The organism is Mycobacterium asiaticum, from assembly GCF_001673365.1.
In the GTDB taxonomy this organism is placed as follows: domain Bacteria; phylum Actinomycetota; class Actinomycetes; order Mycobacteriales; family Mycobacteriaceae; genus Mycobacterium; species Mycobacterium asiaticum_A.
The window spans coordinates 1-82629 of the sequence record NZ_LZLS01000169.1 but is presented as its reverse complement, the minus strand read 5'-3'; the positions used below and the strand labels follow the sequence as shown (position 1 = coordinate 82629).

Annotated in this window: 74 protein-coding genes and 3 tRNA genes; 46 read left to right on the top strand and 31 right to left on the bottom strand. The window is 64.9% G+C overall.

Annotation, left to right across the window (positions count from 1 at the left end):
• The 11 genes from dnaA to A5634_RS18535 all read left to right on the top strand — a co-directional run.
• On the top strand, positions 1-1242 hold a 1242-nt coding region (dnaA, locus tag A5634_RS18580; protein WP_065145489.1), incomplete at its 5' end, for a chromosomal replication initiator protein DnaA.
• 489 nt (positions 1243-1731) lie between these two features.
• The gene (gene dnaN, locus A5634_RS18575) at positions 1732-2928 is read left to right on the top strand and encodes a DNA polymerase III subunit beta (protein WP_065145488.1); all 1197 of its coding nucleotides are present in this window, start codon (positions 1732-1734) and stop codon (positions 2926-2928) included.
• 32 nt (positions 2929-2960) lie between these two features.
• Positions 2961-4121 (top strand): DNA replication/repair protein RecF, encoded by a 1161-nt coding sequence (recF, locus tag A5634_RS18570; protein WP_065145487.1) that lies wholly within the window; start codon positions 2961-2963, stop codon positions 4119-4121.
• Entirely contained in the window at positions 4118-4669 is a 552-nt protein-coding gene (locus tag A5634_RS18565) for a DUF721 family protein (RefSeq protein ID WP_065145486.1), read from the top strand. Before recF ends, A5634_RS18565 begins: the two co-directional genes overlap by 4 nt.
• A gap of 244 nt (positions 4670-4913) precedes the next feature.
• Entirely contained in the window at positions 4914-6947 is a 2034-nt protein-coding gene (gyrB, locus tag A5634_RS18560) for a DNA topoisomerase (ATP-hydrolyzing) subunit B (RefSeq protein WP_065145499.1), read from the top strand.
• 56 nt (positions 6948-7003) lie between these two features.
• Entirely contained in the window at positions 7004-10687 is a 3684-nt protein-coding gene (gene gyrA / locus A5634_RS18555; RefSeq protein ID WP_065145485.1) for an intein-containing DNA gyrase subunit A, read from the top strand.
• Between the two features lie 72 nt (positions 10688-10759).
• Positions 10760-11629 (top strand): DUF3566 domain-containing protein, encoded by an 870-nt coding sequence (locus A5634_RS18550; protein ID WP_065145484.1) that lies wholly within the window; start codon positions 10760-10762, stop codon positions 11627-11629.
• 147 nt (positions 11630-11776) lie between these two features.
• Positions 11777-11850: transfer RNA gene (locus tag A5634_RS18545), tRNA-Ile, on the top strand.
• A gap of 25 nt (positions 11851-11875) precedes the next feature.
• Positions 11876-12022 (top strand): hypothetical protein, encoded by a 147-nt coding sequence (locus tag A5634_RS28330; protein ID WP_155769610.1) that lies wholly within the window; start codon positions 11876-11878, stop codon positions 12020-12022.
• Positions 12013-12085: transfer RNA gene (locus A5634_RS18540), tRNA-Ala, on the top strand. Before A5634_RS28330 ends, A5634_RS18540 begins: the two co-directional genes overlap by 10 nt.
• Positions 12086-12088: 3 nt before the next feature.
• On the top strand, positions 12089-13009 hold the full coding sequence (locus tag A5634_RS18535) for a TIGR03619 family F420-dependent LLM class oxidoreductase (protein WP_065145483.1): 921 nt from the start codon (positions 12089-12091) through the stop codon (positions 13007-13009).
• On the opposite strand, the gene cwsA is transcribed toward A5634_RS18535, so the two are convergent.
• The gene (gene cwsA, locus A5634_RS18530; protein WP_065145482.1) at positions 13006-13458 is read right to left on the bottom strand and encodes a cell wall synthesis protein CwsA; all 453 of its coding nucleotides are present in this window, start codon (positions 13456-13458) and stop codon (positions 13006-13008) included. The genes A5634_RS18535 and cwsA overlap by 4 nt on opposite strands.
• A 119-nt stretch (positions 13459-13577) precedes the next feature.
• On the opposite strand from cwsA, the gene A5634_RS18525 reads away from it, so the two are divergent.
• Positions 13578-14126, top strand: coding sequence for a peptidylprolyl isomerase (locus A5634_RS18525; RefSeq protein WP_065145481.1), 549 nt, complete (start codon positions 13578-13580; stop codon positions 14124-14126).
• A gap of 65 nt (positions 14127-14191) precedes the next feature.
• Here A5634_RS18525 and A5634_RS18520 read toward each other — a convergent pair whose 3' ends face one another.
• Complete coding sequence (locus A5634_RS18520) at positions 14192-14605, bottom strand: PH domain-containing protein (protein WP_065145480.1); 414 nt, start codon at positions 14603-14605, stop codon at positions 14192-14194.
• Between the two features lie 168 nt (positions 14606-14773).
• Positions 14774-15055, bottom strand: coding sequence for a cell division protein CrgA (crgA, locus tag A5634_RS18515; protein ID WP_065145479.1), 282 nt, complete (start codon positions 15053-15055; stop codon positions 14774-14776).
• A 126-nt stretch (positions 15056-15181) separates the two neighbouring features.
• Here crgA and A5634_RS18510 point away from each other — a divergent pair, with 126 nt between their 5' ends.
• Positions 15182-15937 (top strand): DUF881 domain-containing protein, encoded by a 756-nt coding sequence (locus A5634_RS18510; RefSeq protein ID WP_155769609.1) that lies wholly within the window; start codon positions 15182-15184, stop codon positions 15935-15937.
• 44 nt (positions 15938-15981) lie between these two features.
• On the top strand, positions 15982-16668 hold the full coding sequence (locus tag A5634_RS18505; RefSeq protein ID WP_065145478.1) for an aminodeoxychorismate/anthranilate synthase component II: 687 nt from the start codon (positions 15982-15984) through the stop codon (positions 16666-16668).
• On the opposite strand, the gene pknB is transcribed toward A5634_RS18505, so the two are convergent.
• The 7 genes from pknB to A5634_RS18470 form a co-directional block, all read right to left on the bottom strand.
• Complete coding sequence (gene pknB, locus A5634_RS18500; RefSeq protein WP_065145477.1) at positions 16646-18526, bottom strand: Stk1 family PASTA domain-containing Ser/Thr kinase; 1881 nt, start codon at positions 18524-18526, stop codon at positions 16646-16648. The two genes, A5634_RS18505 and pknB, sit on opposite strands and share 23 nt — an antisense overlap.
• Positions 18523-19785: a serine/threonine-protein kinase gene (locus tag A5634_RS18495; RefSeq protein WP_065145476.1), complete on the bottom strand. Its 1263-nt coding sequence runs from the start codon at positions 19783-19785 to the stop codon at positions 18523-18525. Before A5634_RS18495 ends, pknB begins: the two co-directional genes overlap by 4 nt.
• Positions 19786-19813: 28 nt before the next feature.
• The gene (gene pbpA, locus A5634_RS18490; RefSeq protein WP_065145475.1) at positions 19814-21292 is read right to left on the bottom strand and encodes a D,D-transpeptidase PbpA; all 1479 of its coding nucleotides are present in this window, start codon (positions 21290-21292) and stop codon (positions 19814-19816) included.
• Positions 21289-22701: an FtsW/RodA/SpoVE family cell cycle protein gene (locus A5634_RS18485; RefSeq protein ID WP_065145497.1), complete on the bottom strand. Its 1413-nt coding sequence runs from the start codon at positions 22699-22701 to the stop codon at positions 21289-21291. Before A5634_RS18485 ends, pbpA begins: the two co-directional genes overlap by 4 nt.
• Positions 22698-24227 carry a PP2C family protein-serine/threonine phosphatase gene (locus tag A5634_RS18480; protein ID WP_065145474.1) on the bottom strand — a complete coding sequence of 510 codons (1530 nt, stop codon included), beginning with the start codon at positions 24225-24227 and terminating at the stop codon, positions 22698-22700. The genes A5634_RS18485 and A5634_RS18480 overlap by 4 nt, the downstream gene beginning before the upstream one ends.
• Complete coding sequence (locus A5634_RS18475) at positions 24224-24691, bottom strand: FHA domain-containing protein FhaB/FipA (RefSeq protein WP_065145473.1); 468 nt, start codon at positions 24689-24691, stop codon at positions 24224-24226. Before A5634_RS18475 ends, A5634_RS18480 begins: the two co-directional genes overlap by 4 nt.
• Positions 24692-24803: 112 nt before the next feature.
• Positions 24804-26504: a DUF3662 and FHA domain-containing protein gene (locus A5634_RS18470; RefSeq protein ID WP_065145472.1), complete on the bottom strand. Its 1701-nt coding sequence runs from the start codon at positions 26502-26504 to the stop codon at positions 24804-24806.
• 252 nt (positions 26505-26756) lie between these two features.
• Here A5634_RS18470 and A5634_RS18465 point away from each other — a divergent pair.
• The 4 genes from A5634_RS18465 to A5634_RS18450 all read left to right on the top strand — a co-directional run bounded on the left by A5634_RS18465 (position 26757) and on the right by A5634_RS18450 (position 29456).
• Positions 26757-26839, top strand: a tRNA-Leu gene (locus A5634_RS18465).
• Between the two features lie 325 nt (positions 26840-27164).
• Complete coding sequence (locus A5634_RS18460) at positions 27165-27434, top strand: DUF1778 domain-containing protein (RefSeq protein ID WP_065145471.1); 270 nt, start codon at positions 27165-27167, stop codon at positions 27432-27434.
• Entirely contained in the window at positions 27431-27940 is a 510-nt protein-coding gene (locus A5634_RS18455; protein WP_065145470.1) for a GNAT family N-acetyltransferase, read from the top strand. Before A5634_RS18460 ends, A5634_RS18455 begins: the two co-directional genes overlap by 4 nt.
• 217 nt (positions 27941-28157) lie before the next feature.
• Positions 28158-29456 carry a hypothetical protein gene (locus A5634_RS18450; RefSeq protein WP_155769607.1) on the top strand — a complete coding sequence of 433 codons (1299 nt, stop codon included), beginning with the start codon at positions 28158-28160 and terminating at the stop codon, positions 29454-29456.
• A 122-nt stretch (positions 29457-29578) separates the two neighbouring features.
• Here A5634_RS18450 and A5634_RS28985 read toward each other — a convergent pair whose 3' ends face one another.
• Positions 29579-30751 carry a DUF6308 family protein gene (locus tag A5634_RS28985; RefSeq protein WP_065145468.1) on the bottom strand — a complete coding sequence of 391 codons (1173 nt, stop codon included), beginning with the start codon at positions 30749-30751 and terminating at the stop codon, positions 29579-29581.
• A gap of 361 nt (positions 30752-31112) precedes the next feature.
• Between A5634_RS28985 and A5634_RS18435 the strand changes: the two genes are divergently transcribed.
• From A5634_RS18435 to A5634_RS18425, 3 genes are all read left to right on the top strand, one after another.
• Positions 31113-32414, top strand: a complete 1302-nt coding sequence (locus tag A5634_RS18435; RefSeq protein WP_065145466.1) for an ammonium transporter — start codon at positions 31113-31115, stop codon at positions 32412-32414.
• Positions 32415-32432: 18 nt separating this feature from the next.
• Positions 32433-32699, top strand: coding sequence for a YdeI/OmpD-associated family protein (locus A5634_RS18430; RefSeq protein ID WP_065145465.1), 267 nt, complete (start codon positions 32433-32435; stop codon positions 32697-32699).
• 227 nt (positions 32700-32926) lie between these two features.
• Entirely contained in the window at positions 32927-34420 is a 1494-nt protein-coding gene (locus tag A5634_RS18425; RefSeq protein WP_065145464.1) for a PPE family protein, read from the top strand.
• On the opposite strand, the gene A5634_RS18420 is transcribed toward A5634_RS18425, so the two are convergent.
• The 4 genes from A5634_RS18420 to A5634_RS18405 form a co-directional block, all read right to left on the bottom strand.
• The gene (locus tag A5634_RS18420) at positions 34417-34752 is read right to left on the bottom strand and encodes a GNAT family N-acetyltransferase (protein WP_065145463.1); all 336 of its coding nucleotides are present in this window, start codon (positions 34750-34752) and stop codon (positions 34417-34419) included. The genes A5634_RS18425 and A5634_RS18420 overlap by 4 nt on opposite strands.
• Positions 34753-34768: 16 nt before the next feature.
• Complete coding sequence (locus A5634_RS18415) at positions 34769-35761, bottom strand: pirin family protein (RefSeq protein ID WP_065145496.1); 993 nt, start codon at positions 35759-35761, stop codon at positions 34769-34771.
• 26 nt (positions 35762-35787) lie between these two features.
• Positions 35788-37170 carry an acyl-CoA dehydrogenase family protein gene (locus A5634_RS18410; RefSeq protein WP_065145462.1) on the bottom strand — a complete coding sequence of 461 codons (1383 nt, stop codon included), beginning with the start codon at positions 37168-37170 and terminating at the stop codon, positions 35788-35790.
• 118 nt (positions 37171-37288) lie between these two features.
• Entirely contained in the window at positions 37289-37702 is a 414-nt protein-coding gene (locus A5634_RS18405) for a WhiB family transcriptional regulator (RefSeq protein ID WP_065145461.1), read from the bottom strand.
• Between the two features lie 145 nt (positions 37703-37847).
• On the opposite strand from A5634_RS18405, the gene A5634_RS18400 reads away from it, so the two are divergent.
• From A5634_RS18400 to A5634_RS18375, 6 genes are all read left to right on the top strand, one after another.
• Entirely contained in the window at positions 37848-38618 is a 771-nt protein-coding gene (locus A5634_RS18400) for a helix-turn-helix domain-containing protein (RefSeq protein WP_065145460.1), read from the top strand.
• A complete protein-coding gene (locus A5634_RS18395) occupies positions 38611-39441 on the top strand; it encodes a C40 family peptidase (RefSeq protein ID WP_065145459.1) in 831 nt (276 codons plus the stop codon). Before A5634_RS18400 ends, A5634_RS18395 begins: the two co-directional genes overlap by 8 nt.
• A gap of 15 nt (positions 39442-39456) precedes the next feature.
• Positions 39457-39798 (top strand): DUF4226 domain-containing protein, encoded by a 342-nt coding sequence (locus tag A5634_RS18390; protein ID WP_065145458.1) that lies wholly within the window; start codon positions 39457-39459, stop codon positions 39796-39798.
• Positions 39799-39923: 125 nt separating this feature from the next.
• Positions 39924-41330, top strand: coding sequence for a DUF4226 domain-containing protein (locus A5634_RS18385; protein ID WP_065145457.1), 1407 nt, complete (start codon positions 39924-39926; stop codon positions 41328-41330).
• Positions 41331-41372: 42 nt separating this feature from the next.
• Complete coding sequence (locus tag A5634_RS18380) at positions 41373-41684, top strand: ESX-1 secretion-associated protein (protein ID WP_065145456.1); 312 nt, start codon at positions 41373-41375, stop codon at positions 41682-41684.
• Positions 41681-41980 (top strand): DUF2694 family protein, encoded by a 300-nt coding sequence (locus tag A5634_RS18375; RefSeq protein ID WP_065145455.1) that lies wholly within the window; start codon positions 41681-41683, stop codon positions 41978-41980. The genes A5634_RS18380 and A5634_RS18375 overlap by 4 nt, the downstream gene beginning before the upstream one ends.
• Positions 41981-41982: 2 nt before the next feature.
• On the opposite strand, the gene A5634_RS28730 is transcribed toward A5634_RS18375, so the two are convergent.
• Complete coding sequence (locus tag A5634_RS28730) at positions 41983-42138, bottom strand: hypothetical protein (protein ID WP_172831738.1); 156 nt, start codon at positions 42136-42138, stop codon at positions 41983-41985.
• 101 nt (positions 42139-42239) lie between these two features.
• Here A5634_RS28730 and A5634_RS18370 point away from each other — a divergent pair, with 101 nt between their 5' ends.
• From A5634_RS18370 to A5634_RS18345, 6 genes are all read left to right on the top strand, one after another.
• The gene (locus A5634_RS18370; protein WP_065145454.1) at positions 42240-43478 is read left to right on the top strand and encodes a DUF5631 domain-containing protein; all 1239 of its coding nucleotides are present in this window, start codon (positions 42240-42242) and stop codon (positions 43476-43478) included.
• 39 nt (positions 43479-43517) lie between these two features.
• Positions 43518-43850 carry a DUF2710 family protein gene (locus A5634_RS18365; protein ID WP_065145453.1) on the top strand — a complete coding sequence of 111 codons (333 nt, stop codon included), beginning with the start codon at positions 43518-43520 and terminating at the stop codon, positions 43848-43850.
• 54 nt (positions 43851-43904) lie between these two features.
• Positions 43905-45407 carry a type VII secretion protein EccB gene (gene eccB, locus A5634_RS18360; RefSeq protein WP_065145452.1) on the top strand — a complete coding sequence of 501 codons (1503 nt, stop codon included), beginning with the start codon at positions 43905-43907 and terminating at the stop codon, positions 45405-45407.
• A 2-nt stretch (positions 45408-45409) separates the two neighbouring features.
• Positions 45410-49507, top strand: a complete 4098-nt coding sequence (gene eccCa / locus A5634_RS18355) for a type VII secretion protein EccCa (RefSeq protein WP_065145451.1) — start codon at positions 45410-45412, stop codon at positions 49505-49507.
• 80 nt (positions 49508-49587) lie between these two features.
• Positions 49588-49893: a PE domain-containing protein gene (locus A5634_RS18350; protein WP_172831737.1), complete on the top strand. Its 306-nt coding sequence runs from the start codon at positions 49588-49590 to the stop codon at positions 49891-49893.
• 9 nt (positions 49894-49902) lie between these two features.
• Positions 49903-51063: a PPE domain-containing protein gene (locus tag A5634_RS18345; RefSeq protein ID WP_065145450.1), complete on the top strand. Its 1161-nt coding sequence runs from the start codon at positions 49903-49905 to the stop codon at positions 51061-51063.
• 131 nt (positions 51064-51194) lie between these two features.
• Here A5634_RS18345 and A5634_RS18340 read toward each other — a convergent pair whose 3' ends face one another.
• Both A5634_RS18340 and A5634_RS18335 read right to left on the bottom strand, forming a co-directional pair.
• The gene (locus A5634_RS18340; RefSeq protein ID WP_065145449.1) at positions 51195-51968 is read right to left on the bottom strand and encodes a TIGR03084 family metal-binding protein; all 774 of its coding nucleotides are present in this window, start codon (positions 51966-51968) and stop codon (positions 51195-51197) included.
• Positions 51969-51982: 14 nt separating this feature from the next.
• On the bottom strand, positions 51983-53302 hold the full coding sequence (locus A5634_RS18335; protein WP_155769606.1) for an MFS transporter: 1320 nt from the start codon (positions 53300-53302) through the stop codon (positions 51983-51985).
• A 105-nt stretch (positions 53303-53407) separates the two neighbouring features.
• On the opposite strand from A5634_RS18335, the gene A5634_RS18330 reads away from it, so the two are divergent.
• Positions 53408-54013 carry a YqgE/AlgH family protein gene (locus A5634_RS18330; RefSeq protein WP_065145448.1) on the top strand — a complete coding sequence of 202 codons (606 nt, stop codon included), beginning with the start codon at positions 53408-53410 and terminating at the stop codon, positions 54011-54013.
• Between the two features lie 38 nt (positions 54014-54051).
• Here A5634_RS18330 and A5634_RS18325 read toward each other — a convergent pair whose 3' ends face one another.
• Together A5634_RS18325 and A5634_RS18320 are read right to left on the bottom strand one after the other, a co-directional pair.
• Complete coding sequence (locus A5634_RS18325) at positions 54052-54402, bottom strand: hypothetical protein (RefSeq protein WP_065145447.1); 351 nt, start codon at positions 54400-54402, stop codon at positions 54052-54054.
• Positions 54403-54454: 52 nt separating this feature from the next.
• On the bottom strand, positions 54455-55648 hold the full coding sequence (locus tag A5634_RS18320; RefSeq protein ID WP_065145446.1) for an LpqN/LpqT family lipoprotein: 1194 nt from the start codon (positions 55646-55648) through the stop codon (positions 54455-54457).
• Positions 55649-55842: 194 nt separating this feature from the next.
• On the opposite strand from A5634_RS18320, the gene leuS reads away from it, so the two are divergent.
• Positions 55843-58722 (top strand): leucine--tRNA ligase, encoded by a 2880-nt coding sequence (gene leuS, locus A5634_RS18315; protein WP_065145445.1) that lies wholly within the window; start codon positions 55843-55845, stop codon positions 58720-58722.
• Between the two features lie 10 nt (positions 58723-58732).
• Here leuS and A5634_RS18310 read toward each other — a convergent pair whose 3' ends face one another.
• From A5634_RS18310 to A5634_RS18265, 10 genes are all read right to left on the bottom strand, one after another.
• The gene (locus tag A5634_RS18310; protein WP_065145444.1) at positions 58733-59398 is read right to left on the bottom strand and encodes an SDR family oxidoreductase; all 666 of its coding nucleotides are present in this window, start codon (positions 59396-59398) and stop codon (positions 58733-58735) included.
• 39 nt (positions 59399-59437) lie between these two features.
• Complete coding sequence (locus tag A5634_RS18305; RefSeq protein WP_065145492.1) at positions 59438-59938, bottom strand: MarR family winged helix-turn-helix transcriptional regulator; 501 nt, start codon at positions 59936-59938, stop codon at positions 59438-59440.
• 68 nt (positions 59939-60006) lie between these two features.
• Complete coding sequence (locus tag A5634_RS18300; protein ID WP_065145443.1) at positions 60007-60756, bottom strand: amino acid ABC transporter ATP-binding protein; 750 nt, start codon at positions 60754-60756, stop codon at positions 60007-60009.
• The gene (locus A5634_RS18295; RefSeq protein ID WP_065145493.1) at positions 60753-62540 is read right to left on the bottom strand and encodes an ABC transporter substrate-binding protein/permease; all 1788 of its coding nucleotides are present in this window, start codon (positions 62538-62540) and stop codon (positions 60753-60755) included. The genes A5634_RS18300 and A5634_RS18295 overlap by 4 nt, the downstream gene beginning before the upstream one ends.
• Positions 62541-62576: 36 nt before the next feature.
• A complete protein-coding gene (locus tag A5634_RS18290) occupies positions 62577-63305 on the bottom strand; it encodes a GntR family transcriptional regulator (RefSeq protein WP_065145442.1) in 729 nt (242 codons plus the stop codon).
• A gap of 99 nt (positions 63306-63404) precedes the next feature.
• The gene (locus tag A5634_RS18285) at positions 63405-64217 is read right to left on the bottom strand and encodes an LLM class F420-dependent oxidoreductase (RefSeq protein WP_065145441.1); all 813 of its coding nucleotides are present in this window, start codon (positions 64215-64217) and stop codon (positions 63405-63407) included.
• Positions 64218-64234: 17 nt separating this feature from the next.
• Positions 64235-65128: an alpha/beta fold hydrolase gene (locus tag A5634_RS18280; protein WP_437339988.1), complete on the bottom strand. Its 894-nt coding sequence runs from the start codon at positions 65126-65128 to the stop codon at positions 64235-64237.
• A 328-nt stretch (positions 65129-65456) separates the two neighbouring features.
• Complete coding sequence (locus A5634_RS18275) at positions 65457-66551, bottom strand: inositol-3-phosphate synthase (RefSeq protein WP_065145439.1); 1095 nt, start codon at positions 66549-66551, stop codon at positions 65457-65459.
• 65 nt (positions 66552-66616) lie between these two features.
• Positions 66617-67159: a PadR family transcriptional regulator gene (locus tag A5634_RS18270; protein WP_065145438.1), complete on the bottom strand. Its 543-nt coding sequence runs from the start codon at positions 67157-67159 to the stop codon at positions 66617-66619.
• Positions 67160-67321: 162 nt separating this feature from the next.
• Positions 67322-68188, bottom strand: coding sequence for a DUF1707 SHOCT-like domain-containing protein (locus tag A5634_RS18265; RefSeq protein WP_065145437.1), 867 nt, complete (start codon positions 68186-68188; stop codon positions 67322-67324).
• Positions 68189-68301: 113 nt separating this feature from the next.
• On the opposite strand from A5634_RS18265, the gene A5634_RS18260 reads away from it, so the two are divergent.
• The 11 genes from A5634_RS18260 (at position 68302) to A5634_RS18210 (ending at position 81291) form a co-directional block, all read left to right on the top strand.
• A complete protein-coding gene (locus A5634_RS18260) occupies positions 68302-68736 on the top strand; it encodes a DUF5318 family protein (protein WP_065145436.1) in 435 nt (144 codons plus the stop codon).
• On the top strand, positions 68729-71236 hold the full coding sequence (locus A5634_RS18255; RefSeq protein ID WP_065145491.1) for a transglycosylase domain-containing protein: 2508 nt from the start codon (positions 68729-68731) through the stop codon (positions 71234-71236). Before A5634_RS18260 ends, A5634_RS18255 begins: the two co-directional genes overlap by 8 nt.
• Positions 71237-71244: 8 nt before the next feature.
• On the top strand, positions 71245-72891 hold the full coding sequence (locus A5634_RS18250) for a glycosyltransferase family 87 protein (RefSeq protein ID WP_065145490.1): 1647 nt from the start codon (positions 71245-71247) through the stop codon (positions 72889-72891).
• A complete protein-coding gene (locus tag A5634_RS18245; protein WP_065145435.1) occupies positions 72891-73529 on the top strand; it encodes a DJ-1/PfpI family protein in 639 nt (212 codons plus the stop codon). The genes A5634_RS18250 and A5634_RS18245 overlap by 1 nt, the downstream gene beginning before the upstream one ends.
• 111 nt (positions 73530-73640) lie before the next feature.
• On the top strand, positions 73641-73931 hold the full coding sequence (gene rpsF, locus A5634_RS18240) for a 30S ribosomal protein S6 (protein ID WP_055578152.1): 291 nt from the start codon (positions 73641-73643) through the stop codon (positions 73929-73931).
• A 79-nt stretch (positions 73932-74010) separates the two neighbouring features.
• Positions 74011-74532, top strand: coding sequence for a single-stranded DNA-binding protein (locus tag A5634_RS18235; protein ID WP_065145434.1), 522 nt, complete (start codon positions 74011-74013; stop codon positions 74530-74532).
• A gap of 35 nt (positions 74533-74567) precedes the next feature.
• Positions 74568-74822 (top strand): 30S ribosomal protein S18, encoded by a 255-nt coding sequence (gene rpsR, locus A5634_RS18230; RefSeq protein ID WP_065145433.1) that lies wholly within the window; start codon positions 74568-74570, stop codon positions 74820-74822.
• Positions 74823-74862: 40 nt separating this feature from the next.
• Complete coding sequence (gene rplI, locus A5634_RS18225; RefSeq protein WP_065145432.1) at positions 74863-75321, top strand: 50S ribosomal protein L9; 459 nt, start codon at positions 74863-74865, stop codon at positions 75319-75321.
• A 530-nt stretch (positions 75322-75851) separates the two neighbouring features.
• Entirely contained in the window at positions 75852-78920 is a 3069-nt protein-coding gene (locus A5634_RS18220; RefSeq protein WP_065145431.1) for a replicative DNA helicase, read from the top strand.
• 318 nt (positions 78921-79238) lie between these two features.
• Positions 79239-80102, top strand: a complete 864-nt coding sequence (locus tag A5634_RS18215) for a phytanoyl-CoA dioxygenase family protein (RefSeq protein ID WP_065145430.1) — start codon at positions 79239-79241, stop codon at positions 80100-80102.
• A gap of 73 nt (positions 80103-80175) precedes the next feature.
• On the top strand, positions 80176-81291 hold the full coding sequence (locus tag A5634_RS18210) for a Zn-dependent alcohol dehydrogenase (protein WP_065145429.1): 1116 nt from the start codon (positions 80176-80178) through the stop codon (positions 81289-81291).
• A 408-nt stretch (positions 81292-81699) separates the two neighbouring features.
• Here A5634_RS18210 and A5634_RS18200 read toward each other — a convergent pair whose 3' ends face one another.
• Entirely contained in the window at positions 81700-82389 is a 690-nt protein-coding gene (locus A5634_RS18200) for a transporter (RefSeq protein ID WP_065145427.1), read from the bottom strand.
• Positions 82390-82629 lie beyond the last annotated feature (240 nt).

Here is an 82629-nt window from a genome sequence, read left to right as displayed (position 1 = left end):
GGCCAACAGATTCAGCTCGGCGTACGGATCGCTCCGCCACCGGCCGACGACGACGCCGTCACCCCGGACGTTTCGGCACCGGTGGACGATCAGGACGCTGACTCGATTACCGAGAACGACGAGACCGACGAGACCGACAGCGGTTCTGGACAGAACTGGCCGAGTTACTTCGCCGAACGTCCCGCCAACACCGACACCTCGGCCGCATCCGGGACCAGCCTCAACCGGCGCTACACCTTCGACACCTTCGTCATCGGGTCCTCCAACCGGTTCGCGCACGCGGCCACCCTGGCCATCGCCGAAGCGCCGGCCCGGGCCTACAACCCACTTTTTATCTGGGGCGAGTCCGGTTTGGGTAAGACCCACCTGCTGCACGCCGCCGGCAACTACGCGCAACGACTGTTCCCCGGCATGCGCGTCAAGTACGTCTCCACCGAGGAATTCACCAACGACTTCATCAACTCGCTGCGCGACGACCGCAAGGTCTCGTTCAAGCGCAGCTACCGCGATGTCGACGTGCTGCTCGTTGACGACATTCAGTTCATCGAGGGCAAGGACGGCATCCAGGAGGAGTTCTTCCACACCTTCAACACGCTGCACAATGCCAACAAGCAGATCGTCATCTCCTCCGACCGGCCGCCGAAACAGCTCGCCACGCTCGAGGACCGGTTGCGTACCCGGTTCGAGTGGGGGCTGATCACCGATGTGCAGCCCCCCGACTTGGAGACCCGCATCGCCATCTTGCGCAAGAAAGCACAAGTGGAGCGACTGGCGGTGCCCGACGATGTGCTCGAACTCATCGCCAGCAGCATCGAGCGCAACATTCGTGAACTCGAGGGTGCCTTGATCCGGGTCACCGCGTTCGCCTCGTTGAACAAAACGCCGATCGACAAGTCACTGGCCGAGATCGTGTTGCGCGACCTGATCGCGGACGCCAGCGGCATGCAGATCAGCGCGGCCACCATCATGGCCGCCACCGCCGAGTACTTCGACACGACCGTTGAGGAATTGCGCGGCCCCGGTAAAGCCCGGCCATTGGCGCAGTCGCGGCAGATTGCGATGTATCTGTGCCGCGAACTGACCGATCTCTCGCTGCCCAAGATCGGCCAGGCCTTCGGTCGCGATCACACCACGGTGATGTACGCCGAACGAAAGATCCGCAACGAGATGGCTGAGCGCCGCGAGATCTTCGACAACGTCAAGGAGCTCACCACCCGCATCCGGCAGCGCTCAAAGCGCTGAAAAGCCCCTTCTTGCTGACTTTTTTCGGAAAAACTTCTCTCCCTCGAGTCACACCAGCATCAGCGCAGCCGTGTGTGTAGTTCTGTGCAGAAACAGTTGAATTACGCGTGCAGCACTCGTCGCCCCGTGCACACAGCTGATTCATCCCCAGCCGTCCAACACCGATCACACAGTCTGTCCCGCTGTCATCCACACCCTCATCCCGTCCTCAAGCTGGGATAAGGCCACCCTGTCCCCAGATTGCACACCCCCTATTACTGATATTGAGTTCTCTTCGTCATTTCTTCTTTGAAGTAGATGCTTGGGGACATCGGACGCTCGGCGTCGTTGGGCAGTCCCTCCGCCGGGTTTGTCACCCTTGGCGATTAGCTTTCCAAGTTGGCACCAGAAGCTCTACGGTTGGTGTTCGACTGCTCTTGCGGTGGTCCCCAACGCCGGCGGGGGAGCTGGCCCAGAGATTTCAACTCACTGTTTAGGTGAAGGGACGCAATGGACGCGGCTACAACACGGGCGGCTACCGACTTGAAGTTTCGTTTGGTGCGGGAGTCCTTCGCCGAAGCGGTGTCGTGGGTCGCCAAGAACCTGCCGTCCAGGCCCACCGTGCCGGTGCTGTCCGGTGTGTTGTTGACCGGTTCCGACGACGGGCTGACGATCTCCGGATTCGACTACGAGGTCTCCGCCGAAGTCCAGATCGCTGCCGAAGTCGCTTCTCCGGGAAGCGTTTTGGTGTCTGGCAGGTTGTTGTCCGACATCACCAGGGCGTTGCCCAACAAGCCGGTTGATTTCTACGTCGACGGCAATCGCGTCGCGTTGACCTGCGGAAGTGCGCGGTTCTCGTTGCCCACGATGGCAGTCGAGGACTACCCGACGCTGCCGTCGTTGCCCGAGGAGACCGGCACGCTGCCGGCGGAGTTGTTCGCCGAGGCCATCGGACAGGTGGCGATCGCGGCCGGCCGAGACGATACGCTGCCCATGCTCACCGGCATCCGGGTCGAAATCTCCGGTGAGACGGTCGTTTTGGCGGCCACCGACCGGTTCCGTCTGGCGGTTCGCGAGTTGACCTGGTCGGCGATGTCCCCGGACATCGAGGCATCGGTGCTGGTACCGGCCAAGACGCTATCCGAGGCCGCCAAGGCGGGCGCCGACGGATCTGAAGTTCGGCTGTCGCTGGGCGCCGGGTCGGCAGTCGGAAAAGACGGTCTGCTGGGCATTACCGGCAACGGCAAGCGCAGCACCACTCGATTGTTGGATGCCGAGTTCCCGAAGTTTCGCCAGCTGTTGCCGGCCGAGCACACCGCGGTGGCGACGATGAACGTGGCGGAATTGACCGAAGCGATCAAGTTGGTGGCGTTGGTGGCCGACCGCGGAGCGCAGGTCCGGATGGAATTCGCGGACGGCATGCTGCGGCTGTCGGCCGGGGCCGACGACGTGGGACGAGCCGAGGAAGATCTGGCCGTCGATTACGCCGGGGACCCTTTGACGATCGCCTTTAACCCGACCTATCTGACTGACGGGCTGGGGTCGTTGCACTCCGAGCGGGTGTCGTTCGGCTTCACCACTCCCGGTAAGCCCGCGTTACTGCGGCCCGCGTCGGCTGAGGACACGGTTCCCACCGGAACCGGCCCGTTTCCCGCAGTCCCGACCGATTACGTGTATCTGCTGATGCCGGTGCGGCTGCCGGGCTGATGCCCGGGGCGCGCTACAGGGGTGCGAAGTAGGTGTACGTCCGGCATTTGACGCTGCGGGATTTCCGCTCCTGGGAACTCGCGGAGCTCGACTTGGCGCCCGGACGCACCGTGTTCGTCGGACGAAATGGCTTCGGGAAGACCAATATCCTTGAGGCACTGTGGTATTCGACTACCCTGGGCTCACACAGAGTCGGTACCGATGCGCCGCTGATCCGCGCGGGCGCCGAACGGGCCGTGGTGTCGACGATCGTGGTCAACGACGGCAGGGAATGCGCGGTAGATCTCGAGATCGCCGCCGGCCGGGCCAACAAAGCGCGGCTGAATCGGTCACCGGTGCGCAGCACGCGCGAAATCGTCGGTGTGTTGCGTGCGGTGTTATTCGCGCCCGAAGATCTGGCACTGGTTCGGGGCGATCCGGCCGATCGGCGCCGCTACCTCGATGATCTGGCTACCGTGCGCCGACCGACTATCGCCGGGGTGCGCGCCGATTACGACAAAGTACTGCGGCAACGCACCGCGTTGTTGAAGTCGTTGGCCGGCGCCCGGTTCCGTGGCGACAACAGCGCGCTGGACACCCTCGAAGTGTGGGACAGCCGACTGGCCGAGCATGGGGCCCAATTGATGGCGGCCCGGATAGATCTGATCAATCAACTGGCACCCGAGGTGGAAAAGGCCTACCAGTTGTTGGCACCCGAATCACGTTCGGCGGCAATAACTTATCGAGCCAGCACCGACACCGTGGTGCCGGGTGCGGCCGGGGCCGCCGACCGCGAGGCGTTGGAAGCCGCATTGTTAGCAGCACTTTCGGCACGCCGCGCCGCCGAACTGGAACGTGGCGTGTGTCTGGTCGGGCCCCATCGTGACGACTTGGAGCTGCGACTCGGCGATCAACCCGCCAAAGGCTTTGCCAGCCATGGGGAATCCTGGTCATTCGCCGTCGCACTTCGGCTGGGGTCCTATGAGTTGTTGCGCGACGATGGGGCCGAGCCGGTCCTGTTGTTGGACGACGTTTTCGCCGAGTTGGATACCAGGCGACGCAGCGCGCTGGCGGCTGTCGCACAGTCCGCGGAGCAGGTGCTGGTGACCGCGGCGGTGCTAGAGGACATTCCGGCCGACTGGGAAGCTAGGCGGGTGCACGTCGAGCTCAAAGACAGCGAACTCGGCCCGGTGTCTGAGGTGGTGGGACCGTGACTGACGATCCATCCGAGCAGGACGCCGTCAATCAACGAGGCCTGGATTTGGTACGGCGGACTCTGGAAGAAGCACGGCAAGCCGCTCGGGCGCGCGGCCAGGACGCCGGCCGGGGACGCGTCGGGGGTGTAACGCCGCGTCGCCGCGTCGCCGGTGGTGGGCGCCGTAGTTGGTCTGGCCCCGGCCCGGACGTGCGTGATCCCCAGCCGCTGGGCCGATTAACCCGCGATTTGGCCAAGCGGCAGGGATGGACGACACAGGTGGCAGAAGGCATGGTGTTCGGTCAGTGGAATGCCGTCGTGGGTCACCAGATCGCCGACCATGCCATGCCCACCGCGCTGAACGATGGCGTGCTGAGTGTGACGGCCGAGTCGACGGCGTGGGCCACCCAGTTGCGGCTCATGCAGGCGCAGCTGCTGGCCAAGATCGCGGCGGCCGTCGGCAACGGCGTGGTGAAGTCCCTGAAGATCACCGGGCCGGCCACGCCGTCGTGGCGGAAGGGACCCCACAGCAGTCCCGGACGCGGGCCGCGCGACACCTATGGTTAGCGGCTTCTGACTGCCGCAAAACCGGCGAAGGGCGTACCGCCTCAGAACCGCCAGAAATTGACGGACTCGCTCCTGGAACGTCGGGACGCGGCTGCAGCGAAGAAATTGAGCGCACGGCGCAATCAGATGGGTAGAAACGCGCCCGCAAAATCGGTCCTGACGGGGCCTCACGGTAGAGTAGACGAATGCGACCGCTGCGGTGATTGAACCGCTCGCATGCAACCCCAAGGAGAGCGTCCCGACCGTGGCTGCCCAGAAGAAGAAGGCACAGAATGAATACGGCGCTTCAGCCATCACAGTCCTGGAAGGTCTGGAGGCTGTCCGCAAACGCCCGGGCATGTATATCGGCTCCACCGGAGAGCGTGGTTTGCACCACCTCATCTGGGAGGTCGTCGACAACTCCGTAGACGAGGCGATGGCGGGTTACGCCACCAAGGTCGATGTGCGGTTGCTCGACGACGGCAGCGTGGAAGTCGCCGACGACGGACGCGGGATCCCGGTGGCCATGCACGCAACCGGCGCGCCCACCGTCGACGTGGTCATGACCCAGCTGCACGCCGGCGGCAAGTTCGGCGGTGAGAACAGCGGCTACACCGTCAGCGGTGGATTGCACGGTGTCGGTGTCTCGGTGGTCAACGCGTTGTCCACGCGACTCGAGGTGGACATCAAGCGCGATGGTCACGAATGGTCGCAGTTCTACGACCGCGCGGTGCCGGGCACGCTCAAGCAGGGTGAGACCACCAGGAAGACCGGGACCACGATCAGGTTCTGGGCCGACCCCGAAATTTTCGAGACCACCCAGTACGACTTCGAGACGGTGGCCCGCCGCCTGCAGGAGATGGCGTTCCTCAACAAGGGCCTGACGATCAATCTCACTGACGAACGGGTGGAGCAAGACGAGGTCGTCGACGATGTGGTCAGCGACCACGCCGAGGCTCCCAAGACCGCCGAGGAAAAGGCGGCCGAATCCAAAGCGCCGCACAAGGTCAAGCACCGCACCTTCCACTACCCCGGCGGCTTGGTCGATTTCGTCAAACACATCAACCGCACCAAGAGCCCGATCCAGCAGAGCGTCATCGACTTCGACGGCAAAGGCACCGGGCACGAAGTCGAAATCGCCATGCAGTGGAACGGCGGTTACTCCGAGTCCGTACACACCTTCGCCAACACCATCAACACCCACGAAGGCGGCACCCACGAAGAGGGTTTCCGCAGCGCGTTGACCTCAGTGGTCAACAAGTACGCCAAAGACAAAAAGCTCCTCAAGGACAAGGACCCCAACCTCACCGGCGACGACATCCGCGAGGGACTGGCCGCGGTCATCTCGGTGAAGGTCGCAGAACCGCAGTTCGAGGGTCAGACCAAGACCAAGCTGGGCAACACCGAAGTCAAGTCGTTCGTCCAGAAGGTGTGCAACGAGCAGCTCACCCACTGGTTCGAAGCCAATCCGTCCGAAGCCAAAACCGTTGTCAACAAAGCGGTTTCGTCGGCACAGGCGCGGATTGCCGCGCGTAAGGCCCGCGAGCTGGTGCGGCGCAAGAGCGCGACGGATCTCGGTGGCTTGCCCGGTAAGTTGGCTGACTGCCGCTCAACCGACCCACGTAAGTCCGAACTGTATGTGGTGGAAGGCGACTCGGCCGGCGGCTCTGCCAAGAGCGGCCGCGACTCGATGTTCCAAGCGATTCTTCCGTTGCGCGGCAAGATCATCAACGTCGAGAAGGCCCGCATCGACCGGGTGTTGAAGAACACCGAAGTCCAGGCCATCATCACCGCGCTGGGCACCGGCATTCACGACGAGTTCGACATCAGCAAGCTGCGCTACCACAAGATCGTGCTGATGGCCGACGCCGACGTTGACGGACAACACATTTCGACGCTGCTGCTGACCCTGCTGTTCCGGTTCATGCGGCCACTACTGGAACACGGTCACGTGTTTCTGGCACAGCCGCCGTTGTACAAGTTGAAGTGGCAGCGCAGCGAGCCCGAGTTCGCCTACTCCGACCGGGAACGCGACGGCCTGTTGGAAGCGGGCCTGAAGTCGGGGAAGAAGATCAACAAAGAAGACGGCATCCAGCGCTACAAGGGTCTTGGCGAGATGGACGCCAAAGAGCTATGGGAAACGACCATGGACCCCTCGGTGCGGGTACTGCGTCAGGTCACCCTTGATGACGCGGCCGCCGCTGACGAGCTGTTCTCCATCCTGATGGGGGAGGACGTCGAGGCTCGGCGCAGCTTTATCACCCGTAACGCCAAGGATGTTCGCTTCCTGGACGTCTAAACCGGTCCGCCTTCGACTATCAGACCCGAATCAGACCCGAATCAGGCGAGGAATAGATGACTGACACGACGTTGCCGCCCGGCGACGACTCGGTAGACCGGATCGAGCCGGTCGACATTCAGCAGGAGATGCAGCGCAGCTACATCGACTACGCGATGAGCGTGATCGTCGGCCGCGCCCTGCCGGAGGTGCGGGACGGTCTCAAGCCGGTGCACCGGCGCGTGCTGTATGCGATGTATGACTCCGGCTTCCGTCCCGACCGCAGCCACGCGAAGTCGGCGCGCTCGGTAGCCGAGACGATGGGCAACTACCACCCCCACGGTGACGCGTCGATCTACGACACCTTGGTGCGCATGGCCCAGCCGTGGTCGCTGCGGTATCCGTTGGTTGACGGGCAGGGCAACTTCGGTTCGCCGGGCAACGATCCTCCAGCCGCCATGAGGTACTGCATTACCGGCGATGCGTTGGTGCGTTTGCCATTTGGGCAATCAGTGCGCATCCGCGATGTAGTTGCGGGCGCTCAGTCGAATTCGGATAATGCGGTGGATCTCAAGGTTCTGGACCGGCACGGCAATCCGGTAGTGGCCGATCGACTATTCCATTCAGGCGAGCACCAGACCTATACCGTGCGTACCGGCGAAGGCTATGAAGTCACCGGGACCGCGAACCACCCGTTGCTGTGTTTGGTTGACGTCGGCGGCGTGCCCACGCTGTTGTGGAAGCTGATCGAAGAGATCCGGCCTGATGACTATGTTGTGTTGCAGCGCACGCCGCCCGTGGAGTTCGGCTCGGCGGATTGGCACGACACCTTGGAAGCCCACCTTGCGGGCATCTTCATCAGCGAGGGCTTCGTGTCCGAGTCGCGGGCGGGACTGAACTCGACATTGCACGCGTTCGACATTTGCAACCTCAGCGAGTTCAAGAAGACCCGATTGGCGAGCCTGAGTGGACAGCGCTCTGCGGACAAGCTGATCCCGGAATGGCTCTGGCACTCCCCCGCCGCCGTTAAGCGCGCATTCCTGCAAGCCCTCTTCGAGGGCGATGGATCCTGCTCTGCGCTGCCGCGCAACACGATTCAGATCTCTTACTCGACATGCAGTAAGCGCCTTGCCAAAGATGTGCAGCAGATGCTGCTGGAATTCGGTGTGATATCGCGCCGCTACCGCCACGCCGTCGGCGAGTACAAGGTCGCCATCACCGGCCGTGCGCAAGCCGAGATATTCGCCACCCAAATCGGTTTCGGCGGCACTAAGCAAACCAAGCTGACGGGCATCCTGTCGTCCATGCCGCCTTGCGCCGGCAGGGACGGCGACCACGTCCCGGGCTTGGCACAGTTTATTCGTGAACATTGCGGTAGCCGTTGGGTCGACAAGGATTGGCTGAACCGCCACAACGTCGACCGCATCCAGCGGTGGCGCACCCATGGCGATGAAATCCTCTCTCATGTAGCCGATCCCGACGTGCGGGCCATCGCCACTGAGCTAACCGACGGGCGCTTTTACTACGCGCGGGTGACTTCGGTGACCGAGGCCGGCGTGCAACCGGTGTACAGCGTGCGCGTCGATACCGACGACCATGCCTTCATAACCAACGGTTTCGTCAGCCACAACACAGAAGCACGGCTTACCCCGCTGGCGATGGAGATGCTGCGCGAAATCGATGAGGAGACAGTCGATTTCATTCCTAACTATGACGGCCGGGTACAGGAGCCGACCGTTCTGCCGAGCCGGTTCCCCAACCTGCTGGCCAACGGCTCGGGCGGTATCGCGGTCGGTATGGCCACCAACATCCCACCGCACAATTTGCGCGAGCTGGCCGAGGCGGTGTTCTGGTGCCTGGAGAACTACGACGCCGACGAAGAGGCGACGCTGGCCGCCGTCATGGAGCGAGTCAAGGGGCCCGACTTCCCGACGTCGGGACTGATCGTCGGATCGGCGGGCATCGCCGATGCCTACAAGACCGGTCGCGGATCGATCCGGATGCGCGGAGTCGTTGAGGTAGAAGAAGATTCGCGAGGGCGCACCTCGCTGGTCATCACCGAGTTGCCGTATCAGGTCAACCACGACAACTTCATCACCTCGATCGCCGAGCAGGTCCGTGACGGCCGGCTGGCCGGCATTTCCAACATCGAGGACCAGTCCAGCGACCGCGTGGGTCTGCGCATCGTCATCGAGATCAAGCGCGACGCGGTGGCCAAGGTAGTGCTGAACAACCTCTACAAACACACCCAGCTGCAGACCAGCTTCGGCGCCAACATGCTCTCGATCGTCGACGGTGTCCCGCGCACGCTGCGGCTGGACCAGATGATTCGCTACTACGTCGAACACCAACTCGACGTGATCATCCGACGCACCACCTACCGGTTGCGAAAAGCCAACGAGCGGGCCCACATTCTGCGCGGTCTGGTCAAGGCGCTCGACGCCCTGGACGAAGTGATCGCGTTGATTCGGGCATCAGAGACCGTCGACATTGCCCGGCAAGGCCTGATCGAGTTGCTCGACATCGACGAGATTCAGGCGCAGGCGATCCTGGACATGCAGCTGCGCCGGTTGGCCGCACTGGAGCGGCAACGCATCGTCGACGACCTGGCCAAGATCGAAGCCGAGATCGCCGACCTGGAGGACATTCTCGCCAAACCGGAACGTCAGCGCGGCATCGTGCGTGACGAACTCGGCGAGATCGTTGAGAAGCACGGCGACGACCGTCGTACCCGGATCATTGCGGCCGACGGCGACGTCAGCGACGAGGACCTGATTGCCCGCGAGGACGTCGTCGTCACCATCACCGAAACCGGATACGCCAAACGCACCAAAACCGATCTCTATCGCAGCCAAAAGCGTGGCGGCAAGGGCGTGCAGGGAGCCGGTCTCAAGCAGGACGACATCGTGCGGCACTTCTTCGTCTGCTCGACGCACGACTGGATCCTGTTCTTCACCACGCAGGGCCGGGTGTACCGGGCCAAGGCCTACGAATTGCCCGAGGCGTTGCGCACCGCTCGCGGTCAGCACGTCGCGAACCTGCTGGCGTTCCAACCCGAGGAACGCATCGCTCAGGTCATCCAGATCAAGAGTTACGAGGACGCGCCATATCTGGTGCTGGCCACCCAGAACGGGTTGGTGAAGAAGTCGAAGCTGACCGACTTCGACTCCAACCGCTCCGGTGGCATCGTCGCGATCAATCTGCGCGGTGAAGACGAACTGGTCGGCGCGGTGTTGTGCTCCTCGGATGACGACCTGTTGCTGGTGTCGGCCAACGGGCAGTCCATCAGGTTCTCGGCGACCGACGAGGCGCTGCGGCCGATGGGCCGTGCCACCTCCGGGGTGCAAGGCATGCGGTTCAATGCCGACGACCGGCTGCTCTCGCTCAACGTTGTCCGCGAGGGCACCTATCTGCTGGTCGCCACCTCGGGCGGGTACGCCAAGCGCACCGGGATCGAGGAGTACCCGGTGCAGGGTCGGGGCGGCAAGGGCGTGCTGACCGTCATGTACGACCGCCGTCGCGGCCGGCTGGTGGGGGCGTTGATCGTCGATGACGAGAGCGAGCTCTACGCCATCACCTCGGGCGGCGGCGTCATCCGCACCACAGCCCGCCAGGTGCGAAAGGCGGGGCGCCAGACCAAGGGCGTACGACTGATGAACCTCGGCGAGGGCGACACGCTGCTGGCCATCGCACGTAACGCCGAAGAAGGCGCTCCCGACGACGTAGACGCGAATGGCGACGGCGAAGGGTCGGCCGGCTAGCTGGGCGGGGGCACGGCTCACGGACCCCCCGGCATAGACTCAGCTACTTGAGCAGACATGTAAGGAGTCGGGGTGAGTTCACCGAACGAGCCGGGTGCCTCCAGTCCGGGTGAGAACCCGAACGGGGACGCGGCGGTCGAACGTGCCGGTGCGCACCGGGCTGGGACCGGACCCGGTCGCCTACCGGATGCCGCGGATTCGCCGCCCTGGCAGCGCGGTAGCGCCCGAACCGGGTCGGAATCCGGGCGTCGTCCGGCGGCTGCCGACCCGCCCACCGATGTGCGACCACCGGCCGGTTCGGAAGCTCGGCTAAACCGCTTCATCTCCGGCACGTCCGCGCCGTCGGCCGGTGCGCAGTCGGAAGGTGCACCCGGACGCAGCGAAAACGCGCCCGCGGAAGCGTACGCCAGCGAACTGCCGGATCTCTCCGGTCCGGCTCCGCGGACTTCGCAACGAAGCGAACAACGCAAGTCCACCCCGGAACGCAGTAGCGACACGGGTGCGTCGGGGACGAGTCGCTCGGTGAGTGGCGAGGCCCGCGAATCCCGGGGCGTGCAAGTCGGATCCCGACGAGCGCGTGGGCCGGTCCGGGCCTCCATGCAGATCCGGCGCATCGATCCGTGGAGCACCTTGAAGGTGTCGCTGCTGTTGTCGGTGGCGCTGTTCTTCGTGTGGATGATCGCCGTGGCGTTCCTGTACCTGGTGCTCGGCGGTATGGGCGTGTGGGCCAAGCTCAACAGCAACGTCGGCGATCTGCTCAACAACACCAGCGGCAGCAGCGGCGAGCTGGTGTCCAGCGGGACGATCTTCGGCGGCGCCGTGCTGATCGGGTTGGTGAACATCGTGTTGATGACCGCGATGGCCACTATCGCCGCGTTCGTCTACAACCTGACCACCGATTTGATCGGCGGTATCGAGGTGACGCTGGCCGATCGCGACTGAGTGCCCGGCTGCGCCGCGCTTGCGATCGCCACGTTCTGTTGGGTGGCGACCCGCCGCGCCCGGCTGCGCCGCGCTTGCGATCGCCACGCGACTTGGGGGTCGGGCGGCCGGTGCGGTAATCTCGTCGCTCGGCCGTACTGGCAGTACGGGCCTATAGCTCAGGCGGTTAGAGCGCTTCGCTGATAACGAAGAGGTCGGAGGTTCGAGTCCTCCTAGGCCCACGACATGTGCCCGTCAAGACGTCGTGTGAAGTTCACGTTGCCGCTGGCAGCGGCCGCCGCTCTGGGTGCGGCGACCGCGGCGGTGGTTCGTTCGCGGCGTGACGTCGAAGTGTGGCATGTGGCGCCCGATCCGAACCCCGGTGACGTATCGGAAATCCCAGAGGGGCCTTAGCTCAGTTGGTAGAGCACCGCCTTTGCAAGGCGGGTGTCAGGGGTTCGATTCCCCTAGGCTCCACAAATGAAGTTCCTCTTCCCCCTCCCCCACCTGGTTCGGCTGAAAGCCTTGACCCAGCCATGGGAGGCCGAGGTCACCGGCGCCGACCAGACCCGGATGGCCAAGTGCGCCGACGAGTGGGGTTACGACATGATCGCTGTCCCAGAACACCTCGTCATCCCCAACGAGCACATCGAATTGTCGGGGCCGCATTTCATGCATTCCACAGTGGCGCAGGCCTATCTTGCGGGTGCTACCGAACGGATCCGGCTCAACTCGGCGATCACGATCCTGCCGCTGCAGCATCCGATCGTGCTCGCCAAAGCGTTGGCGACCGCCGACTGGCTGAGCGGCGGACGCATGACCGTCACCTTCGGCGTCGGCTGGCTGCAACGCGAGTTCGATCTCATCGGGGTGCCGTTCAACAAACGCGGACGCATTGCGAACGAATACCTGGCGGCGATTCTCGAGCTGTGGTCCGCCGAGGCGCCGGCCTTCGACGGTAAGTATGTGTCGTTTCACGATGTGGCGTTCGAGCCGAAACCCGTTCAGAAACCCCATCTTCCGATCTGGATCGGCGGCGACTCGGACGCCGCGCTGCGTCGGGCCGCCAAGTTCGCGTCGGGCTGGTGGTGCTTTCTGACCCCGCCCGAGCAGATCGCCGAGCGCATTGACTTCATCAAGGCCCAACCGGGCTACGACGGACGTCCGTTCGAGGTGGTGCATGGCTTGGGCACCAACCGGGTCGGGGAAGGACACGTCGTGCAGGACGACCCGGACGCGCGGCCGGGCCTGAGCGCGCAGGAACTCGTCGACCGCCTTAGTTGGCTTGCCGCACAAGGGGTTACCTACAGCGCCGTGCCCATCCCGCCGGTACGAGGAGTGCAGGAGTACCTGGACTACGCACAGTGGCTGATTGAGGAGATCAAACCGAAGGTGCCTTAGGGACGGGGTTGCACGTCGACGCTTGGCGGCCGCGGTGACGGCTCGGGGCGCGACGAGCGGCGCACGATGCTGAAGGCGACGGCGCCCCCGGCCAGGACCACGACGCCGGCAGCACCGGCGATGAGCCACGGCTTCTTGCTGCGCCGTTGGTTGCGGCGGGCCTCCTGCAACAGCTGCGGCAGGTTGGCGACCACTTCCTGAGCTCGCCTGTTTTTGGAAGCAAGCTCCTGGCCGATCGTTTCCTGCGCGGCAGCGAGTTCACGGGCCAGGCGGCCCTCGCGGTAGCGACGACGAAGCTCGGTCGCGGTGGAGTGCGCCGACTGCACACTCAGGCCGACCACCCCGCGCGTGACGTCCACGGGTCCGACCGCCGAATAGGTCAGGCCGCGGGTGAGTCGCTCGCGTGGGGTCAACGAGGCTTGCGCCGTTTCGCCGGCTTTTCCGCTCATGTGGCGCCTTTCTGTGCACTGCTCAAGTCCTACGAAGTCCTATCAGGTACCGGGCCGTCGAGCTAGTACCTGTTCGGGTACGTCGCGGTCGACACCCGGTGCGGGCCGCGTAACGCGTAGTGGCAGACTGTGATTTCGTGACTAATAGCCCCATACAGACCGCTACCGCCACGCTGCACACCAACCGCGGAGACATCAAGGTCGCCCTGTTCGGCAACCACGCGCCCAAGACCGTCGCCAACTTCGTCGGCCTGGCGCAGGGCACCAAGGAGTACTCGACGCAGAACGCATCGGGTGGTCCGTCGGGTCCGTTCTACGACGGTGCGGTGTTCCACCGGGTCATCCGGGGCTTCATGATCCAGGGCGGCGACCCGACCGGCACCGGCCGCGGCGGGCCGGGTTACAAGTTCGCCGACGAGTTCCACCCCGAGTTGCAGTTCGACCGTCCGTACCTGCTGGCGATGGCCAACGCCGGTCCGGGCACCAACGGTTCACAGTTCTTCATCACCGTCGGCCCGACCCCGCACCTGAACCGGCGCCACACCATCTACGGCGAGGTCATCGATCCCGACTCGCAGCGCGTCGTAGACACCATCTCGTCGACGGCCACCGACGGCAACGACCGGCCCACCGAGCCGGTCGTCATCGAGTCCATCACCATCTCCTGACGGTTGCCGAGCAGACACAACAGCACGAGCCGCGTCGCTTGGTGCTGTCGTGTCTGCTCGGCCCCTTAGCCGGCGTAGCCGGCGTCGGTGAGGGCGTCAAGCACGTTCAACGGGTCGGTCCCGAGGTCCCAGCGGGACAGGATGAGCAGTCCCCCGTCCACTGTTTCGATCTCCAGAAAGCGCACTTTGCGGCCATGGCGGCGGAACTCCGAGATCCTGATGATCTTGAGTGCGTCCCGTGTCAATAACTGCGTCCGGAACCAACCGCGCACCATCAGTCCCTCGGGCGTGATTGCCAGCTTCGGGCGGGCGCGCCACGATCCGCTGGCAAACAACAGCAGGCCGGCCGCGGCAATCCCGGCGATAACCCGCGCTGGCGGGTCTGTGACCATCGTCACAGTAGCGGTAGCTATCAAAACGCCTGCGACCCCACAACCAGCGATTCCAGCCGTGTGTGGCGACCATTCAGTTTGCTGCATAACTTACTAAGACCCTCTCACCACTGTGGACGCAGTTATCCACAGCAGCTATCAACAGTGGGGATGAATCACACGCGTGTGATTGGGTGGCCAACAGGTTGCTGGCGCGCTAACAAACCCCACCTAAAATAAATTCATTACGCCTGCGTCAGTTCCTGTGCGCCTGGGTCAGTGCCAACGCATCGTGAGCAACAGACCAGAAATCATGAAGGCGAAGGCGATCGCGTAATTCCACGGACCCAGCTCCGCCATCCAATGTAGGGCGGCCGGGGCCTGCGGACCGTAGGCCGCCAGTTGGAAGACCATCAGCCAAACCAGCCCGATCAGCATCAGGCCGATGAACAGCGCGACGAACCACACACTCGATGGCCCGACCTTCACCTTCACCGGCGTGCGGCTGACCGCACTGACGGTGAAGTCGTTCTTCTTACGGACCTTGGACTTGGGCATTTGTTACCTCTGAGATCGGGTGCAACGATTACGGTTGCAAGCAGCCGCGATGGTTTACAGGCTCGGATACTGAGATTAGCCCACCTGGCCTCGCCGCCAGGAAGTCACCACGAAACAGGGGCAGACGTGACCGATCAACCGATCGATCGGAGCCGTTCGCCGTGGCGCTTCGGCGTCCCACTGGTGTGTCTGTTGGCCGGACTGCTGTTGGCGGCGACGCACGGGGTATCCGGAGGAGCCGAGATCCGCCGCAGCGACGCCCCACGACTCGTCGATCTGGTTCGGGAGGCGCGCACCTCGGTAAGTCACCTGGACTCCGAGCGCGAAGCGCTGACCCGAAAGATTGACGCGTACCACGGCCGTTCGTCGGACACCGCCTTGCAGGCAAAGCTGCGACGGGCCGCAGAGCTCGCCGGTGAGGCCGATATGAACGCGGTACACGGCCCGGGCCTGGTGGTCGTCCTCAACGACGCCCAGCGCGACGCTAACGGCCGGTTTCCGCGGGACGCCACACCGGACGACCTGGTAGTGCACCAGCAGGACATCGACGCGGTCCTCAACGCGATGTGGAGTGCCGGCGCGGAAGCAATTCAGATGCAGGATCAGCGCATCATCGCGACCTCGGTCGTTCGTTGCGTCGGTAACACACTGCTGCTCAACGGTCGCACCTACAGCCCGCCTTATTCGATTACGGCCATCGGCAACGCCGCGGCAATGCAGGCTGCCTTGGCCGCTGCGCCACTGGTGACCCTTTACAAGCAATACGTCGTCCGCTTCGGTCTTGGCTACCGCGAGGACGTCAAGACCGATGTGGCTGTGGCCAGCCACTCCGAACCGGTGCGGCTGCATTTCGCCCAGCCGATGGGCCCGATCGGCTATTAAGGCTGCCGACAGAGCGCCCTCCAAGGGGGCGGTAACCTGTCACGATGCGGATCCTGGTCGTCGACAACTACGACAGCTTCGTGTTCAACCTGGTGCAGTACCTGGGCCAGCTTGGCGTCGACGCTGCCGTGTGGCGCAACGACGACGCGAGGCTCGCCGACCCGACCGCGATCGCGGCCGAATTCGACGGCCTCCTGCTCAGCCCCGGCCCGGGTACCCCGGAACGCGCGGGGGCCTCGATCAGCCTGGTGCGCGCGTGCGCTGCGGCCGGCACGCCGCTGCTCGGAGTCTGCCTGGGTCATCAAGCCATCGGAGTTGCATTCGGCGCCGTCGTCGACCGCGCCCCAGAGCTCTTGCACGGCAAGACAAGCAGCGTCTTACACACGAATGTCGGTGTGCTGCAAGGTCTTCCGGACCCGTTCACGGCTACCCGGTACCACTCGCTGACCATCTTGCCCGAGTCGTTGCCAACCGAGCTGGAGGCGATCGCCCACACCCAGAGCGGAGTGATCATGGCCGTGCGGCACACCACGCTGCCGATTCACGGCGTCCAATTCCATCCGGAGTCGATCTTGACCGAGGGCGGGCACCGGATGCTGGCCAACTGGCTCACCTACTGCGGCTGGGCGCGTGACGACACTTTGGTGCGCCGACTGGAGAACGAGGTACTGACGGCGGTCCGGCCGCACTTCCCGACCGATGCCGGGGCTACTGACCGAACTTCAGCGTGATCACGCCGTCCCGGTTGACCCCCGCGCCGGCCGACGGACTCTGGTAGACGATCTTGTTGTGCTGCGCCCCGCCGGCGTCGACGTCGGGGCCCTTGTCCAGCGCCCCCGTCCAACCCAGCGCCCGCAACCGCGGCTCAGCGTCGGTCCAGAACATGCCCGTCACATCAGGCATGACGAACTGGTTGCCCTTGGACACCTGCAGTTCGATCACCGAGTCGACGGGCACGGTCGTGCCGGCGGGAGGATTGGTGCTGATCACGTCACCGGCGGGGCGTGGACTGTCCACCGAGGACTGACTGAACTTGGTGAAGCCGTAGACGGTGAGATTCTTTTGCGCCAGGTCGACGGTCTGTCCCGCGACGTCGGGAATCTGCTTGGTCTCCGGCCCCGAGCCGATGATGATCGTGATCACGTTGGTAATCGCCGACGTCTGGTTCGCCGGCGGGTTGGTGCCGACCACCTTTCCCGCCAATTCCGGGGACGACGGGGAATTGGACTGCTTGAACTTGTTGAAGCCGGCCGCGGTGAGCTTCTTGACCGCCTCGGAGTACGTCAGCGCCGACACGTCGGGGACTTCGCGCTGCTCGGGCCCGGTGGAGACGTTGATGGTGATCTCGTCGCCGGCGCCCACCGACGAGTTGGCGCCTGGGTCGGTGCTGATGACGTGATCGGGCGGGATCTGGGAGTCGGGCTTTTGCTGGGTGCGCGTCTTGAAGCCCTTGTTCTGCAGCGCGACGATCGCATCGGCGGAACTCTGTCCCCGCACGTCGGGAACCTGCACGCTGCGGGTGCTGCCACCGAAGGTGTTGATCGCGATGGTGACGACGATTGTCAGCACGGCCAGTACGGCGACCGCCGCCACCCACCGGCCCACCGAACCGGCCCCGCGATCACTGTCGGAGTCGTCGAAATTCTGCCGCGGCAACGGGTCGGTGCGGGGACCACTGAGCCCCGCGCCCGTGGAGGACATGAAAGCCTTGCGCTCGGCGCCGGTGAGCACCTTGGGGGCCTCGGGCGCCTCTCCGTTGTGCACTCGAACCAGGTCCGCGCGCATCTCCGCGGCGGTTTGGTATCGGTTCTCCGGGTTCTTGGCTAGCGCCTTGAGCACGACGGCATCGAGGTCAGCCGAGATCCCCTCGTGCCGCTCCGAAGGTGGTGTAGGGTCTTCGCGCACATGCTGGTATGCCACCGATACGGGTGAATCGCCGGTGAAAGGTGGTTCCCCGGTGAGCATTTCGTACAACACACAGCCCAACGAGTAGACGTCGGACCGGGCATCGACGGCATCGCCGCGAGCTTGCTCAGGGGAGAGGTATTGCGCTGTACCGATCACCGCCGCGGTCTGGGTGACGCTGTTGCCGCTATCTGCGATCGCGCGGGCAATGCCGAAGTCCATCACCTTGACCGCGTTGGTGGAGCTGATCATGATGTTCGCCGGCTTGACGTCGCGGTGGATGATGCCGTTCTGGTGGCTGAAGTTCAACGCCTGGCAGGCGTCGGCGATCACCTCGATGGCGCGCTTGGGCGTCATGGGGCCTTCGGTGTGGACGATGTCGCGCAGCGTGACACCGTCGACGTACTCCATGACGATGTAGGGCAGCGGACCGGCGGGCGTCTCGGCCTCGCCGGTGTCGTACACCGCGACGATCGCGGGGTGGTTGAGCGCCGCGGCATTCTGCGCCTCACGGCGGAACCGCAAATAGAAACTGGGATCGCGGGCCAGGTCGGCACGCAACACCTTTACTGCGACGTCGCGGTGCAACCGCAGGTCGCGCGCAAGGTGAACTTCCGACATTCCGCCGAAGCCGAGGATGTCGCCCAGTTCGTAGCGGTCGGACAGATGCCGCGGTGTGGTCATCGCGGTATCTCAAATCGGACCAGCGACGCGTGCAGGCCAGCACTACCCGCTTCCGGGCCCTCCGTCCAATCGAGATCGGCTCCCGGAGCCGGGCCGAAGTCGCTGGTCTGCACGCTGCCGGTATTGGTGACCGTCGGCGGCGGTGACGGCTGATTGTTGTCTGCCTTGGCGTTGATCACGATCAGCACCGCGATGATGATCGCGAGCGCTCCCAGCACCCCGGCCGCCCACAGCAGCGCGCGCTGACCGGAGGAGAAGGTGCGCCGCGCCGGCGGTGGCCGATGGCTCCTGGCCGCGGGCCGCGATTGACGTGGCGAGGTGGTCCGGGTAGCCGGGGCGGGCGCGATTCGGGCCGGCGTGGCCGACGGGATCGCCGCCGGGGCGGCCCGGCCAGCCGGAGGTGAGGCGCTTGGCCGCGGCGGTCGACGTCCGGCCCGGACCGCGGCCACGGCGTCGGCGAACGGCCCGCCGCTGCGGTAGCGCTGGCTGGGGTTCTTCACCAGCGTGATCTCGATGAGTTCGCGCACGTTGGGTGGCAGATCGGCGGGCAACGGTGGCGGCGGCTCTTTGATGTGCTTCATCGCCACGGTCAGTGCGCCGTCGCCGGCAAACGGGCGCTTGCCCGAAACCACTTCGTAGCCAACAACTCCCAGCGCGTACACGTCACTGGCGGGAGTGGCGTCGTGGCCGAGGGCCTGCTCGGGCGCGATGTATTGCGCGGTACCCATCACCATGCCGGTCTGGGTCACCGGTGCGGCGTCGACGGCCTTCGCGATACCGAAGTCGGTGATCTTGACCTGCCCGGTGGGCGTGATCAGGATGTTGCCCGGTTTGACGTCACGGTGCACGAGACCGGCGGCGTGGGCGATCTGCAGTGCGCGGCCCGTCTGCTCCAGCATGTCCAGCGCGTGCCGCAGCGACAATCGTCCGGTGCGTTTGAGAACCGAGTTCAGCGGTTCGCCGTTGACCAGTTCCATCACCAGATAGGCCGTGCGGCCCTCGCCGTCCATCGCGCTTTCGCCGTAGTCGTGGACCTGGGCGATGCCGGGATGGTTGAGCATCGCGGTGGTCCGCGCTTCCGCCCGGAAACGCTCGATGAACTCCGGGTCCTGCGAGAACTCCTGCTTGAGCACCTTGACCGCGACACGCCGACCCAGGCGGCTGTCCACCGCTTCCCACACTTGGCCCATGCCGCCGGTGGCGATGAGCCGCTGCAGGCGGTATCTGCCCGACAGCGTCACCCCAACGCGGGGACTCATGTCTTGCCTCCCGCTCGCTCCTGGAGACTCATGGTCCCCCTTGCAAGGCAGCCTCGATCACTGCCCGCCCGATCGGCGCGGCCAGTGCACCTCCCGTCGCGGACAGCCGATCGGCCCCGTTCTCCACCAACACCGCTACGGCAATTTTCGGAGCCTGCGCGGGTGCGAAGGCGATGTACCACGCATGCGGTGGAGTGTGCCGTGGATCGGTGCCGTGCTCAGCGGTACCCGTCTTGGATGCGATCTGCACGCCGGGGATGGCCCCTTTCTGCTGTGCGACTTTCTCGGCGCCGACCATCAGCGCTGTTAGCTTAGCGGCGACCTGCGGCGACACCGCGCGGCGCTGCTGAGTTGGGGCGGTGGTGCTGATGTTGGCCAGATCCGGCCCCTTCAGGCTTTCTACCAGGTATGGCTGCATCAGAATGCCGCCGTTGGCGATCGCCGCCGCCACTAGCGCGTTCTGCAGCGGGGTCAGCGCAACGTCCTTCTGCCCGATACTGGTCATCCCGAGCGCAGCGCCGTCCGGGATCGTCCCGATCGTAGATTCGGCGACCTGCAGCGGGATCGGCTCCGGGCCGGTGTCCAGCCCGAAGGCCTGCGCCATGCTGCGCAGCGCGTCCCGTCCGGTGAGCAGTCCCAGCTGGACGAAGGCGGTGTTACACGACTTGGCGAAGGCCTCGCTGAGCGACACGGTCTGATCAGGCCCGCACGGTTCACCGCCGTAGTTTTCCAGCGTGGCAGTGCTGTTAGGTAGCGGGATCCTGGCGGCGGCGGTCAGCTGCGCGGTCTCGTTGGTCCCGGCCTGCAAGGCCGCGGCGGTGGTGATCACCTTGAAAGTGGAACCCGGCGGATAGGTCTCGGCGATGGCGCGGTTGATCAGCGGGTTGTCGGGATTGTCCCGAAGAACCTGCCACGCCTGCGCCTGTACTTCGGCGTTGTGGGAGGCCAGCAGGTTGGGGTCGTAGGACGGTGAGGACACCAACGCCAGGATCTTGCCGGTGGAGGGTTCGAGCGCGACGACGGCACCCTTGCACGGCGATCCTCCACAGCCCGCCTGCATCGCGTCCCATCCGGCTTGCTGGATGCGGGGGACGATGGTCGTGTCCACATTGCCGCCGCGTGGGTCGCGGCCGGTGAAGAAGTCGGCCAAGCGTCGACCGAAGAGCCGCTCGTCGGAGCCGTTGAGCAGCAGGTCCTCGGCCCGCTCCAGACCGGCGCTGGAATACCGCAGCGAATAGAACCCCGTCACTGGCGCGTACACCGCGGGGTTGGGGTAGACGCGCAGGAAGCGAAACCGGCTGTCAGTGGCGACCGAGTAGGCCAACAGTTGGCCGCCGGCAATGATTTGGCCACGCTGGCGCGAGTACTCGTCGAGCAGGACCCGCTGATTACGCGGGTCGGCGCGCAACCCGTCGGCCGTGAAGACCTGCGTCAACGTGGCGTTGAGCAGAAGCAGCACGATCAACGCCATCACGGTCACCGAGATCCGGCGCAGCGAGGTGTTCATACTCGCTCGATCACCTCGGTCTTGGCCGCCGCGATCGGCGACTTCTTGCGGGGACGGGTGCGCAGCGGCCGGCGCGCGCCGTCGGAGACGCGGGCGAGGATCGCCAGCAAGACATAGTTCGCCAGCAGCGACGAACCGCCATAGGACATCCACGGGGTGGTCAATCCGGTCAGCGGAATCAGCTTGGTGACGCCGCCGACGACGATGAACAACTGAATCGCCAGCGTAGAGGCCAGACCAGCAGCCAGCAGCTTGCCGAAGCTGTCGCGGGTGGCGATCGCGGTCCGCATGCCGCGGATGATGACGATCGTGTAGAGCATAAGAATGCTGGCCAGGCCAACCAGGCCCAACTCTTCGCCGAACGCGGCGATGATGAAGTCGGTCGAGGCGGCGGGCACCGTGTCGGGCTGACCGTTACCCAGGCCGGTGCCGAAAATGCCACCGGTGGCGAAGCTGAACAGCGCCTGCACCATTTGATAGCCGGTGCCGTCCGGGTCGGCGAACGGGTCCAGCCAGGTCTGCACGCGCACCCGCACGTGAGCGAAAAGGTAGTAGGCCACCACGCTTCCCGCCGCGAACAGCACCAGGCCGAGCACGACCCAACTGAAGCGTTGGGTGGCCAGGTAGACCACCACCAGGAACGACGCGTACAACAGCAGCGACGTGCCGAGGTCTTTCTCGAAGACCATGACGCCCACCGAGATCACCCACGCCGCCAACAGCGGGGCGAGGTCACGCGGGCGTGGAAGCGTCACCCCCATCAGGTGCTTTCCCGCGCTGGTGAACAGGTTGCGTTTGGCGACCAGCACCGCCGAGAAGAAGATCAGCAGCAGAATCTTGGAAAACTCGGCGGGCTGAATCGAGAAGCCCGGCAGGCGAATCCAGATTTTGGCGCCGTTCTGCTCGGACAGCGACCGGGGCAGCAGGGCGGGAATCACCAGCAGGACGAGCCCGGACAGGCCGCAGATGTAGCCGTAGCGGGCGAGCTGGCGATGGTCCTTGAGGAAGGTCACCACCAGCGCGAACGCGGTGACGCCAACCAGCGTCCACAGCATCTGCTGGTTGGCGCTGGGGTGGCCGTGCCGACCCACCTGCTTGTCGACCAGATCCAGGCGGTGGATCATCACCAGCCCAAGGCCGTTGAGCAGCGCCACAACCGGCAACAGCAGCGGGTCGGTGTAAGGAGCGAACCGGCGCAGCGCCAGGTGGGCGAAGCCGAACAGCGTCAGGAAGCCAAGCCCGTAGGTGGTCAGGTCCCAGTGCAGCGTGCGCTCCTGGTTGGCCTCCACTATGAGCAGCGCGGCGATGGTGATCAATGCGGCAAAGCACAACAGCAGCAATTCGGCGTTGCGCCGAGTAGGCAACGGAGGCGTCACCGCTACCGGCGCCGGCAGCTCCGTTGTGGTCATGCCGCCGCCCGGCAATCGCCTTGCTGTTGCGGGACTTCACCCGGGGGCGGCGACGCGGAACTCGGTGTCGTCGACGCGGGCGTAGCAGGCGCTGCCGAGGTGGTGCTCGATGTGGTCGTGGTCGTTGACGGTGCTGAGGTAGGGGTGGTGCTGGAAGACGTCGGAGTCGAGGATTCCGGTGCCGGCGGGGCGCTGGATTCCGGTGTGCCCCTGCTATTGGTCGACGGGGCCGACGGTTCAGGCGCGGACGTGGCGCGCTGCTGGCAGCGCGGTCGCAGCGACTTGGCCAACTCGCGCAGTTGCTTACGGGCATCGTCGAGACTGCCGGCCGGAAGCTGTCGAGACTGAACCGACGCCCGTCCGGAAGGGGTGAGGTCGTCCACCTTCATCAGCTGGCAGTCCTTGGGCTGCTGGCCGGGACTCACGTCAGAGATTTCGTCTTTGGCGTTGACGCATCCCACTGAATGCACGCTGTGCAGGGAGACTCCCAGCAGCGACCCCTGCACGCCCTGCATGATGGCGACGGTGCCGTTGTGGTCGGCGATGTAGTAGTTGCCCCGGATCACCATGCGACCGATGGCCAGGCCAGCGATCAGCACCAGCACAATCAACCCGATGACCAGACCCAACCGTCGTCGCGACCAGCGGCGTCGCGGTGGCTCTGGTTGCGGGGCAACACGTTTGGTTACCTCGCCTTTGCGGGGTCCGATCGCCGAAGCGCGGCCGGCCGCGGTGTTGGGCAGCGTCAGCTGGTCGTCGTCGCTGTCTCCGGATACCGCGCCGGCCAGAATGGGTTGGGTCTGGCCGAACTCGTCGTCAACGACGTCGGCAACCACGACCGTGACGTTGTCGGGACCCCCACCACGCAACGCCAGCTCGATGAGGCGATACGCGCTTTCGGCAACGTCTGGGATTTGCAGGGCCTCGGCGATCGTGTCGTTGCTGACCGGGTCGGACAGCCCGTCCGAACACAGCAGGTAGCGGTCACCGGCGCGCGCTTCCCGCATGGTCAGCGTGGGCTCCACCTCATGTCCGGTCAGCGCCCGCATGATCAGCGACCGCTGCGGGTGGCTGTGCGCTTCCTCCGCGGTGATGCGGCCCTCGTCGACCAGCGTCTGAACGAACGTGTCGTCCTTGGTGATCTGGGTGAGCTCGCCGTCGCGGAAGAGGTAGCCACGCGAGTCGCCGATGTGCACCAGTCCGAGCCGGTTGCCCGCGAACAGGATGGCCGTGAGCGTGGTGCCCATGCCTTCGAGCTCGGGTTCCATCTCGACCTGGGCGGCGATCGCAGAGTTGCCGGAGCGCACCGCGTTGTCGAGTTTGGCGAGCAGGTCGCCGCCGGGCTCGTCGTCGTCGAGATGGGCCAGGGCGGCGATCACCAACTGGGAGGCCACTTCGCCGGCGGCGTGACCGCCCATGCCGTCGGCCAGCGCCAACAGCCGTGCTCCGGCGTAGACGGAGTCTTCGTTGTTGGCGCGGACGAGTCCGCGATCGCTCCGGGCGGCATACCGCAGGACCAAAGTCACGGGCGTAACTCTATTGCCGTCTTGCCGATCCGAACCGGCGTACCTATGGGAACTCGTACCGCAGTCGTCACCTTCGCCCTGTCAAGGTATGTGCCGTTGGTCGATCCTAGATCCTCCACATACCATTCCGAGCCCCGCTGAGACAGCCTGGCATGCCGAGTCGAGGCGTAATCGTCAGTCAACACCAAGGTCGAGTCGTCCGCGCGACCGATCAACACCGGCTGCCCGCTCAGGGTGATCCGGGCGCCCTGCAGCGCGCCCTCGGTGACCACGAGGTACCGGGCGGTGTCTCGACGTTGCCGTGAGGCCAGCAGGTTGCCGCGCAGCGTCAACCCGCGCCGCACCATGACCGCCCCCGTGGGCGCGTAGATGTCGGTGCGCAGGATTCGCAACACCGACCAGATGAACAGCCACAGCAGCATCAAGAAGCCGGCACGCGTCAGTTGCAGTACCAACCCCTGCATCTGGCGGTCCTTTCCGTCCCGGTACTGCCTCTGATGTCGAGCACATCAGCAAAGTCACGATACTTCGACGGTGGCCGAAGCGGGGAGACGCGCGCTGCTTCGAGCCAGTGGCTCAGTGGATGCGGACGATGATCTCGGAATGACCCAGGCGAATCACATCGCCGTCAGCCAATTGCCATTCCTGGACCGGCGCGTTGTTTACCGTGGTGCCGTTCGTGGAGTTCAGGTCGGAGAGCAACGCGACCTGGCCGTCCCAGCGGATCTCCAGATGCCGGCGTGAGACCCCGGTGTCGGGCAATCGGAACTGAGCATCCTGCCCCCGCCCGACGATGTTGGAGCCGTCGCGCAGCTGGTAGGTACGCCCACTGCCGTCGTCGAGTTGCAGGGTGACCTGCGCACCGACCGATCCGTAGCCGCCCTGGCCGTAGCCGCCGTAGCCACCCTGCTGGTAGCCCTGGTCCTGGCCGTAGTCCGCTCCGCCCTGGTGACCGTAATCAGGCGCGGGCGGCTGTCCGTAGTCGTAGTCCGAACGGCCGGCGGGCTCGCCGTAGCCGCCGCCCTGTTGGCCGTACCCGCCCGGGGAAGCCTCGGCGTATTGGGTGTAGTCACCGCTGCTGCCGTACTCCTGGCGACCGTAGCCGCCGCCCTGCTGGTAGCCCTGGTCGTAGCCGCCCTGATCGTAGGACTGGCGCTGCGGCTCCGGCGGCGCACTCGGCGCACCGTAGCCGCCGTCGTCCTGGCGACCGGGCTGGCCGTACTCGCCATAGCCCCCGTAACCCGGCTGGCCGCCTTGGGGTTGGCCCTGGGGCGGACCTTGCTGCCCATACCCGCCCTGCTGGTACCCCTGCTCCTGTCCGTAACCGCCTTGGCTGCCGTATCCCCCGGGTGGGCCCGACGGGGTGGGCGGCGAGGCCTCGTAAGTCGGGGCATAGCCGCCACCCTGACCCTGGTCGTAACCACGCTGGTCCTGGTAACCACGCTGGTCGCCGTACCCACCTTGGCCCTGGTCGCCGTAGCCGCCTTGACCTTGGTCGCCGTAGCCGCCTTGGCCCTGGTCGCCATAGCCGCCTTGGCCCTGATCGCCATAGCCGCGCTGGTCCGGGTAACCGCCTTGCTGGCCGTAACCACCCTGGCCGTAGCCGCCTTGACCGTAGCCGCCTTGGTCGCCGTAACCGCCCTGCTCGCCGTAGCCACCCTGCTGAGGCGGGTAGCCCTGCTGGGGGGGATAGCCACCGCCGTCCGGATACCCTTGCTGGCCGCCCTCGGGTGGCCGCTGGTAGCGGTCGTCGTAGTACTCGTCGGGCCGCCCCTGTCCCTGACCGCCGCGGTAGCCTGGATTGTCACTCATCGGTCGTACTCCTGGTTCTGCGCCAAACGCATCATTTGATTGTGGCCGGGCGGAATCGGTAGCCGTCGGGCGGGGCTCGACGTCGGGGTTAACAGTGCCGCGGGCGCGGAACTGGCCAGTGTGCAGGTTCGAGGACTGCTCGAACCGGACGACCACATCACCATACGTTTGCCACCCCTGTTCTTGGATATAGTCCGCCAGGTACCGAGCAAAAGCGCTGGACGTGAGCTCCGGGTCGGCGCCCAATTTCTCAAAGTCGTGCACACTGAGGGTAATGATGTATTCGTTGGGTGCCAAAAGGCGATTTCCCTGTAGGGACTGGACACCGTCGGCGGCCTCACGGCGCAATAGCGCTTCGACTTCTTGGGGCACAATCGATCCCCCGAACACACGAGCAAAGGCATCACCAACGGTCGCCTCGAGTTTGCGCTCGATGCGCTGAACCAGCCCGCGTTGGCTACTCATCTTTCAGCGCTCGCCTCACTACCGTTTATGGAGAGATCCATCGCCGGACGGCAGCTGACCTTCCCCCGTGTTGTATAGCCAGTAATCGTATCGGGACACCTCGACGAGGCGGCACCGTGAGGTTTCTGAGAAATTACATCGATACTGTTCAGAGACCTTTGCCGCGATCGGCGCCTGGCCAGAGGCCCGTGAGCCCTGGCCGAGCGGTTGGGGCGCGCGCCGACTACAGTGATATGGTCCTCCGGTTGTTTCGGGCGAGTGGCGGAATGGCAGACGCGCTGGCTTCAGGTGCCAGTGTCCTTCGGGACGTGGGGGTTCAAGTCCCCCTTCGCCCACAGAGAGCGGTTCTACGAACTGCGACCACAAAGGTCACGAACCATTCTGGTTCGTGGCCTTTGTGTTTGGCGGACAGTGCGTGAGTGAACCGCCCTGCCGCAGGGTCGCGGGATTTCTAGCGCCACGTTCCATCGGATGGGAGCGTGTCGCCGCGCAGGGCCAAACCTGTCGGTCAGCAGGGTCCCCACCGCGACCCGACTGGGTCCCGGCACTTCTCCCCCGTAAGTCAGATCGTGTCCTACGGGGGCGTAGCGCATCGCCGCCGTTCAAGGGCGCGAGCAATGCCCGTTGCATTGTGCGCCTGATAGGCACACAATGGCGTCTATGGCTACGAAGACGGAGCGGTTCGCGGTACGCCTGACTGCTGAGCAGGACGCGCTGATTCGTCGGGCCGCCGAAGTGGAGGGAATGGATCTGACCAACTTCACGGTGACCGCGACGCTGGCTCATGCCCGCGAGGTGCTGGCCGATCGGCGGCTATTCATGCTCGACGCGCGGGCGTGGTCGGAGTTTGTATCGGTGCTGGATCGGCCGGTGTCGTATAAGCCGCGGCTGGAGAAGTTGTTCACGGAGTCCTCGATCTTCGACGAGTGAGCGGCTACAGCGCGCCCCGGCCGATCAGCGAGGGCGATGTGGTAGCCGACTTCGATAGCGGCGAGCCCAGCCTGGATGAGTACCTGCAAAGACGGGCGCTGGCCAACCACATCGAGGGTGCCTCCCGGTGTTTTGTGACGTGCCGGGAAGGCCGCGTCGTCGGGTTCTACGCGCTGGCCTCGGCGGCGATGGAGCGCGCCGGCGCATCCGGGCGGGTGCGGCGCAACATGCCCGATCCGGTGCCGGTGATTTTATTGTCGCGGCTGGCGATCGACCGCAACGAACAGGGTAAGGGCTTGGGTGCGCAACTGCTGCGGGATGCGATCACCCGCGCGGTGGCCGCCGCGGAGATCATCGGGGTGCGGGCGCTGCTGGTGCACGCGATGCATGAGCAGGCACGCAAGTTTTACGCGCACTTCGATTTCGAGCCCTCCCCGACCGACGCGCTGCACCTGCTGCTGTTGATCAAAGACGCCCGCGTCCTGCTCGACCCGCCGCAGAGGTAACCAGCTGATGCTCGACGCGCAAGACGAACCGGGGACCGGCGGTCGCGAGCAGCAGAGACGTTTCAGGGTTTCTCGACCACATGAACGAGTTCCGGCGGTCACCACAAGGTCAGCGGCTCACACTCAACACTCAAATTAAAGGCGACGCCAAGTGGCTGAACTCTAGATGCGGCGGGTGTCGTCCATGGCCCACTTCACTCGCGTTTACTGTCAGGCCGTGGACCAGCACCTGAGCATTTTCCGACCCTACGACCGTGATCCCAGACACGAGGATCAACTCACCAGGGCCGCCTTGATCGTCATGCGGCTAGTCCCGCTGTGCCAAGAGGCATTTCTCGGCCTGGCCAACTGCCCAAGGCTTTCGGAACTACCGCACCCCCGATTCGACATGCAGACCGAATCCCTTGTCGCGCTCGACACCGAAGTCGAGGATCCTAAGGTCGACGAATTGGTCAGTGTCTTCCTCGGTCCGCACGAACACCTCGTCGCCGGCACCGGCGAACTCAACCTGGCGTCGGAACGACGCGCCCGCTATGACGGCGTGATCCAGTACGGCACCGCACTGCTGGTCGTCATCGAGAGCAAGCTCTACGCCAGCGCGAGCGAGCAGCAAGCCTTGGAGATCAACACCAAACAGCTCGACCATCACAGGAAGCGATGGGTGCCGGTGCGGTGGCAGGATCTACTCGACCGATGGTGGAACCTCGTCGAACTCGGCGTGTTGGGTCCAGCGGAGACCGCGGTCCTCAATGATTTCTTTGATAACGCCGAGACAAACTTCGGGGACTTACTGCCCTATACCGATCTTGAACGTTGCGGCGATCACGCTGGCCGCCAATTGCGCCGTCTGCGCACCATCCTTGAGGCGGCCACCGGGTTCACCGCTGAGGTGCGCGACGTCGGCGGTCACGCTGGCGTTAAGTTCCCACCCGATCAGGTCGTGGCCTTCGATCGGATAAGTCTCTACATCGAGGGGGACAACGTAGTGCTCAGCGCCTGGCCGGCCGAGCTTGCTCCTCAATACAAGAGCGTCTACGCCCATCCCGATCGCGCCGAAGCTCTGATCGCGTTGACCGAGGAGGCGGGCTGGCAAGTCCACGGCAACTTCCATCTCGCCTTCTGGCGCTCCAGCAGTCCGCAGCGCTGGTATCCCACACGACGCCTGCCTGGCTCCACCTATGTACGTCAATGGGTCGACGATTTTTCGGATAGCAGAGCCGGACGCCGACCACGAAAAGAACTCAACGACAGTCTGTTCCGTGAGTGGCTCATCCAACGCGGCTACGCCACCGACGCCGAGATGGGCAGCCTCGACGAGTGGTCGGAGCGACTACCCATGGACAAGTTCGATGTTCGTCCCAGCATTCAGGTGACGCGGTCCTGGCAGTACGCCGATGCGGTTGCGCGCGACCGCACCGGACAGCTCACCGCGGAAGTGCGCGACGCTATCAACCGCTTGCTGGCCGCGCTGGATGAACCGCAGCTGCATGACCTCACGCCCTCATCTGCGGAATGAGGTGATGTCACCAGTGGCTGCCGGTGCTGCTGAGCAGTGTGAGCAGTGCACCGAAGCCGTCCGACCTACATTGAGTCGCAACAAGTGGGGCTCTGCTCACAAGCCGCGAGCGGGGCATACACCTATTGACCGTCCTGAGCGACCGCCATCCAAATTGCAACGTCGATACGGCGCAGAAGGCTGACGTCGGCGGGGACGTTGGCGCAGACTTCTGCGACGGTCGTGCGGCGCGAATCGTCGGACAGTTCGTCCCACATCGAGATCCAGAACCGCGAGGTGGGTGGCTGAAGTAGATTTTTGACCTTGTTGTCAAGAATGGGGATAAAGCGTGGTCGTGTTGCGGCGAGCAGCTTTCCAGCGATGACCCAGTCGACGTCCGGCAGGGTGCGCAACATCGTATGAAGCTCAGCGGCCGGACCAACTTGCAGTGTCTCCCGAGGAACATTCCAAATGTCGGCTGAGCGCGATATTCGCCGAAGCAACGCATTGAACCGATCAGGTTCGGTCAGAAGTAGTTTGGCTGCTGCCTCGGGGGGCACTTGGACGCTGAGTGCCTCGACTGCGAGGAGGTCAGAGGCTTCGAATCGGTTGGGGTCGCCGAGGGCGGCGAAATGTTCAAACCAGCGGCCGGTGAAACTCGTGAAGTAGCGGTCGAGATCCTTAGCGATCCGCTCGGCGTTGGCTTCGAACCAGTCGGCGAGGTCGAAGGCGAATCGGCGCTGTGACGCCGATGCTGGCTCTGGTCTCGCGACGTAGCCCGCCTCAGACTCGCGGACCGCGTTGGCGAATGCCTGCGAGAAGTTCGTCTGCTGGCCGCTACCGGGGAACGGGATGCGGACAGAACTTACGGGCAGTCCCGCGGCGGCCAACGTCCGGTATGCCGCGTCGTAGACCGTTGCTTTGATGAGCACGATGCGCTCGGGACTGAGCTCTTGGACTCGGTGTACCAGCTCAGGCACATACGAATTCAGCGGTGTGCCGTCGATGGGATCGGGGTTGAGATCGATGAGGAAGACGCCGTCCTGTTTCAGCTGCGCGAGCAGTTCTGGTTTGTTCTCGCGGGTGGGATCAACAGCGAGTAGCGATCGGGCGACATGGCGAAACAGGGAGTCGTAGGCGTTGACCTCGTGGAAGTAGAAATAGCGGTTGGGGTCAGCCGGTGGAGCTTCGGCGATGAGTAGGAGGCGGATGCGTTCTGGCCGGTATTGCTCGGCGGCGTGCGCACGTCTGCTGCGCTGTTCTGCGGAATCCGTAGCGGCGCCCCAGGAACTCGAATCGCCAGACAGGTCTTTCACGGCTGTTCTTGATGTGGCTCTGCCGACGTAATCGCGACCGGAGCGGCTGGCGGGCCCATGTTGGCGGCACCACTGGCGACCGGCTTGGCTCTTAAGGTGCAGACCGTCGCGGTAGCACTGGTCGTGATTGAAATTGATCTCGCCGGAATGACTTTGGCCGCCGAGACTAGGGTCCATGACCTCATGCTGCGCCATCGCCGGCACTGGACGCCAGCCAACGTTGGTCTAGACAGAGGTCAGAGGCAAGACACGCTGGCAACCCCGGCGCGCTGTGCACCCTCGTCGCCTCGGATGACGGCCTGAGACTCCCACCCCAGTCGTTGTCTACATTCTTTGCGGGGACTAGCGAGGGAGTTGCAAGTTGAACATCGATCCCGCCGCCACCGCCTGGTTGCTGGCTAGCACCGCTTTGGTGCTGCTGATGACGCCGGGGCTGGCGATCTTCTACGGCGGCATGGTGCGAACCAGCGGCGTGCTGAACATGATCATGATGAGCTTCATCTCCATCCCGCTTGTCACGGTGGCCTGGCTGTTGTTGGGCTACACCCTGGCCTTTTCTGATGGCGGCGGCTTCATCGGCGGGCTCTCGCACGTCGGCATGGCGGGGATCGGCCCGGAGACCATGCACGGCCAGGTTCCCGAGCTGCTGTTCTCCACGTTCGAATTGACCTTCGCGATCATCACCGCCGCTCTGGTCAGCGGCGCGATCGCCGACCGGGCCAAGTTCGCGGCCTGGATGGTCTTTGTGCTGGTGTGGTCGGTGGCGGTCTATGCGGTCATCGCTCACTGGGTGTGGGCGCCGACGGGCTGGCTGGCCAAGATGGGAGTCCTCGACTACGCCGGCGGACTCGTCGTCGAGATCGTCTCAGGGTCCTCCGCGTTGGCTTTGGCGCTGGTGCTCGGACCCCGCATCGGCTTCAAAGTAGAAGCCATGCGCCCGCACAATCTGCCGTTCGTGCTGCTTGGCGTGGGCCTGCTGTGGTTCGGCTGGTTCGGGTTCAATGCCGGATCGGCGTTGGCTGCCAACGGATTAGCCTCCGCAATCTTCCTCAACACTTTGGTCGCCGGCTGCTTGGGGATGCTGGGCTGGATCTCGGTGGAGCAGTTCCGCGACGGCAAGCCGACAACCTTCGGAGCGGCCTCGGGTGTTGTCGCCGGACTGGTGGCGATCACCCCGTCGTGCGGCACGGTGAACACCCTTGGCGCCGCCGTCGTCGGGCTGGCGGCGGGAATCGTGTGCTCGTACGCGATTCTGGTGAAGTTCAAGCTCAACTACGACGACTCGCTCGACGTGGTGGGCGTGCACTTCGTCGGCGGCGTGGTCGGCGTGCTGCTGATCGGGTTTTTGGGCACCGCGGTGATGACCGGCGGCCCGAAGGGACTGTTCTACGGCGGCGGACTGGGGCAACTCGGCAAGCAGTCGCTGGCAATGGTGGTCGTCGCTCTCTATGCATTCACGGTGAGCTTCGTGCTGGCCAAGCTGATCGACCGGGCCATCGGGTTCAGGCTCAGCGCTTCGGACGAGAAAACAGGGGTGGACCTCACCCAGCACGCCGAGACTGCCTACCCCGAGGGGGTTTACGGGCACCAGGCGCCGCGCCGGCCGACGATCGGGGAACGGGACGAGCCCCGTCCGCGCTCGATCGACGACGACGACGAGTAGGACCGGTAGCCTGGCCGGGTGAGCAGCCAGCAGGTGCCCGGGGGGGTCGTCCACAAGTTGCCGACGGATTTGCGCGCGGCCCTGGTAGCCAACTCCACGGCGCTGGAGCTCTGGAAGGACATCACTCCCCTGGCGCGCAACGAATTCATCTGCTGGGTCGAGGACGCCAAGCAAGACGCGACCCGCGAGCGGCGTATCCGCCGTACGCAGGAGGAGCTCGAGGAGGGCAAGCGCCGGCCATGTTGCTGGCCGGGATGTAAACACCGCGAACGCAACGGCAAGTAGCGGCACACCCATTGCAGCCCCCCGAGCCGGGTCGCTACTCTAAGGTTAGGCGTACCTAATCTAGCGGCGCCCCCTCCCCGCCGGTTTAGCGAATCGCCTACCACGTCAATCAGGTAGTCGATGCGACGTGTGTCTCGGCCTGCGTGAAGCGGTCGGGTGACGCCGCACGGGGAGGACCAGTTGGTGACGCTAGGACGCAGGTCGAGGCATTCGGCGCGGGAGGCGCCGTGACCTCTCCGATCTGGATTGCCTCACCACCCGAGGTGCATTCGGCCCTGCTGTCTAGTGGCCCCGGCCCCGCGGCATTGCTGGCTGCCGCGGGTGCGTGGCAGGCGCTGGGCGCCGAGTATGCCGAAGCGGCCGCCGAGCTTCTCGGCATGTTGGGCTCGGTCCAAAATTCGTGGCAGGGTCCAAGTGCGGCGGAGTATGTCGGCGCCCATGCGCCCTACTTGGCATGGCTGACCCAGGCGCAGGCGAAAAGTGAGGCCGCAGCGGTCCAGCATGAGGCGGCGGCTGCGGCCTATGCCAGCGCGCTGGCGATGATGCCGACGCTGGCCGAACTGGCCGCCAACCACGTCGTCCACGGCGTGCTCGTCGCGACCAATTTTTTTGGTATCAACACAATTCCGATCGCGCTCAACGAAGCCGACTACATCCGCATGTGGATACAGGCGGCCACCACCATGGTCGGTTACGAGGCGGCATCGATAGCAGCCACCGGTGCCGTGCCGCTCACCACGCCGGCACCGCCCGTGCTGAAGGCCAACGCGACCGAAGCCGCCGCCGAACCCGCACAGTTGGCCGCCGCCGCGCCGGCAGCCGACGCCGGGAGCCAGCTCAACATCGTCGACATCATCACGCAGTTGCTCGAGCAGTACATGCAGTACGTGCAGTCGCTATTCGAGCCGATCACCAACTTCCTGCAGAACCCGATCGGCAACTCCATTCAGCTGATCACCGATTTCCTCACCAACCCCGCGCAGGCGCTGGTCACCTGGGGGCCGTTTTTGTTCGCCGTCGCTTACCAGGTCTTCTCGTGGGTCGGTGCGTCCCTGACTTATCCCCAGCTCCTGCTGCAACCCCTGTTGGCGATCACGCTGGGAGTGGTGATCGGGGTGGGGTATCAGTACTTGCAGCAGCTTCCGCCCCTCGGCGCAGAAGCGGAAGTCGCCCCCGCGCCGCCTGCGACAACCAGTCACTCGTCGACGTGGCCGCTGGCGACGCTCGCACCGACCGTCGCCGGCCCGGCTGGGGCACCGGCGACATCTGCCGCGGGCAGTGCCGGCGCGGCACCAGCATCAGCGGCGCCCGCGGCGGCTGCGCCCGCGGTGCCGTATGCCGTGGCTGGTCTGGACCCCGGCGAAGGGTTCACGCCGACCTTCCGAGAAGGTACGGGGGCCAAGGCACCGGCGGAAGGAATCCCGGCGGCGGCCGCCGGGGTCTCGGCCCGGGAAAAGCGGCGGTCGCGACGGCGACGCGCCGCCACCATGCCGGAGCACCAATACGCCGACGAGTACCTGGACTACGAAGCAGATCCAGAGCAGAACGACGAACCGCTGGTCGCCGCGTCAACCCGTGGTGCGGGCGCCATGGGCTTCGGTGGCACCGCCGTCAAACGCGACGTCGATGCCGCCGGGTTGCTCACGCTGTCGGCAGACGATGTCAGCGGCGGTCCGGTCATTCCGATGCTGCCCACCACGTGGGGGCAAGGGGACGATTAGGGCTGGGTGTTCGCCCACCCGACGATCTCGGCGGTGACGGGGTCGGTGACGTCGTTGTATTCCGGGTGCTTCTTCAGCACGGTGACCACCATCGAACACACCGGGACGATGCGCTTACCGTCGTCGCGCGTCTTTTGTAGTGCCTCCTCGAGCAACAGAGTTGCCAAGCCGCGCCCCCCGAACGACGGATCGATCTCGGTGTGATGAAAGACGCGCTGATCCCCACGGTCAGCGAAGTCGGCGAAACCGACTTGTTCGCGGGCAACGGAGATGGTGTATTTGCCATCTTCAGCCGCAATGGCGACTTCTGCTCCGGTTTTATCAGTGGGCATTAGTGCTCCTTCGGATTCATGCGGGCCCGGCGGGCCGGCGGGGCAGCAACCGAGTGGTGGGCAGGGGTGGGGCCGGAAGTCGGGTCACCGAGCCCTGATAACCCTTGACGGCACCGAAGCGGTCCCCGAAACCGTCCGTGCCGTCCTGCCACAGCTGACGATAGGTGACGATGTCGTCGTGGCTGCGGCCGACAAAGTTCCACCACATCACCAGTTCTTCGCAAAAGGGGGTACCGCCGAGCACCAGCACCCGCGCCGGCCCCACCCCCGTGTTGCGCAGCTGCAAGATGGATTGGCCCGGTCCCTGGTATCCCAGCTCTGTCTTGGACAAGCTGGCCGGGGACAACCCACCCAGCTGAATTTCGCCGTCGTCGCACAACACCCCGTGCTCAAACGCCGGGTCGACATCCAACTCGAGCACCGCGTGCCCGTCCAAGTCGATCTGGGCACCCAGCAGCGGCGTGAATGTTGCTACGGGAGAATGGCTTCCGGCAAGCTCGCCCAAAAAGACCCGAGCATGAGCCCCCGGCAGCGATACCGGTTTCGGCCGGTAGTGCGCGAAGTCGCGGCCCGTCTCGCGAGCCGAGTCGGGCAGCGCCACCCACAACTGCACGCCGTGCAGTGTCCCGGATGTCGTCGATACCTCGGAGTGGCAGATGCCGGCGCCCGCCGTCATCAGATTGAGCTCACCGGGCCGGATTATCGCGTGCATTCCACCGCTGTCGCGGTGCTCCACTTCCCCTTCGAACAGCCAACTCACCGTCTGCAAACCGGTGTGTGGATGCGGCGGGACATCCATTCGCGCCGCGACGGGACCGTAATGGTCGACAAAACACCATGCGCCGATCAGCGAGCGCTGCCGTTGCGGAATGGTCCGGTGCACGCGGATCGCGCGGGCCCCACCGAGCGGAACCTCCCGCGGGGCCAGCACCTCCACTACCGCAGCAGCCATCGCGACCTGCGAAGCGCCGCAAGCAACTTCGGCCGGCGCGATCTCGAGGTTGCTCACCATCGCGACCTTACTCGCACAACGCGCTAACGGCCCGGCGGTTGGATCGCCTTCATGGCGACCCGCATGACGGGCGCCGGAATACGGTCCTTGAGCGACAGCGCGGCATCTGCGGCGCGCGAACGCAACGGGGTTCCGCGTCCGAACATCCGGCTGAACGAACCGCCGGTCGGTTCGATCCTCACGTGCAGTGGCGGGGTGTCGACATTGGCGCCCAGCGCATTGGCTATCACCATCCGCTGAATCTCACTGGTGCCTTCAAAGATGGTGTACAACTTGGCATCTCGATACCATTTCTCGACCGGGTGATCGGTGATGTAGCCCCAGCCGCCCATGGTCTGGATCGCGCGTTCGGTCGCCCTGACCGCGACTTCGCTGGCGGCCATCTTCGACATCGAGCCCTCGCCGCGCTCGAAAGGCACACCACTGGCTGCCATCCAGGAAGCGCGCCAGGTCAGCAGGCGGGCCGCGTCGATTTGAGTTGCCAACTCCGCCAACGGAAATGAAATGCCCTGATTGTCCATGATGGGTCCGCCGAACGCTTCCCGCTCGGAGGCGTAGGCGATTGCGTACTCGAGCGCTGCGCGCGCGATACCGATGGCCTGTGCGGCCACCATCGGACGAGTCTGTTCGAAGGTGCCCAGCGTCGCCGAGCCGGACTTCTGGCCTCCAGCTACCACTTCGCGCGCTTTGGCCAGCTTGTGCTCGAGCTTGTCTTGTCCGCCAAGCAGATTGGCCCCGGGCACCCGGACACCGTCGAACTTCAATTCGGCCGTGTGGGAGGCTCGGCAGCCCAGTTTGTCGAGCTTGCGCACCAACTCGAGCCCCGGCGTGCCGCCGGGAACCACGAACAGCGCCTGACCGCGGTGACCGAGTTCCTCGTCCACCACTGCGTTCACCACGTGCACGTTGGCGATGCCGCCGTTGCCAATCCACATCTTGTGGCCGTCGATGATCCAGTCGTCCCCGTCGCGGCGGGCGGTTGTGCGCAGATTGCGGACGTCGCTGCCCCCTTCGGGTTCGGAGATCGCCAGTGCGGCCAGCTTGAGGTCACCCGGGGTCCCGAAGCATTCCGGTGCCCATTCGAGCATCTGCTCCGGCGACGCGGATTGCCCGATCGCCGAGAGCGCCAGTGCCGGCATCACGATCGCCAGTCCGATTCCGGCGCATCCCCAGAACAATTCCTCCATGAACATCGGCAGCGATATACCAGTCGGGTCGCCGATCAAGTCGCGGTAGAACAGCGGGCTGTAGAAGCCACGCTGGGCCGCCTCCTCCAATACCGGCCAGGGAAACTCCTGGCGCTGGTCGTAGTCGAGAGCGACCGGGCGGATCACCTCTTCGGCGAACTCGTGGGTGCGTCGGGCCAGATCATGCTGCGCAGCCGTTGGGGTCAGATCGAAAGTCATGATTGCACCTCTGGGTTCAGTTGCCGCGGACCATGGCAAGGCTCTCGGGAAGGTGAAGTCTGAGCGCCGTATACCCCGGGTTCGGTTCCCCTATCCGCTGGACTTCTGGCAGCCACGCTCACGCGGCCGAACGCGGAACCTTTGCTGCCGGGAGGTGCAGCACGACCGCGTTAACCGGAGCAGCCTCGGTCTCGCGGCGCGCCAGCAGTGCCGCATTCTCCGGTAGCTGCCGGGCGTTGATCTCACCGGCGGCAATGCGGCGTAACACGTCGTGGGCCTGGGCAAGTTGTTCGCGCTTGCGGTACTGGCCACCGGGCAACTTGACCCCTGCCCAAACCCCCCACTCTTCACCGTGCTTCACCGCCCACTCAGCGCAAAGACGTTGCTGAGCGAGCGGGCAGCGGCGCAGGCACTGAATACGCGCCTGGGTAGCCGAGCGCTCGTACATCCGTGCCTTCGCCGCACCGTCGCCACCGTCGTCGTCGGGGTAGCCGAACCATAGTTCCGGGTTAGATGCGCAGGGATTTGCCATTGTGCGGGACTCCTTCCAAAGCCAAAACGTAGGCGAAAGCGTATACACAAACAGCGGCCGGGCACAACTGAAACGAGATAAAAACGTATACATCCGGACGGGCTGCGCAGCCTGTGTAATATTTCGGCTATGGCTGGAGCCAGCCGTGAGCCGTGAATCGGCCGGCGCGGCAATCCGTGCGCTGCGCGAGTCGCGCGACTTGTCGCTGGCCGAACTCGCCGCGGCCACCGACGTGAGCATCATGGGGCTGAGCTACCTTGAGCGCGGCGCCCGCAAACCACACAAAAGCACAGTTCAGAAGGTTGAGAACGGGCTGGGCCTGCCCCCGGGCACCTATTCGCGGCTGTTGGTGGCTGCGGATCCGGAAGCCGAGTTAGCGCGATTGCTGGCAACGAAGCCGCCCGAATCCGTCACGCCACGACGTTCCGGTGCGGTGGTCGTGAACCGGCACCGCGACACCGATGTGCTCGAGGAATACGCCGAAGCGCAGCTGGAAACCCTCAGATCTGTCATCGAACGCCTGCCTGCGACGACATCAAACGAATATGAGTCGTATATTCAGAATGTGATCGGACAGTGCGTGAAGGCGGAGATGCTCGCAGCCAGTTCGTGGCGGTTGGCGGTGAACGCCGAGGCCGATTCGACCGGGCGCTTGATGGATCATCTGCAAGCTCTGGAAGCGACGCGTAGTGCCCTCCTGGAGCGGATGCCATCAAGCCTGAGTGCGCGGTTCGATCGAGCCTGCGCACAGTCGTCGCTCCCCGAAGCGGTGATTGCGGAAATGATAGGTGTCGACGATCTGTGGGACATCCGCAACCGAGGGGTGATACCTGCAGAAGCACTGCCCCGGGTGCGTTCGTTCACCGACACGGTGCAGGGTGCGGACCCGACAGAAATTGGTGACCCCGATGAATGAACACGAACTCGAGGTGCTTACCCGCGCCCATCGACTGTTCCTCGGCGGCGAGGCGCCAGCGACGTCACTGCCAGCACTGCCTGCACTGCCTGCACTGCCGCAGCATGCCCCGGAACTCGAGAGCGGTACCGGCCCACACAGCTACCACGCCGCCGCGAACCGTAGCCGGGCGGTGCTGGTCTCGGCTGGGCGCTCGGATTCGGCGCTTGCGACGATCCTCTCGGGTGCGCACCGGGATCGGGTGACCGCGCGCGAAGTGACCGGACGCATCGTCGACGAGGCCCGCGCGGACGCGAGGGTCACATCGGCCTCGCCCCTGGCCCAACGCGAGGCAATCCGGCGACGCGTGGCGCGGTTGCGGGCCCAGCGCGCCCACGTGGAGTCGGCGCGGGGCAGAGCGCGACACCACCTGCGGGCACTGCGCGCACTGCGATACCGAATGTCGCACCACATGTCGCACCACGAGGGCCGGCTACCGTCGGCGAGCGGTCGCGCCGGAGCGGCGGTGCGTGCCGCGCTCACTCGTCTGGGGCGCCCATACGTCTGGGGCGCAACCGGGCCTGACCGATTCGACTGCTCGGGCTTGGTCCAGTGGGCTTACGCGCAGGCCGGTGTGCACCTCGAGCGCACCACGTATCAGCAGATCAACGAAGGCCTCCCGGTGCCTCGGTCGCAAGTACGGCCCGGCGATCTGGTGTTTCCGCACGCTGGGCACGTCCAAATGGCGATCGGCAACAACCTCGTGGTCGAAGCGCCCTACTCCGGGGCATCGGTCCGGATCAGTCACTTGGGTAATAGCGTCGCGATCCGACGGGTCCTCTGAGCGCGGGGTGAACTGATGTCGGACCAAACCGGATCCTCGGCAGCCGCCCTCGCGCAACGGCAGGCAGCTTTGGCGAGCAGGCGAAGCACGATCGCCGAGGCCGATCGGCTGCTGGCCGAGGTGCTGGCCAGCGCACACGAGACCCTGCGGGATAGTGTCAGCCGCCTCGACGCGATCGCCGCCGACATCGAACGCGCGCGCGAACTTACCGTCGATACGGCCATGGGAGCGCGGGAGTTTCAGAAATTTCTGCTGGCCAAACAGCGTGAAATCACGGGGATAGTCACCGAGGCTCGTGACCTCAGCCGCGCGAAAAGTGTTGTGTTGCACGGGTTGCGGGAGCAGTACCGGCGTTGAGGTCAGGCCGACCCACAATCGGCGAGGCTCCACTGCACAAGGTGAATTGTCGCAATGCGCGCTTCTGGGTACCGTCGCGCGGCATGGAGGGGTCGCGACGTCACCGGCAGTGCGGCAGCATCTAGATGTCGGCGTATCAGGACCTCATCGAGACGATGCGCGTTGTCCAGGAGCGCACTGGCGACCCGTGGTCGTGGATGGTCGGGTTGACGCCGGACGAGCGGATCGCTGCGGTCGCACCCTCGACGACCGAACCGCAACTCGAAGCGATCGTCACCAAGATCCGCCAACGCCATCCGGAACTGTTTAGGCCAGCGGCACCTTCGCAACCGCCGGCCGGGCCGCTCAGCTCCGCCGGTGATGCGGCCAAAGCCATCGCCGACGCGGAAGCCGCTCTGGCACATCAGAATTCCGTTACCTCACAGCTGGACCTACAGGTGGTGTCGGCGGTTCTCAATGCACATCTGACTGCCGTGGGCGGCCGCGAGGCGCTCAACAAGCTGCAGCACGAGATCGAAACGGTGGTCAGCACACGCTCGGACCTGGATACCCCGGCGGGTGCGCGTGACTTCCAGCGGTTTCTGATCGGCAAGCTCCGCGATATCCGCGAGGTGGTGGCAACCGCCAGCCTGGACGACACGTCGAAGTCGGCCCTGATGGCAGCGTGGACGTCGTTGTACAACGCCTCGAAAAACGGCACACCCGAAGAACGGCCCCCAGCCACGGCCGCGGCGCCGGCCACCGGCCGCGCGGACGACCCACAACCGGCAGCGACTTCGTCCCTGGCGTCGGATCCACTGTTAGACCCCCTGCTGCTGGACGATGCCGGCCTGGCCCCCATCCCGGAGCCCGTATCCGCCGCGCCGATGTCCGCACCACCGAGCTCGGCTGCTGGCACCTCACCGGCCGGCGGCGGGTTGCCCTCCTTTGGTGCCCCGAGTGGTCTTCCGTTACCCAGCTGGTCAGGATCCGGGACCGGACGCGATCCCAGAGGCCTCGGCGACGACTTATTTGGCGACGCTTCCGAGGATGGGGAGAACAAGCGCGATCACCATCACGATTTAGAAGAAAACCAGGAAGAGGACCCGCCCCGCGAGCACCCCGAACCCGGTATGCCCGAGTCGCTTCCGGCGGGTCCGACGACAGTGACCTTGCCCAACGGCGAAACCGTGACCGCATCAAGCCCGCAACTGGCGGCGGCCATCAAAGCCGCTGCCGGCGGGACCCCGATCGCAGACGCATTTCAGCAGCAGGGCATGACCATCCCGGCGCCGGGAACGGCAGTCAGCAGCCCGGTCGATCCGACCCAGCTAGCGCCCGGGGATATCGGCGTGTTCACCGATCGCCACGCGCTCGCCCTCGGACGCAGCAAGGCGTTGCTCGACGGACAGATTCAACACATTTCGACCGTGAGCGGTCCTAGCTTCCTAGGCTGGGAGCACCCGCCGGCACCGTCGGCTGCGCCTGTGACCACCGCACCCGCCGGGACCGGCACGCCGACACCCACCAGGCCGGCAACGGCCAACCTGTAAATCCGCCGGCGACGGCGCCGGCGCACAACGAGGAGACAGCGAATGGCAGATCGCATTCAGGTGGCGCCGGCGCAGCTGCGCGAGGCCGCTGCCCATCACCAGGAAGCTTCCGAACATCTGCGGACGGTCCCTTCGTCGCACGCCGCGATTCAGGAAAGCCTGGACTCTCTCGGGCCGATATTCAGCGAGCTGCGCGAGGCCGGTCGGGAACTGTTGGAGTTCCGACGGCAGTGTTACGAGCAGCAAGCCGACGAACACGCCGACCTCGCCCAGAATCTGCATACGTCGGCCCGGATGTGGGAGCAGCACGAGCAAACCGCGTCCGACAAACTCGGAGGCATCGTCGACGGATGACAGAGGCCAATCCCGCTTTCGACACTGTTCACCCCAGCGGGCACATCCTGGTTCGGTCGTGTCGCGGCGGCTACATGCACAGTGTCGCTTTGACCGAAGCCGCCATGGAGGCGGACGCCGATGCCCTGGCCGAGGGCATCGTGCTGACCGCGGATGTGTCGTACCTCAAAGCGTTGCTCGAAGTGCGTGACGAGATCGTGGCGGCCGGGCATACCCCGTCCGCGGAGGTCCCGACATCCGCAGACCTCAATGCGGCGATCGAGAAGCTGTTGGAGCACCGGCTGCGTCGCCGCTGAGCTCACACCATCCAGGTTTTGCCGGTTTCGGGATCGGGCGCGATATCGGTGGGCGGCTCGATGGGGTTGGCGCCAAACAACTCTCGTGCGCGACCGAGCAGGGTACGCACCTCGTCGAGTTGCTGCTGCAGCGCCGAATCGGCCCTCTCGGCGGTCATGGACACACGCTACCCAGACCGGTTTGGCCACACAATTCACCCTCCGACAGAGATAGCGCGATAGCGCCAGATACGCCCAAGAAGCCCGCTACTCTTAGCCGGTGGGGATTTTCGGTCGCAGAGCGGCACGTCAGCGCTTGCGCAGAGCCACCGAGGAGTCCTTGTCGGTACCGACCTTCACCGCTCCACTTGATTGCACCCCCTGGGTGATCGGCGGCTTGTGGCCCACCGACCTGCCATCCACCAGCCCTGAAACCGCAACTCTCGCACAGTATCTCAAGCTCGATCTGCAACGAATCGCCAGTTCTGCCAACGAAGATCTGCGCGCGATCGGGCGGGCGGGTATGGCGTATCCGGCGCGACGTGCCGCCGAAGCCAGGGCGATAGACGATGCTCGCGCGCTAGCGGTACGCCGCGTCGAGTCAACGATGCGGCAGTTGCGCCAGATGGGGCAGCACACAGGGCCCGGCTTTGCTGCTGATATGGACAAGACACAGGTACTACCCGCGGTCCGTGATGAGCCAGCGCGTCCGGACATGGACAAGACGCAAGTGCTACCCGCGGTCCGTGACGAGCCAGCACCTGCGGACATGGAGCAGACGCAAGTGCTGCCGGCCGTCCGAGACGAGCCACCGCCGGTACCGGTCGAAGCAGACCGGGATAACGAGGGCCTCGACGATGACGATCACGATCACGATCACGGGGACGGGCGGCTGCAGGGCCTGCTGGCCTTTGTGGCACGCCAAGAGCCCCGCCTGAACTGGGCGGTCGGCGACCGCTCAGACGGTACGACGGTGCTGGTCACCGACCTCGCACACGGTTGGATTCCGCCGGGCATCGAGATTCCGGACGGCGTACAGCTACTGGAACCAGATCGGCGCACCGGTCGACTGACCGAACTGCTGGACGCGACGACAGATGCCGCGACATACGCTCCCGGTGAATCCGCGACATGGTCGGCTGACGTTCCAGGCTTTGAAGCCTCGGTACAGCCGCGGGAGTTGCCGGCCGTAGACGACCTGACTTGGAAGCTGCGGGTCGCCACGCATTGGCGCGATGGGCTACCGCGGTTGGTAAGCACGCTGACCAAGGCCGCCGTAGATGGCGCTGAGATTTCTGAACAGGAAGTCGATCTGCTCCGCGTTCATCTGGACACCGCGCGGTTTCAGATCCTCGCCCAATATCCGGATGTCGATGCTGTGCAACTACTTAACTGCATGTTGCTTGCTGCCACCGAAGGCAGCATCACCGGCGACCCAATATCGGCGAACTACCACTTCGCCTGGTTCCAGAAGTTGGCGGGCGAACGGGTCGAAACGGGTGCGCAGAGCACCTCCTGAGCTTGAATTGACGCTGGTGGGAGGCGTCGACATACTGTCATGGTGTCGGGGTCGGGTCGCAGCGATTTCAGCGATCCGGACACCGAAAACGACAGGAACCTCGTCGAAGCGGTTCTTCGAGAACTGAGCGAGGCCGCCGACAAGTGGGAAGCGCTGGTCGCGCAGGCCGAGGCGGTCACGTACAGCGTGGATTTGGGAGACGTTTACGCGGTCGCCAATGCCGACGGCCGGTTGCTCAAGTTGACTTTGCATCCGGAGGTAATGGCGGGCTACGCCCCCAGCCAGTTGGCCGAGAGAGTGAACCTCGCCATCGCAGCGCTGCGAGAAGAGGCCGAAGCCGAAAACCAGGCGCGGTACGGCCGCCTGCAGTGATGTCGGTGCCGATCCGGACGACCGTGCGGACCGGGTACCGAGAGGAGATTGACTGTGCCACTTAATCTGTCCAATCGGGACCAGAATTCAGGGCACTTGTTCTATAACCGGCGACTCCGCGCGGCGATTACCCGGTTTTCCGTGCGGATGAAACATGACGACCGCAAACAGCAAGCGGCGGTGGCCCTTTCGGTCGTGCTGGTGCTGATCGGTGTCGGTTGGATGGCCTTGCTGCATGTGATGAAACCGGCAGGTCTGATCGCGCAGTCGGCTGTCATCGGAGACCGCGACACCGGCGCAATCTACGCAAAGATCAACGGACGGCTCTACCCCGCGTTCAACCTCACATCCGCGCGGCTGGCAGTGGGCAACGCGGCGGCGCCGGCTTGGGTGACGGCGGCCGAAATCGCAAAATACCCGACCGGGCCGATGATCGGGATTCCCGGCGTGCCAGACAGTCTGCCTGTCACAGCGAGTCCCGTGTCGGCGTGGGCGGTCTGTGACACCGCGCAGACCGGCGGAGCACCCCGGGCGGGCGCAACACCGCCGACGGTGACGGCGATTGCGGGCCAGCTGGCACCGCACGGGCGCGCCGGTGCGCTGGGGCCCGCGCAGGCCGTACTGGTGACGCATAAGGACTCGACCTACGTGGTCTGGGGAGGGCAACGATCCCGCATCGAGCCGACTGACCGAACGGTGACCTTCACCCTCGGCCTGGATCCGGGGGTGACCTACCCGATCGAAATTTCCAACGCACTCTTCGACGCCATGCCGTCCACGGAACCCATTGTGCTGCCAAGTATTCCGGAATCCGGCAGCGCGTCGAAATGGCTGGCCGGGGTCAAGGTAGGCAGCGTGCTCGAGTCCCGCGACGCCGCCGGCGCGGTCAACGGCTTCTACGTCCTGCTACCCGGCGGAGTTCAGAAGATCACCGCCTTCGTCGCAGACCTGTTGCGCACCGGGGATTCACAAGGTTCGACGGCACCCACCTTGGTAGCTCCCGACAAGCTGATTCATATTCCGGTCGTCGATGTTCTCGATGTCGACTACTACCCGCCCGGGAAGCTGAATTTTGTTGATACTAGCGCCAATCCAGTGATCTGCGTGGGATGGGAGAAGCAGTCCAGCGACCCGCAGGCCAGAATTACCGTCATCTCTGGCCGAGGGCTGCCGGTCCCGATCGGCATGGACTCGCGAATAGTGCGCCTAGTCCGCGATGACCGTAATCCGCAATCAAGCGAGGCCAACCAGACTTTGACCATGCCCAGCGCGGCGAACTTCATTGCTACCACCAGCGGTGTCGCAACGGCCGGTAGCCGCGAGAGCCTGTATTGGGTATCGCCGCAAGGAGTTCGATACGGCATCCAAGCCGATCATCACACTTTGCAGGCCCTGGGAATGGATCCGCGCCTAGCAGTGCAGGCGCCGTGGCCAATCGTGCGTACCTTCGCCCCCGGCCCGGCGATAAGTCGCGAAACGGCTTTGGTGGCACGCGACGCACTGCCCCCGGGCGGGGTGGTGGCGCCCGTTCCCGATTCCAGCGAGTCCGGGGGTTAGACATGTCCAAAAGGGGATTCGTCCGTGGGAAACGCACTGCGCCACCGAATGTTCCGCCGGTGCGGGTGGCAGTAGCCGCACCGCTTGCACTACCCGAGCGTGAGCCGCGCAACATCTTGCTGATGATCGCGCTGCCCGCGCTGTTGGTGGGCATCATCGGAACGCTGGTGGTGATGTACGCATCCGGAGTGCGGTCGTTGCAGTCCGGCTTCTTCCCGATGATGGGTCTGGTCGGGTTTGGCGCGCTGATGTTCGGGGGACGGTTCGGGCGTGGACGCCGCATCAGTTGGGGCGAACAAGAAAAGCAGCGTCGCAGCTATCTGCGCCAACTGGACGACGACCGCGAGGAGGTACAACGCGCGGCGCAGGAACAGCGCCGGGCCCAGCTGTTCGTGCACGCCGACCCGCAACAGTTCGATACCGCCATCGGCGGACCGCGGATGTGGGAGCGCCGGCCCACCGACGCGGACTTTCTCGACGTCCGGCTTGGCATAGGGGTGCAACAGGCCAGCGAATCGGCGGTCTCTCTGCAATGGCCCGACGTGCCTATCGGCGAAGAGCTCGAACCCGTAACCGGTGGAGCGCTCAGGGATTTCATCCTCGAACAGAGCAAGATCCGCGGCATCGGGAAGGTGCTGAGCTTACGGTCGAAACCAGGATTCAGCTTCATCGCCGACGATCCCGCCGAGCTACACGGTTTGGCGCGCGCGATGCTGTGCGCACTGGCGGTCTATCACAGCCCTGACGATCTGAAGTTGATGGTGGTCACTCGTCATCCCGAACACTGGCAGTGGTTGGTCTGGTTGCCCCACAATCAGCACGACGAGATGTTCGACGCATGCGGCCTGCGCCGGCTCGTATTCGCTTCTCCCACCGAACTCGAAGAAGCGCTGGACGCGGAATTGCACCGCAAGGGCCGCGGGCCCTGGACGCCGCCAGTGACGGCCAGCCCGACATCTATGCCGTCGATTATGGAATCGACGAACGCGCCGGCCCTCGGCCCCCACTGGGTGATCGTGGACGACAATGTCGGCACGCCTGAGCAGTGGGAGGGCGTGACCGGACAGAAGGGTATGAGCGGTATCACGGTGTTGCGGTTGGCAAGTCGAGTCGGTGTCGGCATCGGTTTCGCCGAGGAAAGCCAACGGTTTGCGCTGCGCGAAGGCAGGCTCACCCACCGCAACACTTTCTATGCCGTCGCTGACATGCTCGCCGACAGCACCGCCAACAGATATGCTCGCGCGCTGGCCCGTTGGTCGCCGACGAGTGCCGGCGAGCTCTCCGAAACCGACAGTCAGGCCGGCGAATTGCTGCGTGCACTAGGCATCAATGATCCGCGGCAACTCGATGTCGACCGGCTGTGGGCGGAGAGTCGCGGTCGAGGCGACCCGAAGTGGGCGATGGTGCCCGTGGGCGTCCGGCAAGGCGGTGAACTGCAGTATGTGATTCTGCGCGCCAAGGACTTTGGCGGCTACGGATTCCACTCGGTGGTGATCGGAACGTCGGGTTCCGGTAAGTCGGAGTACTTCTTGTCATTGTGCAGTGGGATCGCGTTGACCCACTCACCTGAGACGTTCATCGTGATCTTTGTCGACATGAAGTTCGAGTCGGCCGCCCAGGACCTGCAGGGATTCCCGCACGTCGCCGGCTCACTGTCCAACCTCGGCAAGGATGACCGCCACCTCGCCGAGCGGATGCGCAAAGCCATCAACGGTGAGATCGCCCGTCGGTACCGGCTTTTCAAAGATGCCGGGGCGCGTGATGCCAACGAGTATGAGGAAATGCGGCTCGCCGGAAGGGATCTGGAGCCCGTCCCGATCCTGCTGGTGATCATCGACGAGTACCTCGAGCTGTTCATCCACCATCCCGAATGGATCGATCTGGTGATCCACATCGGTCAGGAGGGACGCGGCTGCAACGTTTTCTTCACGCTCGGCGGCCAGCGGCTCGACCTGTCGTCACTCAGTAAAGCCAAGAGCAACATCGCTTTTCGAGTTGCGCTGCGCGCCGAGACGGCCGAGGACTCGCGCGACGTGATCGGCAGCGACGCCGCGCTGCATCTTCCGTCGCAGGAGAACGGTTACGCACTGATGAAGGTCGGGCCGCGCGACATCGAGCAGTTCCGGTGTTTCTACGTGTCGGCACCGTTCGTGGTACCCAAGCGGGCTCCGGACGTGAACCGGACTGTGGCCATGAGCTTCTCCCAACCGCGGGCCTACACCTCGGCGTATCAGCCACTCAGCGAATCTGACAGCGCGGCATTGGCCGTTGCGGATGAGCCCGACGAACCCGATGAGTATCTTTTCCATTCCGACGGCTTCCGAAAGAAGAAGTTGGTCGACGTCGTGCGTGAGTCGTTGGTCTCCCACCCCGCCCGCCCCCCGCACCAAATCTGGCTGCCGCCTTTGGAAATCAGTGAACCCATCGATGCGCTGGTGGCCAGGTGGCGCGGTAGACCGTGGGACGTCGGCTATGGCCAGAACCCGGGTCTGGTGTTCCCACTTGGCGTCGTGGACATCCCGGAGGAACACGACCAACGCGTGCACGCCATCAACGCCGAGATGGACAACATCATGGTGGTCGCGACCGCCCAGCGCGGTAAGTCCACCACGCTGATGACGCTGATGACGTCGGCGGCTTTGATGTACCGGCCGGAACGGGTGACGTTCTTCTGCATCGGCGCGTCACTGTATCCGGTAGAGGAATTGCCGCATGTGGCGTCGGTGGTCAGTCCGACTGACCGTGAGGGAGTTTCGCGGACCATCGCCTCGATCGAGGGGTTGATCCATGCCCGCGAGGCGTCGTTCAAGAAGTACCAAATCGACATCTCCGAGTTCCGGGATCGAAGGTTCGGTTTGCCCAACCAGACAGAGCGCGGTGTTGCCAACACCGACCCCGAGGACAAGTTCGGCGACGTATTCCTCGTCGTCGACAATTTCAGTGACCTCTATGACAAAGACGCGGCTATCGGTGAGCGGGCCATCGCGATCGCCCGCCAGGGCCTGTCCTATGGAATCCACATCATGACCACCGCCACGGCATGGCTGGTCGGCCAAAAGCAGCAACTGGTCAATGTTTCCAACGCCCGCATCCAGTTGCGGCTGAGCAATCCCGACGAAACCCAGATGGGCGAGGGGTTCGAGCGAAAGAAGGCCGCCCGCAATACGTTAGACCGACCAGGCTTCGGTTTGACTCGGGATGGTTTCGAATTGTTGGTAGGGGTTCCCGAATTGGTGACCGCAACTGGCGAGCGCGTGGCTACCCGCGATATCGGCGCCGTCATCGCGGGCCTCACCGGAGTCGGCCGTGTCGAGAGTTTGGCCCGGTTGCCCGAGCGGGTCCCGCTGGCAGAGGTGGTTGCCGCGTTCGCGGGCAGCGTCGGGGACGCTGACCCACTGACCATCCCGTTCGGGATCGGCGAAAGCGCTCTACAGCCGGCGGTCTTGCCCAGCCGGGTGATACCCAACATGCTCGTGGTGGGCCGTCAGTCATGCGGCAAGACAACAACATTGGCCGCGCTGGGACAGACGATCGTGGCCAGGTGCAGCCCAGAGCAGGCTCAAATCACCATCATCGATCCCAAGACCTCGCTGATCGGAAAGATCCAGGGCGAGCATGTGCGGGCGTACGCCTACACAGCCGACGACATCGACACGGTGATCACGGAGTTGGCGCAGCTGCTGCGCGATCGGCTACCACCGTCCGGGCTCAGCCAGGAAGAGTTGCTCAACCGCAGCAACTGGCACGGACCGCACCACTTCGTGTTGATCGACGACGAGCAGGAACTCAGACCGCATGGACTGCTGGGGAAGAACGCGGCCACGGCGCCGCTGTGGAGCCTCATCGAGCGGGGCCGCGAAATCGGTCTGCACGTCATCGCCTCGCGACTGCCGGGCAACTGGGCGGGTGTCTCGGTCACCAACCCATTCCTGCAGAAGATGACCGGCTCGCGGGCGCCGACGCTGTTCATGGACAACGATCCGGCCGCGGTGAAGGTGTTCGGCAGGACCAGCGCCCAGCAGTTGCCGCCCGGACGCGGGTTGTTGGTCACCAACGACGGCGTGATGGAAGGTGTGCTGGTAGGAGACCCGCAAACCTGAATCGACAGGCGCGGGCAGTCAACTTAGACTCAGGAACTCGTCGCCGGGGACGGTTCGGCGGGATCAATCGGGAGGTAAGAATGGGTGGCTTTTTCGGCATGGTGCCAGGCGCGGTCGACCTGTCGGCGGCAGCCGAAGCCGGTATCAGCGAGGAGATGGCCGCTACCACCGCGGCCGGAGCGGCTGCGCTCACCGGTGTAATCCCGATGGCCAGCGACGCCGACTCGATTGAGTTCGCGGCCGCGCTCAACGCTGTCGGCGCCGCCTACCTGGGGACCGCCGCCGAGCACGTCGGGCAGCGCGTAGCCTTTTCCGGCGGGCAGGGCCTGGCTTCTGCCGCCGCCGTCGCCGCCGAGGGCGCCAGCGCGGGCGCCGTCGGACTGTAGGCGCCACGAATGCCGGATCCCCGATGGACTGGCCCGCCCGAAGTCGTAGCGGCGATTTTTGAGGCGGGCTCACCCGCGTCGGTAGTCGCCAATAACGTCGTCTGGGTCACCGAGACCGCCAACAACGAACTGGCGGCGGGCCTTTCCACAATGAACACCCTCGCCACCGGTACGCAATGGGAAGGAGTGGGCTCGGTCGCGTCGACGGTTGCCGCGACCGGCCTCAACGTCGGGTTGCAGACGTTAGTGGGCTGGACCGCGGAAAAGATCAACGTCACGCAGGCCGCCGTGGAGGCGTTCATGCTCGCTCGGTCCTCCGTAATCCCCTCGGTGGTCTCCCAGACCAATCGCGACGAGTGGACCGTGCTCAACGCGACAAACTGGTTCGGCCAGAACACCCCCGGGATCGTCGAGCGCGATGGGGAGTATTACGGGGAACACTGGCCGCACAATTCTGGCGTGGGCTGGACCTATTCGGCGGCACTCAGCGCGTTGATAGCAGCGTTGGCGGTACCGCCGCCCATCGCCCCGATGGGCGCCTCGCCCGCGGCGCCGGCGACAGCCGCAGCGGCCGTGGCTCAGGCCGCCGGACAAACCGGCATGCATAACGCGGCCGCAGCCTCGACGCAGGTCGCCCAGACCGCCGGCCAAGGAGCGGCTAGCCCCGCCGAAGCCACCGGTCAGCTGAGTTCGCTGATGCAGGAACCGATGCAGATGTTTTCGGATGTCACCGAACCGCTCAAGCAGATGATGCAGGCACCGATGCAGGCGATGCAGGCCTTCACGAGCATGCCGCAAGGTCTGATGCAGGCATTCGGCGGAATGTTCCCGTCGACCGGAGCGCCGGGTACTGCTCTTGCCGAGCCCGCGGTTGCGGCAGGTGGGGTAGCGGGCGGCAGCGGCGGTGGCGCCGGCGGGTTTCCCGGTGCCGGGCTGACCAGCTACACCCGCCCCACCAGCAGCTTCGAACCGGAGGGCGGACGGCCGACAAGCTTGCGCGCCGGCGTGCTCAGTGCAAACGAAGTCCGCGGACCAACGGTCTCGACGGGCGGTGGCCCGGTCCCGATGACGCCGGCGGGCATGCTGGGGCGAGGCGGCAGCGAGTCGGCCAAGGACGACGTGACGCGCGCCCGCGTTATCGTCACCGCCGACGAAAGCCACCGAACGTGAAGCCAGTTTCACGTTCGGCGAGCGACTAGGACCGCCCGGCGCTCGGCTGGATGGCCCCGGCTCTCTTCGCGCTACGCGCTCATCGCCCGGCGCTCGGGCTGGATGGCCCCGGCTCTCTTCGCGCTACGCGCTCATCGCCCGGCGCCGGGCGGCCCCGCGAAGGCTTGAGCGATCCCAAGCCAGCGCTGCGCGTCCTCCCCCACCGCCGTCACGTCCAGCGCCCTCAACGCCCGCCGCTGCGTGACCAGGAAGCAGAAATCCTCCGCCGACCCGGTGACCCGCTGCGCCGCGTCCGGCGGCCCCCATGTCCAGATGTCGCCACCGGGCGCGCGCAGCTCGACGTAAAACTGCTCACTGGGCGGCGTCAGGTTGTTGACCACGTATGCGTAATCGCGGGCACGCACTCCGATGTGCGCAATCGAGCGCAGCCGAGCAGTGGCCGGCCGTGTCACACCGAGGGCGTCGGCGACGTCCAGGCCGTGCGCCCAGGTCTCCATCAACCGGGCGGTAGCCATGGATGTCGCGCTCATCGGCGGCCCGAACCACGGCAGCTTGCGACCGTCGGCGACTTCGAGCAGGGCCTCATGGAGCCGCGCGCGGGTGTCGCGCCAGTCGGCAAGCAACTCCGCGGGTGCGATAGCGGCCAGCTCTTCGGCTCCGGCGTCGACGAAGCCGCCGGGATCGGCCGCCGCGCCGGCAAGCACATCATTGAACGCGGGCTCGTCGGTGACCGAGAGAAGCGACACTCGATCTGTCCACAGCAGGTGCCCGATCTGGTGGGCGATGGTCCAACCCGGCGCCGGCGTCACTGTGGCCCAGTCTGCCGCATCCAGCGGTGCCACCAGGGCGTCCAGGTCGTCGCTCTCGGCCCGCAGGTCGGCGACGAACGGACCTGAACCTGCCATTTTCCGTACCTCCCTCAATTGACAGTCTGGCCGCGCCGGCCGACCAAGCTGTGCACCAGCAGGCCCACCAGATAAATCACCGACCCGAACAACACGAACACGGGCGCGCGTCCGTCGGCGGGAATGAACATAGCGGCCACGCTTACGGCTGCGATGAACGAGACCCAGAACAAAGCGTCCTGGACCGCGAACACGTGTCCGCGCAGCGCGTCTTCGACGTCGATCTGCATCGCCGAGTCGGCGCAAAGCTTGACCACTTGTCCGGCCAGGCCCAAGAAGAACCCGCACACCACCATGACCGGCAACAGCAGGCCCGCCCCCGCGGTCTGAACGACCGCGGCGGCCACCAGCGCCGAGTTGGCTGTCGCGTAACGACCCCAGCGCCGCACCAACGCCGGGGTCAACAGATTGGCAAGAAACGCCCCAAGGCCGGTCGCGGCGAAAAAGATCAACGCCGTGCCCAACCCCTCGACATCGACATTCTGCATGTCGTGAACCAGCAGCAGGATCAACAGCGAGTTGATACCGACAACCATCCGATGCGCGGCCAGCCCCGACAGCGCCGCGGCCACCGTCGGCAGCCGGACAACCGTGCGTACGCCGTGCAGCCAGCCGGTGATGACGGCATAGACCGCCGAGCCGTGGATCGCCCGCTTGGTGTCGTCGGGCCCGAGAACCCGCGGCGCGAACCGCAGGGAGAGCAGCAACGCCGCCGACACCGGGACCAGCGCGGTGAAAATGACCACTGCGGCGCCGTGGTCGCCACTCCCGGCCAGCCAACGCAGCACGAACATGCAGTTGGCGCCCACAAACGCCGAGACCGCACCGGATGCGGTGGCCACCGAGTTCATCGTGACGACCTGCTCGCGCGGCACCACATGGGGCAAGGACGCAGATAACCCGGATGCCACGAACCGGGCCAACCCGTTGGCCAATAGCGCAGCGCACAGCAACACCAAATCACCAGCACCGACGGCAAGGATCGTGCCGATCGCAACGATGAAGGTGAGCCGCGCGATGTTGGCCCCGACCAGCACCAGGCGGCGATCCCAACGGTCCATCAGCGCCCCGGCGAACGGCCCCAGCAGCGAGTACGGCAGATACAACACGGCGAACGCCCGGGCGATCGCCATCGGATCGGCGGCCCGGTCCGGGTTGAACAGCAGCGCGCCGGCCAGGCCGGCCTGAAAAAGGCCGTCCCCGAACTGACTTGCCATGCGCAGCTGTAGAAGTCGCCAGAAGTCGGGCATAGCGCGCACCGACCGCCACAGTTCGGCGGGTGCTCTTGCCGGCGTCCGGGTGCGAATCACTAAACCCACTTCCACGATCGGCACAGGCAAGGTCGACGACGGCTCTGTGCCGTCTCAATCACAGTACAAATCTTTGGCGACCCCGGTTGTTTGCATCGTCGATCCTGCTACGGATGCGATGATGTGGTAGTGGCACAGCACGAAGATCCCGAAGACCACATCGCACCCGCTGCGCAACGCGTGCGGGCGGGAACCCTGTTGCTGGCCAACATCGATCTGCTGGAACCGACGTTTCGGCGCAGTGTCATATACATCGTCGAACACAACGAGGGCGGCACCTTGGGCGTGGTGCTCAACCGCTCCAGCGAAACCGCGGTCTACAACGTGCTGCCGCAGTGGGCCAAGCTCGCCGCCAAGCCCAAGACAATGTTCATCGGCGGACCGGTCAAGCGGGACGCGGCACTGTGCCTGGCAGTTCTGCGCATTGGCGCCGAACCCGACGGGGTGCCGGGCCTAAGGCATGTCGCGGGCCGCATGGTGATGGTGGACCTCGACGCCGAACCCGACTTGATCGCGCCCGTGGTCGAAGGCGTGCGAATATTCGCCGGCTACTCCGGTTGGACCATCGGCCAACTCGAAGGCGAAATCGAGCGCGACGATTGGATTGTGTTGTCGGCGTTGCCCTCTGACGTGCTGGTTCCGGCGCGGGCCGACTTGTGGGGTCAGGTGTTGCGGCGTCAGCCGTTGCCGCTTTCGATGCTGGCGACGCATCCGATCGACGTCAGCCGGAATTAGGAGCCGGGCGCAGCGGGTCGCGACCGTCCGAAACTGACCTAGTGGCAGGACAGCGTGCAGACTCCGCAACTGCCGGCGCAACCGGACGCGGGAACCTCGGCGGTCTGACGACGTAACGCGAACCGCGCGCTCTGTAACGAACCGGTGGCCAGTGTGCCGAGCGCGCCGACGATGCAGATGATCACGACCACCAGCGCTGTCTGCGGGGACGCGGCCAAGGCGACCACTCCCCCGGCGGCGAGCATCACCGCGGCCGCCAGCTGAGTCGGCGCCATGGAGCGCAGCGCCAACTGGTTGGGCTCAGCCGCGGGCGCTTGGGAAAGAGACCAGATCCCGAACGCGGCCGACGCTATCGCCGCACACACGCACACCACGCCCGCGATAAGCATGTGCTCACAATACGAGCCCGCCGGAATTTGCGCGCGCCGGGCTCCAGCGCCGCTAGCGCGCCGGGGCCGGCGTCAGGGTGACCAACGGCGGCGAGGCGGGTGCCGGGTTGGATGCCACGGCGGGCGGTTGCGCGGGTACCGCCCGCGGCACCGGGTGGATTGCCTGCACGGGCGCCGGCGGCGGGATCGGGGCGGCGGGTGCAGTCGGCGCGGCGGGCGCAACAGGCGCCTGTGGTGGAGTCGTCCGAGCCGGCGCCTGTGGTGCGGGAGCTTGAGACGCCGGTGCTTGCGGAGCCGGTGCGGGCGTTGCCGCGGGTGCCGGTGCGCTCGGCCCCGTCGGCGCCCCGACCCGCGCGGGAGCTTGAGCGGCCGCCCCTGGGGTGGACACCCGGAAGCCGTTGACGATGGCATCGGTGGCGGGGGCATCGCTGACGGCTTGGGTCGCTGCGGTGGTCACCGACAGAGACACCAGGTACTTGTCGGATCCGGAACTGGCGAACACGTGGCGCCTCGAGGTGTTCAGCGTCATGTCGTTCTCGCGGTAGGTGCCCTCGATGACCGACGACGGGAAGGCGCCCAGGTTGGCGAACGATGCGTTGGTCGTCTGCCAGGCCAGCAGTCGCTGGCTGTCCACGAAGCCGTGCGTAATCGCTTCCGCGGGGTCGAAGTCGCCGACCAGCTTGTACACCACTACCTGCGCATTCGACGTGTACACGCTGTTACCGCCGACCCGGTCGGCGATCACTACAAACGCGTCCGGCACGTTCGGGTCCGGCACCTGCGTCCAGCGCGGGGGCATCGGCACGGTGATGTCGAGCGCCTTGAAACCCAGCGGGCGCTGCGCTTCGAGCTTCACGCCCTTGCTCTCGAGGTGCTCGCGCAGCGTGCCGGTGGTAGCGGGCGTCACGGCCGGCGGTTGCGGTGCGCTTGCGGCGGGAGCCGGAACGGCCGCGGGGACGGTGGCCGGTGACGGTGCCGCGACCGGGGCAGGCAGTTGCGCGGGGGCGACAGCCTGCAGCGGGACCGGCGCCTGCGCGGGGGCGGGAGCGAATCGGTTGGTATTGGCGCCCCCGGGAAACACCGTGGCGCCTGGCGCCGTGGCCGGCAGCATGGGGACGCCGGGGACAGCGGGTTGGGGGACCAGGGGTTCGGCCGAGGCAGTTCCGCCGGCGAACATCACGACGCCGACGGCCCCGGCGGCCAGGCCACCTGCGAAGGTTCGCCAGGTGCGCGCGATCTGAATCATCTCGACCGGTCCCTCCGAATAGCTGGGTGATGACGAAGCCGTTGGACCCACCACCGAGGCTGAATGTATCCAGTGCTCACGGCCGCCACCATGCTCGAAATAGAGCTGGGATGAACCTCTGATCGCTGCGCAACGGAACCGATACCAACCTGTGGCCCGACTAGTTTGAAAGGCGCCCTTATACCCTGTTGGGCGTGACAGAATCGCCGACCGCCGCGCCGGATGCGGACTCCGACGCGCCGCGGTACCGCTACAACGCCGAGCTGGCGGCCGGGGTGGAGCGCACCTGGCAGGAGAACTGGGCCCGGCTCGGGACGTTCCATGTGCCCAACCCGGTGGGTTCCCTCGCTCCGACGGATGGTTCTGCCGTACCCGAGGACAAGCTGTTCGTCCAGGACATGTTCCCGTACCCGTCGGGGGAGGGGTTGCATGTCGGCCACCCGTTGGGCTACATCGCCACCGACGTCTATGCCCGGTACTTCCGGATGAACGGCCGTAACGTGCTGCACGCGTTGGGTTTTGACGCCTTTGGTCTGCCAGCCGAGCAGTACGCCGTGCAAACCGGCACCCATCCGCGGACCAGGACCGAGGCCAACGTCGTCAACTTCCGCCGCCAGCTCGGTCGGCTCGGACTGGGTCACGACAGTCGCCGCAGCTTTTCCACCACCGATGTGGACTTCTACAAGTGGACGCAGTGGATCTTTCTACAGATCTACGACGCCTGGTTCGACACCGCCGCCAACAAGGCTCGTCCGATAGCGCAGCTGATCGCCGAATTTGATTCCGGGGCAAGGACTCTCACGGATGGCAGGCAGTGGGCGGAGCTGTCGGCGGGGGAGCGGTCGGACGTTATCGATACGCACCGGCTGGTCTACCGCGCCGACTCGATGGTGAATTGGTGTCCGGGCCTGGGCACGGTTTTGGCCAACGAAGAGGTCACCTCCGACGGCCGCAGTGATCGGGGCAACTTCCCGGTGTTCCGGAAGCGGTTGCGGCAGTGGATGATGCGGATCACCGCTTACTCCGACCGGTTGCTCGATGATCTGGACGCGCTGGACTGGCCAGAGCAGGTCAAAGCGATGCAGCGCAACTGGATTGGGCGCTCTACCGGGGCCATGGCCCTGTTTTCGGCTGCCAAGACTGACGGTGCGCAGGCTGATATCGAGGTGTTCACCACCCGGCCCGACACACTGTTCGGCGCTACCTATTTGGTGTTGGCGCCCGAGCACGACCTGGTCGACGAGCTGGTCGTTGCTAACTGGCCCGACGGGGTCGATCCAGCGTGGACGTACGGCGCTGCCACCCCGGTTGAGGCGGTGGCAGCCTACCGGCGCGCGATCGCGGCCAAGTCAGACCTCGAGCGCCAGGAGAGCAGGGAGAAAACCGGCGTCTTCCTCGGCAGCTACGCGATCAATCCGGCCAACGGAAAGGCGGTGCCGATCTTCATTGCCGATTACGTGCTGGCCGGCTACGGCACCGGTGCCATCATGGCCGTCCCGGGTCACGACCAACGAGACTGGGACTTTGCCCGTGCATTCGGTCTCCCGATTGTCGAAGTCATTGCCGGCGGCGATGTTTCGCAGGCCGCGCACTCCGGCGACGGTGTCCTGGTCAACTCCGGCTACCTAGACGGATTGGACGTCGCCGAGGCCAAAGCGACGATCACCGCGCGGTTGGAATCAGAGGGCAAAGGTCGGCCCCGAATCCAATTCAAATTGCGGGACTGGCTTTTCGCTCGGCAACGGTACTGGGGTGAGCCGTTCCCGATCGTCTACGACACAGCGGGGCGCGCCCACCCGATCGACGAATCCGCGTTGCCCGTCGAACTTCCCGACGTGCCCGACTATTCGCCGGTGTTGTTCGACCCGGATGACGCCGACAGCGAACCGTCACCACCGCTGGCCAAGGCGACCGAATGGGTGCATGTGGAGCTGGATCTCGGCGACGGCCTGCAGCCCTACACCCGCGATACCAATGTGATGCCGCAATGGGCCGCCAGTTCTTGGTACGAGTTGCGGTACACCGATCCGCACAACTCGGAACGCTTCTGCGCCAAGGAAAACGAGGCTTACTGGATGGGCCCGCGCCCAGCCGAGCACGGTCCCAACGATCCCGGCGGGGTCGACCTCTACGTGGGCGGTGCCGAGCACGCCGTGTTGCACCTGCTCTATTGCCGGTTCTGGCACAAGGTGCTGTACGACCTGGGCCACGTCAGCTCCAGTGAGCCCTATCGACGGCTGGTGAACCAGGGGTACATCCAGGCCTTCGCCTACACGGACCAGCGCGGGTCCTACGTGCCCGCCGAGAATGTGATCGAGCGCGCTGGCTCATTTTTCTTACCGGGCCCGGACGGCGAGATCGAAGTGTTCCAGGAGTTCGGCAAAATCGGTAAGAGCCTGAAGAATTCGATCTCACCCGACGAGATCTGCGATGAGTACGGCGCGGATACCCTACGTGTCTACGAGATGTCGATGGGTCCGCTCGAGGCGTCTCGGCCATGGGCCACCAAGGATGTCGTTGGCGCGCACCGCTTTCTGCAGCGTGTGTGGCGGTTGGCGGTGGACGAGGAAACAGGCGAAGTCCGGGTCGCCGACCAGGAGTTGGCGACCGACACGCTGCGGTCGCTACATCGCACCATCGCCGGAGTGGCCGAAGACTATGCGGCGCTGCGCAATAACACCGCGGCCGCCAAGCTGATCGAGTACACCAACTACCTCACCAAGCAGTACCGCGGTGAGGTGCCCCGGGCGGCGGTCGAGCCGCTGGTGTTGATGCTGGCGCCGCTGGCTCCGCACCTGGCCGAGGAATTGTGGTCGCGGCTGGGCCACGGCACCTCGCTGGCGCACGGGCCCTTCCCGGTGGCTGATGCGGCCTACCTGGTGGATGACACCGTCGAGTACCCGGTGCAGGTCAACGGCAAGGTACGCGGCCGGGTCGTGGTGGCGGCCGACGCGGGCCAGGATGCGGTGCAAGCCGCGGCCCTGGCTGATGAGAAGGTGCTGGCTTTCCTGGATGGCGCCACTCCACGCAAGGTGATCGTGGTCCCGGGCAGGATGGTCAACCTGGTGGTCTAGTTCGCGCCAACTAACGCGGCCGGATCACGACTTCATGCAGGTGGCCGTCGCGAGGCGTTGCCACCGCGTGGGCGACTACCTCGGCGACGGTCTCGGGGCGCAGGAACTTCGAGGGGTCGTACTCGCCGCCCTCGTAGGCGACGAGATCGCGTTGCATTTCGGTGTCCACGCGACCGGGGTGAATCGAGGTGACCAGCAGCGCCGGCTCGTCGGCACGCAGCGAGTCGGCGAAGGCGCGAAGGGCGAACTTGCTGGCCGAATAGGAGGCCATGCCGGGCGACACGTTGCGTCCTGACCCGGAGTTGATGAAGACGACGCGCCCGCGCGCCTGGCGCAGCGCGGGCAACAATGTCAACGTAAGTGCCACGGCACCAAAGACATTGACAGCGAACGTGGCGCGCCATTCGTCGACGTGCGACTCGGCGACCCGGCCGGGGATGGACAGCCCGGCATTGTGCACCAGCACGTCAAGTTCGTCGACGACCTCACAACTGGCTTCGATGGAATCGGTGTCGGTCAGATCCAACGGAAACGTCGTGGCGCCGAGGCGTTCCGCCACACCGTCCAGCCGGGACGACGGACGTCCGGCCAGCAGCAAGGTGTGGGTGGGCGCCAAGGCGCTGGCGATGGCTTCGCCGATACCGGCGCTGGCACCTGTGATGAGTGCGGTGGGCATGACGTCAGATTAGTTGACAGTCAGCCACTTTCGCGCTTGCTATTCGGCGTCCGGGGACGCAGTGGCGGCCTCGGCGACAGGCTCACCGGCGGCCAGGCGATCTAACGGCGCCAGTGCCTTCATCAGGGTTTCCAGGTCAGCGGGCGGAAGCTGGCTGAGCATTGCGGCCAGCGCGGCGTGTCGATTGGCCAGCGATTCCTTGTGTACGGCCCGACCCTGCGCGGTGATGTCGACCAACACGGCGCGCAGGTCGGATGGGTCGCGTGAGCGCTTGACCAGCCCGACCTTTTCCAGGCGGCGGATGGCCACGGTGGTGGTGGGGGTGCGTACCCGCTCGTGCGCGGCCAGGTCGGTCATCCTGATCGGCCCTCGGTCCAGCAAGGTGATCAGAATCGACAGCTGCGCCAACGTCAATTCGCCTGCGACGGTTCCGCCGGCGGTGTCCCCCCTGCGCAGGATCGTGATCAACTTGGAGAGCGAGCGGTGCAAACCCTCCGCCAGCTCCTTCACCTCCGGAGCTGTCGGTTCGCTGTCCGCCATAAACCGGCAGTCTAACCCGACATTTCCGTGGCGGAAGACACCGTGTCGGCCGGGCGCGCCCGCGCTGGTCACAGCACCTGGGAGAGGAACCGCTGCAGTCGATCTGTCTCGGCGGCGTCGAATATCCGCTCCGGGGACCCGAACTCCACGACTTTGCCGTGGTCCATGAATACGACGGCGTCCGAAGCCGACCGTGCGAACCCCATCTCGTGGGTGACGACGACCATCGTCATGCCGTCGGCGCCCAGATCGGCTATCAGTTGCAGAATTCCTTTGACCATTTCGGGGTCCAACGCTGAGGTGGCTTCGTCGAAGAACATCACCTGGGGGGCCATCGCCAGCGCCCGGGCAATCGCAACCCGCTGCTGTTGGCCGCCGGACAGCGTGCCCGGGCGAGCGTCCGCCTTGGCTTTCAAACCCACCCGCTCGAGGTGGTGCAGCGCCAGCTGGCGCGCGGCGTCGGCAGGCAACCCGCGCAGTTTGCGCGGTGCGAGCGCGATGTTGTCGAGCACGCTGAGGTGTGGAAACAGGTTGAAATGCTGGAACACCATGCCGATGCGCTGGCGTAACTCATTGGGATCGTCGTGCAACACCGATCGGCCGTCCAACAAGATGTCGCCGGCGTCGGGCTCGTGCAGTCGGTTCAGGGTGCGCAGCAGCGTGGACTTGCCCGAGCCGGACGGCCCGATGACAGCGGTAGTGGTGCCGGCCGGCACGTCCAAATCGACGCCACGCAGCACCGTGTTGCCCGCCAGGACCTGGTGAATATCCTTGGCAGATAACGAAACTGGAGACCTCTTCTGGTCCGTGCTGGTCACGTCATCTCCGGTCCGATGGTCGAGGTGACCACTTCCGGCGGATCTTCGGGTTGGAGTTTGGCGCGCCCGCGCCGCAGTCGCGCGTCGATGTAATTCACCAGGTGCGTCAATGGCACGGTCAACAACAGATAGAAGATGCCCGCGGCCACCAGTGGCGAGAGGCTTCCCGTCTGGGCGTTGAGGTCACGGCCCACCTGGAACAGCTCGCGCTGGTTGGCAATCAGCCCCAGGAAGTACACAAGTGCCGAGGCTTTCAGCAGCGCAATGAACTGATTGACCAGCGCGGGCAGCACCCGCCGCACCCCCTGCGGCACGACGATCAAACGCATCGCGGCCGCGTAGCTGAAGCCCAGCGCACGTGATGCTTCGAGCTGGCCGGCATCGACGCTCTGTATCCCGGATCGCAGAATCTCGCCGACGTAGGCGCCGGTCATCAATCCCAGGGCGGCTATGCCCAGCGGATACGGATTGTTGTTGGTCAGACCTCCCACCACCGGCCCGACGCCCAGGCCGATGATCAGGATGATCACCACCTCGGGCAGGCCGCGGAAGATGTCGGTGTATATCCGGGCCGGCCAGCGCAGCCAGCGCTGGTGGGATATCCCGGCGATGGCCAGCCCCATGCCGATCGCCAGCCCGATGAGGCTGGCGCTGCCAGTCAGGATCAGCGTGTTGGGCAGGCCGGTGGTGAGCAGGGCGGGAACGGCCTGCCGGTACATGTCCCAGTCGAGAAAGGATTCGCGCAGCTGGGTCAGCGTCGATTTGGGAACGGCCGGTTGTACCGACCTGCGGTGATGGTCGGCGGCGATGGCCGCGAAATCGGGCAGCTTCGGGGCCGGAGCGGTCCGCGATCCGGGCTTCCAGCCGGGCGCCAACGTGCGTGGCTTCCATTTGCTGTAGAGCGCGGACCAGGTGCCGTCGGCGATGACGGCGTCCAGGGCTGAGTTCAGGGCGTCGACCAGCGGTTGGTTGTCCTTGGCGACGGCGTATGCCACGAAATCGCCGGTGCCGAACGTGTTCGCCACGATCACTGCCGGGTCGCCCGGCCGGATCGCGGTCGAGGCCTGGTTGGCCGGCGCCACCCACGCATCGATCTGGCGGGTCTTCAGGCTTGCGTAGACCGTGGCGAAGTCCGGGTATTTCACCGGCTGCAGATCCAGGGTGTCGACGACGTAGGTTTCTTCGACGGTGCCTTGGACGACTCCGATCCGTTGTCCGACGCTGAGGTCGGTGAACTTCTTGATCGCCGAACCCGGCGCCACTACCAGGGAGTAGAAGCCGAAGTCATATCCGTTGGTGAAGGCGACGGTATGGCGTCGGGCGTCGGTGGCCTTGACGGATGAGGAGCCGACATCGAAACGTCGCGAGGCCACCTGGGCGAGCAGGGCGGAGAAGTCGGTCCCGACGAAGCGCACCTGCAGACCCAGCTTCGCGGCCATGGCACGCAACAACTCGTTGTCGAAGCCGGTGTAACGACCAGTGGCGTTAATGCAGGTGCTGGGCGGCGCATCCGAGAGCGTGCCCGCCAGCAGGACGCCGGGCGTACCGAGTCCGAGCGCGGCGGTGTTCACCGAGGTCAACGGGACGACGGACGCTGTGGTGTCGGTGTCATCCGAGTCCTCGCTCTGGCCGTCTGTCCGCGACATCAGGTCGTCCGGTAAGACGTTGGCGCTGTCCAAACCGGGCGGCGCGCACTGATTGCGGTCGGCGGCTGCGGGTGCCGCGCCGGCCAGCCCGGCCACCAGCAGGATTGTCGCGACGATCCCGAATAACTTCGCGCTCATCACCGCCACCGTATCGAGCACGCCGCGGTGCGGCGCTCAGAGCACGATCGTGGACGGCTCGCGGGGAATCTCGGCCTCCGGCTGGGCTGCGGAAGTGTCGCCAAGTTCGCCGGGTCGGGCAAACACACCGCGGCGGCACAGTTCGGCGATCATCGTCTTGGCCATCAGCTCTGAGCGGCCGATACAGGCCGCGCGGGCGGCTTCCGGGTCGCGTCGGTGCATCGCCGCGTTTTCCTCTTCGTAGGACGGCAGCATGTCGTCGCGGCCGTGCTGGTAGGTCATGAAGAAAACACGGGGGATGAGGTTCTGTGAGGCGCGGATGGTGGCGTGCAGGCGTGGACCCGCGTACTCGTCGTTGACCACGCGCCGGTACTCCCAGGCGGTTTCGGCGAAGACGCGCGCTTCTCGCGACGCGCGCAACGATCGCAGCAGCGAGTCGAGTTCGCCGAGGATGCGCGGTGTGGGGTTGGCGGCCGCTCGCGCGGAGGCGATGCCGTTGAGCAGGCCGTCGAGTTCGTGGTGCTCTAGGACTGTGGATTCGTCGAACCGCTCCACGAACGCGCCGCGGTGGTAGCGCGTCGACACGATGCCGTCGTGTTCGAGCTGAACCAGCGCCTCTTGAATGGGCACTCGACTGATGCCGAGGCCCTGTGCGATCTCGTTGCGGTCAACCCGGTCCCCGCTGCGGAGCTTCCCGGTCAGCAGCAGGTTCAGGACGTGGGTCACGACCTGGTCTTTTTCCTTGATCCCGTATTTCTTAGGCATCAGTTCGCAGTCTCTTTTCAGCCGCCCGACGGCCCCTGGCGCGGCAAGTTTCTCATGACTGGGCGTCTGCGTTGAGATGTTTCGTCGATGAAGCGCGCGTTAACTCGCGCGGTCGCGCCATCGGCACAGGGTTTCCGCATCAGTCAGGTCGTAATCGGGACCGTCGCAACCGACCGTCAGCAGGGTGACTCCGAGTTCGGCGAGTGCTTCTGCGTTGGCGATCAGCTCCGAACCGTGGCCCGCGGAGGCCGAGCGTTCGATGCTGGCCGGGTCGCGCCCCACGTCATCGCAATGTTTGCGGAGCACCTCGGCTTTGACCGGGAACTCGTCGGCCGAGCTGAAGCTGTGCCACACGTCTGCGTGCTCGGCGACCAGTCGCAAGGTTTTGCGTTCGCCACCGCCGCCGATCAGGACCGGGATGTCGCGGGTCGGTGCCGGGTTCAGCTTGCCCAACCGCGATTTGATGCGGGGGAGTGCACCGGCCAGGTCGTCGAGCCGGCTGCCGGCGGTACCGAATTCGTAGCCGTACTCGTCGTAGTCCTTCTGTTTCCATCCCGAGCCGATGCCGAGGATCAGGCGGCCACTAGAGATGTGATCCACGGTGCGAGCCATGTCAGCCAGCAATTCCGGGTTTCGGTAGGAGTTGCAAGTCACCAATGCGCCGATCTGGATTCGGGAGGTCTGTTCCGCCCAGGCTCCGAGCATCGTCCAACATTCGAAATGTGCGCCATCCGGATCGCCGTAGAGCGGGAAGAAGTGATCCCAGTTGAATGCGACGTCGACGCCGATGTCCTCGCACCGGCGCACCGCGTCGCGAATGTCTTCATACCGCGGCGCTTGTTGCGGTTGCAGCTGTACGCCGACGCGAATGGGAAAATTGGGCAGCCCGGGTTCGGGAGCGGTTGAGGTCATATTGACTACCGTAGGCCTCAGCGAGCGCCGATTATCTGACGTACTAGCTCGATCAGGGCGCGCGGCTGGTCACTTTGCACCGAGTGACCCGAATTCTCGACGACGTGCGCGCCGCGGAATTGTGTTGCGCGCCTGCTGAGTTCGGCGACATCGTCGTCGTTGACGAAGCCCGACGTGCCGCCGCGCACCAGCGTCACCGGTGCGGCCAGCGCTTCGACGTCCTCCCACAGCGTGCTGAAATCCGGAAACACGCGGATCGCGTCGTAGCGCCATGTCCAGTTGCCGTTGTCGAGTTGGCGCGAATTGTGGAACACCCCGCGCCGCAGCGCGCTGACCTCGCGGTGCGGTGCCGCTGCGATGGTCAGGTCCAGCATGGCTTGGAAACTGGGGAACTCCCGCTCGCCGTGCATCAACGCCACGGTGCCTTGCTGTTCCTTTGTCATCTCGGAGTGGCGGGCCAGCGCAGAGGGTGTGACGTCGATCAGCACGAGTTCGTCGACCAACTCCGGTGCCAGCGCCCCGAGCCGGATCCCGGTCAGTCCGCCCAACGACATACCGACCACGTACTCCGCGTCGGGTGCCAACTCGCGCAGCACTGGCGCCAAGGCGTCGGCGTTGTGCTGCGGGGAGTAGTCACCGTCGTCACGCCACGAGGAATGACCGTGGCCGGGCAGGTCCACTGCGAGCGCTGGTTCACCCAGGCCCACGATCACTGTGTCCCAGGTGTGTGCGTTCTGCCCGCCACCGTGCAGAAAGATCACCCGCGGTTCACAACCGCCCCAGCGCAGAGCGCTGATCGGTCCCGCTGTCACCCGCTCCACATCGGGGAGCGGACCGGAAGCGCCGGCTTGTTCGGCGTTCTCGGCCAGCAGGTCGAATTCAGATAGTCCGGCCAGTTCGTCGTGAGGCAACTCGGTCACGACGTCGACTCTACGAGGACTCTACGATCCGGCACCGGATGTCACGCTGGCGTGACGCTCGACGACCGATGTCACGCTGGCGTGACGCTCAACGACCGATGTCACGCTGGACGGCCGATGTCACGCTGGCGTGACGCTCGACGACCGACGTCACGCTCGACGGCCGATGTCACGCTGGCGTCACGCTGGACGGCCGATGTCACGCTGGCGTGACGCTCGACGACCGATGTCACGCTGGACGGCCGATGTCACGCTGGCGTGACGCTCGACGACCGACGTCACGCTGGCGTGACGCTCGGCACGGACGAAGTGGGCGGGCTCAGCCCTCGATGATGAATTCTTCGAGCTGAGCGCGCGCGACGTCGTCGGGCAGCTGCTCGGGCGGGCTCTTCATCAGGTACGCCGACGCTGGGATGACCGGCCCGCCGATGCCGCGGTCCTTGGCGATCTTGGCCGCCCGCACCGCGTCGATGATGACGCCGGCCGAGTTCGGCGAGTCCCACACCTCGAGCTTGTACTCCAGGTTCAGCGGCACGTCGCCGAAGGCGCGACCTTCCAGGCGTACGTAAGCCCACTTGCGGTCGTCGAGCCAGCCGACGTGGTCGGACGGGCCGATGTGCACATCTTTGGTCTTGAACTCGCGCTGCAGGTTGCTGGTGACGGCCTGGGTCTTGGAGATTTTCTTGGACTCCAGCCGTTCGCGTTCGAGCATGTTGAGGAAGTCCATGTTGCCGCCGACGTTGAGCTGCATGGTGCGGTCGAGCTGCACGCCACGGTCCTCGAACAGCTTGGCCATCACGCGGTGGGTGATGGTCGCGCCGACCTGGCTCTTGATGTCGTCACCGACGATCGGCACGCCCGCGTCTTTGAACTTCTGGGCCCACACCGGGTCGGAGGCGATGAACACCGGCAGCGCGTTGACGAACGCCACACCGGCGTCGATGGCGCACTGCGCGTAGAACTTGTCCGCCTCTTCGGAGCCCACCGGCAGGTAGGAGACCAGCACGTCGACGTTGGCTTCACGCAGCGCCGAAACCACGTCGACGGGCTCGGCGTCGGACACCTCGATGGTGTCGGCGTAGTACTTGCCGATGCCATCGAGCGTCGGGCCGCGCTGCACCGTGACATTGGTGGGCGGCACGTCGGCGATCTTGATGGTGTTGTTCTCCGAAGCGAAGATCGCCTCGGACAAGTCGAAGCCGACCTTCTTGGCGTCGACGTCGAACGCGGCCACAAACTTCACGTCGCGAACGTGGTACTGGCCGAACGTCACGTGCATCAAGCCCGGCACAGTGCTGTTCTCGTCGGCGTCGAGGTAGTACTGCACGCCCTGCACCAGCGAGGACGCACAGTTGCCGACGCCGACGATGGCGACCCGTACCTCAGGCGCCTGTGGCGCGTTCTGCTCACTCATTCGGCGTTCTCCTAACCTCGTAACCCTGTGTCTTCAAGAAGTTGTTCGATCGTGTATTCCCAAATTCACGTTTGTTCGACGTGATTGGGCGCCGCTAGTTCTGCGGCGATGAGCTCGTTGAGCCACTTGACTTCGCGTTCGCTGGACTCGAGCCCGAGTTGGTGCAGTTGGCGGGTGTAGCGGTCAAACGAGCTACTGGCCCGCGCGACTGCTTCACGCAGACCTTCCCGGCGCTCCTCTACCTGACGGCGCCGGCCCTCCAGGATGCGCATGCGCGCCTCCGCCGGAGTGCGGTTGAAAAACGCCAGGTGCACTCCGAAGCCATCGTCGGTGTAGTTGTGCGGGCCGGTGTCGGCTACCAGTTCGCCGAAGCGTCGACGGCCCGCGTCGGTCAGTTGGTAGACCCGCCGGGCCCGTCGTACCGGCATCCCCGCGGGGGCGGCGTTTTCGGCGATCAACCCGTCGGCCTGCATGCGCCGCAGGGCCGGGTACAACGAACCGTAGGAAAAAGCGCGGAACGCGCCGAGCAGGCCGGTCAGCCGCTTGCGCAACTCGTAGCCGTGCATGGGTGACTCGATGAGAAGACCCAAAATGGCCAGTTCCAGCATCGATTCACCTCCCTTTGCCCGACTTGATTACGACGATCCGACGCCTCGCGTCATAGTATCGCTCCGATATATTAGCGACAACACCACCAAGTGTTCGTGCGCTGTTCGTCACACGTATTTCTGAGCGCTGTCTGGGCGGATGGGTTTTAGCGCGGCTGGTGGTCAGCTCGCGTATCTGACCTGCTTGACGGTGCCGTCGCCGGTCAACTCGATGCTGCCGCTGCCGTAGTCACTGGACACGTAGATACTCAGCGACAACGCATTCGGCGTCGTCGGATCCTTGCCCGGTTGCACGATCAAATACATCGATTTGACGTCCTGTTGTTTGATCCCGACGGTCTCCGGCGCGCCCCGCAGAATGCCCACCACGGTCTTAGCGTCGAACTTGCCCAGGTCGACGAGCGGGCCGTCGGTACTGCTGTTGCGGGCGGAACTGCTCGGATCCCCCCAGCCGCCGCGGTAGTTGTAGGCCAGCACCCGACGGTCGTCGGTGGGGTCCTTCCGGTCCATCGACGCGTTGTCGGGGTAAACCAGGAGGCGGTAACCCATCGTGTCGCCGAAGCGTTTCCGGGCCTGCTCTAACAGACCAGTGAGGCCGCCGAGCGAGTGCAGCTGCTTCGGCGGAGTCAGGACCACCGGAGCGATCCCGTCGGATTTGGCGCCCGGGTCGGAGGTGAAGTCGAGCGGGGACGTGGTGTTGCCGTAGAGGCCCCAACCGATCGCGATCCCCAGCAGCACGGTCACGGCGAAAGCGGCGATTCCCAGACCCAGACCGTTGGGTCTCGGGAGCGGCTTGCTCTTAGGTCCGGGAGCTTGCAAAACCGGGCCACTGTGCTGCAGATCAGCCACCAGATCTTGAAGGTCACCGAGCGTCACCGCCTGCGTGGCCAAGCTGACGCGGTCGCGGTGTTCCTCCATCGACAACTCGCCATCATTGAGGGCGTCGTCCAGAATCCGGCACGCATCCTGCCGGTCGCTGTCTTTGGCGCGGGTGGTCGTCGAGCCGCCGCGAGCCTGCCATTTCGCCACGGAGAGATCGTAGAAGTCCGCCGCGCAGTAAGAGCACCCAATACCGCGTTACCGGCGCGACAACACTCTTGGGTGCGTATCGGTGCCGGCTAAGGCGACGTACTCTGGTCAGCGTGCGACTGCAGCGACAGGTAGTGGACTACGCGCTTCGACGGCGCTCACTGCTGGCCGAGGTCTACTCGGGACGCACCGGTGTTTCCGAAGTGTGTGATGCGAATCCGTATTTGCTGCGCGCGGCTAAGTTTCACGGGAAACAAAGCCAGGTGATATGCCCGATCTGCCGCAAGGAGCAACTCACGCTGGTGTCCTGGGTTTTCGGCGAACACCTGGGAGCGGTGTCGGGTTCGGCGCGCACGGCCGAAGAACTCGTGCTGCTGGCAACCAGATTTTCCGAGTTTGCTGTACACGTGGTGGAGGTGTGCCGTACCTGCAGCTGGAACCACCTGGTGAAGTCGTATGTCCTCGGTGCGGCGCGGCCCGCGCCCCCGCCCCGGGGGACGGGTGGACGGCGGACGGCGCGCAACGGCGCCCGCACGGCCAGTGAATAGCGAAGGGCGCCACCACCAGTCGTCCAGCGAGACACCGGATGAGTCGACTGCCGAAGGCGCCAGCCAGAGTCCTGCGCCGCCCCCGCAGCGTCGTCCGGTGCCGCCCGACGACCGGTTGACCACGGTCATCCCGGCGGTGCCCGACGACCGGCCGTCGCGGCACGCGGACCCCATCGACAAAGTCAAAGCGGCGCTGGATACTCCGTCCGCGGCGTCGCCGCCGCGCGATCAACTGGACCAGGTCAAGGCGGCGCTGGATTCACCGCCGCGGCGGCCCGAGCAGGAGCGGCTCAGCAAAGCTCCGCCCCCCTCGGGCGGGCCGCCCCCGGCCGGCCCGTCGGGACGGTCAGGCGGGCGAGGGCCGCGACGCAAGCCCAGCTGGTCTGAGCAGATCAACTGGAGATGGGTTCGGCGTTCGCTGTACTTGAGCGCGGCGGTCCTGATCCTGCTGCCGTTGGTCACCTTCACGATGGCCTACTTCATCGTCGACGTGCCACGACCAGGTGACATCCGCACGAACCAGATCTCTACGATCTTGGCCAGTGACGGAACCGAGCTCGCCAGAATCGTTCCGCCCGAAGGTAACCGGGTCGACGTCAATCTCAGCCAGGTACCGGTGCACGTGCGCCAGGCGGTGATCGCCGCCGAAGACCGAGGCTTCTACACCAACCCGGGCTTCTCGTTCAGCGGGTTCGCCCGCGCGGCGAAGAACAACCTGTTCGGCGGTGACCTGCAGGGTGGTTCGACGATCACCCAGCAGTACGTCAAGAACGCTCTGGTCGGTTCGGCCCAGCACGGGCTGAGCGGGATGATGCGCAAGGCCAAGGAATTGGTGATCGCGACCAAGATGGCGGGGGAGTGGTCGAAAGACGATGTGCTGCAGGCATACCTGAACATCATCTACTTCGGCCGCGGTGCCTACGGGATTTCCGCGGCGTCCAAGGCGTACTTCGACAAGCCCGTCGAGCAACTCACCATCTCCGAAGGCGCCCTACTGGCGGCGTTGATTCGCCGGCCGTCCACGTTGGACCCAGCCGTGGACCCCGATGGCGCGGTGACCCGCTGGAACTGGGTCCTGGACGGCATGGTGGAGACCAAGGCGTTGTCGACCGATGAACGTGCGACGCAGGTGTTTCCGAACACGGTGTCGCCGGATCAGGCCCGTGCGGCCTATCAGACCACCGGCCCGAACGGGTTGATCCAACGGCAGGTCACCAAGGAACTGCTCGAGTTGTTCAACATCGACGAACAGACCCTCAACACCCAGGGGTTGCAGGTCACCACCACCATCGACCCGCAGGCCCAGCAGGCCGCGGAGAAGGCGGTGTCGAAGTACCTCGACGGGCAAGATCCCGACATGCGGACCGCAGCAGTGTCCATCGATCCGCGCACCGGGGCGGTCAAGGCCTACTACGGCGGGTCCAATGCCCAGGGCTTCGACTTTGCGCAGGCGGGCTTGCAGACCGGGTCGTCGTTCAAGGTCTTCGCGCTGGTCGCCGCGCTCGAGCAGGGCATCGGCTTGGGCTACCAGGTGGACAGCTCCCCGCTGACCGTCGACGGCATCAAGATCACCAATGTCGAGGGTGAGAGTTGCGGCACCTGCAACCTGGCCGAGGCCCTCAAGATGTCGTTGAACACCTCGTACTACCGGCTGATGCTCAAGCTCAAGGGCGGACCGCAGGCTGTGGCCGACGCCGCGCACCAAGCCGGCATAGCCGAAAGCTTTCCCGGTGTTGCGCACACGCTGTCCGAGGACGGCAAGGGCGGGCCACCGAACAACGGAATCGTGTTGGGGCAGTATCAAACTCGGGTGATCGACATGGCGTCGGCGTACGCCACCCTCGCCGCATCCGGCATGTACCACCGTCCCCATTTCGTGCAAAAGGTCGTCAACGCCGAAGGCCAGGTTCTCTTCGATGCGGCCACCGCCGACAACAACGGCGACCAGCGCGTCCCCAAAGCGGTAGCCGACAACGTGACCGCGGCGATGCAACCGATCGCCGGTTATTCGCGCGGCCACAGCCTTTCCGGCGGGCGGCCGTCGGCGGCTAAAACCGGCACAACGCAGTTGGGTGACACCAGCTCAAACAAGGACGCCTGGATGGTCGGATACACCCCGCAGCTGTCCACCGCGGTGTGGGTGGGCACGGTCAAAGGTGATCAACCGCTGGAAAACGCCTCGGGCGGAGCGGTTTACGGCTCGGGCCTGCCTTCAGATATCTGGAAGGCGACGATGGACGGTGCGCTCAAAGGCACCGACAACGAGACATTCCCCAAACCGACGTCAATCGGTGGCTACGCCGGCGTGCCTGCGCCCCCGCCGCCACCGCCGCCGCGGCCGTCGGAGACGGTGATTCAGCCCACCGTCGAGGTAGCGCCAGGAATCACCATCCCGGTCGGGCCCCCGCAGACGATCACCATTGCGCCCTCGGCGCCCGCGGGGCCCTCAGCGGCGCCGCCGCTGCCGCCGCCCAACGAAGTTCCCCAGCCACCCCCGTGACCCCGCCCGTGAGCGAGGCGGCCACCGAGCGCGCCACCATATCGCCGCGGCCGCTTGCCGCCGACCGCCGCAGCGCAGACAGCCGGGATTGCCCAAGTCGTAACGACGTATTGGGGGGCGCGCTAGCCAACCTCGTCGGTGGACCCGTTGGTCGGCACGCCCTGATCGGCCGCACGCGGTTCATGACCCCGGTACGGGTCATGTTTCTGTTGGCGTTGGTGTTTTTGGCGTTGGGCTGGTCGACAAAGGCGGCCTGCCTGCAGAGCACGGGAACCGGTACCGGCGATCAGCGGGTAGCCAACTGGGACAACCAACGGGCTTATTACGAGCTGTGCTATTCCGACACTGTGCCGCTCTACGGCGCAGAGTTGTTGAGCCAGGGCAAGTTTCCCTACAAATCCAGCTGGATCGAAACCGACGGCGGCGGCATGCCCCAAATTCGCTACGACGGCCAGATTGCCGTGCGCTACATGGAATATCCGGTGTTGACCGGGGTTTACCAGTACGCCTCGATGCGAGTCGCCAAGGCCTACACGGCGTTGAGCAAGGTCTTGCCCTTTCCGGTCGTCGCCGAAGTGGTGATGTTCTTCAATTTCTCGGCATTCGGACTGGCCTTGGCATGGTTGGTCACCGTCTGGTCCACGGCAGGACTGGCGGGTCGCCGGGTATGGGATGCCGCGTTGGCGGCCGCCTCACCGCTGCTGATCTTCCAGATATTCACCAACTTCGACGCACTGGCAACGGCTTTCGCGATGAGTGGATTGCTGTCTTGGGCGCGGCGCAAACCAATGTTGGCTGGCGTACTGATCGGACTCGGTGCCGCTGCGAAGCTGTATCCGCTGTTGTTCCTGGGACCACTGCTGGTGCTGGGAATTCGAACGGGTCGGCTGCGAGATGTGCTGCGCACCATGCTGATCACCGCGGCGACCTGGCTGGCGGTGAATCTACCGGTGATGGTTCTCTATCCGCGTGGCTGGTCGGAATTCTTCCGGCTCAACACCCGTCGCGGCGACGACATGGATTCGTTGTTCAATGTCGTGAAGTCGTATACGGGCTGGCGCGGCTTCGACCCGTCGCTCGGCTTCTGGGAACCACCGGTAGTGCTCAACACCGTTGTCACGGTGCTTTTTGTATTGTCTTGCGCGGCAATCGCCTACATCACCTGCACCGCACCGCAGCGGCCGCGGTTGGCGCAACTGGCCTTCCTGGTGGTGGCGGCCTTCCTGCTGACCAACAAGGTGTGGAGTCCCCAGTTCTCGCTGTGGTTGGTACCGTTGGCGGTTCTGGCCTTACCGCATCGCCGGGTTTTGTTGGCGTGGATGACGATTGACGCGTTGGTATGGGTGCCCCGGATGTACTACCTGTACGGAAACCCGAACCGTTCGCTGCCCGAGCAATGGTTCACCACCACGGTGCTGTTGCGCGATATCGCGGTGTTGCTGCTGTGTGTTCTGGTGGTCCGGCAGATCTATCGGCCGGACGAGGATCTGGTGCGCTGGCAGGGCAGGGTCGACGACCCCGCCGGCGGGATCTATGACCTGGCGCCCGATGCACCCCCCGACTGGCTACCAAAGTGGTTGCGACCCAAGTCTTTACGGTCACGGCCCGAGGTTTCGCCCGATGCCGACGCTGAGTTCGTGGGCGGGAGGACCTGATGCAGGTAGCCATCCCGCTGTTTCCACGGTTCACGGCATTGGACGCGGTGGGGCCTTACGAAGTGCTGCAACGCATTCCGTCGGTCGAGGTGGTGTTCCTCGGGCATCAGCGCGGTGAGGTGCGCACCGAAAATGGTCTGCTCGGCGTCAGCTGCGATGCGACCTTCGACGAGGTCACGGCGCCCGACGTCGTCGTGGTTCCCGGCGGTATCGGAACCCGGGTCCTTGTCGAAGACGAAACCGTTCGTGGCTGGCTGCAAGCCGTTCACCTCGGCACCGCGTTCACCACATCGGTATGCACCGGGGCGCTATTGCTCGCCGGTGCCGGCCTGCTCGACGGCCTCACCGCGACCACCCATTGGCGGGCCGCCGAAGAGCTGAACCGGCTGGGGGCACGGTATGTACCCGAGCGCGTCGTCGAACACCTGCCGCAGCGCATCATCACCGCGGCTGGGGTGTCCAGCGGCATCGACATGGCACTGCGGTTGGTCGAGCTGCTGTTCGACCGGGAGGCGGCCCAGGCGGCTCAGCTGCTCATCGAGTACGACCCGGATCCGCCGGTCGACTCCGGTTCGCTGGCCAAGGCTGACGAGGCGACGCGAGCCAGAGCTCTGGAATTCATGCAGACGCGGAAGTGAATTTCCAGGTACGTCTGTCGTCCGGTAGCCTAGGGCGGTTGCCGACGCAGGCGACCCTCCTGCCGCGGAACGTCCGTGGCCGCTCAGACCAGAGGAGGTGATGAGGTCCCTATGCGTCCATACGAAATCATGGTCATCCTTGACCCCACGCTCGACGAACGCACCGTTGCCCCGTCCCTGGAGACGTTTCTGAACGTCGTCCGGAAAGACGGTGGATCGGTCGAGAAGGTCGACATCTGGGGCCGGCGGCGGCTGGCGTACGAAATCGCCAAGCACGCCGAAGGCATCTACGTTGTCATCGACCTGAAGGCCGCCCCAGCTACGGTCTCCGAGCTTGACCGCCAATTGAGCCTGAACGAGTCGGTGCTGCGCACCAAGGTGATGCGCACCGACAAGCACTAGCCGCCCCTGTCGGGGCTGCTGCCTAGGCTAGTTCCCAACAACCCATCAGGCCGGAATCAGCGGGACCAAGGAGGACATTGTGGCTGGTGACACGACTATCACTGTCGTAGGAAACCTCACTGCCGACCCCGAACTTCGGTTCACTCCGTCGGGTGCTGCCGTGGCGAACTTCACCGTGGCGTCCACCCCGCGCATCTACGACCGCCAAAGTGGGGAGTGGAAGGACGGCGAGGCGCTGTTCCTGCGCTGCAACATTTGGCGGGAAGCCGCCGAGAACGTGGCCGAGAGCCTCACCCGCGGCGCTCGCGTGATCGTCACCGGGCGTCTCAAGCAACGGTCCTTCGAAACCCGCGAGGGCGAAAAGCGCACCGTGGTCGAGGTCGAGGTCGACGAGATCGGACCTTCACTGCGATATGCCACCGCCAAGGTGAACAAGGCGAGCCGCAGCGGCGGTGGCGGCGGCTACAGCGGCGGCGGCGGTGGCGGTGGCGGGTCGCGGCAGTCCGCGCCCGCGCAGTCCAGCGGATCAGGTGACGACCCGTGGGGCAGCGCCCCGGCATCGGGATCGTTCGGCGGCGGCGACGACGAACCGCCCTTCTGACACAGCAAATTCAAGAACGGAAGTAAGACACAAACATGGCCAAGTCCACCAAGCGGCGCCCGGCGCCGGAGAAGCCGATCAAGGCGCGCAAGTGCGTCTTCTGCGCCAAGAAGGACCAAAGCATCGACTACAAGGACACCAACCTGCTGCGGACCTACATCAGTGAGCGCGGCAAGATCCGGGCTCGTCGGGTGACCGGTAACTGCGTGCAGCACCAGCGGGACATCGCGATCGCGGTGAAGAATGCTCGCGAGGTCGCGCTGCTGCCCTTCACCTCGTCCACGCGGTAGATGCCGCAGCGCACAACAAGAGCCCAATGAAAGCGAAACGATGAAGCTGATACTTACGGCTGACGTCGACCACCTCGGTTCCGTCGGCGAAACTGTCGAGGTCAAGGACGGCTACGGCCGCAACTTCCTGCTGCCGCGCGGGCTGGCGATCGTCGCTTCCCGCGGTGCACAGCGGCAAGCCGATGACATCCGCCGCGCGCGCGAAACCAAGACCGTCCGCGACCGTGAGCACGCCAACGAGATCAAGACCGCCATCGAGGCGCTTGGTTCGGTGTCGCTCCCGGTGAAGACCGCCTCCGACAGCGGCAAGCTGTTCGGTTCGGTGACCGCCGGCGACGTCGTCGCCGCGATCAAGAAGGCGGGCGGGCCCAATCTGGACAAGCGGATCGTCCGACTGCCCAAGAGCCACATCAAGTCGGTCGGGACCCATCCGGTGGTGGTGCACCTGCACCCCGAGATCGACGTCGAGGTCGCACTCGAGGTCGTGGGCGAGAGCTAACTCGCCGCATCCGTGAACAACCCGGTGTGGCCGGTTCGGCCACACCGGGTTTTCGGCTGCCCTGAAGTTGCCGTGAGCTTCTTGTGAGCTTCGACTTCGTCTCTTGGCGCTCTGGCGAACAAATCCGAAGCCGCCGCGCGACCGTCGGCGTAACCAACCATTAACTCGGCCAAAATCTGTCAGAAAACCAACACGCCCGGCGCGATAACCTGCACCGACACGCCGATGCAATTCTTGTCCACACCAGATTTACGGCGTTGTATGGCGGTCAGCAGCAGTGATGCCATGCCTACCCGCATTGATCCACAGGTTCTCCACACCCCCCTCAACATTGGCGTTCACGGATATGCACACACGATGCACAGCTTCATGAACAAGCCCTGTTGGACACCGCGCCAGCAACGTTTACGTTCCTCGTGGCGCTTTGACGACGCGGACAAATCGGGGGGTGGGGGTCGGTGCCTTGACTTGTGCTCGGATGTCAGTGGTCGAATATATGTTCGGTGCAAAGTCAAAGGAGGTGAGGGTCCATGGCCGTTGTCGATGACTTGCCGCACCCCGGGATGGATGCCTCGGCGCCGAGTGAAGATTACGGCCGCCAGCCGCCCCAGGACCTAGCCGCCGAGCAGTCGGTACTGGGCGGGATGCTGCTCAGTAAAGACGCCATCGCCGACGTCTTGGAGCGCCTGCGGCCGGGCGACTTCTACCGTCCGGCGCATCAGAACGTCTATGACGCCATCCTGGACCTCTACGGCCGTGGCGAGCCCGCGGACGCGGTCACCGTGGCCGCCGAACTTGACCGCCGCGGGCTGCTACGCCGCATCGGTGGCGCGCCATACCTGCACACGCTGATCTCGACCGTGCCGACTGCGGCCAACGCGGGGTACTACGCGACCATCGTCTCCGAGAAGGCGCTGCTGCGTCGCCTGGTAGAGGCCGGCACCCGGGTGGTGCAGTACGGCTACGCGGGCGCCGACGGGGCCGATGTGGCCGAAATCGTGGACCGCGCTCAGGCCGAGATCTACGAGGTCGCCGACCGGCGGACGTCGGAGGATTTCGTACCGCTCGAGGATCTGTTGCAGCCGACGATGGATGAGATCGATGCGATCGCCTCCAACGGAGGCATGTCGCGAGGCGTGCCGACCGGGTTCACCGAACTCGACGAGGTGACCAACGGCCTGCACCCGGGACAGATGATCATCGTGGCGGCGCGGCCAGGTGTCGGGAAGGCGCTGGCACTCGGCACTCCGCTGCCCACGCCGTTCGGCTGGACCACGATGGGTGATGTCGCCGTCGGTGATGAGTTGCTCGATGCCGACGGGCACCCAACGCGGGTCATCGCAGGGACCGAGATCTTGCTGGGCCGCCCGTGCTACGAGATCGAATTCTCTGATGGCACAACAATTGTCGCTGATGCGCAGCATCTCTGGCCGACGGGCTACGGCACTCGGAGCTCGGCACAACTGCGCAGCGGCCTGGACACGATCGCACCAGCGGGATCGGCGGGGTCCGACGTCACCGTTTTGACGAAGGTGCTGCAGATCGTGTCGGTGCGCCGGGTGCCCAGTGTTGCGGTGCGTTGTGTCGAAGTGGACAACCCCGCGCATCTCTACCTCGCCGGCCGCGGCATGGTGCCGACCCACAACTCGACACTGGGGCTGGACTTCATGCGGTCCTGCTCGATCAAAAACCGCATGGCCAGCGTCATCTTCTCGCTGGAAATGAGCAAGTCCGAGATCGTGATGCGGCTGCTGTCGGCTGAGGCGAAAATCAAACTCGCCGATATGCGTTCGGGCCGAATGACCGACGACGACTGGACGCGGCTGGCCCGGCGAATGAGCGAAATCAGTGAAGCGCCACTGTATATCGACGATTCGCCGAACCTGACCATGATGGAGATCCGCGCCAAGGCGCGTCGGCTGCGCCAAAAGGCCAACCTCAAACTCGTCGTGGTCGACTACCTGCAGCTGATGACATCGGGCAAGAAGGTCGAGTCGCGACAGATCGAAGTGTCGGAGTTCTCCAGGCATCTGAAGCTGCTGGCCAAAGAGCTCGAGGTTCCGGTAGTCGCGATCAGCCAGCTCAACCGTGGGCCAGAGCAGCGCACCGACAAGAAACCGATGCTGTCCGACCTTCGTGAGTCGGGCTGCCTGACCGCCAACACGCGAATCCTGCGCGCCGACAACGGTTCTGAAGTCACCTTTGGGGAGCTGATGCGAACCGGCGAGCGACCGCTGGTGTGGTCATTGGATGAGCGCCTGCGCATGGTCGCCCGACCGATGACCAATGTTTTTTCGAGCGGGCGCAAAGAGGTGTTCCGACTGCGGCTGGCCTCTGGGCGCGAAGTCGAGGCAACCGGCAACCACCCCTTCATGAAGCTTGAAGGGTGGACTCCGTTAGAGGAACTGAAGATTGGCGACCGCGTCGCGGTACCGCGACGCGTTCCCGAGCCTGTCGACACGCAGCGGATGGACGACTCTGAGGTCATCATGCTGGCACACATGATTGGCGATGGTTCGTGTGTGAAACGCCAGCCGATTCGCTACGCCTCCATCGATGAGGCCAATCTCCTCGCGGTGACGTCGGCGGCGAGGCATTTCGGTGTGGCCGCCGTGCGTGACGAATATCCTGCTGCGCGGGCAACCACCCTGCGGTTGCCGGCGCCATACCGGTTGACGCATGGTCGGCGCAACCCGATCGCGGCCTGGTTGGACGAGCTGGGACTGTTCGGCAAGCGCAGTTATGAAAAGTTCGTGCCGCACCCCGTCTTTCAAGCGCCCAACGATCAGGTGGCGTTATTCCTTCGGCACCTGTGGGCGACGGACGGATCGGTGCGTTGGGACGCGAAGGTTCAAATCGGACGGATCTACTATGCGTCCACAAGCCGTCGTTTGGTTGACGATGTCGCGCAATTGCTTCTGCGTTTGGGCATTCAAAGCAGGATTACTCGGATGCGAAAGGGGAATTATCGCGACTGTTGGCACTTGTGGATTGACAGGGCGCAGAATCAGACGGCTTTTCTGACGAAGGTCGGTGGCTATGGCGCTCGAGGCGAATCCGCCGAAATTGTACTTAAGCACCTGGTAGGTAGGACCCGTCGGCCCGGCGCTGACACGGTACCGGTTGACGTATGGAACTCGATACGAGAAGCATTGGGGCGCAGAGGCTTTAGTCGCGGTGAGTTTCGAGCAACGACGCGACTGCAACTTAGCGGCGAGAGGTCAAGGCACGCCCCCGGAAGACCCCTCTTGCACAGGGTAGCCGCAACGCTTGAGGATCCAGAACTTCATTCGCTAGCCACCAGCGACGTTTTCTGGGACACCATTGTTGAGATAACCAGCATCGGCGAGCAGGACGTCTACGATGGAACCGTGGACAGAACACATAATTTTGTAGCCAACTGCATAAATATTCACAATAGTTTAGAGCAAGATGCGGACATGGTCATTCTTTTAAACCGACCGGATGCATTCGAACGCGATGATCCACGTGGGGGAGAAGCGGATTTCATTCTGGCCAAACACCGTAACGGACCGACCAAGACGGTGACGGTCGCGCATCAATTGCATTTGTCGCGGTTTGCGAATATGGCGCGGTAGGACCTACGTCGCAGTCCTCCCCGCGTGCATCGGTTCTCAATTCCCTGACATAGCGGAGAATTCAACGCCATTTCAGATGCCGCTGATGGCGCGCACACGGGAATTGAACGGCGTGCGGTGACCGCGTTCCGGGGCCATGGTCATCTGACATTCTCGATGCGGCACGTCCACTTGGAGTAGGTATGCCCTCACCCGGGGTAGTGCAGTGTGCACCGCTACCACCGAAATCTGCGACCGGATGCTGTAGTCCCGTGGGTCGAGTGTCGCCCATTGTGGAGTCCCGGATCACCCCGACCACAGCAAGGAAGTGTCGCCGCCATGTCTGCAACTGCCACTGCGAAACTACGCGCGATCGCCAGTACAGCTCCGATCGACGAGATTCTGTCGATCGTCCGCGAGGATGGCGGTGTCATCATTGAACGACTTCTCACACCGGATCAAGTCGCACGATTCAACGCCGAGATCGACCCGGCCCTGCGGGAGCTGAATGCCGGCTCCAAGCACGACAACGAAATCGTCGCGGAATTTCACGGTCGGAACACCAAACGCCTCACCAACCTGGTCACCCGAAGCGAGACGTTCCGCCGCGAAGTGATCGATCACGACCTCGTTCATGCGCTGGCCGACGGGGTGTTTCTCGAAGAATCGGGAACCTACTGGATGACGACGGCTCAGGTGATCGAGATCGGTCCTGGCAACGCCGCGCAGATGCTTCACCGCGACCTGGAGAACTGGTTTCCGTTCGTCGGCATGGGGCCCGCAGGGCCCGAGGTGACCATCAACTTCCTGATCGCTCTGACCGACTTCACTGAGGAGAACGGCGCCACCCGAGTGATCCCGGGTAGCCACAAGTGGGGGGACTTCGAGGACCGCGGCACGCCTGAGCAGACCGTTCCGGCCGAGATGAGCGCTGGCGACGCGCAGTTCTTCAGCGGCAAGACCGCCCACGGCGGCGGCGCGAACCGAACTTCCGACGAGTACCGCCGTGCGGTCAGCTTCGCACTCAACCCGGGCTTCTTGGTGGGCGAGGAGGCCTACCCGTTTCTCGTCGACCGCGAACTTGCACGATCACTCCCGCCCCGCGTTCAGAGCCTCATCGGATTCCGCTCGCAGTACCCGACCGGCTCTCCGGGACTTTGGCAGGTCGACTACAGCGAGCTCGCGGACTACCTCGACCTCTGACCGACGAGTGCGGGCCAGACGGGCGGAGCCGCGACGCGTTGCGGCCGGAATTCAATAACCTTCAGGAGATGTCATGACCATCGAATTCGACGCCGCCATCTTCCGGACCGCGAATGCGCCACTCACCATCGAAAAAGTTTCGATCCCCTCGACTCCGCCGCCCGGCGACGTACTCGTGCGGATGCAGGCGAGTGGGTTGTGCCACAGCGACCTGCATGTGATCGCAGGTGGATGGGATGCGCCGACCCCCATGATCCTCGGCCACGAGGGCGCCGGGATCGTCGAGAGCGTCGGGCAGGGAGTCACGACGCTGGCGCCCGGCGATCACGTTGTTCTCTCCTGGACGCCCTCGTGCCGTCGGTGCCGCTACTGCCTTAGCGGCAGGCCCGTCCTGTGCGACATGGTGAGCCAGCATTCGGCCAACCATCTCTCCTTCGACGGTCGGTCGCGTGTCACGGATGCGGACGGGGACGTGCTCAGCTTCGCCGGCCTCGGTACGTTCGGCCAGTATGTGATGGTGCCCGAATCGGGTGCGATCGCCATCCGGAACGACGCGCCCTTCGAACCGTCGTCGCTCATCGGCTGCGCAGTCACTACGGGGGTCGGGGCAGCGGTCAACACCGCAAAGGTGCGTCCGAGCGATACGGTGCTTGTCATCGGCTGCGGCGGCGTCGGGCTGAATGCGATTCAGGGTGCTCGTATGGTGGGCGCGCAAAAGATCATCGCTGCCGATGTCTCTGACGAAAAGCTCAACTACGCAAGCGTTTTCGGAGCCACAGAGGTCATCAACAGCGCCCGCGAGGATCTGGCGGCGAAGGTCGCGCAGTTCACGGATGGTCGAGGGGTGGAAGTCGCGATCGAGGCCATCGGACTGCCGCAGACCATCGAGGCCGCTTACGCGGTGTTGGCCCGCGGCGGCACTGCCGTGGTCGCCGGGCAAGTGGCGGACGGCGTGAAGGTCACCATCGATCCGTTTGTCATGTCCGACCAGGAGCTTGCGCTCATCGGCTCGAACTATGGTTCAAGCAAGGCCGACGTCGATTTCCCCATGCTCGTCGAGCACTACATGAACAACCGCATCGATCTCGACTCACTCATCACTCGGGTCATCGACCTGGAAGACATCAACGAGGGGTTCGACGAGATGAAGCGTGGCGTCGGAATTCGTTCAGTGATCAAGTACTGGTGAACATCTCGTCCGCCCGCCGGAAGCCTGCAGAAGAACACGCAAGGGACCGCGGCGCCTGCCAGCAAAGGAAGGTCGTCCAGTGTGCTGGACGACCTGGTGGCGGCGAGCTTCAACGATGTCCACATGGCCGAGCAGTTGCTGCGTGCGGCCGAAGAGCTGCTCAACCGGGACGGCTCGCTCCTGCAGTACGTTGCCGTCGGCGGGAACACCGGACTCCACGGGGCCCTCGGGCAAGGTTTTCCCCTCCACGGCGCACACCAGCTCCGACGTCGAGGCGACCGCCGAGGCTCTCAAACACCTACTCCGACAACCCCACTGAAGAAGTGAGACCGCTAGTCAGAGCGGGTTGGAGGTCGGTGGGGACGTCGATCCAGCCGGTGAAGGTGCTGTATTCGATGGTGTGGGTGCTCATGACAGTGCTGTCACTTTCTGGTCCGGCTTCGCACCGGCGGAAATGTTGTGGGCGTGCATTGCGCGGTAGGCGAGGTAGTAGACCAAGCCCTGAGCGCCCCACGTCGTCAGAGCGGCGGTGTAGAAGATCGTGCGAAGTTCGTCGTCGAAGGGGAGCGGAAAGAAGTCGTAGGTGACCGCGATCGTGGTCCCCGCAGCCGTGACCAGCGCCGCCCAGCCGGCAAGGCGCTTGGCGTCGATCGCCCACAGTCGCGTCACGAAGTACGCGAGGAACAGCGCGGTGAACAGGTTCATCACGACGTAGAAGGTGGCGGGGCCGACGTGCAGCGTCGAGTGGTCGAGCCCGCCCAGGACGAATCCGCCCACAACGGCGAGTCCGAACGCGCCGACCTCCACCGCCAGGGTCGGCTGATACCGGTGGGTCACCACCATCAGGCCCAACACCAGGACGAGCGTGAAGCCAAATGACCGGGAGAACGCGTCGAGGAAAAAGGCGACGGAAAACGGGACGCGGCCGGCTTCGGGGCCGAGCAGCGAGCCCACGAGGAAGTTTGTCGCCGATACACCGACGACCAAGCATTCAAGGCCGAGCAGCCAGTTGCCGTAGTTGCGGAGGAACTTCCAGCCGCAAGAGAAGCCGACGATGATCAGCCACACATCGGACAGGAGGAACGCCACGTCCTTCATTGCCAAGGTTTCTTTCAAGATTCAGGTGCCTTTACTGTCGCCAGCCGGTGACTGCGGTCACAACGACACTGCGCACCTGTTCGGCGCGCACCAAGTGCACCGTGCACTCGTCAGACACCCCGGCACCGCTCCCGGTGCACCCTGCACTCGCCCGGACGAAACGAGGTGCGCGCTGTCGTAGTGAGCAAGGCCATACCCCAGCCACTGTGGACGTCACGAAGTCACCAGAACGACGAGGAG

Excerpts from the sequence above, each read along its gene's own strand:
- dnaN (WP_065145488.1), top strand. The coding sequence starts at position 1,732 with ATGGACGCGGCTACAACACGGGCGGCTACCGACTTGAAGTTTCGTTTG.
- gyrA (WP_065145485.1), top strand. The coding sequence starts at position 7,004 with ATGACTGACACGACGTTGCCGCCCGGCGACGACTCGGTAGACCGGATC.
- A5634_RS18535 (WP_065145483.1), top strand. The coding sequence starts at position 12,089 with ATGAAGTTCCTCTTCCCCCTCCCCCACCTGGTTCGGCTGAAAGCCTTG.
- cwsA (WP_065145482.1), bottom strand. The coding sequence starts at position 13,458 with ATGAGCGGAAAAGCCGGCGAAACGGCGCAAGCCTCGTTGACCCCACGC.
- A5634_RS18520 (WP_065145480.1), bottom strand. The coding sequence starts at position 14,605 with ATGCAGCAAACTGAATGGTCGCCACACACGGCTGGAATCGCTGGTTGT.
- crgA (WP_065145479.1), bottom strand. The coding sequence starts at position 15,055 with ATGCCCAAGTCCAAGGTCCGTAAGAAGAACGACTTCACCGTCAGTGCG.
- A5634_RS18505 (WP_065145478.1), top strand. The coding sequence starts at position 15,982 with ATGCGGATCCTGGTCGTCGACAACTACGACAGCTTCGTGTTCAACCTG.
- pknB (WP_065145477.1), bottom strand. The coding sequence starts at position 18,526 with ATGACCACACCGCGGCATCTGTCCGACCGCTACGAACTGGGCGACATC.
- A5634_RS18495 (WP_065145476.1), bottom strand. The coding sequence starts at position 19,785 with ATGAGTCCCCGCGTTGGGGTGACGCTGTCGGGCAGATACCGCCTGCAG.
- pbpA (WP_065145475.1), bottom strand. The coding sequence starts at position 21,292 with ATGAACACCTCGCTGCGCCGGATCTCGGTGACCGTGATGGCGTTGATC.
- A5634_RS18485 (WP_065145497.1), bottom strand. The coding sequence starts at position 22,701 with ATGACCACAACGGAGCTGCCGGCGCCGGTAGCGGTGACGCCTCCGTTG.
- A5634_RS18475 (WP_065145473.1), bottom strand. The coding sequence starts at position 24,691 with ATGCAGGGGTTGGTACTGCAACTGACGCGTGCCGGCTTCTTGATGCTG.
- A5634_RS18470 (WP_065145472.1), bottom strand. The coding sequence starts at position 26,504 with ATGAGTAGCCAACGCGGGCTGGTTCAGCGCATCGAGCGCAAACTCGAG.
- A5634_RS18460 (WP_065145471.1), top strand. The coding sequence starts at position 27,165 with ATGGCTACGAAGACGGAGCGGTTCGCGGTACGCCTGACTGCTGAGCAG.
- A5634_RS18420 (WP_065145463.1), bottom strand. The coding sequence starts at position 34,752 with ATGCCCACTGATAAAACCGGAGCAGAAGTCGCCATTGCGGCTGAAGAT.
- A5634_RS18410 (WP_065145462.1), bottom strand. The coding sequence starts at position 37,170 with ATGACTTTCGATCTGACCCCAACGGCTGCGCAGCATGATCTGGCCCGA.
- A5634_RS18405 (WP_065145461.1), bottom strand. The coding sequence starts at position 37,702 with ATGGCAAATCCCTGCGCATCTAACCCGGAACTATGGTTCGGCTACCCC.
- A5634_RS18395 (WP_065145459.1), top strand. The coding sequence starts at position 38,611 with ATGAATGAACACGAACTCGAGGTGCTTACCCGCGCCCATCGACTGTTC.
- A5634_RS18390 (WP_065145458.1), top strand. The coding sequence starts at position 39,457 with ATGTCGGACCAAACCGGATCCTCGGCAGCCGCCCTCGCGCAACGGCAG.
- A5634_RS18385 (WP_065145457.1), top strand. The coding sequence starts at position 39,924 with ATGTCGGCGTATCAGGACCTCATCGAGACGATGCGCGTTGTCCAGGAG.
- A5634_RS18380 (WP_065145456.1), top strand. The coding sequence starts at position 41,373 with ATGGCAGATCGCATTCAGGTGGCGCCGGCGCAGCTGCGCGAGGCCGCT.
- A5634_RS18375 (WP_065145455.1), top strand. The coding sequence starts at position 41,681 with ATGACAGAGGCCAATCCCGCTTTCGACACTGTTCACCCCAGCGGGCAC.
- A5634_RS28730 (WP_172831738.1), bottom strand. The coding sequence starts at position 42,138 with ATGACCGCCGAGAGGGCCGATTCGGCGCTGCAGCAGCAACTCGACGAG.
- A5634_RS18365 (WP_065145453.1), top strand. The coding sequence starts at position 43,518 with ATGGTGTCGGGGTCGGGTCGCAGCGATTTCAGCGATCCGGACACCGAA.
- eccCa (WP_065145451.1), top strand. The coding sequence starts at position 45,410 with ATGTCCAAAAGGGGATTCGTCCGTGGGAAACGCACTGCGCCACCGAAT.
- A5634_RS18350 (WP_172831737.1), top strand. The coding sequence starts at position 49,588 with ATGGGTGGCTTTTTCGGCATGGTGCCAGGCGCGGTCGACCTGTCGGCG.
- A5634_RS18345 (WP_065145450.1), top strand. The coding sequence starts at position 49,903 with ATGCCGGATCCCCGATGGACTGGCCCGCCCGAAGTCGTAGCGGCGATT.
- A5634_RS18340 (WP_065145449.1), bottom strand. The coding sequence starts at position 51,968 with ATGGCAGGTTCAGGTCCGTTCGTCGCCGACCTGCGGGCCGAGAGCGAC.
- A5634_RS18325 (WP_065145447.1), bottom strand. The coding sequence starts at position 54,402 with ATGCTTATCGCGGGCGTGGTGTGCGTGTGTGCGGCGATAGCGTCGGCC.
- A5634_RS18320 (WP_065145446.1), bottom strand. The coding sequence starts at position 55,648 with ATGATTCAGATCGCGCGCACCTGGCGAACCTTCGCAGGTGGCCTGGCC.
- A5634_RS18310 (WP_065145444.1), bottom strand. The coding sequence starts at position 59,398 with ATGCCCACCGCACTCATCACAGGTGCCAGCGCCGGTATCGGCGAAGCC.
- A5634_RS18305 (WP_065145492.1), bottom strand. The coding sequence starts at position 59,938 with ATGGCGGACAGCGAACCGACAGCTCCGGAGGTGAAGGAGCTGGCGGAG.
- A5634_RS18295 (WP_065145493.1), bottom strand. The coding sequence starts at position 62,540 with ATGAGCGCGAAGTTATTCGGGATCGTCGCGACAATCCTGCTGGTGGCC.
- A5634_RS18290 (WP_065145442.1), bottom strand. The coding sequence starts at position 63,305 with ATGCCTAAGAAATACGGGATCAAGGAAAAAGACCAGGTCGTGACCCAC.
- A5634_RS18285 (WP_065145441.1), bottom strand. The coding sequence starts at position 64,217 with ATGACCTCAACCGCTCCCGAACCCGGGCTGCCCAATTTTCCCATTCGC.
- A5634_RS18275 (WP_065145439.1), bottom strand. The coding sequence starts at position 66,551 with ATGAGTGAGCAGAACGCGCCACAGGCGCCTGAGGTACGGGTCGCCATC.
- A5634_RS18270 (WP_065145438.1), bottom strand. The coding sequence starts at position 67,159 with ATGCTGGAACTGGCCATTTTGGGTCTTCTCATCGAGTCACCCATGCAC.
- A5634_RS18245 (WP_065145435.1), top strand. The coding sequence starts at position 72,891 with ATGCAGGTAGCCATCCCGCTGTTTCCACGGTTCACGGCATTGGACGCG.
- rpsF (WP_055578152.1), top strand. The coding sequence starts at position 73,641 with ATGCGTCCATACGAAATCATGGTCATCCTTGACCCCACGCTCGACGAA.
- rpsR (WP_065145433.1), top strand. The coding sequence starts at position 74,568 with ATGGCCAAGTCCACCAAGCGGCGCCCGGCGCCGGAGAAGCCGATCAAG.
- rplI (WP_065145432.1), top strand. The coding sequence starts at position 74,863 with ATGAAGCTGATACTTACGGCTGACGTCGACCACCTCGGTTCCGTCGGC.
- A5634_RS18220 (WP_065145431.1), top strand. The coding sequence starts at position 75,852 with ATGGCCGTTGTCGATGACTTGCCGCACCCCGGGATGGATGCCTCGGCG.
- A5634_RS18215 (WP_065145430.1), top strand. The coding sequence starts at position 79,239 with ATGTCTGCAACTGCCACTGCGAAACTACGCGCGATCGCCAGTACAGCT.
- A5634_RS18210 (WP_065145429.1), top strand. The coding sequence starts at position 80,176 with ATGACCATCGAATTCGACGCCGCCATCTTCCGGACCGCGAATGCGCCA.
- A5634_RS18200 (WP_065145427.1), bottom strand. The coding sequence starts at position 82,389 with ATGAAGGACGTGGCGTTCCTCCTGTCCGATGTGTGGCTGATCATCGTC.